Here is a 112,001-nt window from a genome sequence, read left to right on the forward strand (position 1 = left end):
CCGGCTCGGACGATCCGGAGCAGGCGGACGACGACGCGCTCGAGGACGACGGCGTCGGCGAGGACGCGGACCTGTCCTCGGGCGCCGATCTCCCTGAGGACGCCGACGCACCTGATTCCGTCACCGCGGACGACGAGCCGATCGACAACGACACCCCCGACCCGGAGGACGACCCCCGATGACGATGCTCGACACCCTCTTCGGCCTGATCCCCGCCGCCTCCCGCGGTCAGCAGTGGCTCGCCGAGGACCTGCAGCTGGTCAACTGGGGCGGCTACGACGGCGCGCACCGGGTCCGCTTCTCGCCGGGGGCCACACTGCTCTGCGGCGGCTCCGGCTCCGGCAAGTCCACGCTGATGGACGCCTACATCGCCCTGATGATGCCGCACACCACGCCGTTCAACGGCGCCTCGAACGGCGGAGTGACGGGCCGTCCGCGCGGCGAGGACCAGCGCAACATCCTCTCCTACGCGCGCGGCAAGCTCGACGAGTCGCGCACGGACGAGGGCACGACCATGCGCGTCCTGCGCGGCGACGGAGTCGACACCTGGACCGCCGTCGCGATGACCTGGGTCGACCACGACGGCTCGCGCTTCAGCGCGGTCCGCGCCTGGTACGTCCCGGCCGGCTCCCGGGTGCTCGAGGAGACCGTGCGGATCCGCGCGAGCGCCGAGGGCCCGGTCGACCTCGCCGCACTCGACCGCGCGGCGGCGCACCGCTTCTCCGACGCGTCGCTGCGCGCTGCCGGCCTGGACCCGCTCGGCACCGATCGCGAGTTCTCGGCGCGCCTGCACGCGGTGCTCGGCATCGGTGCGGCGGGAGCCGGATCGAAGGCGATGAGCCTGCTCGCCCGCATCCAGGCCGGTCAGCAGATCACCACGGTCGACGACCTCTACAAGCGGCTCGTGCTCGAGGAGCCCGAGACCCTGGCCTCCGCCGACGCGGTCGTGGCCCACTTCGACGAGCTCGAGAGCACCCGGCAGCGGATGCTCACCGCGCGTCAGCAGGTCGCGGCACTCGAGCCGCTCCGGGGCCTGCGCCTGCGCATCGCCGCCTCGGCCGAGCGCATGCGCCTGATCGACGCGCTCGGGGAGTTCGACGCCCCGGTGTCGCCCGCGGCCCTGTGGCGGGCGGAGCAGCGCCTCGGCCTTCTGCGCGACGTCGAGGCGGAGCTGCGCGAGCGCACCCGCGCCGTCGACGCCGTGCTCCGCGAGAAGCGGGCGCTCGCCGAGGCGGCGGAGTCGGAGCGGGACGGGCTCGCCGAGGTGCTGCGGGCCTCCGGCGGCGACCGCCTCGAGACGGCTCAGCGCGAGCTCCGCGAGGTGGAGCGGCGGCTCGGAGCGGCGCGCGAGAACCGGGCCCGGCTCGAGGAGGACCTGCGCGCTCTCGGCGAATCGGAGACCACCCGCGAGCGCTTCGAGGCGGTGCTCGCCCGGGCGGCGGGCGCGGCCGACGCCAAGCGCAGCACCCGCGCGGCCTGGTCGGACGCGGTCGCCGAGCGGAAGGCCGCGGCGCGCGAGCTCGCCGAGCTCGAGGCGGAGGAGCGCTCGGCCTCGGACCGTCGGGACAGCATCCCCCGGCCTCTGCACGAGGCGCGCGAGCGGATCGCGGAGGCAGCCGGCCTCACCGTCGACGACCTGCCCTTCGTCGGCGAGCTGGTCGAGGTCCGCGCCGAGTTCGAGCCCTGGCGCGAGGCCTTCACGCTCGCCCTCGGCGGCTTCGCGACGACGCTGATGATCGACTCCGCTCACCTGGACCGCTTCCGCCGCGCCATCGACTCCCTCCGGCTCCCGGTCCGGCTCCGCTACGAGGGCGTGGAGACCGGGCTCGAGGAGGTGCGGGGCCTCGACCCGCAGACGCTGCCCGGGCGCCTCGACTACCGCGCCACCGCCTTCACCGGCTGGCTGCAGGACCGGCTCGAGGACCGCTTCGGCTACGTGTGCGTCGACAGCGCCGCGGAGCTCGGACGCCACCGGTTCGCCCTGACCCTCACCGGTCAGCTCTCGCAGGGCCAGCGCGGTGCGCACGGCGGCCACGGCGCCGCGAACGTCCTCGGCTTCTCCAACTCCCGTCGGCTCCGCGAGCTGAACGCTGTGGTCGAGGCGGCCCGGGCTCGCAGCGCGGCGGCCGTCTCGGCGGCGTCGGCGGCGGAGGAGGCCCTCGATGCGCTCGACGACCGGATGACGCGCCACGCCCGCCTGGCGCTGGTGAGGTGGGAGACGGTCGACGTCGAGTCGCTGCTCGCCGAGCAGGAGCGCTGGGAGGCGGTCGGCGCGGAGGCGGCGGAGGCGAACCCCGAGCTCGCCGGGCTGCAGGAGCAGATCGACGGGTTGCGCGGCCGCCTCGAGCGCCTCCGCCAGGAGATCGCCCGCGCCGGCGTGGAGCGCGAGCGGATCGAGGCCGAGTGGGCCGTCGTGGTCGACGACGTCGACGCGAGTCAGGCGGTTCTCGATGCGGCGGAGCGCGCCGGACGCGAGCTCGACGACGACCAGCGCGCCTTCCTCGACGCCCGGTTCACCTTGACCGAGACCGCGGCGTCCGGCAGCGCCTCGGACGTCCTGGTCCGCTTCGACGCCGCGCTGGCCACGGCGGCGCAGCGACTGGCGGAGGACCGCCGCTCCGCGGCCGAGGCGCACGAGCAGCAGCGGGAGAGCGCCGGCCGGATCATGGCCGGCTTCCTCGACCGCTGGCCGAACCCGAACCTGCTCGTGGACCCCGAGGCGTCCGCGGGCGACTTCGAGCGGCTGCTCGACGCCCTCGAGACCAGCGGCCTGCACCGCCTCGAGACCGAGTGGCGCGACAGCCTGCTCACTCTCTCCGGCAACGACCTCACGAGCTTCGACTCCACGCTCGGCCGTTCGCTGCGCGAGATCCGCGAGCGGATCGAGCCGATCAATGTGATCATGCAGGATCTGCCGTTCTACGACGACGGCCACCGCCTGCAGATCACCACCCGCGAGAACCAGTCGGAGGTGCGCCGCCGCTTCCGACGCGAGCTCCGCGAGGTGCGCGCGCAGATCCAGGCCGTGTCCACGGAGGAGGAGCGCGAACAGGTCTACCGGCGGATGTCCCGGCTCATCCAGCGGCTGCGGCGCACCGCGCCCGATTTCGGGGACCTCGTCGACGTCCGCAACCACGTCCGGGTCAGCGCCGAGCGCGTGGACGCCGTCACCCGCGCGCACGTGGCGCTGTACGACCACATCGGCGAGAAGTCCGGCGGGGAGTCGCAGGAGCTGATCGCCTTCATCGTCGGAGCCGCGCTGCGCTACCAGCTCGGCGACGCGGGAGCCGACCGCCCCCGGTACGCCCCGGTGTTCATGGACGAGGCGCTGATCAAGGCGGACGCCCACTTCACCAAGCGGGCGATCGGCGCGTGGCGAGGTCTCGGCTTCCAGCTCGTGATCGGCGCCCCGAACGACAAGTACAGCGCCATCGAGCCGCACGTCGAGGTGGAGTACGACATCCTCAAGGACACTCGCGGACGCTCGTGGGCCAGGCCGAAAGTGGGCCTGGCCCTGTAGGGCTACTTCCCGATCTTCGCGTGGCTGCGCGAGTAGGCGAAGTAGATCGCGAAGCCCACGGCCAGCCAGATCAGGAAGCGCAGCCAGGTCTCGATCGAGAGGTTGAGCATCAGGTAGGTGCAGATCAGGGCCGAGAGCAGCGGGAGCCACGGGTTCAGCGGGACCCGGAACCCGCGCTTCAGGTCGGGCCGCTTGCGGCGCAGCACGACGACTCCGACCGAGACCAGCACGAACGCCGAGAGCGTGCCGATGTTGACCATCTCCTCGAGCACGCCGATCGGGGTGAGCCCGGCGAGCAGGGCGACGACGATCGTCACGACCACAGAGGTGAACCACGGCGTGCGCAGGCGCGGGTGGACGGTGGCCAGGCGCCGGGGGAGGAGTCCGTCGCGCGCCATCGCGAAGATGATGCGCGTCGCTCCGATCAGCAGCGTCAGCACGACGGTGGTCAGACCAGCGACGGCGCCGGCCGAGATGACCGTCGCCATCCAGGTCTGTCCGTGGTACGCGAACGCGTTGGCGAGCGCGGCGGACGGGTCGAGCTCGCGGTAGGGGACCATGCCGGTCACGACGAGGGCGACGGCGCAGTAGAGGACCGTGCAGATGATCAGCGAGGCGATGATGCCGATGGGCAGGTCGCGCTGGGGGCGGCGGGTCTCCTCCGCGGTCGTCGCGACGACGTCGAACCCGATGTAGGCGAAGAACACCAGGGAGGCGCCGGCGATGATGCCGCCGACCCCGAACGTGGCCGGCTCGATGCCCGAGAGGAACTGGAGCAGCGGCTGGGTCAGACCGGACGCGGACTGCGAGGGCTCGGCGGCGGGGACGAACGGGGTGTAGTTGGCGGTGTTCACGAACTGCAGGCCCGCGATGATGACGAACAGGACGATGAACAGCTTGATCGCGACGAGCACCAGGTTGACGCGCAGCGATTCCTTGATCCCGAAGGTCATCAGCGCGCCGAGCACGAGGACGAGCAGGATCGCCGGCACGTCCACCACGCCGCCGTAGGTGAGCGCCGGTGGGAGGGTCACTCCCAGCTGCTGCAGCAGCGACCCGAGGTACGCGCTCCACCCCTGCGCGACCACGCTCGCTCCGAGGAACAGCTCGAGGATCAGGTCCCAGCCGATGATCCAGGCGAAGAGCTCGCCGAGGGAGGCGTAGGAGAAGGTGTAGGCGGAGCCCGACACCGGGACCGTGGAGGCGAACTCGGCGTAGCACATGGCCGCGAGGGCGCAGGCGAAGGCGGCGACGACGAAGCTCAGGACGATCGCCGGTCCGGCGATGTCGTGGGCGGCGCGGCCGGTGAGGGTGAAGATGCCGGCGCCGATGACGACTCCGACGCCGAAGACCGTGAGATCGAGCGCGGTCAGCGACTTCTTGAGCTTGTACTCGGGCTCATCGGTGTCGGCGATCGACTGCTCGACGGACTTGGTGCGGAGGAGGCTCACGGTGGTTCTCTCTGTGGGCTGCGGGGTGGAGGCGCGAGGGCCACTGGGGAGGATAGCGGGGCGGGCGCCTCTGCCGCGCCGGGCGTCGCGCGAGTACGCTTCCCGGCCTGAGCAGGATCTTCTCCGTGGCGTTCGCCGACGTGCACCCCCTCTACGTGGCGAAGGCGGAGCGCAAGGGCCGGACGAGGGAGGAGGTCGACGAGGCGGTCCGCTGGCTCACCGGCTTCTCGGACGAGGAGCTGGCCAGGCACCTCGAGAGCAGGACGACCTTCGAGGAGTTCTTCGCGGCGGCGCGCCTGCCTCCGCAGGCCTCGGCGATCACGGGGATGATCTGCGGCGTGCGGGTCGAGACGATCGAGGATCCGCTGATGCAGCGCATCCGGTACCTCGACAAGCTGATCGACGAGATCGCGAAGGGACGGCCGATGGCGAAGGTGCTGCGGGCTCCCGCGGCCGGCTGAGCCGCCGGCCCCGGGCGCTCCTCCACAGGCGCCGATCCGCTCCGGTTCTCCCCGGTCCGGGGCTGCGGGATCCTCCGCCCCCGGCCACGCGAGCAGGGTGTCCGACATGACATCCACACAGCGAACCCCTGCTCCTCCCTCCCGCCGTCGCGATCCCGAAGTCCTGCGGGCGAGCGCCATCCAGGACCTCCTGGCGGCCGTCCCCTCCATCATCGGCATCCGGCCGGAGGAGTCCGTCGTGGTGGTGCCGTTCCTCGGCACGCGCGCCGGTGGTGGCTTCCGGATCCCGCTCCCGGAGACGCTGCGCGGGATCGACGCGGAGGCGCTGGCGGGCGGCTGCGCGGCCATGATGGAGACGATGCCGCGAGCCACCGGTGTGCTGGTGGTGGTCTGCACCCGCGCGGGCTACGCCGAGGAGCGGGGCATCCCGCATCTCGACCTCGGCCGTGCGGTGCTCCGCAGACTGGAGCGCACGCGCCTGGACATCATCGCCGTGGCCTGCATCGCCGCCGACGGATGGGGGCGCTACACGGACGCCGAGGAGTGCCGCCGGCCGCGTCCGCTCCTCGAGATCGAGCGGAGCGAGACCGGCGTCCTCGCCCGAGCGGTGGCCGACGAGCCTCTGGACATCGACGCGCTCTCGGTGCTGCCGCCGGTCGCCGAGGAGGATCGCGCGCTCGTCGCGGAGGTGCTCCGCCGGCCGCCCCTGGTCGGCGACACGGAACGGCTCGTCGAGCGCTGGCTCAGCGGTCCGCGGGACGTCCGCCGCGAAGGACTGATCGTGCGGACCCTGCAGTCGCCGCCCCTCCGCGACCGGGTGACCGTGCAGATCGCGCGGAGCCCGCAGGCAGGAGTGCGAGTGCCGCCCGGCGCGGTGGTCGACGCCCGCGCCGGAACGGACGACGACCACGACCTCGAGCTGTCGGCCCTGCTGCTCGGCAGCGGGCGTGCTCCGGAGCGCGGCCGTCTGGCGCGGGCGACCGGGCTCCTCGCCCGCGCCGCCGCGCTGGCGCCGGAGGAGGCGCGCTCCTCCGTGCTCACCGTTCTCGCGTGGTGCTGGTGGGCGAGGGGAGTCTCGAGCCTCGCGGGGCTCCACCTCGACGAGGCGCTGCGGCTCGACCCCGACGACTCGATGGCCCGGCTCTACGCCTCGCTGTTCGCGGCCCGCCCCCTGCCGGACTGGGTGCTCGAGGCCGCTGCCGAGGCCCTGGATGCCGCGAGCGCCTGAGGTCGGGCGCCGGTCGGTGCGCTCGCCCCGGAGACGGATGCTCTTGCGCGGGGGAGGGGACGGCCCTAATGTGCAACCACATGGTTGTACGAATGGACGCCGACATCGACCTGCTCTTCCGGGCGCTGGCCGACAGCACCCGTCGCGACATCGTCGCCCGGGTGCTGGTCGGCGAGCAGTCCGTCTCCGCACTCGCGGCGCGCTACGAGATGTCGTTCGCGGCGGTGCAGAAGCACGTGGCCGTCCTCGAGCGGGCGGCACTCGTCCGCAAGCGGAGGAGCGGGCGGGAGCAGCTGGTGCAGGGCGAGGTCGCCGCAGTGCGGCGTGCGTCGCGCCTGCTCGACGCCTACGAGCAGCTGTGGGCGGGGAGGGTCGACCGCATGTCGGACCTCCTCGACGAGGAGTGACACCCGCGAGCCGACCGGTGCGCGGGACCTGCTGGAGGGAGAGGCGCGATGAGCGTGCTGCAGTCCGTGAAGGACATCGAGGAACTGACCCTGACCGTGACCGCCGAGTTCGACGCGGGGATCGAGCGCGTCTGGCTCCTCTGGACGGATGCGCGCCGCCTCGAGCGCTGGTGGGGGCCGCCGACCTGGCCGGCGACCTTCGAGCGGCACGAGCCGGTCGAGGGCGGACGGAGCGCCTACGTCATGACGGGACCGGACGGCGAGCAGGCGCGCGGCTGGTGGCGCGTGACCCGGGTGGAGGAGCCGACGCGGTTCGAGTTCGAGGACGGCTTCGCCGACGAGCGGGGCGACCCGGTCGACGCGCTGGGGATCACCCGGGCCACGGTCACCCTCGACGAGATCGAGCCGGGACGCACGCGGATGGTCCTCCGCAGCCGTTTCGAGTCGGTCGAGCAGCTCGAGCAGATGGTTCAGATGGGCATGGAGGAGGGACTCCGCCAGGCGATGGGGCAGATCGACGCGATCCTGCTCGAGGACTGAGTCGGCGCCCATGGAGGTTCGGCGCTCGCCGCGCCGAGCCTCCGCGCTACTGCTCGGGGTCGGTGAGGGCGGCGGCGTAGGCGCGGACGGAGCGCTGGTACCGGGGGAGCACCGGAGCCAGCGCCTCCAGCGCGATCCGCAGGGCCTCGTCGACGCGCCCGGCGCTGTGCAGGGCGAGCGCGAGGAACACTTCCCGCGCGGAGCCCACCGCGGGGTGCGCAGCGGCGCCGGCGAGGAGGTCGATCGCCTCATCGGTGCGGCCGAGGTTCCGGAGTGTCGAGGCGTACTGGATCGTCAACCGCGCCCGCCGCTCGTCATCCAGGCCGGCGGCGAGGGCGCGCTCGTACTCGACCGCCGCCTCCGCCTCGTGTCCCGCGCTGTCGAGGGCGCCGCCCAACTCGAAAGCGGCGATTCCGTCGTGTCCCGGGTAGCGGGCTGCGAGGACGCGCATCCGCTCGACGACGCCGTCCGGGTCGTCCTGAGCGTCGAGGCGCTCGACCGCCGCGAGCCAGAGGGCGAGCGCGTCGGTCTCGGGGCGGTCGGGGTCGGAGGCGCGTGTCTCGGTCACGCCTCCGACGCTACCGCGCCCGCACAGTGCGGCGGAGCGGGGCTACGAGGCGGTCGAGTCGGCGCCGTCGTCGTCCGACCCGTCGTCGTCGGAGCCGGAGGTGCCCGCTCCGATCGGCGCGGCGCGTCGCCCGGCCTCGATCAGGGCGGTCGACGCAGCCGCTCCGCCGATCAGGGCGAACAGCGCCCAGCCGGCTCCCCACTTGCGCTTGCCGATCAGGGCGTCGAACGAGAGCGCGCCGGGGCCGTCCGCGACGATCGCGGCCGTCGCCGCGACGAGGACGGCGTTGTACTCCCACCCGCCGCCCGCGTTCCACAGGCCGTTGCTCCAGTGCACCTTGCGCACGGCGGTGACCATCGTGGCGACGAGTCCGGCGGCGGCGAGCGGAGTCGCGGCGCCGAGGGCGAGAGCGGCGCCTCCGGCCGTCTCGGTCACCGCTGCGGCGACGGCGTTGCGCCGGGCCGGGTGCATCTCCAGGCTCGACATCATCTGCTCGGTGCCGTCGAGGCCGGGGCCGTCGAACGAGCCCCGCAGCTTCTGCAGACCGTGTCCGACGAAGAGCCCGCCGACGGCGAGACGGAGAATGAGTGAGCCGACCTTCATGGTGACCTCCGGGGTGGGGTGGGGACGTGTAGTGCGAGGGTCCCGGCTGCGCCGCGCCCGGTCAAGGGGTCGCGCCCGGTGAGCGGGCCGCGCGGGAGGCGTGCGCGCTCGGGGAGGGCTCAGAGCAGCGCGTAGGCGGAGGCGTCCATCATCACGGTGCCGTCGGTGCACACCTGGAGCTCGGCGGGGGCGCGGACCGCGCCGTCCGGGGCGTCGAGGACCTCGGCGACGAGGTACGCGGAGGTCCCGACCGCGCAGCCGTAGGCGCCGGGGGAGTGCCAGGCGACCCGGACGTCCGCCCGGGCGCCGGGGACGAGGATCACGGGAGCATCGGGGTTCGGGCCGGACGCGTCGGCGACCGCGCTGATCCGGTTCCCGTCGGCATCGGTCGCGTAGACGCCGGGGATGCCCGCGAGAGCGCAGTCCGAGGAGGAGGTGCTGGTGAGCACGAGGTCGAAGGCGCTGTTCCCGGCACCCGACGCGTCGGGGTCGGGGCGGTACTCCATCGTCAGGTCGGAGCCCGTGCAGCGCGCCGCCGCCGGATCCGCGGCGGGAGAACCGGTCGACGAGGGCTCGGGGGTCGCCGTGACCGTCACGGTCACGGTGGGAGTCGGCGTCGGAGCGGGAGTCGGCGAAGACGTCGGGGTCGCGGTCGCGGTCGGCGTCGGGAGCGGCGTCCGCGCGGACGTGGCTCCGCCGCTGCCCGCGCAGCCGGTGAGGACGAGGACGAGTGCTGCTGCTGCCAGCGCGGAGGCGCCGGTCCGGTGCGAGAACGTGCTCATGTCCGCAGTCTGCCACCGCCCGGACCGAACGGCCCCGCGGATCCGCGAGCATGCTCGGAGATCCCGGACAGGGAGGCGGAGGACGGACGCGGCGGGCGTCCGGAGGTGCCCCTCCTCGCGCCCGCCGCACCGGGGTCGGCGCTAGACGCGGACGACCATCTTCCCGGTGTTGCCGCCGCGCATCATCGAGAGGAACGCGTCCACGGCGTGGTCGATGCCGTCGACGACGGTCTCGTCGTAGGCGATCTCTCCGTCGGCGAACCAGCCGGCCATCAGCCGGTTGAACTCCGGCGCGTGGTCGAGGTAGCCGGACAGCGTGAATCCGCGCAGCGTGAGACCGCGGGTGATGATGTTCGCCATGTTGTCGGGGCCGGGCGTCTTCTCGGTGCTGTTGTAGCCGGCGATCGCTCCGCAGAGCGCCGCGCGGCCGCCGTCGCGGAAGGCGTCGAGGGCCGCTTCGAGGTGGTCGCCGCCGACGTTGTCGAAGTACACGTCGATCCCGTCGGGCGCGGCCTCGGCCAGCTGCTCGCGGACCGGGCCGGAGTGGTAGTCGAAGGCGGCGTCGTAGCCGTACTTCTCGGTCAGCAGGGCGACCTTCTCGGCCGAGCCCGCGGATCCGACGACCCGCTCGGCTCCGAGGAGGCGCGCGATCTGGCCGGCGGCCGAGCCGACGGCACCCGCGGCGCCCGAGACGAAGACGGTGTCGCCCTCCTTCATGCCCGCGATGGCGGTCAGCCCGACGTACGCGGTGAGTCCGGTCATCCCGAGGATGCCGAGGCGGAGCGAGAGCGGCACTCCGGGGATCTCGGGGACGACGCGGAACTGCGACGACTCGGCCTGCACGACGTCGCGCCAGCCGAGCTGGTGCAGGACCGCGCTGCCGACGGGGAACGCGGGGTCGTCGGAGACGGTCACCCGGCCGACGGCACCGCCGGTCATGGTCTCACCGAGGGCGAAGGGCGGGGTGTAGCTCTTGACGTCGTTCATGCGGCCGCGCATGTAGGGGTCGACCGAGAGGAAGGCGTTCTCGACGCGGATCTCGCCCGCGGCCGGGTCGCCGTACTCGACGGTCGCGGTCCGGAAGTCCTCGGCGACGGGCCAGCCGTCGGGTCGGCGGACGAGCTGGATCTGGGTGCTGGTGACGGTGCTCATGGGGCCTTTCGTGGTGGTGGAGCGGAGGCGATCAGAGTGCGAGGCCGACGGCGAGAGCGATCAGGGCGAGCAGACCCGGGGTCATCTGGGTCAGCGCGGCGCGGCGCTTGGTCGGAGCGGAGAGGAGCAGGACGAGTGCTGCGGCGACCATCGATCCGGCGCCGGCGAACACGAGGGCCGCGCCGACGGCGGTGGCGCCGATCGCGACGGCGACGATGCCCGCCACGGTGACGACGGCGAGGAAGAGGTTGTAGAAGCCCTGGTTGTAGGCCATCTCCTTCGTCGCCTCCGCCTCGCCGGCGGTCGTGCCGAACGTCGATCGGGCGCGCGAGGTCGTCCAGAGGACCGATTCGAGCACGAAGATGTAGACGTGCAGCGCCGCGGCGAGAGCGGCGAGCACCAGTCCGAGAACGATCACGGCGGGCCTCCAGGCGATGGTCGTGATGCGGAGGGCTCCGCACCGATTGTGTAACGACCAGTCCACAATATACTGGAGCGAGCGGTCCGCGCCAGTGCGGCGCCGCAGCTGTCACCCCTCAGGAGGAGCACCGTGGGTCGCACGCAGGGCTTCGACACCGAGCAGGTCGTCCGCGCCGCCCGCGCCGTCTTCTGGGAGAGCGGCTTCGAGGAGGCGTCGCTCCCGGACCTGGAGTCCGCGACCGGACTGCGCCGCTCCAGCCTCTACCACGCCTTCGGCAGCAAGCGCGGGCTCTTCGACGCTGCCGTGCAGAGCTACCTCGACGAGGTGGTGCGGCCCCGGCTCGCCCCGCTCGTCGATCCGGAAGGGGCGTCGCCGACGGCGCTCGAGGAGTACTTCACCGGGCTGCGGGCGGCGCTCGCCGACTCCCGCACGCTCTCCGCGAGGAGCGGCTGCCTGCTGCTCAACGCCGCGGGCGCGCCGATCGCGCGCGACGACGCCGTGCGCGAGGTGATCGCCGACTACCGGGCCGAGCTGCTGGGCGCACTGCGCGCCGGAGCGCTGGCCCGCTGGCCCGACGCGCAGGCGTGGGCGTCGGCTCAGGCGGACGTCCTCGTGTCGCTCCTGGTGGCCGCGCTCGTGCTGGCCCGCGTCGATCCGGCGCAGTCGCTCGCCACCGTGGACGCCGCGCTCGCGCTCGTCCGATCCTCCGCGCCCTGACGGCCGGCGCGACGAACGCCGGAGCACCGCTCTCGCGCCGGGCCCGCCCTCGCACCCGGCGCGCCGGGTCGGCCCGCACAGCACGACGCCCCCGTGCGCCTCGCGTCCCGGTGGGACGGATGCGCGCGGGGGCGTCGGACGGGCGGGGTCAGTCGGTTCCGGCGTCGAACGCCGCACCCTCCGAGGCCAGGTCGGTGGCGCGTCCGAGCGCATCGGCCGCTGCGGACCCGCCGCCCTCGGTGATCGCATCGGCCTCGCCGATCTCGAGCTCGCCGACGAGCTCGGCGGTCGGACCGCCGACGAGGCCGGCGGCCGCGTACTGCTCGAGCCGCGAGCGGGAGTCGGCGATGTCGAGGTTGCGCATCGTGAGCTGCCCGATGCGGTCCTCGGGGCCGAAGGCGGCGTCGCCGACCCGCTCCATCGAGAGCTTGTCCGGGTGGTAGCTCAGCGCGGGGCCGGTCGTGTCGAGGATCGTGTAGTCGTCGCCGCGGCGCAGACGCAGGGTGACCTCCCCGGAGACGGCCGAGCCGACCCAGCGCTGAATGGACTCGCGCAGCATCAGCGACTGCGGGTCGAGCCAGCGGCCCTCGTACATCAGGCGGCCGAGACGGCGGCCCTCCGAGTGGTACTGGGCGACGGTGTCCTCGTTGTGGATCGCGTTCAGCAGGCGCTCGTAGGCGATGTGCAGCAGCGCCATGCCGGGGGCCTCGTAGATGCCGCGGCTCTTGGCCTCGATGATCCGGTTCTCGATCTGGTCCGAGACGCCGAGCCCGTGGCGTCCGCCGATCGCGTTCGCCTCGAGCACGAGCGCGACGGCGTCCGAGAACTCGACGCCGTTCAGCGCGACGGGGCGGCCGGCCTCGAAGCGCACCGAGACGACCTCGGAGGCGATCTCGATCTCGTCGCGCCACGACGCGACCCCCATGATCGGCTCGACGAGCTCGAGGCCGCTGGAGAGCTCCTCGAGGCGCTTGGCCTCGTGGGTGGCGCCCCAGATGTTGGCGTCGGTCGAGTAGGCCTTCTCGGTGGCGTCGCGGTAGGGGAAGCCGCGGGCGACCAGCCACTCCGACATCTCGGTGCGGCCGCCGAGCTCGTTGACGAACTGCACGTCGAGCCAGGGCTTGTAGATGCGCAGGCGGGGGTTGGCGAGCAGGCCGTAGCGGTAGAACCGCTCGATGTCGTTGCCCTTGTAGGTCGAGCCGTCGCCCCAGATGTCGACGCCGTCCTCGCGCATGGCGCGGACGAGGAGGGTTCCGGTCACGGCGCGGCCGAGGGGGGTGGTGTTGAAGTAGGTCTTGCCGCCGGAGCGGATGTGGAAGGCGCCGCACTGCAGGGCGACGAGCCCCTCCTCGACCAGCGCGCTCTTCGCGTCGACGAGGCGCGAGATCTCGGCGCCGTACTGGGCCGCGCGGGACGGGACGCTCTCGATGTCGGGCTCGTCGTACTGGCCGATGTCGGCCGTGTACGTGCAGGGCACCGCGCCCTTCTCGCGCATCCAGGCGACGGCGACGGATGTGTCGAGGCCTCCCGAGAATGCGATTCCGACACGCTCGCCCACGGGCAGACTGCTCAACACTTTCGACATGCCTCCGATTTTAGGAGGAACGGGGACCTCCTCCGTGCCGCGGGAGGTCCGAGCCGCCTCCCGGGGCGCCCGCGCGGGGTGCGCTCCGGCCGTGGGAGCACGTCCTCCGTCGATCCGCGTCGATCGCCGCCGCCCCCGACCGGGGCGCGCGAGCCGGCCGGAGGCTCCGTGGTCCGGAGGCGGCGCCCGCGCAGCCGGCGCGGATCGCCCGCTCCGGCTGGGTAGTTCCGCGCGGCCCGGATGGACGGCCGTGGCGAGCGCGTGCCAGGCTCCGCTCGACCTCGGCTTCCGCCGCCGCCGCCGCCTCCGAAAGGGCTCTCCGTGCCACGACCTCCTCATCGCCTCGCGGCGATGGCCCTCGCCTGCCTGCTCGCCGCGGGCGGTTCCGCCGCTCTGGCGCCGTCCGCCCTCGCGACGCAGGCCGTCGCCGAGACTCCGACCGCCTTCGTCCCGGGGGAGACTCCGCCCGCAGAGGCGCGCGGATCGCAGACCTACACGAACGCCCTCCTCGGCGGCGACTCGCTCGACGCGGGCGAGCGCATCTTCTCGAACGGAGACTCCGCGAGCTTCGAGATGCAGGCGGACGGCAACGCCGTGATCTACGACGCCGGGCGCCGCCCCGTCTGGAGCACCAGGACCCAGGGCACCGGAGCGACCACGGTGCGGATGCAGGAGGACGGCAACCTCGTCGTCGTGACCGGCTCCGGCACGCCCGTCTGGGCGTCCGGGACCGCGGGAGAGACCGGCGCGCTCGCCCTCATCCAGGACGACGGGCAGCTCGTGCTCGTCCGCCCGAACGGGGACACGGCCTGGTCCTCGGCCGACGAGCAGGAGCCCGAGCCGGAGCCGATCGCCGACGTCCTCGACAGCGGGCGCGAGCTCTCTCCGGGACAGCAGCTGACCGCCTCCGACGGCCGCTCGCGCGCCGCGATGCAGAGCGACGGCAATCTCGTCGTCTACGTGGACGGATCGCCGCGCTGGAGCTCCGTCACCTCCGGAGCGGGCAACCGCCTCGCGATGCAGACCGACGGGAACGCGGTGGTCTCGGCCCCCGGGTCCGGCGTGCGCTGGCAGGCGGGAACGCCCGGGAACCCGGGCGCGCGGATGCGGATGCAGAACGACGGCAACCTGGTGATCACCGCCGCCTCCGGACGGCCGCTCTGGGCGAGCTCGACCTCGCGCGCGCCTGAGATCCGCGACGTCCTCTCCTCCGGCTCGCGGCTCAGCCGGGGACAGCAGCTCACCTCTCCGGACGGCCGGTCGCGCGCCTCCCTGCAGGGCGACGGCAATCTCGCGGTCTACTCGCGGGGGGACGTCCGCTGGGGCGCCGGCACCCAGGGCGAGGGCGAGACGCTCTCGATGCAGTCGGACGGCAACGCCGTGGTCACCTCCGCCTCGGGCCGACCCCTGTGGGCCTCGGGTACGGCGGGCAACCCGGGATCCCGCCTGCAGATGCAGAACGACGGCAACCTGGTCGTCTACTCCGCCTCGGGCCGCGCGCTGTGGGCGAGCGACACCCCTCCGGCGCCGCCCGCGCCCGCCGTCCGGGACACCCTCTCCTCCGGGAGCCGGCTCACGTCCGGACAGCTGCTGCGCTCCTCCGACGGAGGAAGCGAGGCGGTCATGCAGGGCGACGGCAACCTCGTCGTCTACTCGCGCGGCTCGGCCCGCTGGGCGGCCGGCACGTCCGGAGGCGGCAACCGCCTCGAGATGCAGTCCGACGGCAACGCCGTGGTCTACGCGGGCTCCGGCGGAGCGCGCTGGCAGTCCGGCACGGCGGGCAGCCCGGGCTCCCGGATGGTCATGCAGAACGACGGCAATCTGGTGATCTACTCGCCGCAGGGCCGCGCACTCTGGGCGAGCACGCAGGCCGCGGCACCGGCGCCGGCACCGGCGCCCGGCGGCAATCCGCCCCCGCGTCCCGCCGATCGGGACTGCCGAGACTTCAGCAGCCAGCAGGAGGCGCAGGCGTTCCTGGAGTACTGGGCGCAGTGGTACGGCGACTTCGCCCGACTCGACGAGAACCGTCCTCCGAACGGTGTCGCCTGCGAGGACTACCCGTACTGACACTCCGAGATCGCATTCGATCGTGTACGAAGGCCCGCCCCGCCCTGCCGGAGGGCGGGCCTTCGGCCGTCCTCCGACGTCGAGAGCCTCGCCCTCCTCTCTCAGGCCCGAGCGGTCCCCTGCAGGCCTCCGGGCCGCGCCCGCGGGTCTCGAGTGGTGAACACGACCCGCCTGCGCGAGAGGCTCTCCGGCGGACGACCATCGACAAGGCGCCTTGCGCACTGATGCTCCGCTGCCGCGCGAGCTCCCGCGCCGCCGGGCGACCCGGCATGCTGGGGCAGGACTCCGCCGACGACGCGGACCGGAAGGACGCCATGACCCCGACGACCCCCTCCAGCCGCGAGAGCCTGCTGGTCACCCCTGACGAGCTCGCCGAGCTGATGGCCTCCACTGAGCCGCCGCTCGTCCTCGACGTGCGCTGGCGCCTCGACCGGCCCGACGGCCGCCCGGAGTACCTCGCGGGCCACCTGCCCGGCGCGGTGCACGTCGACCTCGATCACGAGCTGGCCGCCCACGGCGAGCCGGAGGAGGGGCGCCACCCGCTGCCTCCGATCGAGGTGCTGCAGGAGGCGGCGCGCGGCTGGGGGCTCCGCCGGGGCCGGTCCGTCGTCGTGTACGACGACGCGCAGAGCGTCCCGGCCGCACGGGCCTGGTGGCTGCTGCGGGCGACGGGAGTGGAGGACGTCCGCCTGCTCGACGGGTCGCTCGCCGGCTGGATCCGCTCCGGGCGGGAGCTCGAGACGGGCGACGTCCCGCGCGAGCGGGGCGACGTCGAGCTGGCCTACGGTCGGCTCCCGGTGCTGGACATCCACGAGGCGGCGGCGCTGCCCTCGGCGGGCGTCCTGCTCGACGCCCGCGCCCCTGAGCGGTACCGCGGCGAGGTCGAGCCGATCGACCCGCGGGCGGGCCACATCCCCGGCGCTCGGAACGCTCCGGCGTCCGCGGCGCTCGACTCCGAGGGGCGGTTCCGGCCCGCCTCGGACCTGCGCGCGGGATTCGAGGCGCTCGGCGTGCGGGAGGACGCCCCCGTCGGCGTGTACTGCGGCAGCGGCGTCTCGGCCGCGGTCGACGTCGTCGCGCTCACGCTCGCGGGCTTCGCACCGGCGCTCTACCCGGGCTCCTGGTCGCAGTGGTCGAGCACGCCGGGCCGGACGGTGGCGACCGGCCCGGAGGCCTGAACCGCCTGCTCCGGAGCGCCCGCGGAGCTCAGCTGAGGCGGGAGTGCTCGCCGAGGTGGTGCCAGGTGCGGTTGTGGTAGACGAGCGGCGCCGTGGTCTCGGAGTCCTCGGGCACGTGGGCCTCGAGGGCGTGCACGGCGACGATCGTGGACGATCCCGCCTCCATGCGGTTGATCACCGTGCCGCGGATCCAGGCGGCGGCGCCCGGGAAGAACGGCTCGCCCGTGGGCAGCCGCGACCAGAGCGACGTGTCGGCGAAGCGGTCGATGCCGCTGGTCGAGCCCAGACGCGCCAGGTCGAGCTGCTCCGCCCCGAGCAGGTGCACGACCAGCGTCTCGGACGCCTGGATGGCCGGAGAGCTGGACGAGGCGGACGAGAGCGAGAAGACGAACAGCGGCGGCTCGGCGCTCACCGAGAAGACGGAGGTCGCGGTCAGGGCGACCGGGCCGGTGCCCGGGTCGGCGGTGATCAGCGCGACTCCGGCGGCGTGGTTGCGGAACGCGAGCTTGAAGTCCTCCGGGGAGAGTCCGGCGAAGGCGCGGTGCTCCGGCTCGCGGTCCGGGGTGGTGGCGAGGTTCTCGCGGCTCATCGGAGACTCCTGATCGATCGAGGGTGCGGCACGGGGTGGTGGCCCGCCGTCGCGCCGCAGCACGGCCCCTCCAGACTGGCGCACCGGCCGGGGGAGGGCCGCCCCATTGCGGAGTATGACGCCGCCACCTCGGGGAACGCCGATCCGCCGCTCCCTGTTCCCGATCACGCCGGATCGGGTGCCCGTCGTCGGCGCCGGCCTCCGCGCGCCCGTCGCTCGCCCTCAGCGCAACCCGTCGCCGCGGCCGCGGTCTGCGCGCAGACTCGAGGGCATGGCCCACCGTCAGCGCACGTCCACCGCACATCCCGAGAGCAAGACCTGCGCCTCCTGCGGTCGCGAGATCGAGTGGCGCGCGAAGTGGGCACGGGACTGGGAGGACGTCCGCTACTGCTCGGACGCCTGCCGCCGTCGCGGAGTCGGACCGGAGGAGGCGCGGCTCGAGGAGGAGATCCGCACCGTCCTGCTCGCGCGAGCGGCGTCGTCGACGGCGTGCCCGTCCGAGGTCGCGCGCCGGGTCGGCGGCGAGGAGTGGCGGCCGCTGATGGAGCCCGTGCGCCGGGCCGCGCGCCGCCTGGTCGACCGGGGCGAGATCGACATCGTGCAGGGCGGACAGGTCGTCGACCCCTCGCGGGCGAAGGGCCCGATCCGGCTGCGGCGGCGCCCCGGCGGACCCCTGTCGCCGGGCGGCTCCGCGGGCTAGCCTCAGCAGATGCCCAGCAGCGACGCCGTCGTCCTCACCGTCCCCGGACCGCACGGCGACCGGGAGGTGCGGATCTCGAGCCCCGAGCGCGTGCTCTTCCCGGAGCCGGGCATCACCAAGCGCGAGATCGCGGAGTACCTGATCGCCGTCGGCGAGCCGTTCGTCGCGGCGAACGGCGGCCGCCCCGTCTCGCTGCAGCGCTTCTCCTCCGGGATCGAGGGCGAGCAGTTCTTCTCGAAGAACCCGCCCAAGGGCGCGCCCGAGTACGTCCGGTCCGTCCCGGTGACGTACCCGAGCGGGCGGGTGCATCCGCAGCTCGTGATCGACGAGCCCGCGGCCGCCGTCTGGGCGGCGCAGATGAACACCGTCGTCTTCCACCCGTGGGCGTCCCGCGCCGATGCGCCCGACCTGCCCGACCAGCTCCGGATCGACCTCGACCCGCAGCCCGGCACCGACGTCGCCGACGCGGTCGTCGCCGCGCACGCGCTGCGGGAGGTCCTGCGGGAGGCCGGCCTCGACCCGTTCGTGAAGACGTCCGGCAACCGCGGCCTGCACGTCTTCGCGCCGATCGTCGCCGAGCACGAGTTCCTCGACGTCCGCCACGCGGTGATCGCCGCGGCGCGCGAGCTGGAGCGGCGGATGCCCGAGCAGGTCACGACGGCGTGGTGGAAGGAGGAGCGCGGCGAGCGGATCTTCGTCGACTTCAACCAGGCCAACCGCGACCGCACGATCGCCGGTGCCTACAGCCCGCGGCCGCTCGCGCACGCTCCCGTCTCCACTCCGCTGGACTGGGACGAGCTCGACGGCGTCGACCCGCGGGCCTTCACGATCCGCACGGTCCCGGCGCGCCTCGCCGAGCGCGGTGATCCGTGGGCCCGGATGCACGACGCCCCCGGCCGCCTCGACGCCCTGCTCGGCTGGTGGGAGCGCGATGTCGCCGCCGGCCTCGGCGAGCTGCCGTTCCCGCCCGACTTCCCCAAGATGCCGGGCGAGCCGCCCCGCGTGCAGCCCAGCCGCGCGAAGAAGGCCTAGCCGAGGACGTCGCCGAGGTCGTACGCGGTCGGCTGCTCCAGCTGCTCCATGGTGCAGGAGGCGGCGTCGCGGTCCGGGCGCCAGCGCTCGAACTGCACGGTGTGCCGGAAGCGGTCGCCCTCGCGCTGGTCGTAGCGGACCTCGAGCACGAGCTCGGGACGCAGGCGCACGAAGGAGGTGTCGCGGCCGCTCGAGAACCGGCTCCGCTCGCCCTCGCCGCGCACCGGCGCTCCCCCCGCGTCGCGCTCGACCGCGGGTGCGAGCTCCTCCAGCAGCTCCACGCGACGCTCGTCGCTGAAGGCCGAGGCCCCGCCGACCTGGCGGACCTCTCCGTCGTCGCCGTGCAGGCCGAGCAGGATCGAGCCCACGCCCGGCTTGGAGGCGTGCTCGCGGTACCCGATCGCGATCACGTCGGCCGTGCGGTGGTGCTTGACCTTGAGCACGGCGCGCTTCCCGGGGGAGTAGGGCGCGGCCAGGGGCTTCGCCACGACGCCGTCCAGTCCTGCGCCCTCGAAGCGCTCCAGCCAGTCGCGCGCCAGGGCCTCGTCGTCGGTGGCGCGGCCGAGGTGCAGCGGATGCGGGACGCCGGCCATCACCGCGGCGAGCGCCTCCCGCCGCGCCGAGTACGGCTCCTCGAGCATGCTGCGCCCGTTCACGGCGAGCAGGTCGAAGGCGACGAGCATCGCCGGGGTGGTCTCCGCCAGCATCCTCACGCGGCTCGCGGCCGGATGGATGCGCTGCGAGAGCAGGTCCCAGTCGAGCCGCTGCGCTCCCGGCTCGCCGGTCGCCAGGACGATCTCGCCGTCGACCACGCAGCCGTCGGGGAGCAGCCGGAGGAAGGCCTCGACGAGCTCGGGGAAGTACCGGGTCAGCGGCTTGGAGCCGCGGCTCCCGATCTCGCACTCCCCGCCGGAGACCGAGACGATCGCGCGGAACCCGTCCCACTTCGGCTCGTAGGAGTATCCGCCCGCGACGGCGGTCTGCTCCGGCACCGCCGGAACGGCCTTGGCGAGCATCGGGGCGACGGGGAGCGCGAACGGGAGGTCCATGCCCTGATCATCCCGGCCGCGGTCTCCGACCGCACCCCCTTCCGGATGGCTGTGGACCGGGACGTTCCGGGCCCGCCGCGGAGGTTCGAGGCGTAGCGTTCCCGGCATGAGCATTGACTGGAAGCGCTGGACGCCCGTCGCCGTCGTCCCCGCGGTCGTCGTCGCCGCGGCCGTCGCCCTCCCCCTCTCGGCGAGCGCCGCGGGGGACCTCCCCGAGAAGTCCGCCGCCGACCTCCTCGCCTTCGTCGCCGAGAGCGACGCCACGGCGTTCTCCGGCGAGATCCAGCAGACCTCGGACCTCGGCCTGCCCGACCTCTCGGCGCTCGGCGGCTCCGCCGGCTCGGCGTCGGCCGACCCCACCGACTCCCTCGTCGAGCTCGCCACCGGCTCGCACCAGGCGCGCGTGTACGTCGACGCCGAGAAGGGCGCGCGCCTCCAGGTGCTCGACCGGCTGGCCGAGCGCGACGTCGTCGCCTCGACGACCGACGGAGTCTGGATCTACGACTCGAGCGCGAACACCGCCACCCACCTCGTGCCTCCCGCGGGCGGAGCCCCCGAGGCCTCGCCGGGCGATCAGGTCGTGACGCCGTCGTCCGCCGCCGAGCAGCTGCTCGCCGCGATCGACCCGACGACCACGGTCGCGGTCGGCTCGGACGTCAGCGTCGCCGGGCGCGACGCGTACGAGCTCGTGCTCACGCCCCGCGACGGCGGCACCCTCGTGGGCTCCGTGACCGTCTCGGTCGACGGCGAGACGGGCCTCCCGCTCGGAGTGGCGGTGACGGCCCGCGGGGGCACCGCGCCCGCGTTCAGCGTCGCGTACACGAGCATCGACTTCGCGACGCCCGACGCGTCCCTCTTCTCCTTCACGCCCCCGGCCGGCGCCGGCGTGACGGAGCAGGCCGCTCCGGTCGACGACGAGGCGGACGCCTCCGACGCGCCCGCCGCGGACACCACCGGGCACTCCGACGTCGTCACCACGGGCTCCGGCTGGACGAGCGTCGTCGAGCTGCCCGCCGGTGACGCCGACGCGCTCTCCTCGCTCGACGCGGTCACCACGCCGGTCGACGGCGGCCGCATCCTCTCCTCCGCCCTGCTGACCGTCCTCGTCACCGACGACGGACGCGTCCTCGTCGGCGCGGTCCCGGCCGAGGCGCTCCGCGACGCGGCCTCCGCTCGGTGACGGCGGGCGAGCTCGCAGTCGAGACGCGGGGCCTCACCAAGCGCTTCGGGCGGCAGGAAGCGGTCTCCGGTCTCGACCTCGCCGTTCCCCGCGGCGCCGTCTTCGGCTTCCTCGGCCCGAACGGCTCGGGCAAGACCACGACGATCCGGATGCTGCTCGCCCTCGCCGCGCCGACCGCGGGCAGCATCACCGTCCTCGGGCAGGCCATGCCCCGGCGCGCGGCCGAGGTCCTGCCCCGGGTGGGGGCGCTGGTCGAGGGGCCGGGCTTCTACCCGTTCCTCTCCGGAGCGGCCAACCTCCGGCGCTTCGACGCCGCGGAGGCGGGCGCCTCGTCCCGCACCCGCGACACCCGCGCGAAGGAGGCCCTCGCCCGCGTCGGCCTCTCGGCCGCGGCGCGCAAGAAGGTCGGCTCCTACTCCCTGGGCATGAAGCAGCGGCTCGGCATCGCGGTCGCCCTCCTCTCGCCGCGCGACCTGATCGTGCTGGACGAGCCCACGAACGGCCTCGACCCGCAGGGCACCCGCGAGGTCCGCGCCCTCGTGCGCGGACTGAACCAGGACGGCACGACCGTCCTCGTCTCCAGCCACCTCCTCGCCGAGATCGAGCAGCTCTGCACCCACGCCGCCGTCATGAGCACAGGGCGCCTCGTCGCCCAGGGCGGGCTGGACGAGCTGCGCGGGGACGCCGCCTCGGTCGAGCTGCTGACGCCCGACCGCGAGCGCGCGATCGTGGCCCTGCACACCCGGGGTCTGGAGCCGCGCACCGCGCCGGGCCCGCACCCCGCCGATCCGCCGCTGGTCGTCGCCGCACTGCCGCCCGGACTCGCGGCCGAGACGCTGGTGGCCGACCTCGTGCGGGCCGACGTCCGCGTCCGCGGCTTCGCCGTCCGACGCCCCTCGCTCGAGGAGCGCTTCGTCGAGCTGACCGGGGAGGGCTTCGATGTCGAGCGCTGACGCGACCGTGCGCCGCGCAGGGATCGGGTCGCTGCTCGCCTCCGAGCTCGCTCTGCTCTTCCGCCGGCGCCGCACCTGGGCGCTGCTCGCGGCCCTGGCCGCCATCCCGATCCTGCTCGCCGTCGCGGTGCGGCTCTCGGGCGGCGACGGAGGCGGGCCCTCCTTCGTGGGCGCGATCGCCGGCAACGGCCTCTTCACCGGCTTCGCGGCCATCACGGTCGCCGTCCCGCTGTTCCTCCCGCTCACGGTCGGGGTCGTCGCCGGCGACGCGATCGCGGGCGAGGCCTCGCTCGGGACGCTGCGCTACCTGCTGGTCAGCCCCGTCGGCCGCGTGCGGCTGCTCGCGGTGAAGTTCGCCGCCTCCCTCGCCTTCTGCCTCGCCGCAGCACTCACCGTCATGGTGGTCGGGATCCTGATCGGCCTGGCGCTCTTCCCGGCGGGACCGGTGACGCTCCTCTCCGGCAGCACCGTCCCGCTCGGCGACGCGATCGGCCGGGCCCTGGCGATCGCCGTGTACGCGGCGCTCTCGCTCGTCGGGCTCTCGGCGATCGGCCTCTTCATCTCGACGCTGACCGATGTGCCGGTCGGCGCCATGGCGGCCACCGTCGTCGTCTCCATCGCGGCGCAGATCGTCGGCTCGCTCTCGCAGCTGGACGCCCTCCACCCGTTCCTGCTGACGGACCGGTGGTTCGACTTCGCCGACCTCCTGCGCGACCCGATCGCGTGGAGCTCCTTCGGCGAGAACGCGCTGCTCCAGCTCGCCTACGTCGCCGTGTTCGGGTCGCTCGCGATCGGCCGCTTCACCACTCGCGACATCCTCTCCTGATTCCGGGGACGCCGGAGGCCGCCCTCCCGCACTGCGGTGGGGGCGGCCTCCGGGTCGACGGGGTCAGCCCTGCGGAGCGATCCCGAAGCTGACGGAGCCGCCCTCGTCCACCTGCGCGTCGAGGACCTTGTCGCCGAGAGCGACGGAGGCGGCGACGTCGAGGAACACGCGCGCTCCGTCCTGCTCCACGACGGCGTCCGTCGTCTCGGGGGCCGCGGCGACCGCGACAGCGAAGTTGCGGGCGTCGAGATCGGTGCCGCTGATGCGCAGGCCTCCCTCGACGGGGGTCTCGGTCTGCCCGGTGATGGTCTTGACGACGGTGCTGGCGTTGTCGGTGAGCGTGAGCATCGGGTCGTTCCTTCCGTCCGTGGTCGATGAGGGGGCCACGTTGCCGGGATCCGGCGGCACCCTCAAGGCGGCGGAGCGGATGTGGAGGGGATGCACACCTGGACGGCCCGGGGAGTCGCGGCGCTCGCCGGAGCCGCGCCGGGCCGGGGGCGCCGCAACGCCTGCCACACTGGCCGGATGCACCCCGCCGACTCCTGCCCCTGCGGAAGCCGCCGCCACTACGCCGACTGCTGCCGCCCCGCCCACCTCGGCGAGGAGCCCTCGCCGACGGCGGAGCGCCTGATGCGCAGCCGCTACAGCGCGAACGTCCTCGGCAGCGCTCCCTACCTGCTCGCGAGCTGGCACCCCTCGACCCGGCCGCGCCGCATCGACCTCGATCCCGACGTGCAGTGGCGCCGGCTCCAGATCGTCGACACCTCGTTCGGCGGGGAGGGCGACGAGGAGGGCCTGGTCGAGTTCCGCGCCTCCTACCGCTCGCCCGCCGGCCCCGGCCTCGTGCACGAGCGCAGCCGCTTCCTGCGCGAGGACGGTCGCTGGCTCTACGTCGACGGCGAGATGCTCGGCGACGAGGCCTGATCCGTCCGGGCCGTCCTACTCTGGAGGCATGGCCAAGGACTTCCGCCGGGCGGACGACGCGTCGCGCTACGAGCTCCACCTCGACGGCGCCCTGGTGGGCGTCCTCGACTACCGCGAGGCGCCCGGCAGCGTCTCCCTCGTCCGCTCCTTCACGACCCCGCCCTTCCGAGGCCGCGGGCTCGCCGGGGAGCTGGTCTCCTTCGCCGTCGCCGACATCGAGGCCGCCGGCGGGCGGAGCGTCGTGCCGATGTGCTGGTACGTCGGGCAGTGGTTCGAGCAGCACCCCGAGAAGGCGCACCTCCTCGCTCCCTCCTGAGCCGCTCGCTCACTCGCGGACCGCGGGCTCCACTCCGGCCAGGTCCGGGCCGAGGCCGATGTCGACCAGGCGCAGACGGCCCGCGTAGGAGTCGCCCGGAGGCAGCAGCAGACCGGCCTTGATCGCGCCGAAGGCGACCGTCACATCGGCGCGCAGCACGGTGGGATCGGGGACCGACCCGTCGTCGGGATGGACGCCGCTCGGCAGGTCGACCGCGACGACCACCGGGCGCTCGGCCCGCCGCTCCAGCGCGTCGAGCACCGCCTCGACGACGACGCGCGGCCGTCCCCGCAGCGCGGGCTCCGTCGCTCCGATGCCGAGGATCCCGTCGACCAGGACGTCCGCCCGCGCCACCGCCGCGGCGAGGCCGGGCGCGTCGTCGGCCGGCACCTGCCCGCAGCCCTCGTCGAGCGCCACGGCGAGGCCCCGGCGGTGCACCCGCTCGGCCGTGAGGACGAGGACGACGTCGGTTCCGGAGGAGGAGAGCTCGGCGGCCGCGTAGAGCGCGTCACCGCCGTTGTCGCCCGGACCGACCAGGACGAGCACCGAGGCCGGACGGGAGCGGTCGGAGCGCCCGGCGAGCACGAGACGCAGCTCGCGGGCGAGGCCGTCGGCGGCGCGCTGCATCAGCGGCTCCCGCCGGGCCAGGTGCGGAGCCTCGGCGGCCCGCACCTGCGCGGACGTGTATCCCTCGACCATGCGCTCCACTGTGCGCGCGACGCTGCGGGCGTGCAACCCCGTCAGCTCTCCTGCACCGCCCGGTCCGACTCCTCGACGATCGCCCGCATCGCGGCCTCCGCAGCGTCCGCGTCGCCCGAGGCGACGGCGGCGGCCACCGCCCGGTGCAGCCGCACCGCGGTGGAGTCGGCCTCGCGCGGCATGAGCGCATTGCGGGTGCGGCCGGCGAGGACCTCGGCGACCAGATCGCCCAGCTGCGCGAGCATCCGGTTGCCGGACGCGGCCAGGAGGGAGCGGTGGAAGGCGGTGTCGGCGGCGAGGTAGGCGGACTGGTCGGCTGCGCGGGAGTGGGTGGAGAGGGCGTCGCCCGCCTCCGTGAGCGCCCGCCGCTGCTCCTCGGTCGCGTTCGCCGCTGCGAGCCGGGCGGCGAGCGGCTCCACCCCGAGTCGGAGCTCGCTGAGCTGGTGCAGCTGGCGCCGCCGGTCCGGGCCGTCCAGTCCCCATGCGACGACCCGCGTGTCCAGGGCGTTCCAGCACTCCGGAGGCTGGACCCGCGTCCCCGCGCGGCGGCGGGACGTCACGAGCCCGAGCGTCTCGAGGACGCGCACCGCCTCCCGCATCACCGAGCGGGAGACCCCGCGCCGCTCCGCACGCTCGTCGGCGCTGAAGGTGGTGCCCGGCGCGAGCTCGCCGCGCACGATCTGCGAGCCGAGCTCGTCCAGCACCGAGTGGTGCAGTGAGGGCGTCGGCGCGGGCATGCGGTCATCCTGCCATCGCCGGAGTCGCGCCCCGGCCGATCTTCGGGCATGATCGGGACACACGCAGGTTATGTCGGACAAAAGCCGGCCGCTGGCCGTCGGCTCGACCAAGGACGCTCATGACACCGACCCTCCTCCCCGCCCTCCGCGCCGCCGCCGGGGACGCCCCCGCCACCACCGCCGGGCAGGGGCAGCTGATCCTCGCCGCCGTCGTCGGCATCGCCGTGATCGTCGTGCTGATCACCTGGCTGAAGCTGCACCCCTTCGTCTCCCTGCTGATCGGAGCGCTGACCACGGGCCTGATCGCGGGGCTGGCGGCGGCGGACGCGGTCGCCAGCTTCGCGCTGGGGTTCGGCAACACCATGGGTGGCGTCGGCATCCTCATCGGCCTCGGCGCGATGTACGGCAAGCTCCTCGCCGACTCGGGCGGCGCGGACCGCATCGTGGACACCCTCATCGCCCGCTCGAGCACTCGCGCGCTGCCCTGGATGATGGGCTTCGTCGGCGCGCTGATCGGGCTGCCGATGTTCTTCGAGGTCGGGCTCGTGCTGCTGATCCCGGTCGTGATCCTGGTCGCCCGCCGGAGCGGTCTGCCGCTGATGAAGGTGGCGATCCCGACGCTCGCCGGCCTCTCGGTGATGCACGGCCTCGTCCCGCCCCACCCCGGACCGCTGGTCGCGATCGACGCGCTCGGCGCGAACCTCGGCGTGACCCTCGCGTTCGGCGTCCTGGTCGCGATCCCCACCGTCGTCGTCGCCGGCCCGCTCTTCGGCCGGGTCGCCGCCCGCTGGGCGCCGGTGGAGACGCCGCCGCTCTTCGGCGAGGGCGCGGGCGAGACGCGCGAGCACCGCCCGGGCTTCGCCGCCGCCGTCGCGAGCATCCTGCTGCCGGTCGTGCTGATGCTGGGCAAGGCGATCGCCGACATCGCGGCCCCCGGATCCACGGACGCTTGGAAGGGCGCCCTCGACTTCCTCGGCACACCGACCATCGCGCTGGGGATCGCGCTCCTGGCCGGTCTGGTCCTGCTCGGACGCGGCGGCCGGATGAACCGCACCGAGCTGCAGGCCTCGCTCTCGAGCTCGCTGCCGCCGATCGCGGGCATCCTGCTCATCGTCGGCGCGGGCGGCGGTTTCAAGCAGGTCCTCGTCGACACCGGGATCGGCGGGGTGGTCGCCCAGCTCGCGGAAGGGAGTGGCGCCTCGGCGCTGCTGCTCGCCTGGCTCGTGGCCGTCGTGATCCGCGTGGCCACCGGCTCCGCGACCGTCGCCACCGTGACCGCCGCAGGGATCCTCCAGCCGCTGACCGAGACCATGGACGGGCCGATGGTCGCCCTCATGGTGCTCGCGATCGGCGCCGGCTCGGTGTTCCTGTCGCACGTCAACGACGCCGGGTTCTGGCTGGTGAAGGAGTACCTCGGGCTCAGCATCGGCCAGACGCTCAAGACCTGGACCGTGATGGAGTGCCTGGTCTCGGTGACCGGGCTCGCCGGGGTCCTCCTGATCGGTCTCTTCGTAGGAGGTATCTGATGACCGCTCTTCCCACCGTCCCCGTCCGCGCCGTCGTCGTCATGGGCGTCTCCGGCAGCGGCAAGTCGACCGTCGCGTCGCTCCTGGCGCGCCGACTCGGCTGGGAGTTCCTCGAGGGGGACGACCTGCACCCGCAGGCGAACGTCGACAAGATGCACGCCGGCATCCCGCTGACCGACGAGGACCGGGCGCCCTGGCTCGCCGAGATCGCCCGCGTGGTGGACCAGCGGATCGCCGCGGGCGGCTCGGTCGTCGTGACCTGCTCGGCCCTGCGCCGCCGCTACCGCGACGTCCTCCGCCGCGACGACCTCGTCTTCGCGCACCTCGCGGGATCGAGGGACCGGATCGCCGGGCGGCTCGCCTCGCGGGTCGGCCACTTCATGCCGACCACGCTGCTCGACTCGCAGTTCGAGGCGCTCGAGCCCCTCGGTGACGACGAGCTCCACGTCACGGTCGACGTGGGCGGCGCTCCGGAGGAGGAGATCGCCGAGATCCTCGGAGGGCTCGGCCTCGCGCCCGCGGGCGCCTAGCCCAGCAGCGACTCCACCGGCACGGTCGGGAGGTCGAAGGCCGCGGCGACGGCGGCGTTCGTCACCCGGCCGTCGTGGGTGCTCAGGCCTCGGGCGAGCGCCGGGTCGGCGGCCAGGGCGGCCCGCCACCCGCGGTCGGCCAGCGCGACCGCATAGGGGAGCGTCGCGTTGGTGAGCGCACGGGTCGAGGTCTCGGGGACGGCGCCGGGCATGTTGGCGACGCAGTAGTAGACGCTCTGGTGCACCGGGAACACCGGGTCGTCGTGGGTGGTCGGCCGCGAGCCCTCGAAGCAGCCGCCCTGGTCGATCGCGATGTCGACCAGCACCGAGCCCGGCTTCATCGTGGCGACCATCTCGTCCGTGACCAGCTTCGGCGCCTTGGCGCCCGGGATGAGGACGGATCCGATCACGAGGTCGGCGTCGGCCAGCTGCGCGGCGATCTCGTAGGCCGAGGAGGCGCGGGTCTGGATCGCGCCCTGGAAGCGGTTCTCGAGCTGCGCGAGGCGGGGGAGCGAGAGGTCGACGATCGTGACGTCGGCCCCCATGCCGAGGGCGTTCGCCGCGGCGTGCTCGCCGGCCGTGCCGCCGCCGATCACGACGACCTTCGCCTTCGGAGTGCCGGGGACCCCGCCGAGCAGCGTGCCCCGTCCGCCGACGGCACTCATGAGGTGGTAGGCGCCGACCGTGATCGACAGGCGCCCGGCGACCTCGCTCATCGGCGAGAGCAGCGGCAGCCGCCGGTCGTCCAGCTGGACCGTCTCGTAGGCGATGGAGGTCGTCCCCGCCGCGAGCAGCGCATCGGTGCACGGGCGGGAGGCGGCGAGGTGGAGGTAGGTGAAGAGCACCTGGTCGCGGCGCATCCGCGGGTACTCGGCCTCGATCGGCTCCTTGACCTTGAGGACCAGCTCGGACTCGCCCCAGACCTCGTCGGGCCCGTCGACGACGAGGGCGCCGGCGCGGCGGAAGTCGTCGTCCGACACGCGCGAGCCCAGGCCCGCGCCTGCCTCGACGAGGACCTCGTGGCCGCGGCGCACCAGCTCGTGGACGCCGGCCGGAGTGGCGGCGACCCGGTTCTCGTTGTTCTTGATCTCGGTGGGGATCCCGACGCGCACGGCGGCTCCTTCGCTGCGGCCCGCGGGGCGGGCGGTGGGCGCCGATCCTGCACCGGCTCTGCCCCCATCGTGCGAAGATCGTGCCCGGAGCGGAGGAACTCCGCAGGATCGGTCGGAAGTCACCGCACGGGCCGAAGGTTCGTCGGCGGAGTGAGGGAGCGGGCGCATGCCACCGAAGGATCTGCACGACCTCGACGACCTGGATCCGGTCGACCGGACCCTGGTGCGCCTCCTCCGCGCCGACGCGCGGACGCCCAACAGCCGGCTCGCCGAGCGCGCCGGCATCGCCCCGTCGACCTGCGTCGCACGCGTCCGGGGCCTCGTCGAGCGCGGCGTCATCACCGGCTTCACCGCCGAGCTCGACCCGGCGGCGCTCGGCCTGACCCTGCAGGCGCTGATCAGCGTCAGCATCCGCGTCGGCCAGCGCCAGGCGATCACGCGCTTCGCGGAGGAGATCCGCGCGCTGCCCGAGGTGGTGCAGGTGTTCTTCCTCGGCGGCTCGGAGGACTTCATCATCCACGTCGCGGTCCGCGACTCCAGCGACGTGCGGGACTTCGTGGTCTCGAACCTCTCGGCGAACCCGGCGGTGGCCTCGACGCGCACGAGCCTGGTGTTCGACCACCACCGCAAGGGCCCGGCGGTCCCCGAGTAGCGCGGGCCGGCGCGGGTCCGAGCGGCCGCCCGGCCCGCGCCCGTCCCTGGGAGCTAGTGCGCCCCGGGGTTCACGTCGCCGCCCCCGCGCTGCATGAGGCCGGGGATGCGCTTGGCGAGTCCCGGGATCGCCTCGTCCGAGATCGAGATCCGCGTGTCGCGCAGGCGCTGGCGCAGCAGGGTCTCGACGTCCTCCTCCGGTCGCAGCTCGGCGTCGCCGGCGACCTGCAGCAGCACGCCGCGCAGCTTCTCGTCGAGCTGCGCGTCGTCGCTGCCGTGCTGGATCGGGTGGTCCTGGGATGCGTTCGTCATGCCTCCATGCTGGCACCGGCGACCCCGTGCCGAGAGGACTTGCGCCGCGGCAGGATGGTCGCATGCCGTTCACCCGCGCCGAGCTCGCAGCGTTCCAGGACCGCACCGTCGAGGACCTGCTGGGCGACGACGTCCGCCTCCTCTTCGTCGGCATCAACCCGGGACTGTGGACCGCCGCCACCGGCGCGCACTTCGCCCACCCCGGCAACCGCTTCTACCCGGCGCTCGTCGCGGCCGGGATCCTCGAGCGCGCGCCGCGCGTGTCCGAGGGGATGAGCGCTGCGGACCGCGCGGAGCTCGTCTCCCGCGGCGTCGGCATCACCAATCTCGCCTCCCGGGCGACCGCCCGTGCCGACGAGCTGACCGCGGAGGAGCTGCGCGAGGGCGCTCAGCGGCTGGTCGCCACCGTGGAGCGGGTGCGGCCCCGGGCCGTCGCGGTCGTCGGCATCACCGCCTACCGGATCGCGTTCGGACGCCGCAGGGCGGTGCAGGGCAGGCAGGAGGAGGACGTGGCGGGCGCGCCGCTCTGGGTGCTGCCGAACCCGAGCGGCCTGAACGCGCACGACACCGTCGCCTCGCTCGGGCGCGCCTACCGCGAGCCGGCGCTCGAGGCGGGGATCGTCTCTTCCGACGCGCTCCTGCCCGGGGACGTCGGACCCCGCCCGCAGGAATAGCCGTCGACCCCCGGAGGTTGCAGAAGTCCATGAGTATGCATGAAGTCAAGTTCGGCGTCGACACGTTCGGCGACGTCACCGCCGGCCCCGACGGCGCCCCGCTGCCGCACGGCCAGGTCCTCCGCGACGTGGTCGAGGAGGGAGTCCTGGCCGACCGGGTCGGCATCGACTTCTTCGGGATCGGCGAGCACCACCGCGCCGACTTCGCCGTGAGCGCACCGGACGTCGTGCTCGCCGCCATCGCGGCCCGCACCGAGCGCATCCACCTCGGCTCCGCCGTGACGGTCCTCTCCTCGGACGACCCGGTGCGCGTCTACCAGCGCTTCGCCACCCTCGACGGACTCTCCGGCGGCCGGGCCGAGGTCATCCTCGGCCGCGGCTCCTTCACCGAGTCCTTCCCGCTCTTCGGCTACGACCTCGCGCAGTACGAGGTCCTCTTCGAGGAGAAGCTCGACCTCTTCCACGCCCTGATCCAGGGCGGCCCGGTCACCTGGCAGGGCACGACCCGCCCCGCGCTCACCGAGCAGAGCGTCTACCCGACCCTCGACAACGGCACCCTCCGCACCTGGATCGGCGTCGGCGGCAGCCCCGAGTCGGTCGTCCGCGCCGCCCGGTACGGCTTCCCGCTCGTCCTGGCGATCATCGGCGGCTCGCCGGCCCGCTTCCGCCCCTACGTCGACCTCTTCGGCCGCGCGCTCGACCAGCTCGAGCAGCCCCGCCTCCCGGTCGCCGTGCACTCGCCCGGCTTCGTCGCCGACACCGACGAGGAGGCGCGCGAGCTGTACTTCCCGCACCACAAGGCGATGATGGACGCCATCGGCCGCGAGCGCGGCTGGTCCCCGATGACCCGCGAGCGCTTCGAGGAGGAGGCCGGCCCCGACGGCGCCATCCACCTCGGCTCGCCCGAGACGGTCGCCCGGAAGATCGCGCGAACGGTCGAGGCCCTGGGCATCGACCGCTTCGACCTCAAGTACAGCGCCGGGACGCTGCCGCACCCGGCGATCATGCGCAACATCGAGCTCTACGGCACGCAGGTCATCCCGCGGGTGCGCGAGCTGCTCGCGCACTGACCCCCGCCGGGCGCCCGTTCCCCCGCTGGGCGCTCGGCGCGTTCCGAGCCGACGCGGTGCGCGCTCCCACCGGGCGCCCGGCCCGCGTCGATACACTCGGAACCCCCCGCCCCGACCCTCCCGGAAGCACATGCCCGACAGCCACGCCGCCCGCACCCCCTACGAGGTGCTGGGCGTCGCCGCCACCGCGTCCGACGACGAGCTCCGCCGGGCGTACCGGCTCCGTCTCCGCGAGACCCATCCGGACACGGGAGGCGACGCCGCGTCGTTCCACGCGGTGCAGCTCGCCTGGGAGCGGATCGGCAGCGCCTCCGCCCGCGGCGACTACGACCGAGGCGCTCCCGCCCCCGGGAGGTCCTCCCCGCAGTCGCCGTACACCGGCTCACCGCGCCCGCAGACCGCCTCGGCCGTGCGCGCCCGCTCCTACGGTCACCCGGGAGGCGCGGCGCGCGAGTACTACCTGCGCCTGGTGCGCGAGTGGCTCGGCCGCGGCGTCGAGACCGAGGACCCCTTCGACCCGGCGATCGTCCGCTCCGCTCCTCGCGAGATCCGCTCCTGGCTCGCGAAGGCTCAGGCCGAGGAGGCGACGGCCGCGCTCGTCGGCGCGCTCGGCATCGCCTACACGATCTGGAACGACGTCGCGGTCGGCGACGGCGGGCTCAAGATCGACCACCTCGTGCTCGGGCCGGCCGGCCTGCTCGCGCTGACCTCCGCCGACTGGGGCGACCCGGTCCGCTTGAAGAAGGGCGAGCTGGAGGGCCCCGGGATCGCCGAAGACGAGAAGCCGATCGCCTCGCTCGCGAAGGCCGCGCGCCGTCTCGGCCGCGAGCTGGGCGTCCGCTTCTCGACGAGCGTCGTGGTCGTGCCGGACGACGCGCTGGAGCAGCCGTTCGAGCAGGTCGAGCGCGGCAGGCACCAGGGCGCCGTCGTCATCCGCCGCTCGCTGCTGCCGCAGCTGCTGCGCTCCGGCACGGACGACCCGCGGCTCGGCGGGTACGGCGAGTCGTTCGAGGTCCGCACCCGCGTGCAGAACCGCATCCGCTTCGTCTGACACCGCGCTAGCCGCCGCTCGCGACCGGGGCAAGGGGTTAGCGCGCATCCGGCGCCCCGCCCACCATGGGACGTGCCCCCGGGCATCCCACGACGAGCGGAACGAGGACGGACCATGGTGCGATTCGGATACACCCTGATGACCGAGCAGAGCGGACCCAAGCAGCTGGTGGGCTACGCGGTCGACGCCGAGAGGCTCGGCTTCGAGTTCGCGGTCTCGAGCGACCACTACTCGCCGTGGCTGACCGAGCAGGGGCACGCCTCCTACGCCTGGACGCTGCTCGGAGCGGTCGCGCAGGCCACGTCGACCATCGACCTCACGACCTACGTCACCGCGCCGACCATCCGCTACCACCCGGCCGTGGTCGCGCAGAAGGCCGCGACGCTCGCGATCCTCTCCGACGACCGCTTCACGCTCGGCCTCGGCTCGGGCGAGAACCTCAACGAGCACGTCGTCGGCGAGGGCTGGCCCTCGGTCGCCGTGCGCCAGGACATGCTCGAGGAGGCCGTCCACCTCATCCGCGAGCTGCACACCGGCGAGCTGGTGACCTGGGAGGGCGAGTACTTCCGCGTCGACTCCGCCCGCATCTGGGACCTGCCGGACACGCCGGTCGAGATCGGCCTGGCGGTCTCGGGGGAGAAGTCGATCGCCCGCTTCGCGCCGATCGGCGACCACCTCATCACGACCGAGCCCGACGCCGAGCTGATCTCGCAGTGGACCGCGGTCCGCGGTGCGGACGCCGCCCCCTCGCGCACGATCGGCCAGATCCCGATCTGCTGGGCGCCGGACAAGGAGCAGGGAGTGGCGCTGGCCCACGAGCAGTTCCGCTGGTTCGCCGGCGGCTGGGCGGTCAACTCCGATCTGCCGACCCCCGCCGGCTTCGCCGGAGCGAGCCAGTTCGTGCGCCCGGAGGACGTCGCCGAGCAGATCGCCTGCGGCCCCGACCTCGACGAGCTCGCCCAGAGCTTCGTGCCCTACATCGAGGCGGGGTTCACCGACATCGCCCTCGTCCAGGTCGGCGACGAGCTGCAGCAGCGGTTCCTCGACGAGGCGGCGGAGGGGCTCCTGGAGCGCCTGCGCACGCTCGCCCCCTGAGGCCGCTGCCGGGTCGCGCGGTCAGAATCCGCGGAGCCGCTCGATGTCGCGCCGGTCGCGCTTCGTCGGGCGGCCCGCTCCGCGGTCACGGACGATCACGCCCGGCGCGGACTCCCGGGGTGGCGGCGGGGGCGTCCGGTCCTCCATGCACTCGGCGGCCACCGGCGCACCGACCCGCTTGACCACGAGTCCGCGGACGATCAGCTCCCGGTCGAAGCCGCCGATCCGGGCGCGGACCTCGTCGCCGACCCGCACGGTCTGCGCCGCCTTGGCCCGCTCGCCGTTGACGCGGATGTGGCCGGCCCGGGCCGCGGTCGTCGCGGCGGAGCGCGTCTTGTAGATGCGCACCGCCCAGAGCCACGCGTCCACCCGCACGGCACCGGTCACCGGGATCTGCATCCCCCCAGTCTACGAACGGCGCCCGCTCGCCACCCACCCCGCGGTCCTACACTGGCCGCCGACAAGGAGGTTCCCATGAACCGAGACGACAGCATCTACACCGGAGCGGACGACGCGCTGCGGAGCGGCGACGACCGCATGGTCGCGGCGAACGACAGCTCCGGAGCCGGCGGAACCCGCGGCGACGTCGGCATGAGCACGACGAGCGGCGAGGGCACCGGGGTCCCCACCCGCGGCGCGCCTCCGCAGAGCGGATCCCCGTCCGAGCTGCGCCCCACCGGATTCCCGCACGCGGGCCTGGAGTTCTCGCTCGTCCCGTCCGGGCACGAGGAGTGGCGGATCGAGCACCCGGGCGGTCGCACCGTCGGCGTCCTCGCCGTCATCTCGCACGCGGGCGAGGAGTCGGAGGCCGTGTTCGTCACGCGCCGCGTCGGCTCCGAGGAGGCCGTGGCCGAGGGCACCGACTGGCGCGGCATCGTCTCCGCCGTGATCAACGACGAGGCGGCGGACGAGCGCGATCCGGTCCAGCTCGACCCCACCGTCGAGCACGTCCGCGGCGGACTGATCAGCCGCGGCCCCGCGGACGTCGACGGCCTCTCCTGAGCCCTCTCTCCTCCGGGACGCCGTCCGCGCTCGGCGCGGGGCGTCCCACGGGGAGGATCGGAGTCTCAGCGGGCGAGCAGCGCGGCGTTGATCCGGGCCGAGAGGTCGGCGTCGACGCGGCGGTCGGTCCCGTCGACGGCGCGGACGGGAGCGGCGTTGCGCGCGCTCGAGACCAGCCACGCCGCGTCCGCCGCCTCCAGATCGCCCGAGCGCAGCGGACGCACCGCCGTCTCGAGTCCGAGGCCCGGCGCGAGCGCGAACAGGTCGGCCTGCGTGGTGCCGGGCAGCAGCCCGAGGCTCGGCGGAGGAGTCACGAGCTCCCCGCCCGTCAGCAGCACGAGGTTCGAGGTCGGCCCCTCGAGCAGGTAGCCGTCGCTCGACACGAACAGGGCGTCGTCGGCGCCGCGCCGGGCGGCCTCCCGCGCGGCCGCACGGTTCACCGCGTACGAGAGCGTCTTCGCGCCGGCGAGCAGCCAGGGGGACGTCGACTGCACGTCCGAGCGCAGCCCGCGGTCCAGGAGCACCACGCGCACGCCGTCGCGGCGGGCCGGGCCGAAGTCCGGGCTGGTCTGGACGAAGACGACGCCGGTGGGCCGCCCGCCGCCCTCGACGCCGCGGGTCAGGATCGTCTTCACCATCGCCTCGGCGACGGGCGGGTGCGCGGCCACCGCCGCTCCGATCGCCTCGAGCCAGGCGGCCCGGTCCGGCCGGGGCAGGTCGAGCATCCGGGCCGAGCGCTCGAAGCGGTCCAGGTGCGCGTCGAGCGCCTGCAGCCGTCCGTCGACCAGGTTGATCGTCTCGAACACGCCGTCGCCGCGGGTGAAGCCGAGGTCGGTGACGTCCAGATCGCCGCGCCCGCTCGGATCGATGCGGTGCGCGGGTTCTCCCGGCGAGTGGGCCTCGGCGTCGAGGGAGGGTCGGTCGAGGACGACGAGGGTCTCAGCGGGCATGGGCGGTGCGGTCCTTCCGGGAGCGGCGGCGGGGGGAGAAGCGGAGCAGCGCGATCGTCAGCAGGGCGCCGATCAGGGAGCCGCTGCCGTTCGAGACGAGGTCCTGCACGTCGGAGACGCGGGTCGGCAGCCACAGCAGCTGCGCGGTCTCGACGGCCGCCGACACGGCGAGCCCGATGGCGGCGGCCCACAGGCGGCGCCCCGCCGGCAGCTGCGCGGCGATCAGCGCACCGAGTGGCACGAAGAGCAGCACGTTCGCGGTGAACTCCGCCACGTCGAAGTCGAACCAGCCGGTGAGCGGCGTGGAGGCGAGGAACGCGATGATCCCGCGGATCAGCGCGTTGGGCTCCCCGGCCGGGTAGGGCGCGGGCGTCAGCGTGATCAGGGCGATCAGCGCGAGCCAGGCGAGCGTCGCGAGGCGGAGGGGTCTCGAGCGGCGCATCGTCCGATTCTGCCAGCCCGTCGGGGTCGGGTGCGGCGGGCGCGGTGTGGGAGGCTGGAGGGCATGACCAGCGAGGACCCCGGCGCGGACGCCGTGCTCCCGCGCCACCCCTTCGACGCGTCGCTCGGCGACGGCTGGGTCGAGATCGGCGACGGACGCCGCTTCTGGGGGCGCTTCGGCGCCGCCGGCCTCCTCCTGCGCGATCCGTCGGGACGCGTCCTGCTCCAGCACCGCGTCAGCTGGAGCCACTTCGGGGACACCTGGGGGCTGCCCGGCGGCGCCCGTCACCCCGAGGAGACGGCCTTCGAGGCGGCCCTCCGGGAGTCGGAGGAGGAGGCGGGCGTCCCCGCCGACCTGATCCGGCCCGTGCTCTCCAGCGTCGTCGTGATCGGACCGTGGAGCTACTCCACCGTCCTGGCCGAGTCCCGCGAGCACTTCACTCCCCGCATCAGCGACGCCGAGAGCACCGAGCTGCGCTGGGTCGCCCCCGACGAGGTCGACTCCCTGCCGCTGCACCCGGGCTTCGGAGCGGCCTGGCCGGGCCTGCGCGCGCTCGGCTCCTCGATCCCGGTGCTCGTCGTGGACGCCGCCAACGTGGTCGGCTCACGCCCCGACGGCTGGTGGCGCGACCGCGCCGGCGCCACGGAGCGCCTCCTCGCCACCCTGGCCCGCCTCGCGGAGGCAGGCGTCCCCGGCCGTCTCCTGGGGATCGACGCCGACACGGTCTGGCCGCGCATCGCCGTGGTGCTCGAGGGAGCGGCGCGCGCCGCCCGCCCGGAGGCGGGCGCTCTCACGGAGCGGCTCACGGTCCACTCGGCCGACGGCTCGGGCGACGACGCGATCGTCGAGCTGGTCGGCGCGCTCGAGACCGCGGTCGTCGTCACGGCCGACCGGGGACTGGCCGCCCGCGTCGAGGCGCTCGGGGCCGCCGTGGTCGGTCCGCGCTCGCTGCTCGACCTCCTCGATCCCGCCCGGGAATAGGCCGCGGGGGCACCCGGTTGCATCCCCCATGGCTACGACTGCGATGACCCTCGACTCCCACGACCAGACGATCGCCGACGGCATCGTCCTCATCGACTTCTGGGCCGACTGGTGCGGCCCGTGCAAGCAGTTCGCTCCGGTCTTCGAGGCCACGAGCGAGAAGAACGCCGACATCACGTTCGCGAAGGTCGACACGGAGGACCAGCAGCAGCTCGCCGCGAGCTACGGCATCTCCTCCATCCCCACCCTCGTGGTGTACCGCGACGGCATCCCGCTGATGGCTCAGCCCGGCGCCCTGCCCGCCCCCGCGCTCGACAACCTGATCGAGCAGGTCCGCGGCCTCGACATGGTCGAGGTGCGCCGCCAGTACGAGGAGGCGAAGGCCGCTCAGGAGGCCGGCGCCGCCCCGCAGGCCTGATCCGCCCGGCGCCTCGACCCGCTCCGCAGGCGGGAGGCGCCCGCAGACGCACGAGAACCCCCGGCAGCCGTGAGGCCGCCGGGGGTTCCGTCGTTCCGAGCCGGGATCAGCCGGTGTTCTGCAGCCCCGCCGCGACTCCGTTGACCGCGAGCAGGAGCAGCCGCTGGTTCTGCTCCGTCCCGGATCCGCCCGGGTCGGTGCGGAGCGCCTTCAGTGCGCGCAGCTGCAGGAGCGAGAGCGCGTTGACGTACGGGGTGCGCAGGCGCACGGCACGGCCGAGCACGCGGTGGCCCGTGAGCAGGCTCTCCTCGCCGGTGATCGAGAGCACCCACCGGCGGGTGAGCGCCATCTCGTCGAGCACGAGTCCGGCGAGGTCGTCGCGGGAGTCGAGGGCGAGGTACCGGCGGGCGATGCCCTCGTCGGTCTTCGCGAGCGACATCTCGACGTTGTCGACCATCGTCGTGAACAGCGGCCAGGAGGCGTAGGCCTCGCGGAGCAGGTCGAGGTCGCCGACGGCCTCGAGCGCGCTGCCCAGCCCGAACCAGCCGGTCAGGTTGACGCGGGCCTGGGTCCAGGCGAAGACCCACGGGATCGCTCGCAGGTCCTCGAGCGACTCGACGGAGAGGCCGCGGCGGGCCGGACGCGAGCCGAGGGCGAGCAGGCCCACCTCCTCCTGCGGGGTGACCCGGGCGAACCACGGCGCGAAGCCGTCGGCCTTCACGAGCTCGAAGAAGCGGCGGCGCGACTCGCGGTCCATCGTCGCCGCCACCTCGGCGAAGCGCTCCGCGGCGCCCGCGTTGCGCTCGCCGACCGCGGGGGAGGAGGCGAGCAGCGTCGCTCCCGCCACCTGCTCGATGTGCCGGGTGGCGATGTCCGGGTTGCCGTAGCGGGCGAAGATGACCTCGCCCTGCTCCGTCAGCTTGAAGCGGCCGTCCACCGATCCGGGCGGCTGCGCGAGGACGGCCCGGTTGGCCGGCCCGCCGCCGCGGCCGAGCGCTCCGCCGCGCCCGTGGAACAGCGTGAGCACGATGCCCTCGTCGGCCGCCCACTGCGCGATGCGCGCCTGCGCGTCGTAGAGCGCGAGCGTCGCCGAGACCGGTCCGACGTCCTTCGACGAGTCGGAGTAGCCGAGCATCACCTCGAGCCGGTTGCCGGTGGCCGCGAGGCGCGCCTGCACCTGGGGGAGGCGGATCATCTCGGCGAGGATGTCGGTCGAGGCGTCGAGGTCGGCGAAGGTCTCGAAGAGCGGGACCGCGTCGATGATCGGCGGCTTGCCGTCGGTCGCCGCCTCGGCCAGTTCGAAGACCGTCCGCAGGTCGTCGGCCGACTGCGTGAAGGAGACGATGTACCGCCTCGCCGCGTCGGTGCCGAAGCGCTCCTGGACCTTCGCGATCGCCCGGAACACCGACAGGACCTCGAGGCCGCGCTCGTCGAGCTCCTCGCCGGCGCGGATCGCGGCGATCGTCTCGCGGTGCACCTTCGAGTGCTGGCGCACCTCGATCTCGGCGAGGTGGAAGCCGAAGGTCTCGAGCTGCCAGACGAAGTCCTGGAGGTCGCCGTAGGCGGCGCGGACGTCCTCGGCCTCGACCAGGGACTCCTGGAGGGTGCGCAGCTCGGCCAGCAGCTCGGCGGCGGCGGAGTAGGCCAGCGGCCCCTCGGACCGGGTCGCGGCCAGGCGCTCGGCCGCGAAGAGCAGGACGCGGCGGTGCGCCTCGTTGGGCGAGCGCTCGGCGATGTCGGCGGCGAGCTCGGGAGCCCGCTCGACGCAGGAGGCCCAGAGCGCCTCGACGGCGGCCGACGGGGGAGTGGTCGACGCGTCGAGGGTCAGCGCGCGGCCCACGCGGCGGGCGACGCGCTCGAGACCCATGAGGACGTGCTCGGAGGCGATGTCGACCGCAGCGAGGGTCGTCTCGGCGGTGACGAAGGGGTTGCCGTCGCGGTCGCCGCCGATCCAGGTGCCCAGGCGGACGAAGGCCGGTGCGACCGGAGCCCGGGTGCCCGAGCCCTCGCCGAGCAGGGCGTCGTCGAGGCGGCGGTAGACGCGGGGGAGCACCGAGAACAGCGACTCGTCGAAGACGCTCATCGCGGTGCGCACCTCGTCGAGGGGAGTGGGCTTGGACTCGCGCAGCGGAGCGGTGCGCCACAGCGTGTCGACCTCGGCCAGCAGCTTGCGGCGGATCTCCACCAGCACGACGCCGCCCATGCGCGGGTCGTCGCGCTGCTCGAGCAGGTCGCTGATGCGGCGGATGGTCGAGGCCACCGCGCGGCGGCGCGCCTCGGTCGGGTGCGCCGTGAGGACGGGGCGGAACTCCAGTCGGGACAGGCGCGCGAACGCCTCGTCCTCCCCGAGCTCCCCGGTCAGCCGGCGCATCGAGGCGAGGATCGAGTCCTCGGGCGACTGCGCACCGGCGTCGGCCTCGCGCCGGCGCAGCACGCGGACGCGGTGGAACTCCTCCGCCACGTTGACGAGGTGGAAGTAGCAGGTGAACGCCCGGGCGACCTCCTCGGCGCGCTCGAGCGTGAGCGAGGCGACGAACTCCTCCGCCTCCGCGGTCCCGGCCGCGTCGCCGCTGTCGTAGGCGCTGATCGTGAGCGCGCGCAGGCGCTCCACGTCCTCGTAGAGGGAGGGCTCGCCCGACTCGCGGAGCACCTGGCCGAGCAGCTCGCCCAGCAGGTGGACGTCGGCGCGGATCCTCTCGTCGAGCGGAGGCGCGGTCGTCCCGTCGGCGGAGGAGGGGGCGGTGGCGGAGGCGGGTGCTGCGGTCGCGGCGGACGCGTCGGAGAACGGAGGCACGGGAGAGACCTTAGCGGCGGTGCGTATCGAGCACATGACGCCTGCGTCACGATCCGAACTGGAATGATCGAGGGGTGACCGTGACAACCGCACCCCCCGCTCCCGCCGTCCAGACCGAGCAGGCGGCACCCCATGTCGTCGTGCTGTTCGGCGCCGTCGGCGACCTGGCCCGGCGCAAGCTCATCCCGGGGATGGCCCACCTCGCGCTCTCCTCCCTCGCACCGGACCTGCAGATCGTCGGCACCTCGCTCGAGGAGCACGACGACGCCTCGTTCCGCGCCTTCGCGAAGCTGGCCTACGACGAGTTCGGGAGCCGCTCCCTGACGCCGGCGCAGTGGGACGAGTTCGCGTCCAAGCTCCGCTACGTCCCGCAGTCCGCCGGTCCGGCCGCGCTGGCCGCCGCCGTGACCGACGCCGAGGCGGTCCTCGGCCCGGACGTGAGCCGGCTGCACTACCTCAGCGTCCCGCCCAGGGCAGCTCTCTCCGTCGTGCGGATGCTCGCCGAGGCCGGGCTGGTCGAGCGCTCGCGGATCATCATGGAGAAGCCGTTCGGCGTCGACCTCGAGAGCGCGGTCGTCCTCAACGCGGAGCTCCACGAGACCTTCAGCGAGGAGCAGATCTTCCGGATCGACCACTTCCTCGGCAAGGAGCCGGCGCAGAACATCCTCGCCTTCCGCTTCGCCAACGGCCTCTTCGAGCCGATCTGGAACCGCAACTTCATCGATCACGTCCAGATCGACATCCCCGAGCGCCTCACGCTCGACCGCCGCGCCGAGTTCTACGAGTCCACCGGCGCCTACAAGGACATGGTCGTCACCCACCTCTTCCAGGTGCTGGCGTTCATGGCGATGGAGCCGCCGACCGCGCTGGAGCCCCAGGCCATCAGCGAGGAGAAGAACAAGGTCTTCCGCTCGATGCGTCCGCTGAACCCCGAGAACGTGGTGCGCGGCCAGTACATCGGCTACCGCGACGAGCCGGGCGTCGCCGCCGACTCCGAGACCGACACCTTCGTCGCGCTGAAGTGCGAGATCGACAACTGGCGCTGGGCGGGAGTGCCGTTCTACCTCCGCACCGGCAAGCGGATGGCCGAGGGCCAGCGCATCATCTCGATCGCGTTCCGCGAGCCCCCGAAGAGCATGTTCCCGCAGGGCTCCGGAGTCGGTGCCCACGGCCCGGACCACCTCACCTTCGACCTGGCGGACGCCTCGAAGGTCTCGCTCTCGTTCTACGGGAAGCGCCCCGGTCCCGGCATGCGGCTCGACAAGCTGAGCATGCAGTTCGCGCTCCAGGAGACCGACCGCGCGGGCGACGCGCTCGAGGCCTACGAGCGCCTGATCCTCGACGCGATGCGCGGAGACCACACGCTGTTCACCACCGCGGAGGGCATCGAGCGGCTCTGGGAGGTCTCCGCGCCGCTCCTGCAGGATCCGCCGCCCGTCCGTCTCTACGCGCCCGGCTCCTGGGGGCCGAACGCCATCCACCAGCTGATCGCGCCGCACGCCTGGCGCCTGCCGTTCGAGCGGGTCTGGCGCGACAAGCGCTGACCACGCCGCCGTGCGCCCCGCCTAGGCTGGGCGCATGGCGCGCACCGGTGAGGACCGGATCTGGACGGTCCCGAACGTCCTCAGCATGGTGCGCCTCGCGCTGGTGCCGGTGTTCCTCGTGCTCGTGGTCCTCGGCGAGGACGCGCTCGCGCTCCTGACCCTCGTCGTCTCGAGCCTCACCGACTACCTCGACGGCTGGATCGCGCGCCGCTTCGACCAGATGACGCGCCTCGGCCGCGTCCTCGATCCGGCCGCCGACCGCCTCTACATCTTCGCCACCGTGCTGGGCCTCGCGGCCCGCGGACTGGTGCCCTGGTGGCTGGTCGCCGTGCTGCTCGCCCGCGACCTGATGCTCGTGGTCCTGGCGGTCGTCCTGGCGAACAACGGCTACGGACCGCTTCCCGTGCACCACCTGGGGAAATTCGCGACCTTCTGCCTCTTCTACGCGCTCCCGCTGATCATGCTGGGGCAGGCGTTCCCGGACCTCGCGCCCGCCTCGCTCCCCATCGCCTGGGCCTTCGCGCTGTGGGGCGCGTTCCTCTACTGGTGGGCCGGGATCGTCTACGCCGTCCAGACGCGGGACCTCGTCCTGGGGGTCCGCACAGGTGCTCAGGGGTCCGACGAGGGTCACGATTCGGATACGCTGACCTGATAGGAGGTACGTCTTGGTCGAGCCCGTCGGTGGAGCATCATCCGCCCAGCACAATTCCGTTCCCGGTGAGCCGTCGACGGAGACGACTCTGACGTTCACCGACGACATCGGCGCCCAGCTCGCCGCTCTCGACAACCGCGCGTCCCGCGAGGAGGCCGAGGCCGTCGGGGCTCTGCCCTCGGGATCCGCGCTGCTGGTCGTGCGCCGCGGACCGAACACCGGCGCCCGCTTCCTCCTCGACACCGACTCCACGACGGTCGGCCGTCACCCCGACGCGGGCATCTTCCTCGACGACGTCACGGTCTCGCGCCGGCACGCCGAGTTCGTCCGCCGCGGCACGGCGTTCGAGGTCCACGACCTCGGCTCCCTGAACGGCACCTACTTCGACGGGGTCCGGATCGAGTCCGCGATCCTCACCGACGGCTCCGAGGTGCAGGTCGGCAAGTTCCGACTCACCTTCTACGCGTCCCGCGCCGACCTCGTCGCCGCTCCGGACGCGTGAGCCGTGGGCCGCTCCTCCGCGCGCGCCCTCCCCACCGGCTCCGCCGCTCTGCTGAGCATCGGGCAGGTGCTGGCCAGGCTGACCAGTGAGTTCCCGGACGTCACCCCGTCCAAGCTGCGCTTCCTCGAGGAGCAGGGGCTCGTCTCGCCGGCCCGCACCGACTCCGGCTACCGCAAGTTCTCGGGCTCCGACGTCGAGCGGCTCCGGATGATCCTCGCTCTGCAGCGCGACCACTACCTCCCCCTCAAGGTCATCCGCGGATACCTCGACGACATCGACGCCGGACGCGAGCCCGCCCTGCCGGCCGGTGTCGGGGGTCCGAGCGCCTCGCTCCTCGGCCCCGCCACGCGGTTGACCCGCGAGGGCCTCGCGGCCGAGTCCGGTGCCACGCCCGCTCTCGTCCAGGAGGCCATCGCCGCCGGGCTCGTGCGGGGCGGCGACGTGTTCGGGGACGAGGCCGTGACGACGCTCAAGGCGCTCGTCGACCTCGGCCGATCCGGTATCGAGCCCCGCCATCTCCGACCGCTCCGCGTCGCCGTCGAGCGCGAGATGTCGCTCATCGAGAGCGTCGTCGCCTCCAGCGCCCGCCGCGGAGAGGCGTCCGGCTCCGCCGGCGCTGCCGAGAACGCGGTGGGGCTCGCGACCCAGCTGGGCACGATCCGCGGGGCGATGGTGCGCAGTGCCCTCTCGCGGATCGCCCGCTCGTGAGGGCCGCGCCGCCGGCCGCCGGTCGGCCTGTGCGACACGCCGCGGCGCCGAGGCCGATGTCGTTTACTCGGCCTGCGCCGGTCGGTACGGTAGGGAGCGCGTTCGGAGGATCCGGCGTCCGGATCCGAGAGGCACAGGGATGAGAGAAGTCAGCCGCGACGTCAGCGGCCAGCGCGACCTCGTCCTGTTCACCGACGGACTGCCCGAGCTCGACGCCGACGCGGGCTACCGCGGGGCCGTCGCGGCGCGCGCCGCGGGAATCACCTACCGGCAGCTCGACTACTGGGCGCGGACCGAGCTCGTCGAGCCCACCGTGCGCGGCGCGTCCGGCTCCGGAACGCAGCGCCTCTACGGCTTCCGCGACATCCTCGTGCTGAAGCTGGTCAAGCGCCTGCTCGACACCGGGATCTCGCTCCAGCAGATCCGCACGGCGGTCAACCAGCTCCGCGAGTCCGGGGTCGACGACCTCGCGCAGACGACCCTGATGAGCGACGGCGCGAGCGTCTACCTCTGCACCTCGAACGACGAGGTCATCGACCTGCTCAGCCGCGGCCAGGGCGTCTTCGGCATCGCCGTCGGCAAGGTCCTCCGCGAGGTCGAGTCGAGCCTCGTCGAGCTCGACCACCAGTCGGTCGACCCTGGCGACGAGCTCGCCCAGCGCCGCGCCTCCCGCCGCGTCGGCTGACCGCCAACCCCTCGCAGGTCGACCGCGGCCCGGGGACTCCCGGGTCCCCTCCGCACGCTCAGCCGATCAGGAGCGGACCCGCCTGCAGCCGTGCTGTGCGAGCAACGGGTGCCACCCGAGTCTCACCGTGCTGATCGAGTGGCGGGCTCCGCCCGCGCATCGAGAGTCTGCGCTGAACTCCGACGCCGAGCGTCCGCCGGCGCCGTCCCTGGCACTCCTCGAGCACCGAGCATCGCCCGCGTCCCGAGACCTCGAGCCGGAGAAGTCCGGCGGACCCGCCGGCCCTAGGTCGCGGCGGGGACCTGCTCGCCGATGCGTCCGGTGCGGATGACGCGGTCGAGCAGCAGGTCGAAGTTGTGCGCCATCTCCTGGGCGCTCTCCCCGGGCCAGACGTGGACGGGCTTCGCCGCGCCCTGCGCCTGCTGGAGGGAGGTGCGCTCCGGGAGCTGCGGGCTGAGGACGAGCGGCCCGAACATGTCGCGCAGCTCCTTGATCCGGAACTGGTGCTCCAGCGACTGGACGCGGGCGCGGTTGACGATGATGCCCAGCGGCTGGAGGCGCGGGCTGAGTCCGCGGCGGATCTCCTCGATCGCCCGGAGCGCCCGGTCGGCGGCGGCCACCGAGAACAGGCCCGGCTCCGTGACGACGGCGACGCGGTCGCTCGCGGCCCAGGCCGTGCGGGTCAGGGCGTTGAGCGAGGGGGCGCAGTCGATCAGCACGAGGTCGTAGTCGGCCTCGACGCTCGCGAGGGCCTCCTCGAGCTTCCAGATGTCGCGGATGCTGGGGTGCGGCCCGTCGAAGTTGATCGCGGAGGGGCTGCCGATCAGCACGTCGATCGTGCCGTGGTGCTCCTTGGTCCAGCCGGAGGGGGCGATCGCCGAGCGGACGATCTTCTCCTTCGGCGACGTCAGGACGTCGGCGATGTTGAGGTGGCCGGCGACGTTGATGTCCATTCCGGTCGACACGTCGGACTGGGGATCGAGGTCGACGACCAGCGTTCGCAGGCCCTTCGAGAACGCCGCGGATGCAAGGCCGAGCGTCACCGTGGTCTTGCCGACGCCGCCCTTGAGGGAGCTCACGCTGAGTACATGCATGGCTGACTACTTTACGTTCCTCCGGGCGGCAGAACCTAACCGTTCGCTGCACGCGCCGTCCGCGCCGCCTCCGGAAGCGGGCCGCACTAGCAGTCGGAGCGCGCTCCGACCAAGCCGCCCGGCGCGATCCGGGCCCGCCGGTACACTCGTCCTGAGCGGAAGGAGGCTCGTTCGCATGGATGAGCGCAACGACGAACAGCCCGACACCGGCACCGGTCCCACGCCGCGGACCGCCATGGACGCGGCTCGGGAATCGGGTCAGTACTCCCCGCGAGCGAGCGACACCGCTCCGACCCTCCTGCCCGACGGCGTGCGGATCACCCCGCCCGGCCCGCGGCGCCGCTCCACCGCCCCCGCTCCGGTCGAGGACGAGGACGCGATCGACGTCGGCCGCCTCGGCCTGCCGCCCTCGCGCTCGCACGCTCTCGTGCCCCCGGAGCCGAGTCCTGCTCCGACCCCCTCACCGGCTCCCGCTCACCCGTCCGGCGCGAACGGACCGGTCTCGGCGGGGATCCCCGCCCGAGCGGAGTCCGCCGAGAAGCCCGCGGCGTCCGAGTCCGCGGGGGAGCCCGCCGCCGTCCCCACGCGCCGCGACCGCCTCCGCGCCGAGTCCTCGAGCGCCGCTCCCGCCCCGTCCCCGCCGAGCGCCGCCGTCCCCGAGTCGGCGTCGATGCTCACCCCGGACAGGCTCCTGGAGGTCAACCGCAAGACCCGTCCCGCTCCCACGGGCGGCTGGCACCGCTTCCTCTACGGCCTGACCTTCCACACGGTCAACCTCGGCGACTCCGCGAAGGTGAAGGCGTGGAAGGCGATGGACGAGCGGATCGGCCGGCAGTTCGAGGGCGGCACCCGCTTCGTCCCGGTCATGACCCGCAAGGGCGGCGTCGGCAAGACCACGGTCACGACGCTCCTGGGCATGGCCCTCGCCGACGCGCGCGAGGACCGCATCATCGCGGTCGACGCGAACCCCGACCGCGGCACCCTGGCCGAGCGCGTCCCCAAGCAGACGCGGGCGACCGTCCGCGACGTCGTGAACCGCGCGGCCGGCGTGACCGGGTTCACCGAGTTCTCGACGATGGTCTCCCGCGACGAGACCCGCCTCGACGTCCTCGCCTCCGACACCGACCCGCAGCTCTCCGAGGCCTTCGACGAGGACGACTACAACGTGGTCGCCGACCTGGTCGAGCGCTTCTACTCGATCATGCTCACCGACTGCGGCACGGGCATCGTGCACTCGGTGATGCGGCCCACGCTGCAGCGCGCCGACACGGTGGTGATCGTCTCGGGCGGCAGCGTCGACGAGGCCCGCCTGGCCTCCGAGACCCTCACCTGGCTGGACGCGAACGGCTACGGCGCCCTGGTGCGCAACGCGGTCGTCGCGCTCAACACGGCGACGCAGGGCACGAGCCTGGTGAAGCTGGAGGAGATCGAGTCGCACTTCCGCTCCCGCGTCCGCGACATCGTCCGCATCCCCTACGACCCGGTGCTCGCCGCCGGATCCGTGGTGAAGTGGGAGCAGCTGCGCGAGGGCACGAAGGACGCCGCACGCCTGCTCGCCGCGCTCGTGGTCGAGGGCATGCCGGTCCGACGTGTCTGAGCCCCGGGGCCCCGAGGCGGCGTCCGCCGCGTTCCAGGACCGCACCGACGGACCCGACGCGACCACCGACTCCTTCGACCTGATCGTCATCGGGGCCGGCTCCGGCAACTCGATCGTCGGTCCGGAGTTCGACGGTCTGCGGGTCGCGATCCTCGACGACGGGGAGTGGTTCGGCGGCACCTGCCTCAACGCCGGCTGCATCCCGACCAAGATGTTCGTCCATGTCGCTGACGTGATCACCGACGTCGACCAGGGCGGCCCGATCGGCGTCCACTCCCGCCTGCGCCGCCCCGAGTGGGCCGAGGTGCGCGACCGGGTCTTCGGCCGGATCGACGCGATCAGCGAGGGCGGGTTCGAGTACCGCGATCAGCGCTCCCCGAACGTGACCGTCCTCCGCGAGAGCTTCGGCTTCGAGTCGCTCGGAGACGGCGACCGCCCGCACGTCCTCGTCAGCGCCAGCGGTGCCCGCATCAGTGCGCCGCAGGTGGTCGTGGCCGCCGGCTCGCGGCCCAGGCCGCTCCTGGCCGCGTACGAGCCGGACCCCCGCATCCAGGACTCCTCCTCCGTCATGCGGCTCGACGAGCTCCCCGAGCGGATGCTGATCCTCGGCGGCGGCGCGGTGGCCGTCGAGTTCGCCCACGTCTTCTCCTCCTTCGGCACGGCCGTGACCGTCGCCGTCCGCGGCGACCGCCTCCTCCGCGCCCTCGACGAGGACGTCTCGCGCCGGTTCACCGGGATCGCCGCCGAGCGGTACACGGTGCTCACCGGAGTGAGCGCCGAGAGCGTCGACGCCCGACCTGACGGGCTCCGCGTCGCCCTCAGCGACGGCACGACGGTCGAGACCGACCTGCTGCTCGTCGCGCTCGGCCGCGACCCCAACAGCGACACGGTCGCCGCCGCCTCCGTCGGGATCGATCTGCACGAGGACGGCCGGATCAGCGTCGACACCGAGCAGCGCGTCCTCTCCGGCGGACGCCCCGTGCCCGGCCTCTTCGCCCTCGGCGACGTGTCGTCCCGCTGGCAGCTCAAGCACGTCGCCAACCACGAGGCGCGCCTCGTGGCGCACAACCTCCTGCACCCGGGCGAGCTGCTCTCCGACACCCTCTCGCCGGTGCCCGGCGCGATCTTCGCCCACCCGCAGATCGCCCATTTCGGGCTCACCGCGGCCGAAGCGCGGGACCAGGGCCTGGACGTCGTCACCGTCACCCAGGAGTACGGCTCCACCGCCTTCGGCTGGGCGCTCGAGGACGACTCCAGCGCCTGCCTCCTGGTCGTCGGACTCGACGGCGCCCTCCTCGGCGCGCACATCATCGGGCCGCAGGCCAGTATCCTCATTCAGCCGCTCGTCCAGGCCGCCAGCGCCGGCACCGGCATCCGCGGACTCTCCCGCAGCCAGTACTGGCCGCACCCCGCAGCGAGCGAAGTCGTCGAGAACGCCCTCCTGAGCGCGGAGGAGGCCCTGAGGGAGCGCACCACATGACCGAACGCCAGATCCGCATCTTCGGGGACCCGGTGCTGAAGACCCCGTCCACGACCATCGAGACGGTCGACGCCGGCGTCCGCGGCCTCGTCGAGGACCTCGTCGACAGCGTCCGCCCGCCCGGACGCGCCGGCGTCGCAGCCCCCCAGATCGGCGTCAACCTCCGCGCCTTCAGCTACAACGTCGACGGCGTCATCGGCTACATCCTGAACCCCGAGATCATCGAGCTCAGCGGAGACCCGCAACCGGTCGACGAGGGCTGCCTCTCCGTCCCGAACCTCTGGTACCCCGCGATCCGCTACCCGCACGCGAAGGTCCGCGGCACCGACCTCGACGGCAACGAGATCGTCCTCGAAGGCGACGGCCTCATGGCCCAGGCCCTCCAGCACGAATGCGACCACCTCGACGGACGCCTCTACCTCGACCGCCTCTCCAAGGACGACCGCCGCGCCGCCATGAAGGCCGTCCGGGAATCCGACTGGTTCTGAGTTCGATTCGGAGCCGGTCCCAGCCCGGCTCCGCGCGGTCGGCTTTTCGAGGTGGGAGCGCTCTGTAGAGCGTGTCGCGTTCCGCCGACGGGAAAGCGCTGGGACGCGCTTTCCCGGATACGGCTGTGTCGAGGGGGAGCCGGTCCCTGCCCGGCTCCGCGCGGTCGGCTTTTCGAGGTGGGAGCGCTCTGTAGAGCGTGTCGCGTTCCGCCGACGGGAAAGCGCTGGGACGCGCTTTCCCGGATACGGCTGTGTTGGTGGGGAGCCGGTCCTTGCCCGGCTCCACGCAGTCGGCCGCTCGAGGTGGGCGCGTTCCATGGAGCGTCGTGCGTTCCGCCGACGGGAAAGCGCTGGGACGCGCTTTCCCGGATACGGCTGTGTCGAGGGGGGGCCGGTCCTTGCCCGGCTCGGCGCGGTCGGCTTTTCGAGGTGGGCTCGTTCGGGGGAGCGTCGTGCGTTCCGCCGACGGGAAAGCGCTGGGACGCGCTTTCCCGGATACGGCTGTGTTGAGGGGATCTGGTCCCTGCCCGGCCCGGCGCGGTCGGCACCGCGACAGGGGCGCGTCGAGGAGAGCGTCGGGCGTTCCGCCGACGGGATAGAGCTGGGCGCGCTGTCCCGGAGGCGGCTGCGATCGGGACGGCCTGCTGGTGACGCGGGGAGAGCGCGGGGTCAGCGGAGGGAGATGCCCTCGGTGGCGGGGGCGGCGGAGTAGACGGCGGCGATGGTGTCGGCGAAGTCGGCGAGGATGACGTTGCGCTTGATGCTCATCTTCGGAGTCAGGTGACCGCTCGCCTCCGTGAACTCGGTCGGGAGGATCACGAACTTCCGGATCGACTCGGCGCGGGACACGCGCTCGTTCGCCGCATCGACGGCCCGCTGCACCTCGGCCAGAACGACCGGGTTCACGGCCGCGTCCTCGAGTGAGAGGCCCTTGTCCTGCCCGTTGTTGGCGAGCCAGGTCGGCAGCATCTCGGAGTCGAGCGTGACCAGAGCGGCGATGAACGGGCGCTGATCGCCGACGACGACGACCTGGCCGACCAGCGGGTTCGCGCGGATCGGATCCTCCAGCGCCGCCGGAGCGACGTTCTTGCCGCCGGCGGTGACGATGATCTCCTTCTTCCGCCCGGTGACGCGCAGGTACCCGTCCTCGTCCAGAGTTCCGAGGTCGCCCGTGCGGAACCACTCGCCGTCGAACGACTCGGCCGTCGCCGCCTCGTTGTTCCAGTAGCCGCCGAAGACGTCGATGCCGCGCACCTGGATCTCGCCGTCGCCCGCGATCCGGATCGAGACGCCGGGCATCGCCGGGCCCACCGAGCCGATCTTGAAACGCTCGGTGCGGTTGACCGTGGCGGGCGCCGTCGTCTCCGTGAGGCCGTAGCCCTCGAGGATCTTGATGCCGAGGCTGTGGAAGAAGTGCCCGAGCCGGTCTCCCAGCGGCGCCGAGCCGGACACGGCGAAGCGGACGTTCCCGCCCATGGCGGTGCGCAGCTTCGAGTACACGAGCCGGTCGAAGAGGAGGAACTGCAGCTTCAGCGCGAGCGGCACCGAGCCCGCCTCGAGCGCCATCGAGTGGGCGACGGCGACGTCGGCCGCGCGGCGGAAGATCTTCCCCTTCCCCCCGGCCTCGGCCTTCTGCTCGGCGGAGTTGTAGACCTTCTCGAACACGCGCGGCACGGCCAGGAGGAACGTCGGCTTGAAGGACGCGAGCGAGGGGAGCAGCTGCCTGGTGTCGGCCTGGTGCCCCACCTTCACCCCGCCGTGCACGCAGAGGATCGCGATGAAGCGGGCGAACACGTGCGCGGTGGTGATGAACAGCAGCGTCGACGCGCCGGGCTGGTGGATCAGCTCCGTCAGCGCGACCGCCGAGTTGCGGCTGAGCTCGACGAAGTTCGAGTGCCGGATGATGCAGCCCTTGGGGCGGCCGGTGGAGCCGGAGGTGTAGATGATCGTCGCGATGTCGGTGCCGGTCGCCATCGAGCGGCGGCGCTCGATCTCGGCGTCCGGCACGTCGACGCCGCGCGCGACGAGCTTGTCCAGATCGCCCAGCCCGATCTGCCAGGCGAGTCGGACCTCGGGAAGGTCGGCGCGGATCTCGTCGAAGCGGGCGAAGTGCTCGGGGGTCTCGACGATCACGGCGTGCGCGCCGGAGTCGGCGAGGTTCCACTGCACCTGTGCGGGAGAGGAGGTCTCGTACACCGGGACGAGGACCCCGCCGGCGAACCAGACGGCGAAGTCGATCAGCGTCCACTCGTAGCGCGTCTTGCAGATCAGCCCGACCTTCTCGCCCGGCTCGAGGCCGACGGCGACGAAGCCCTTCGCGAGGGCCGTGACCTGGTCGAGGAACTCCTGCGCCGTCACATCGCGCCAGCCGTCGCCGTCGGGCAACGCGAAGAGCGGGCGATCGGGCGTCTCGCGGACGCGGTCCAGCAGGAGGGCGGTCGTGTTGGCCTGGGGATCGGCCGGAACCACCAGGGGGGAATCGAACTGGTCCACGGCAACTCCTTCGGTACCTGAATGAACGTCGTCTCCACCCTACCGGCGCGGCGCAAGCTGTGGATCCGTTCAGGGTAACGATCCAGCGGTGGCTCCGCGAGGAGGGCCGACACGCGTCGCCGGGTCTCGCCGCTGAGCCGCATCGGAGCGCTCGCGGTCACTACACTCGTCCTGGCCGCCGCTCAGGGCGGCCCGCCGACGCTGCCGCGCCGGTGGCGACGGGAAGGCGGTTCGCGTGCACGCGATCGGGATCGACATCGGCGGCACGAAGATCGCCGGAGCCCTGGTCGACGAGTTCGGGGGGATCCTCCGCGAGGACCGTCGGCCCACGCCCGCCGGGCACCCCGAGCTGATCGTCGACGTCGTGGTCGAGATGGTCGAGCATCTGCGCTCCGGCCTGCTCCCGGGAGACGTCTCCGCGGTCGGAGTCGCCGCCGCCGGCTTCATCGACGCCTCGCAGTCGATCGTCTACTACGCCCCGAACATCAACTGGCGCAACGAGCCCTTCCGCGAGAAGCTCTCGGCCCGCATCGACCTGCCGATCATCATCGAGAACGATGCGAACGCCGCCGGCTGGGCCGAGTTCCGCTACGGCTCGGGCCGCCTCGTCAGCGACATGCTGATGCTCACCATCGGCACCGGAGTGGGTGGTGCGATCGTCATCAACGACCGGCTCCTGCGCGGCGGCTTCGGCGCCGCGGCCGAGATCGGGCACATGCGCGTCGTCCCCGGAGGCCTGCCCTGCGGCTGCGGCGCTCGCGGCTGCATCGAGCAGTACGGCTCGGGCCGCGCGCTCCAGCGCTTCGCCGGCGAGCTGGCCGACGCGGGCGGGATCGGCCAGGGCATCGCCGACGCCCGCGCCCGCAACGGCGGCGAGCTGAACGGCCACCTCATCTCCGAGCTGATCACCGCCGGCGACCTCGGCGCCCTCGCGGCGCTGCGACAGCTCGGCCACTGGCTGGGCGAGGCGGCGGCCAGCCTGAGCGCCGTCCTCGACCCGCAGATGTTCGTCATCGGCGGCGGAGTGGCGCAGGCGGGCGACCTCCTGCTGGACCCCATCCGCCAGGCCTACCTCGACAACCTCCCCGCCCGGGGCTACCACCCCGAGCCCGAGTTCCGCATCGCGGAGCTCGTCAACGACGCCGGAGTCGTGGGGGCCGCCGACCTGGCGCGCCTGCACGCGAGCTCCCTCTAGCGGCACCCGCCGCACCCGATCCGCCGCACCGCCGAGGAGCCCGATGTTCTACTGGTTCATGAAGCACATCGTCGCGGGCCCGCTCCTGAAGACGATCTTCCGGCCGTGGGTGGTCGGCGCCGACAAGGTGCCGCAGAACGGCGGCGTGATCCTCGCGAGCAACCACCTCTCCTTCATCGACTCCGTGATCCTCCCGCTGGTGATCGAGCGGAACATGGTCTTCCTCGCCAAGAGCGACTACTTCACCGGCAAGGGCCTCAAGGGCTGGGCGACGCGGACGTTCTTCACCGCCACGGGGATGCTGCCCATCGACCGCTCCGGTGGCAAGGCGTCGGAGGCCTCGCTCAACACGGGGCTCCGCGTCCTCGCGGGCGGCCACGCCCTGGGCATCTATCCCGAGGGCACGCGCAGCCCCGACGGTCGCATGTACCGCGGCCGCACCGGAGTCGCCCGCATGGTCCTCGAGGCCCGCGTGCCCGTCATCCCGGTCGCCATGATCGACACCGCGCGCATCATGCCCATCGGCAAGCGCCTGCCGAAGCTGGGCCGCATCGGCATCGTCTTCGGGGAGCCGCTCGACTTCAGCCGCTTCGAGGGCATGGAGGGCGACCGGTTCATCCTCCGCTCGATCACCGACGAGATCATGTACGAGCTCCTCGCCCTGAGCGGCCAGGAGTACCTCGACGTCTACGCGACCTCGGTCAAGGAGAAGCGCGCGGCCCTCATCCGCTGAGCGCGCGCTCGACGCCGGGGCCCCCTCCCGGCCGAGCGCCCTGCCAGGCGATAAGCTCGTCAACCGCTGCCGTCCGTCCGGACGGCGGCCCTCCGCGCGCCGCTGGCGCCCGTCAGAACCGGGAACACCCTCGTGGTCATCGATCCGAACGAACCGTACGTCCTCGCCGCCCCCTCCGTGGTCGCCGGCCTGGACTATTGGCGCGAGCTCGAGATCAAGCAGCAGCCGCAGTGGCCCGATGCGGAGGCCGTTCGAGCGGCGTCCGCCGAGGTGGCCGCGCTCCCTCCGCTGGTGTTCGCCGGCGAGGTGGACCAGCTGCGCGAGCGTCTCGGAGCCGCGGCCCGCGGCGAGGCGTTCCTCCTGCAGGGCGGCGACTGCGCCGAGACCTTCGCCGGAGCGACCGCGGAGCAGATCCGCAACCGCGTCAAGACCGTGCTGCAGATGGCCGTCGTCCTCACCTACGGCGCGAGCATGCCCGTCATCAAGATGGGCCGGATGGCCGGCCAGTTCGCGAAGCCGCGCTCGAGCGACCTCGAGACCCGCGGCGACGTGACCCTGCCCGCCTACCGCGGCGACATCGTCAACGGCTACGACTTCACCCCGGAGTCGCGCGCCGCGGACCCGCGCCGCATCGTGCAGGGCTACCACACCGCCGCCTCGACGCTGAACCTCATCCGCGCCTTCACGCAGGGCGGATTCGCCGACCTGCGCCTCGTCCACTACTGGAACAAGGGCTTCACCGAGAACCCGCAGAACCAGCGCTACGAGCAGCTGGCCCGCGAGATCGACCGCGCGGTCAAGTTCATGGTGGCGTGCGGGGCCGACTTCGAGGGCATGAAGCGCACCGAGTTCTACACCGGCCACGAGGGCCTGCTGATGGACTACGAGCGCCCCATGACGCGCATCGACTCGCGGACCGGCACGCCGTACAACACCTCCAGCCACTTCATCTGGATCGGCGAGCGCACCCGCGAGCTCGACGGCGCGCACGTCGACTTCCTGTCGCGGGTGCGCAACCCGATCGGCGTGAAGCTCGGCCCGTCGACCACGCCCGAGACGATGCTCGAGCTGATCGACAAGCTCGACCCCGAGCGGGAGCCCGGTCGCCTCACCTTCATCACCCGCATGGGTGCCGGGAGGATCCGCGACGCCCTCCCGCCGCTGCTCGAGGCCGTCAAGCGGAGCGACGCCCTGCCGCTGTGGGTGACCGATCCGATGCACGGCAACGGGCTGACGACGCCGACCGGCTACAAGACCCGTCGCTTCGACGACGTGGTCGACGAGGTCAAGGGCTTCTTCGAGGCGCACCGCGCCGCGGGGACGCACCCGGGCGGCATCCACGTCGAGCTCACAGGCGACGACGTCACCGAGTGCCTCGGCGGCTCGGAGCACATCGACGAGGCGACGCTCGCCACCCGGTACGAGTCGGTCTGCGACCCGCGCCTCAACCACATGCAGTCGCTCGAGCTCGCGTTCCTCGTGGCGGAGGAGCTCCGGGGCCGCGCGATCTGATCCGACCCCGACCGCCGGTCGAGTCCTCGTTGAGGGCTCGACCGGCGGCGTCAGGTCGTGATGGTGATCGACAGCTGGATCGTCGTGCCGCGCTGCACGAGATCGCCGGCCTTGTTGGACTGGTTCGTGACCTTGGTCAGCTCGTTCGGCGCCGCGTCGATCAGCGGGCCGAGCGTCGTCAGGGAGTAGCTCCACGACAGGTCCGCCGCCTCGAGGGCCGCCTTCGCCTCGTCGCGGTTCATCCCCACGACGTTCGGCACGGCGACGGGCTCGGGCCCCTTCGACACGACGACCGAGACGGTGTCGCCGGTCACGGCGGGCGCCTCCGGGTTCGCCTGCGTGAGAACGACGCCCGCGGCCACGGTGTCGCTCCAGTCCTCGCCGCTGCGGTCGAGGGCGAGACCGGCCGCCTCCGCCTTCGCCGTCGCGTCGTCGATCGAGAGGCCGACGACGTTCGGGATCGGTCCGAGGCTCACCACCATCGCGATGGTGCTGGTCTCGGACATCGTCTCGGGCAGCGCCGATCCGTCCGGCAGCGAGGCGGAGACGACCACACCCGCGTCGACGTCGGCGTCGAAGATCTTCGAGACGTCGCCGACGGTGAAGGAGCCGCCCGTCACCGCGGCGGCAGCGTCGGCCTCCGAGAGGCCGGCGAGCGACGGGACCGGCAGCTGGCGCGGCCCGCTCGAGACGGTCAGGGTGATGACGGAGCCCTTGTGCACCCCCTGCCCGCCGGGCGGATCGGAGCTCACCACCGTCCCCGCGGGCACGGTGAGGTCGGGCGTCTCCTGCGGCTGCACCTCGAAGCCCTGCGCCTGCAGCTGGGCCGTCGCGTCCTGCTGCGACTGGCTGACGACGTCCGGGATCGACACGATCGCGCCGGGTCCCTCGCCGAACCACCAGGCCGTCCCGCCGCCGATGAGCGCCAGGAGGAGGACGACCACCGTGAGCAGGACGCCGCGGCGCCGTCGGACGCGGCGCCTGCTCGCGAGTCGGGCGACGGTGTCGTCGTCCTCGTCGACCACGAGCACCGCTCCGGGGGCCGGCGCCGGGTCGAAGACCGAGGTCTGCCCGGGCTCCGCCGTATCGAAGACGGCCGTCGCGGGCGCCGGATCGGCGACGGGCGCCGGGAGCGGGGTGACCGCCTGCGTGTCGCCGCGGCGGTCGCTCGGTGTGATGCCCATGAGCCGCTCGGCCTCGAGCAGCTGCGCGAGCATGACACCGGCGTCGCGGGGCCGCATGTCCGGGTCGCGCTCGGTCGCCCAGAGGACGAGCTCGTCGAGCGAGGTGGGGACGGAGGCGACCGTCGCGCTGGGGTACGGGACGGAGTCGTTCGCGTGCTGGTACGCGATCTGCATCGGCTGCTCGCCCGTGAAGGGCTGCTCTCCGGTGAGCATCTCGTAGATCATGATCCCGATGGCGTAGATGTCGCTGCGGGTGTCGGCGGTGCCCCGCGTGACCAGCTCGGGGGAGAGGTAGGCGATCGTGCCGAGGAGGGCCTGACCGGAGGCGGTGTTGGCGGAGGCGGCGCGCGCGAGGCCGAAGTCGCCGATCTTGATCCGGCCGTCGTCGGCGAGGAGCACGTTCTCGGGCTTGAGGTCGCGGTGGAGGATCCCGGCGCGGTGCGCGGCGGCGAGACCCGAGAGAACGGAGTGCATGATGTCGACGACCTGCTGGGCGGTCAGCCGGCCGCGCTCCTTGAGCAGGTCGCGCAGGGTGATCCCGGGGAGGTACTCCATCACCAGGTAGGCCATGTCCGAGTCCTGGCCCTGGTCGAAGACGCTGACCACGTTCGGGTGGGCGAGACGGGCGGCGGAGCGCGCCTCCTGGACGAAGCGGTTCTTGAACGTCGCGTCGTCGGAGAGGTGGCCGTGCATGACCTTCATCGCCACGCGGCGCTCGAGGCGCTGATCGTGCGCGAGGTAGACCGTCGCCATGCCGCCGCGGGCGATCCTCGAGCGCACCTCGTACCGGCCGTCGACGAGACGGCCGAGGAGAGGGTCGAGCTGGCTGGTGGTCACGCGACGAGTCTAAGCAAGACCCCCGGGGGAACCGTGAGCGACGCCCGGGCGGCGCAGGACGGGCCCGACTCCTTCTCCGGGGCGCCCGCAGTTGGCGGCCCTCCGGGCTCGTGGCAGTCTTGACGCGTGACCGACTCGTCCGCTTCCCCCGCCACCTCGACCGATTCCGAGCTCGAGTGGCTGACCGTCCCCGACCTCGTGGAGCTGACCGGGCTCGGCGCCGGCCGGGTCCGCCGCCTCCTCGAGGAGCGCCACCTGCTCGGCACCCGCCGCGACGGCGTGCTGAAGGTCCCCGCCCTCTTCCTCCGCGACGGGGAGCCGATGAGCGAGATCCGCGGCACCGCGATCCTGCTCGCCGACTCCGGCTTCACCGACGACGAGGCGGTCGACTGGATGCTGACGGTCGAGGAGAGCCTGGGCACGAGCCCGATCGTCGCCCTCCGCGCCGGCCGCAAGGCCGAGGTCCGGCGGGTCGCCCAGGCCCTGGCCTGATCCCGCCGGTCCGCTCCTAGGAGGTGCGGACCGTGACCTGGGCGGCCAGCTCGCGCAGCTCCCTCACGCCCTCCGTGCGGAGCGGCGCGTCGGGGAGGACCGCGATCGCCGCGGCCACCTCCTGGTCGATGCGCTCCTCGAGCCGCTCGAGGGCGCCGCTGCCCGCGATGATCTCCTGCGCCCGCGCGATGGACGCCGCGTCGGCGTCGCTCCGGCCCACGACCGCGTCGAGCTCGGCCCGCTCGCCCGGCGAGCACGCGCCGCGGGCGAGGCCGAGCAGCACGGTGCGCTTGCCCTCCCGCAGATCGTCGCCGGCCGGCTTGCCCGTCACTGCCGGGTCGCCGAAGACTCCGAGGACGTCGTCGCGCAGCTGGAAGGCGATCCCGACCGGGAGCCCGAATCGGCGCAGGGCGTCCAGCTGAGCGTCGTCGCCGCCGGCGAGGGAGCCGCCGATCACCAGCGGCGCCTCGATGCTGTACTTCGCGCTCTTGTAGACCACCACCCGCTCCGCCCGCTGCAGGTGCTCGTGCTCGGGGTGCTGCACCCACGCGCTCTCCTCGAGGATGTCGAGGTACTGGCCCAGCGTGACCTCGGTGCGCATCAGGTTGAACTCCGCGCGCGCGCGCTCGGCTGCGACTCGATCCCCGAGCGACCACTCCGCCGCGGCGAAGATCTCGTCCGACCAGACCAGGAGGAGGTCGCCGAGGAGGATCGCGGAGGAGCGGCCGAACTCGTCGCGGTCGCCGGTCCAGCCGCCGTCGGCGTGGAAGGAGGAGAAGCGCCGGTGGGCCGCGGGAGCGCCGCGGCGGGTGTCGGAGTTGTCGATCACGTCGTCGTGGACGAGGGCGGCGGCGTGGAACAGCTCCAGCCCGGCGCCCACCCTCGCGATCGGATCGGAGCCGCTCGGATGGGCCTCGCTCGAGGTGCTCGACACCGCGTTCCAGCCCGCCTCGCAGAAGCGCGCGCGGAACCGCTTGCCCCCGCTGAGAAAGTCCCGCGAAAGGTCGCCGAGGGCGGAGACGTCCTCTCCTATGGAGCGCAGAATTGGCGTGCGCCCGGTGAGGAATTCATCGATTCGGAGCTGGACGCGATCGACCAGTCGAGAGCTGTGGTTCACCCGACCAGCCTATGCACCGAAGGTGCCTGGTGCCTGCGTCGGGCTCGGTCTACACTGAAGCGCCGCCCGACCGGTCGAGCCCAGACGCCGCCTATTCCGGTGCCGATCCCCGAAAGGGTCGACGCCGCACCCTGAAGGGGTCACGATGCCGCTTTCGGAACACGAGCAACGGCTCCTCGATGAGATGGAGCGGAACCTCTACCAGAACGACGCCGATTTCGTGGCGGCGGTCGGCAAGGGGCGCGGCGGCACCAACTACCGGGCCCTCGTGCTCGGCATCCTGCTCGGGATCCTCGGTCTCGCCGTGCTCGTCGCGGGCGTGGTCGTGCGCCAGCCCCTCGTCGGCATCCTCGGGTTCGCCTTCATGCTCGGCGGCGTGATCGTGGCCATGCGCCCGGCCGACGGCGGCTCCGCCGAGCCCGGCCTGCCCGACGTCGGCCGTCCGTCGAAGCCCCGCTCGGGCAACCGCCAGGGGTCCGGCTTCATGGACCGACTGAACGACAGATGGGACAACCGCGGAGACGGGCGCGGCTAGCCCCCCCCCTCCGCTCCACCACAGGGTCGATCCTCACGGATCGGCCCTTTTTTCGTGCCCGCGGCCTCCCTCCCGCGGCCTTTCCCCTCCACTTCGCCCCACTGTCGCGATTCCGCGGAAACACGCGGATGACCGGGGCCTCTCCGGCGCGCCCCGCGCCGCGCCGGGGTTGTGAGTGGGGGGAAGTGGAGTACTGTGGAGGACACACCATCCTTGGCCGGAAGAAGTGGGGGGCAGTCCGTGTTCCTCGGCACCTATTCCCCCAAGCTCGACGAGAAGGGCCGCGTGATCCTCCCCGCCAAGTTCCGCGACGAGCTCTCCTCCGGAGTCGTCGTCACGCGCGGCCAGGAGCGGTGCCTGTACGTGTTCAGCCAGGCCGAGTTCGAGGTGATGCACGAGAAGATCCGGCAGGCGCCGGTGACCAGCAAGCAGGCGCGGGACTTCCTCCGGGTGTTCCTCTCGGGCGCGAGCGCCGAGACGCCGGACAAGCAGAACCGCGTGACCCTTCCGGCTCCGCTGCGCGCCTACGCCGGCCTCGACCGCGACCTCACCGTCATCGGAGCGGGCAACCGCGCCGAGATCTGGGCGCAGGGCGCCTGGGAGACCTACCTGCAGGAGCAGGAGTCCGTGTTCTCCGACACCCAGGAGGAGGTGATCCCCGGCCTGTTCTAGATCCTGTCGCGCGACTCCCAGCCACTCGGCGCCCGGACGCACCTTCCCCGGTGTCCGGACGCGAGGTGGATGGGGATCGGACGACAGGAACGGGAACGGCGGGACCGCCATGGCAGAGAACACTCCGAAGGGCGCTCCGCGCCCGACCGAGGAGCGGCACCTCCCGGTGCTGCTCGAGCGCTGCGTCGAGCTCCTGGCTCCGGCGCTGGAGCGCGACGGGGCGGTCGTCGTCGACGCGACGCTCGGCATGGGCGGGCACTCGCTCGCGCTGCTCGAGCGCTTCCCCGGCCTGCACCTCGTGGGCCTGGACCGCGACCCCGAGGCGCTGCAGCTCGCGGGGGAGCGGCTCTCCGCCCACGCCTCCAGGATCGACCTCGTGCACGCCGTCTACGACGAGCTGCCAGACGTGCTCGACGAGCTGGGCATCGACACGATCGACGGTGCGCTCTTCGACCTCGGCGTCTCCTCGCTCCAGCTCGACGAGACCGAGCGCGGGTTCTCCTACTCCAAGGACGCGCCGCTGGACATGCGGATGGACTCGACCGCCCCGCTCACGGCGGCGAGCATCCTCGCCGACTACGACGAGACCGCCCTGCGCCGCATCTTCCACGAGTACGGCGAGGAGCGCCTCGCCGCGCGCTACGCCAAGAAGATCGTGGAGGCCCGTCGCGAGGCTCCGCTGGAGCGCTCCGGCCGTCTCGTCGAGATCATCCAGGCGGCGACCCCGGTCGCGATCCAGCGGAACGGCCACCCCGCCAAGCGCGTCTTCCAGGCGCTGCGGATCGAGGTCAACCAGGAGCTGTCCGTCCTCGAGCGGGCGATCCCCGCCGCGCTGGGCCGGATCAACGAGGGCGGGCGGATCGTCGTCGAGGCGTACCAGTCGCTCGAGGACCGGATCGTCAAGCGCGCGCTCCAGGCCGCGTCCTCCTCCACCGCCCCGGCCGGCCTCCCGATGGAGCTGCCGGAGCACCGACCCGAGTTCCGACTCGTCATCCGCGGAGCCGAGCTCGCCTCCGACGACGAGAAGGCCCGCAACCCCCGAGCGACACCCGTGCGTCTGCGCGCGGCCGAGAGGATCAGGAGCACCGCATGAGCGCCACCGCCGTCATCGACCCCGCCGTCATCGACACCGCCCGCCGAGCACGCCCCGAGGAGGAGGCGCCCCGCCCCCGCATCGAGGCCGTCCCGGCCGGTCAGGCGCAGTCGCGCCCGAAGCTCGTCTACGGGATCGTCGCCGTCGCCGGCCTCTTCGCGATCATCGTCGTCCAGCTCCTGGTGAGCGTCGGCCTCTCGCAGGGGGCCTACCAGATCTCGGCGCTGCAGACCGAGCAGAAATCGCTCACCCGCAGCAACGCGGAGAAGCAGGACGCCGTCGACACGCTGAGCTCGCCGCAGAACCTCGCCACCGCCGCGCAGGGCCTGGGAATGGTCGCCAACACCGCGCCGGTCTACCTCCGCCTCTCGGACGGCGCCGTGCTGGGCGACCCCTCCTCCGCCGCGTCGAGCGAAGTCGCGGGCACCGCCTCCGCGCCGCTCGTGCCCAACGCCCTCGTCCCGGCTCTCCAGCCCGGCGCGAGCGCGTCCTCCCCGGCTGTCGACGGCGCGGCCGTACCGTTGCAGGGCGAGCTGCCCGCGCCCATCACGCACTGACGCACGGCGTCGCGGTCCGCCTCCGTGCGGGCACCCGCCCCGCGGGGCGCACGACGACCATCCGGACCCGACGAACGGCGGCCCGCCCGCCCGGAGCAAGAAGGACACCGCCGCAGTGAGACACCACCGCTCGAGCAGACGCCGCACGGCCGTCACGTTCGTCATCATCGTCGCCGTCGTCGGACTCTTCATCGGCAAGCTGGTGGACATCCAGATCGTGCGGGCGAACGAGCTCACCGATGCGGCCGCCCAGAACCAGTCGAACAGCGTCGTCACCTACGGTCAGCGCGGCCCCATCGTGGACCGCTCCGGGACGGTGCTCGCGGACACCACCACGCGCTACCGGCTGACGACCTCGCCGAAGAACGTGGCCGAGTTCCCGCGCGAGCTGGGCGAGGACCAGAAGGTCATGGTCAGCGTGCAGCAGGCCGCCTCCGAGATCGGCGCGATCACCGGGCAGTCGGTCGAGCAGATCACCGGAGCGGTGGACGCCGCGCTCGCGAAGGACGCGAAGGCCAACTACCTGATCCTCTCGGAGGGGCTCGACCTCGAGGCCTACCAGAAGCTCGTCGCGCTCGACATCCCGTGGACCTACTTCGAGACCCAGCAGGGACGCAGCTACCCCAACGGCGCGGTGGCCGGCAACCTCGTCGGCTACGTCGGGGCGGACGGAGCGGCCCAGGAGGGCATGGAGTACGCGGAGAACACCTGCCTCGCGGGGCAGAACGGGTCCGAGAGCTACGAGCGCAGCGCCGACTACGTCCGGATCCCGGGCAGCACCGTCTCGGAGACCCCGGCCGTCGACGGCGGGACGCTGAAGCTCACCATCGACTCCGACCTCCAGTACTACTCCCAGCAGGTCCTCTCGCAGCGCGTCGCCGAGGTCGGCGGCAGCTACGGGATCGTCGTGGTGCAGGAGGTCAAGACCGGCAAGCTGCTCGCCGTGGCCGAGACGCCGACCGTCGACCCCAACAACGTCGAGGCGAGCGCCTCCGCCGACCGCAGCTCGCGCGCGTTCCGCGCGCCGTTCGAGCCGGGCTCGACCTTCAAGCCGATGACTGCCGCGATGCTGATCGACCAGGGCCAGGCGGGCCCGACGACCCAGGTCGTCGTCCCGGACTCCTTCGAGAAGGACGGCGCCTCGTTCAGCGACGACTTCGCGCACACCCCGACGAACTACACGCTGACCGGCATCCTCAAGGACTCGTCGAACGTCGGCATCTCGATGCTCGGCTCCCGCCTGTCGGCCCAGACCCGCTACGACTACCTGCAGAAGTTCGGTCTCGGCACGCCCACTACGAGCGGCTTCCCCGGCGAGGAGGGCGGCCTGCTCGCCGACTACCAGGACTGGGACAACCAGACGAACTACACGACGATGTTCGGCCAGGGCGTCTCGGCGACCGCGGTGCAGGTCGCGAGCATCTACCAGACGCTCGGCAACGGCGGAGTGCGGCTCCCGTCGCAGCTGATCGACGGCTGCACCACGGCCGACGGCTCCGTCGTGGACGTCCCCGATGCGACGGGCACCCAGGTGGTGTCGAGTTCGGCCGCGAAGCAGGTCGTCGACATGCTGCAGACGCACTACAACGAGGGCTGGCTGGCGAACGACATCCACGTCGACGGCTACAACATCGCCACCAAGACCGGTACCGCGCAGCAGCCCGACGGCAAGGGCGGCTACTCGAAGAGCTACACCGTCTCGCTCGCCGGGCTCGCGCCGGCGGAGGACCCGGAGTACGTCGTGACGGTCACCATCGCCGATCCGGTTAAGATGAACACGTCCCAGGCGACGGCTCCCGTCTTCCAGCAGGTCATGACCCAGGTGCTCAAGACCAACCGGGTGGAGCCGTCCACGGTGCCGCCCGTCGAGTACCCGACGACGTGGTGAGCCCCGCCGGGACCACGATCCACGCACCAGAACGAGAGAAAGAGCGGGCAGTGCACGACCCTCGCCCGCAGTCCTCCCTCCGCCCCGAGCACCCCGTGCCGCGGAGCCTCTCGCAGCTCGTGGCCGAGTTCTCCCTCGGCCCGGTCCGCGGCCTCGAGGGCGTCGAGGTGAGCGGAGTCACGCTGGACTCGAACCAGGTCGAGTCCGGAGACCTCTACGTCGGTGTCGCAGGACGCCGTGCCCATGGCGCGGCCTTCGCGTCGGCCGCCGCGGCGTCCGGAGCCGTCGCCGTGCTGACCGACCCGGCCGGAGCGGAGCTCGCCGCCGACAGCGGCCTGCCCGTGCTGGTGACCCCCGACCCGCGGGCCGCCCTCGGCGACGTCGCCGCGTGGATCCACCGCACCCGCGAGGACGTCCCGACGCTCTTCGGCGTGACGGGGACCAACGGCAAGACGAGCGTCGTCTACATCCTCGACGCGCTGCTGCGCCGGCTCGGAGTCGTCTCCGGCCTCAGCTCCACCGCCGAGCGCCGGATCGGCGACGTCGCCGTGGTCAGCTCGCTGACCACTCCCGAGGCGAGCGAGCTGCACGGCCTGCTCGCGCGGATGCGCGAGTCCGCCGTCCGCGCGGTCTCCATCGAGGTGTCGGCGCAGGCGCTCACGCGGCACCGGATCGACGGCCTCGTCTTCGACGTCGTCGGCTTCACGAACCTCAGCCACGACCACCTCGACGACTACTCCGATCTGCGCGAGTACTTCGAGGCCAAGGCCGACCTCTTCGAGCCGGAGCGCGCACGCCGCGGCGTCGTCACGGTCGACAGCGCCTGGGGGCGCGAGCTCGCCGAGCGCAGCCGCATCCCCGTCGCGACGCTCGCCGGCTCGCCGGTCGTCGGAGTCGCCCCGACGACGCCCGCCGACTGGTCGATGACGGTGCTGGACGCGACGCCCGACAGCACCACCTTCCGCCTGGAGGGGCCCGAGAACCGCTCCGTCGTCGTCACCGTCTCGCTGATCGGCTGGTACATGGCGTCCAACGCCGCGCTGGCGATCGTGATGCTGGTGGAGTCGGGCTTCGACCTGGACGCCGTCGCGCACGCGCTCGAGGACAGCCGTCTCGACGTCTACATCCCGGGCCGCGCCGAGCTCGTCTCGGGGGAGCGCGGACCGCGCGTCTACGTCGACTACGGCCACACCCCCGACGCGTTCCAGAACGCGCTCGAGGCGCTGCGGTCCATCACGCCCGGCCGCCTGTTCATGGTGTTCGGGGCGGACGGGGACCGCGACACGACCAAGCGGAGCGACATGGGCGCCATCGCCGCCCGCCTCGCCGACGTCGTGGTCGTCACCGACTTCCACCCGCGCTGGGAGGATCCGGCCGCCATCCGCGCCGCGCTCCTCCAGGGCGCCCGGGCCGCCGTGCCCGACCGGGAGATCCACGAGATCGCCGACCCGCGCGCCGCCGTGCGCGCCGCCGTCGCCCTCGCGCGCGAAGGGGACTCGATCCTCTACGCCGGGCCCGGCCACGAGGACCACCAGGAGATCGCAGGAGTGCACATGCCGTATTCGGCCAGAGACGACGTCCGTCACGCGCTGCGCGAGGCGGGCTGGCTGTAGATGATCGCCCTCACCCTCACCGAGATCGCCGAGGCCGTCTCCGGACGCCTCCACCTGGCCGGCTCGTCCGCCACGGCCGCCACCGTGATCGACGGAGCGACCGAGACCGACTCCCGCGAGATCGCGCCCGGCGGGATCTTCGTCGCCAAGCGCGGCGAGCACACCGACGGCCACCTCTTCGCTCCCGCCGCTCTCGAGCGCGGTGCCGCGCTCCTCATCGTGGAGCGCCCGCTCGACCTCGACGTGCCGCAGGTCCTCGTCGACGACTCCGTCGAGGCGCTCGGAGCGCTGGCGACCGAGGTCGTCCGGCGCGTCCGCGCGAAGGGCGGGCTCACCGTCATCGGCGTCACCGGCTCGAACGGCAAGACGACGACCAAGAACCTCCTCCGCACCGTCCTCGAGCGGGTCGGCGAGACGGTCGCTCCGCGCGGATCCTTCAACAACGAGGTCGGCGCGCCGATCACGATGCTCCAGGTGTCCGAGTCGACGCGCTTCCTCGTCGCCGAGATGGGCGCGAGCGCGGTCGGCGAGATCCGCCGCCTCGTCCGGATGGCCAGGCCCGACGTCGGCGTCGTCCTCGCCGTGGGCCTCGCGCACGCCGGCGAGTTCGGCGGGATCGAGCGCACGCTCGAGGCCAAGACCGAGATGGTCGCCGACCTCACCGCCGACGACGTCGCCGTGCTGAACGCCGACGACGGCCGGGTCGCCTCGATGGCGGGCCGCACCGCCGCCCGGGTCCTCTGGTTCGGCCGCGGCGAGAGCGCGGACGTCCGCGCCGTCGACATCGACGCGACCGCCGACGGCACCCGCTTCGCCATCGAGGTCTCGGCGGGGGAGGGCCGCGAGGCCGCCCGCGCCGAGCTCCTGCTGCGCGTCCTCGGCGAGCACCACGTGATGAACGCCCTCGCGGCGACCGCCGCCGCGCTCTCGGTCGGAGTGGCGCTGCCCGCGATCGTCGAGGCGCTCGCGACCGTCACCCTCGCCGAGCGCGGCCGCATGGAGGTCCTGGGCGGCGAGGACGTCCGCGTCATCAACGACGCGTACAACGCGAGTCCCGACTCCACCGCGGCCGCCCTGCGCACCCTCGCCCAGATCGCGAAGCCCGGGGGGCGCACCGTCGCCGTCCTGGGAGAGATGAGCGAGCTCGGCGAGTGGGCCGACGAGGAGCACGAGCGCGTGGGCCTGCTGGCCGTCCGCCTCAACATCTCCCAGATCGTGGTGGTGGGCCGAGGCGCCCGCCGGATCCACGTCGCGGCCGAGCGCGAGGGATCGTGGAGCGGCGAGTCCGTCTTCGCGGAGACCTCCGACGAGGCGTTCGACCTCCTCGAGGACTACCTGCGACCCGGCGACACCGTGCTGGTCAAGTCGTCCAACTCCGCGGGGCTGCGCTTCCTCGCCGACCGTCTCGGGGAGCGTCACCGATGAGGGCACTCCTTCTGTCCGGCGCGTTCTCGGGAGCCTTCACGCTCCTGATGACGCCCCTGTTCATCCGCCTCTTCCACCGCCTGCAGTGGGGCCAGTTCATCCGCGAGGACGGACCGAAGTCGCACCACGTCAAGCACGGCACGGCGACGATGGGCGGCATCGTCATCATCATCGGCACCGTGGTCGGCTACTTCCTCGGGATGCTGTTCGGCAACCGGGCGATCGCGCCGTCGGCCCTGCTGGTGCTCTTCATGATGGTCGGGCTCGGACTCGTCGGCTTCGTCGACGACTTCCTGAAGACCCGCAACCAGCGCAGCCTCGGCCTCGGCGGCTGGGCGAAGATCGCCGGCCAGGTCATCGTCGCCGCGGCCTTCGCGGTGATCGCGATCATGGTCCGCGACTCCAACGGGCTCACCCCCGCGTCCACCTCGATCTCGTTCATCCGCGACCTGCCGTTCGACTTCGCCTCCCTCGGCTGGATCGGCATCGGCCTGTTCGTGCTGTGGATCTGCATCATCGTCACCAGCACGTCGAACGGCGTGAACGTCGCCGACGGGCTCGACGGACTCGCCACCGGGTCCTCGATCCTCGCGATCGGCTCCTACGTCATCATCGGGTTCTGGCAGTCGAACCAGTGGTGCTTCGACCAGCACCTCAACCCCGAGGTCGTCGACAAGTGCTACCAGGTGAGCGACCCGTTCGACCTGGCCATCATCGCGGCGGCCGTCTCCGGTGCCCTGGTGGGCTTCCTCTGGTGGAACACCTCGCCGGCGCAGATCTTCATGGGCGACACCGGCTCGCTCGGCCTCGGCGGCGCGCTCGCGGCCCTGGCGATCCTCACCCGCACCGAGCTGCTGGTCATCCTCATCGGCGGCCTGTTCGTCATCGTGACCGGCTCGGTCATCCTCCAGCGGATCTACTTCAAGCTGACCCGGGGCAAGCGCATCTTCCTGATGAGCCCGCTCCACCACCACTTCGAGCTCAAGGGCTGGGCCGAGATCACCGTCGTGGTCCGGTTCTGGATCATCGCCGGCATCTTCGTCGCCGCCGGAGTCGGGCTCTTCTACCTGGAATGGCTGTCGCTGGCATGACCGATCCCGCCCGTCCCGACTCCCTCCGCAGCTGGCACTCGGATTGGCGCGGCCTGCGCGTCGCCGTGCTGGGCCTGGGCGTCACCGGGTTCTCGGTGGCCGACACCCTGACCGAGCTCGGCTCCGAGGTGCTGGTCCTCGCCGACCGCGCCGACGAGGAGCGCGAGCGCCTGCTCGAGGTGATCGGCGCCCGCCTGCACCGGGCCGACCGCCTCGACTCCGCTCCGGAGGAGCTGCACGCGTTCGCACCGGAGCTGGTCGTGGTGTCGCCCGGCTTCCGGCCGACGCACCCGATCCTCGTGTGGGCGGCGGAGTCCGGGATCCCCGTGTGGGGCGACGTCGAGCTCGCCTGGCGTGTCCGCGACAAGGTCGTGCGCGCCGACGGCACTCCGGCCGACTGGGTGGCCGTCACCGGCACCAACGGGAAGACCACGACCGTCCAGCTCACGGCGACGATGCTCGTGGCCGGCGGCCTCCGCGCCGCCCCCTGCGGCAACATCGGCGTGCCCGTGCTCGACGCGGTCCGCGACCCGCAGGGCTTCGACGTCCTCGTCGTGGAGCTCTCGAGCTACCAGCTGCACTACCTGGGCGCGATCGAGCCGATCGCGAGCGCGTGCCTCAACATCGCCGACGACCACCTCGACTGGCACGGCTCGTTCGACGCCTACCGCGCGGCCAAGGGCAAGGTCTACGCCGGCACCCGCGTCGCCTGCGTGTACAACCGCGCCGACGCGGCGACCGAGCAGATGGTGCTCGATGCCGAGGTGGTGGAGGGCGCCCGGGCGATCGGGTTCGGCCTCGGCGTGCCCGGCCCGAGCGACTTCGGGATCGTCGACGGCATCCTCTGCGACCGCGCCTTCCTCGAGGACCGCCGCACCAGTGCCCTCGAGATCACCACCGTGGACGAGCTCGCCGCACGGAACCTCGCCGCTCCGCACATCGTCCAGAACGTGCTCGCCGCGGCAGCGCTCTCCCGAGCGTGCGGGATCGAGGTCACGGCCGTCCGCACCGCGCTGGCGTCCTTCGAGCTCGACGCCCACCGCATCCAGGTCGTCGCCGAGCACGACGGGGTGACCTGGGTGAACGACTCCAAGGCCACGAACCCGCACGCCGCCGACGCCTCGCTGCGCGCGTACCCGTCGGTCGTCTGGGTCGTCGGCGGCCTGCTCAAGGGCGTCGACGTGGACGCCCTCGTGGCCGCGCACGTCGGCCGCCTGCGGGGCGCCGTGGTGATCGGCGCCGACCGCTCGGCGCTGCTCGCGGCATTCCGACGACACGCGCCCGCCCTCCCCGTGAGCGAGGCGGTGCCGGACGACACTGGTGCGGTGATGCAGGCGGCCGTCGAGGCGGCCGCGACGCTCGCCCGCTCGGGGGACGTCGTCCTGCTCGCACCCGCCGCGGCCTCGATGGACCAGTTCCTCGACTACGCGGCTCGGGGCCGCTCCTTCGCGGCCGCCGTGGCGACACACCTGGGAGGGGGAGCCGATGACCGCTCCGACGACGAGCCGCCCCGCGGGCCGCTCGCGCACTGAGCCGCGCGGGAAGGACCGGAGCGGGGCCCGCTCCGCGCGGATCGTCCTCTCGAAGGTCTTCGCCTCCCACTCGCCGAACTTCTACCTCCTCTTCGGAACCACGCTCTTCCTGGTGCTGTTCGGACTGACGATGGTGCTCTCCTCCTCGTCGGTCACCTCCTACGTGTCGAGCGACGACTCCTTCGGGGGCTTCCTGCGCCAGGGCGGGTTCGCCCTCCTCGGGATCCCGATGATGCTGGTGGTCTCGCGGCTGCCCCTCGGCGTGTGGAAGCGCGTGACGCCGATCCTGCTCATCGCCGGCTGCGTCCTCCAGTGCCTCGTGCTCTTCACACCGCTCGGCGACTCCGTCGGCGGGAACCGCAACTGGATCCGCCTCGGCGCCTTCAGCATGCAGCCCTCCGAGATCATCAAGCTCGCGCTCGCCCTCTGGCTGGGGCTCCTGCTCGCCCGCCGCTACCGGTCGCCGAAGGACTGGAAGGACGCGCTCATCCCCGTCCTGATCGTCGGCGGCGCGGCGATCGGACTGGTCCTCATCGGAGGCGACCTGGGCACGGTCGTGATCATGGCGGGCATCGTCCTCGCCGCACTCTTCTACGCGAACGTCCAGATGAAGGTCCTCGTGCCGATCGTGGTGGTCGGCGCGATCGGAGCGGTGCTGTTCGCCGTCTCCAGCGACAACCGCCTCACCCGGATCATGTCCTTCCTCGGCGACTGCTCCAACGTCGAGGAGTACCAGAACTCGTGCTGGCAGCCGGTGCACGGCACCTGGGCGATGGCCTCCGGCGGGATCTTCGGCGTGGGCCTCGGCAACTCCAAGGCCAAGTGGTCCTGGCTGCCCGCCGCGGACAACGACTACATCTTCGCCATCATCGGCGAGGAGCTCGGGCTGATCGGAGCGATCGTCGTCCTGGCGCTGTTCGTGGTCCTCGCGGTCGCCTTCTTCCGCGTCATCCACGCGTCCTCCGATCCGTTCGTGCGGATCAGCACCGGCGCGATCATGGTCTGGCTGATCGGCCAGGCGTTCGTCAACATCGGCGTGGTCCTGGGGGTGCTCCCGGTGCTGGGGGTCCCGCTGCCGCTGATCTCCTCCGGAGGCACCGCCCTGCTCAGCTCGCTCCTCGCCATCGGCGTCGTCCTCTCCTTCGCCCGTACCCAGACCGCGCCCCTGCCCGGCGCGGGCGTGCTGCGCCGCAGGAAGGCGGCGGCGGAGTGACCCGCTACCTCCTCGCCGGCGGCGGCACCGCCGGCCACGTCAATCCGCTGCTCGCGACGGCCGACGAGATCCGCAGGCGGAACCCGGACGACGAGGTGCTCGTGCTCGGCACCGCCGAGGGGCTCGAGGCCCGCCTCGTCCCCCTCCGCGGCTACGAGCTCTCGGTGATCCCGCGGCTGCCGTTCCCGCGCCGTCCGAACGCGGCTGCGCTGCGGTTCCCCGGAGCCTTCCGTGCGACCATCGCCGGCATCGTCCGGACGATCCGCGACCGGCGGATCGACGCGGTGGTCGGCTTCGGCGGGTACGCGGCAGCACCCGCCTACCTGGCGGCGCGCCGCGCCGGCGTCCCCTTCACCGTCCACGAGGCCAACGCGCGCCCCGGGCTCGCCAACCGCCTCGGCGCGCGCGCGACCCGCTCGGTCGGCGTGGCCTTCGAGGGCACGCCCCTGCCGCACGCGCGGGTCGTCGGCATGCCGCTGCGCCGCGAGATCGCCGAGCTCGACCGGGCCGCGCGCCGCGACGAGGCGATGGCGGCGCTGGGCCTCGACCCGTCCCGGCAGACCCTCCTGGTGACCGGCGGCTCCCTCGGCGCTCGACGGATCAACGCGACGGTGCACGCCGCCGCCCGGGATCTCGTCGCCACCGGCTTCCAGGTCCTCCACATCACGGGCGACCGCGCCGAGATCACGGACCCGGGGGTGGCCGGCTACCACCTCCTCGCCTACTGCGACCGGATGGACCTCGCGCTGTCCGCCGCGGACGTGGCCGTCTCCCGCGCGGGGGCAGCGACGGTCAGCGAGCTGACAGCCCTCGGCCTGCCCGCGGTCTACGTCCCGTACCCGGTCGGCAACGGCGAGCAGCGCTACAACGCGCGCGGCGTCGTCGACGCCGGGGGAGCGGTCCTCGTCGAGGACGCCGCCTTCCTCCCCGGCTGGGTCCAGCGGGAGCTCGTACCGCTCCTGGGCGACACCGCCCGTCGCGACGAGATGGCGCGCCGGGCCGCCCGCGTGGGAGTCCGCGACGGCTCCGGGCGGCTCGTCGACCTGATCGAGTCGACCCCCTCCGAGCCGCGCTGAGCCCGCTCCGCGCGGCTCGGGAGAGCACTCCCGCCCACCGTCTACACTGATCCGGCGCACCGCGGGAGGCCCCTCCCGCCCGCCGCGACCCACCCGAAAGCGAGAGCCCCGTGATCAAGCCCGACCTCGGCATCACCGTCCCCGACGAGCTCGGCTCGGTCCACTTCATCGGCATCGGCGGCTCCGGGATGAGCGGGATCGCCCGGCTGTTCCACCACGCCGGGCACCGGGTCACCGGTTCCGACGTCCGCGAGTCCCACCCCATCGAGCAGCTGCGGGAGCTCGGCGTCCCGGTCGCCATCGGCCACGACGCGGCGAACCTCGGAGACGCCGAGGCGGTCGTCGTCACCTCCGCCCTGTGGCCCGACAATCCGGAGTACCTGCTCGCGAAGGAGCGCGGCCTGCCCGTGCTGCACCGCTCGCAGGCCCTCGCCTGGCTGGTGCGCGGCAAGCGCCTGGTCGCGGTCGCCGGAGCGCACGGCAAGACCACGTCGACCGGGATGATCGTCACCGGCCTCCTCGGCGTCGACGCAGACCCCAGCTTCGTCAACGGCGGCATCATCGAGAGCCTCGGCACCTCCTCCGCCGCCGGCTCCGGCGAGGTCTTCGTCGTCGAGGCCGACGAGTCGGACGGCAGCTTCCTCCTGTACGACACCGCGGTCGCCCTCATCACGAACGTCGACCCGGACCACCTCGACCACTACGGATCGCTGGAGGCGTTCGAGGAGGCCTTCGTCACCTTCGCCTCCTCCGCGAGCGAGCTCGTCGTCATCTCCTCCGACGACCCCGGCGCCGTCCGCGTCACCGAGCGGCTGGACGGCGGACGGGTGCTGACCTTCGGCGAGGCCGAGGGGGCGGACGTCCGCGTCGTCGACCTCGACCTCGTCGGCCCCGTCGGCTTCTCGGTCGAGTACGAGGGCAGGCGCTACTCGGCCCGCCTCCGCATCCCCGGCCGGCACAACGCGATCAACGCGGCCGGCGCGTTCGCAGTGCTGGTGGGCCTGGGCTTCGATCCGGCCGTCTCGCTCGAGGCCGTGTCGGCGTTCGGAGGCACGGAGCGCCGCTTCGAGCTGCACGGAGCGGTCCGCGGAGTCAGCGTCTACGACGACTACGCCCACCACCCCACCGAGGTGGCCGCCGTCCTCTCCGCCGCGCGCACCGTGGTCGGCGAGGGCCGCATCATCGCCGTGCACCAGCCGCACCTCTACAGCCGCACCCGCCTCTTCGCCCGCGAGTTCGCCGAGACGCTCGAGCGCTACGCCGACGAGACGATCGTCCTCGACGTCTACGGGGCGCGCGAGGATCCGGAGCCCGGAGTGACCGGAGCGCTGGTCAGCGAGAATTTCGCCGACCCGTCGCACGTCTCGTTCGTCCCGGACTGGGCCGAGGCGGCCCGCCTCACGGCCGGCATCGCGCGCGAGGGCGACTTCGTCATCACCCTCGGCTGCGGCGACGTCTACCGGATCATCCCGCAGGTGCTCGAGTCGCTCGGCGCGAGCGAGGCCGCGCCGGTCGCACGATGACCGCGGTCCTCGCGCCCGAAGCGGGGGAGCGGCCGTGAAGCGGCCCGACGGCGGGCGCCCTCCGGCACCCGGTCGGAGCGTTCCCACGCGCGGCGGCGAGCCGGAGCCGGACACCGAGCCGATCCGGATCGTCACCGCGATCCGCGTGGACCCGGAGCCGGCCGAGCGCACTCCGTGGCGCGCGGGCGCGGTCCGCCGCACGCTCTCGGGCCTGCGCCTGCCCGGAGCCGAGAACCGGGCCGTCTCCCGGGCCGCCCGCGAGCGGAGGCGCTACGAGCGGGGGGAGGTCCGCCGCTTCACGAAGCGCGCGCGTCGGCGCCGCCTGATCGCCCTGGTCGTGGCCGGGTCGCTCGTCGCCCTCGCCCTGATCGTCGGAGTCGCGGCCTTCTCGCCGCTCATGGCCGTGCGCACGATCGAGATCTCGGGCACCCAGCGCGTCGACGCCGCCGCCCTGCAGAGCGAGCTCGACGACCAGCTCGGCGTCCCGCTCACCCTGGTGGACCGGGACGAGGTCGGCCGCGTGCTGGGCGCGTCCCCGCTCATCCAGAGCTACTCGGTGCAGACCCGGCCGCCGAGCACCCTCGTGGTGTCGATCGTCGAGCGCACGCCCCTCGGCGTGATCGCGGCGGGGGGCCGCTTCGAGCTCGTGGACGCGGCCGGAGTCGTCATCGAGACGGCGGACTCGGCGCAGCCCGGCTACCCGGTCCTCACCACCGCGTCCGGCGACGCCTCGGGAGCCGGCTTCCGCGCGACCGCGCGGGTGCTGCGCTCCCTGCCCGCGTCGCTCGCTCCGCAGGTGACGGCCGCCACGGCCACGACCGGCGACGACGTCTCGCTCACCCTGCAGAACGGCACGGAAGTCGTCTGGGGCGGGTCGGACGAGTCGGCGCTCAAGGCCGTCGTGCTCGAGAAGCTGATGGCCGCGACCGACCCCGCCGTCGTCGGCACCTACGACGTGTCCTCGCCCCAGGCCGCCGTCGTGGCGCCCCGGCCCTGACCGGCGGCGGATCCGCGCGTTCTTTCGAGCGTTGCGGGCGTGTCTGCTGGGAGCGCGACCGGACTCCGCCTACCGTCGGAGCCGAACCCCAAATGCATACTCAGCATAACTTTAAGCCTCAACTACAGGTTTAAGGTTCAGCCCGGAGGCCGGAGACGTGACTTCAAACCAGAACTACCTCGCCGTGATCAAGGTCGTCGGCATCGGCGGTGGCGGCGTCAACGCCGTCAACCGCATGATCGAGCTCGGCCTGCGCGGTGTCGAATTCATCGCGATCAACACGGACGCCCAGGCGCTCCTGCTCAGCGACGCCGACGTCAAGCTCGACGTGGGCCGCGAGCTGACCCGCGGACTCGGCGCCGGCGCCGACCCCGAGGTCGGCCGCCGCGCCGCCGAGGACCACGCCGAGGAGATCGAGGAGGTCCTCGCGGGGGCCGACATGGTCTTCGTCACCGCGGGCGAGGGCGGCGGCACCGGCACCGGCGGCGCGCCCGTCGTCGCGCGGATCGCCAAGTCGATCGGCGCCCTCACCATCGGCGTCGTGACCAAGCCCTTCGGGTTCGAGGGACGCCGTCGGCAGACGCAGGCCGAGGCCGGCGTCGCGACGCTGAAGAACGAGGTCGACACGCTCATCGTCGTCCCGAACGACCGCCTGCTCGAGATCAGCGACCGCGGCATCTCGATGCTCGAGGCCTTCGCGACCGCCGACCAGGTGCTCCTCGCCGGCGTCCAGGGCATCACCGACCTGATCACCACGCCCGGCCTGATCAACCTCGACTTCGCCGACGTGAAGTCGGTCATGCAGGGCGCGGGCTCGGCGCTGATGGGCATCGGCTCGTCGCGCGGCGCCGATCGCGCGATCAAGGCGGCCGAGCTGGCCGTCGCCTCACCGCTGCTCGAGGCCAGCATCGACGGCGCGCACGGCGTGCTCCTCTCGATCCAGGGCGGCTCGAACCTCGGCATCTTCGAGATCAACGACGCGGCGCGCCTCGTCCAGGAGGCGGTGCACGCCGAGGCGAACATCATCTTCGGTGCCGTGATCGACGACACGCTCGGCGACGAGGTGCGCGTCACCGTCATCGCCGCGGGCTTCGACGGCGGAGAGCCGGGCGGGACCGCTCAGGCCGCGATCGCCCAGCCGCGCCAGCAGCAGAGCTCGGCGAGCGAGTCGGCCGCCGAGCCCGTCCCGGCTCCCGCCGCCGCCCCTGCGGCCGGCTCGATCTGGTCGAGCACCCCCGTCGCCGCCCCGGCCCCTGTCGCCGACCCGTCCTTCGACGACGACGACAGCGACCTGGACATCCCCGACTTCCTCAAGTAGTCGTGCCGGATCCGGAGCTGGCCGCGCGCTGGGCCGAGGTCTCCGAGCGGGTCGCCGACGCGACCCGCTCGGCCGGTCGCGAGGCGTCCTCGATCACGACCATCGTGGTGACCAAGTTCCACCCCGTGTCGCTGCTCCGCGACCTCCTCGAGCTGGGCGTCGTCGACTTCGGCGAGAACCGGCACCAGGAGGCGCAGGAGAAGTCGGCCGAGCTGGCGGAGACCGCTGCGCGCTGGCACTTCATCGGGCAGCTGCAGAGCAAGAAGGCGCGCCAGGTGCGCCGCTACGCCGACGCGGTCCACTCCGTCGACCGGCTCGCGCTCGTCCCGCTGCTGGAAGCGGGGGAGGAGCCGCTCGACGTGTTCCTGCAGGTCAACCTCACCGAGGATCCCGACCGCGGGGGAGCGTCGCCCGCCGACGTCGAGCCCCTCGCCGAGGCTCTCGCCGGGGCGCCCGGCCTCACGCTGCGCGGCGTGATGGCGGTCGCTCCGCTGGACGAGGAGCCCCGTCCGGCGTTCGCCCGGCTCCGGTCGATCTCCGACCGCGTGCGCGCCGTCGAGCCCTCCGCCACGGCGATCTCGGCGGGCATGTCGAACGACTTCGCCGAGGCGATCGCGGAGGGTGCGACACACCTGCGAATCGGATCGGCAATCACCGGAGAACGCCCCGCCCGCACCTAACCTCGTGGTGACCCACCTGTGGGAGCACACACGACACGGAGGACACCCCATGGCCAACCCGCTGAAGAAGACGATGGTCTACCTCGGACTCGCCGACGAAGAGGTCGAGTACGAGCGCGCAGAGCCCGTCGAGGCGGCCCCGGCGACGGCCCACCGCGCACCGGTCTCCCCGGTGCAGCCCGTCCCTCCCGTTGAGCCGGTGCAGCAGCCCCGCGCGACGGTCACCCCGCTCCGCAAGCCCACCCCCCAGACCCCGAAGGCGACGGCACCCGCCGAGATGAACGAGATCCTCACCGTCCACCCGAAGCAGTACCGCGACGCGCAGGTCATCGCGGAGAACTTCCGCGACGGCATCCCCGTGATCATCAACCTCTCGCAGATGAGCGATGCGGACGCCCGCCGCCTCATCGACTTCGCGAGCGGACTCTCGCAGGGCCTCTACGGCCGCATCGAGCGCGTGACGAGCAAGGTCTTCCTGCTCTCGCCGTCGCACATCACCGTCGCCGGCGACTCCGCCTCCGCCGAGAGCGACGCCGACGCGTCGTTCTTCGCGAAGTCCTGATCCCGGGGAGCCCTGGCCCCCGGTGACCTCCGTCGTCTCGCTCCTCGGGAGCGTCCTGTACTTCGTGCTGCTGCTCTACTTCTTCGCGATGTGGGCGCGGTTCGTGCTCGACCTCGTCCGCGTGATCCGACGCGACTGGCGCCCCCGCGGTGCCGGCCTCGTCGCCGCGGAGGGCGTCTACACCGTCACGGACCCGCCGATCGGCTTCTTCCGACGCCTGATCAAGCCGGTCTCGATCGGTCCGATCGCCCTCGATTTCGGCTGGAGCCTCACCATGCTCTGCGTCATCGTGGGCATGTACATCGCCACGTGGCTCCAGCGCGCCTGACCGTCCCTGTATCGTTGGCACGTCCGGACGTTCCCCGCGGTGTCAGCACTGCGCCGTGCGCCTGAAGTTGCTAGCTTTAGTCGCGCGTTGTTAAACGTGTACCTACTTGAAATCGAAGGTGGAAAGCCATGGCGCTCACTCCCGAAGACGTTGTCAACAAGCGGTTCCAGCCGACCAAGTTCCGTGAGGGATACGACCAGGACGAGGTCGACGACTTCCTCGACGAGGTCGTCGTGGAGCTTCGCCGCCTGAACCAGGAGAACGAGGAGCTTCGTCAGCGCCTCTCCTCCGGCGACAGCCGCCCCTCGGACGCCCGAGTCTCCGACGCCCCGCGCGAGAGCACTCCTGCTCCCGCCCCGGTGGTCGATGAGGCACCCGAGCCGGAGCCGCAGCCCGAGCCCGAGCCCACCCCGGCTCCCGCACCGGTCGTCGCTCCCGTCAGCTCCTCGCAGTCGGCTCCGGTCGACGAGGCCGAGAGCTCCAGCGGACTCCTGCAGCTCGCCCGCCGCCTCCACGAGGAGCACGTGCGCGAGGGTGCCGAGAAGCGCGACGCGCTCGTCGCCGAGGGTCGTGCCACGGCCGCCCGCATCGTCGCCGAGGCCGAGGCCAAGCAGCGCCAGCAGGTCGCGAAGCTCGAGGAGGAGCGCGCGACGGTCGAGCACCGCATCGACGAGCTGCGCACCTTCGAGCGCGAGTACCGCCAGAAGCTGAAGAGCTACATCGAGGGCCAGCTCCGCGACCTCGACACCCAGCCGGCGTCGACGGAGTCCTCGCTGTCGGGCTTTGGGGCGTAGTCCCGCCGCAGCGGACGTCAGGCCGAGGGTGCTCGTCACCCTCGGCCTCGTCGCGCTCGCGGTCTTCGCGATCGATCAGACCGCGAAGTTCCTGGTCACGACGAACCTGACCCTGGGCGAGGACGTCCACGTCCTCGGCGACGTCCTGATCCTGCACTACGTGAAGAACCCGGGTGCCGCCTTCTCCCTCGCGAGCGGGTCGACCTGGATCTTCTCGATCATCGCGGCGTGCGTCGTCGTCGCCGTGATCTGGTTCTCGCGCCGGATCCGCTCCACCGCGTGGGGCGTCTTCTTCGGCCTGCTGCTCGGCGGCACCCTCGGCAACCTCTTCGACCGGCTGTTCCGAGAGCCCTCCTTCGGGCTCGGACACGTCGTCGACTTCCTCTTCACGCCGTGGCTGCTCCCGGCGATCTACAACGTCGCCGACATCGCGATCTGCACGGCGATGGCGCTGTTCGTCCTCCTGAGCGTGCGGGGCGTCGGCCTCGACGGCACCCGCGAGCGCGCGGGCCGCGACGAGCAGGAGCAGGTCGTGTCCGAGGACGGCGCTCCCGCCGCCCCCGGAGCGGGCGCCCCCGCAGCGGCATCCTCCGTCGAGGAGGCGGCCCGCGACGCCGACCGCCCCGGCGGACGCTGATGGCGCAGTCCCGAGAGCTGCCGGTCCCGGACGGGCTCGACGGCCTCCGCGTGGACGCGGCCGTCGCGAAGCTGCTCGGCTTCTCGCGCACCTTCGCGGCCGAGGTCGCCGAGGCGGGCGGAGTGAGCGCCGACGGACGGGTCCTCGACAAGAGCGACCGCGTGCGCGCCGGCACCTGGCTGAGCGTCGAGTGGAGCCCGCGCGAGGAGCCGCGGATCGTGCCGATGGCGGTTCCCGGCCTCGGCATCGTGCACGACGACGACGACATCGTGGTGATCGACAAGCCCGTCGGAGTGGCCGCGCACCCCGCGGTGGGCTGGGAGGGGCCGACGGTGCTCGGCGCCCTCGCCGCCGCGGGCTTCACCGTGTCGACCTCCGGTGCGGCCGAGCGCGCGGGCATCGTGCACCGGCTCGACGCCGGCACGAGCGGCCTCATGGTCGTCGCGAAGTCCGAGCGCGCCTACACGCACCTCAAGCGCGCGTTCCACGACCGCACGGTCGAGAAGGTCTACCACGCGGTCGTGCAGGGCCACCCCGACCCGCTCGCCGGGACGATCGACGCCCCGCTCGGCCGCCACCCGTCCTCGGACTGGAAGTTCGCGGTCCGCGCCGACGGCAAGCCCTCGGTGACCCACTACGAGACGATCGAGGCCTTCCCGTTCGCCTCCCTCCTCGAGATCCACCTCGAGACCGGCCGCACCCACCAGATCCGCGTGCACATGGCCGCCCAGCGCCACCCGTGCGTCGGCGACGCGATGTACGGCGCCGATCCGACCCTCTCGAAGCGGCTCGGCCTCACCCGCCAGTGGCTCGACGCGGTCCGGCTCGGCTTCACCCACCCGGGCTCGGGGGAGTGGGTGCAGTTCGAGGCGTCCTACCCCGAGGACCTGGTGCACGCCCTCGAGGTGCTGCGCGGGGAGTGATCCGCGCTCTCCCGGCCGGACCCGAGTCCGGCGCGGTTAGACTTCTTCCCGCCGTGTCCACGGGCCCTCCCTTGTCGCCGGCCATCCCTCCCCTGCCCGCAGTCCGCCGGAGGCGCATCCTTGCCGAGTAACGATTCCTTCGTCCACCTCCACGTGCACAGCGAGTACTCGATGCTCGACGGTGCAGCGCGGGTGAAGCCGCTGATCGACGCGGCGGTCGAGGAGGGCATGCCGGCCATCGCCGTGACCGACCACGGGAACGTGTTCGGCGCCTTCGACTTCTGGCGCACCGCGACGGCGGCGGGGATCAAGCCGATCATCGGCACCGAGGCCTACCTCACCCCGGGGACGCACCGCTCCGACAAGACCCGGATCCGCTGGGGCGACGGCGGAGGGGACGACGTGTCCGGCTCCGGCGCTTACACCCACATGACGCTGCTCAGCTCGACCACGACGGGCATGCACAACCTCTTCCGCCTCTCCTCGCGCGCGTCGATCGAGGGCTACTACTTCAAGCCGCGCATGGACCGCGAGATCCTCTCGCAGTACTCCGAGGGCCTGATCGGCACCACGGGCTGCCCGAGCGGCGAGGTCCAGACGCGCCTGCGCCTCGGCCAGTACAAGGAGGCCCGCCAGGCGGCCGCCGACTACCGCGACATCTTCGGCAAGGAGAACTTCTTCGCCGAGATCATGGATCACGGCCTCGACATCGAGCGGCGGGTGATCGGCGACGTCATCCGGCTCGCGAAGGACCTCGACCTCCCGTTGGTCGCCACCAACGACCTTCACTACACGCACGCGCACGACGCGACGTCGCACGCGGCGCTGCTCTGCGTGCAGTCCGGAACCACCCTCGACGACCCCAAGCGCTTCAAGTTCGACGCGGACGAGTTCTACCTCAAGTCGCCGCGCGAGATGCGCCAGGTCTTCCGCGACCACCCCGAGGCCTGCGACAACACGCTCCTCATCGCGGAGCGCTGCGACGTCCAGTTCGACACCTCGGCGAACTACATGCCCCGCTTTCCCGTGCCGGAGGGCGAGACGGAGGACACCTGGTTCGTGAAGGAGGTCGAGGCCGGACTGCGCGAGCGCTACCCGGACGGCATCTCCCAGGAGGTGCGCGACCGGGCGGACTACGAGACCCGCGTCATCCTGCAGATGGGCTTCCCCGGCTACTTCCTCGTCGTCGCCGACTTCATCAACTGGTCCAAGCGCAACGGGATCCGCGTCGGTCCCGGCCGCGGCTCCGGTGCCGGCTCGATGGCGGCCTACGCGATGAAGATCACCGACCTCGATCCGCTGCGCCACGGCCTGATCTTCGAGCGCTTCCTCAACCCCGACCGCGTCTCCATGCCCGACTTCGACGTCGACTTCGACGACCGTCGCCGCGGCGAGGTCATCCGCTACGTCACCGAGAAGTACGGCGACGAGCGCGTCGCGCAGATCGTCACCTACGGCACCATCAAGGCGAAGCAGGCTCTCAAGGACGCCTCGCGCGTCCTCGGCTTCCCGTTCGGGATGGGCGAGAAGCTGACGAAGGCCATGCCGCCCGCGATCATGGGCAAGGACATCCCGCTCAGCGGCATCAACGACCCCGCCCACGCGCGCTACAAGGAAGCGCTCGACGTGCGCAACGTCATCGCCGAGGACCCGCAGGCCAAGCTGGTCTTCGACACCGCGCTCGGACTCGAGAACCTCAAGCGCCAGTGGGGCGTGCACGCGGCCGGCGTCATCATGTCCAGCGATCCGCTGCTGGACATCATCCCGATCATGAAGCGGGAGCAGGACGGCCAGATCGTCACGCAGTTCGACTACCCCGCGTGCGAGTCGCTCGGGCTGATCAAGATGGACTTCCTGGGGCTGCGGAACCTCACGATCATCGACGACGCCCTCGACAACATCCGCGCCAACCGCGGACAGGACCTCGTGCTCGAGGACCTCGAGCTCGACGACCAGGCCGCCTACGACCTCCTCGCGCGTGGCGACACGCTCGGCGTCTTCCAGCTCGACGGCGGCCCGATGCGCGGGCTTCTCCGGCTGATGAAGCCCGACAACTTCGAGGACATCTCCGCAGTCCTCGCGCTCTACCGGCCGGGCCCGATGGGCGCCGACTCCCACACCAACTACGCGCTGCGGAAGAACGGCGTGCAGGAGATCACCCCGATCCACCCGGAGCTCGAGGAGCCGCTCTCGGAGGTGCTCGGAGGGACCTACGGCCTGATCGTGTACCAGGAGCAGGTCATGTCGATCGCGCAGAAGCTCGCGGGCTTCACGCTCGCGCAGGCCGACCTGCTGCGGCGCGCGATGGGCAAGAAGAAGAAGTCCGAGCTGGACAAGCAGTTCGAGGGCTTCTCGGGCGGCATGATCGCCAACGGCTACTCGATGGAGGCCGTCAAGACCCTCTGGGACATCCTGCTGCCCTTCTCCGACTACGCCTTCAACAAGGCGCACTCGGCGGCGTACGGCGTCGTCTCCTACTGGACGGCGTACCTCAAGGCGCACTACCCCGCGGAGTACATGGCCGCGCTGCTCACCAGCGTCGGCGACTCCAAGGACAAGATGGCCGCCTACCTCAACGAGTGCCGGCGGATGGGGATCAAGGTGCTCCCGCCGGACGTCAACGAGTCGATCGGCTTCTTCACCGCCGTCGGCACCGACATCCGCTTCGGCCTCGGCGCCGTCCGCAACGTCGGCATGAACGTCGTCGAGGGCATCCGGGCCGCCCGCGAGGAGAAGGGGCGCTTCGAGACGTTCCACGACTTCCTCCGCAAGGTGCCGCTGCAGGTGACCAACAAGCGCACCATCGAGTCGCTCATCAAGGCCGGCGCCTTCGACTCGCTCGGCTCGACGCGCCGCGCCCTGGTCGAGGTGCACGAGGACGCCGTCGAGGCGGCGGTGGGGGAGAAGCGCAACGAGGCGAACGGCCAGGTCGGCTTCGACTTCGACAGCCTCTGGGACGAGCCGCAGGCCGCGATCCAGGTGCCCGAGCGGCCCGAATGGGCCAAGCGCGACAAGCTCGCCTTCGAGCGCGACATGCTCGGGCTCTACGTGTCCGACCATCCGCTCGCCGGACTCGAGACCGAGCTCGCCAAGCACTACAGCACCACGATCGCCGACCTGCTGATCTCGGAGACGATCGCCGACGGCGAGACCGTGGTCGTCGCGGGCCTCGTCACGAGCGTCCAGCACCGCATGGCCAAGGCCTCCGGCAACCAGTACGGGATGATCCAGGTCGAGGACTTCGGCGGCGAGATCACCTGCATGTTCATGGGGAAGGCGTACCAGGAGTTCGCCCCGGCGCTCACGAACGACTCCATCGTCGTCGTCAGAGGCCGCGTCAGCATGCGCGACGACGGGATGAACCTGCACGCGTTCAGCCTGTTCGCCCCCGAGATGAGCCAGGACGGCGACTCGGGACCGCTCACCGTCTCGATGCCCGAATCGCGCGCGACCACCGACACGGTCTCGCAGCTCAGCGACGTGCTCATCCGCCACTCCGGCCAGACCGAGGTGCGGCTGAAGCTCATCAAGGGCGACACGGCCCGCGTGTTCGAGGTGCCGTTCCCCGTGCGCATCACCCCGGACCTCTTCGGCGAGCTGAAGAGCCTGCTGGGGCCGAACTGTCTGTATTGAATTCCGAGCCGGTCCCTGCCCGGCTCGGCGCGGTCGGCTGGGGAGGGTGGCCGGGTTCTCAAGAGCGTCCTGCGTACGGCTACGACGATCCGCTGACACGCGGATCGCCGGTTCGCGGTGTCTGTGGCGAGCCGGTCCCCGACCGGCTCGGCGCGGTCGGCTGGGGAGGGTGGCCGGGTTCGTGAGAGCGTCGTGCGTCCGGCTACGACGATCCGCTGACACGCGGATCGCCGGTTCGCGGTGCCTGTGGCGAGCCGGTCCCTGCCCGGCTCGGCGCGGTCGGCTGGGGAGGGTGGCCGGGTCGGTGAGAGCGTCGTGCGTCCGGCTACGACGATCCGCTGACACGCGGATCGCCGGTTCGCCGTGCCTGTGGCGAGCCGGTCCCTGCCCGGCTCGGCGCGGTCGGCTGGGGAGCGTGGCCGGGTCGGTGAGAGCGTCCTGCGTCCGGCTACGACGATCCGCTGACACGCGGATCGCCGGTTCGCCTCGGAGGGTCGGGCGAGAGGGTGGGGGATCGGGGGGCGAGCCTGCGGCCGCCGGTGTCCTTCTGGTGGTCGAGTAATGGCGGCGCGGGTATAGGGACCGGGCGGGCCCGTAGATGGTGGTCGAGTAGCCGCGGAGCAGCGTGTTCAGACCGGGCGGGACGGGGTCCGGGCGGGGGAGCGCGCGGCGAGGGAGCGGGGGAGGGCGGCGCGTAGACTGGGGCGGCCATGATCCAGACTCTCGACCTCCGCGGCCGTCGTCCCTCCTCCGCCGAGCTCCTCGCCCTCGTGCCCCGCAATCCGGGCACCTCCGCCTCCGTCGGGCCCGTCGTCGCCGAGCTGATCGCCGACGTCCGAGAACGCGGCGCGGAGGCGCTCCTCGACCAGGCGGAGCGGCTGGACGGCGTGCGCCCCCCGCACCTCCGCGTGCCCGCCGAGCAGATCGCCGAGGCGCTCGACCGCCTCGACCCGGCCATCCGCAGCGCACTCGAGGAGGCGATCGCGCGCGTCCGCCGCGCCAGCGCCGCACAGATCCCCCCGCGCCGCACCACCGAGCTCGACGACGGCGCCACGGTCACCCAGCGCTGGCAGCCGGTCGCCCGCGCCGGCCTCTACGTCCCCGGCGGCAAGGCGGTCTACCCGTCGAGCGTCGTCATGAACGCCGTGCCCGCGCAGGCCGCCGGAGTCGCCTCCATCGCCCTGGTCTCGCCGCCGCAGAAGGCGTTCGGCGGCTCCGTCCACCCCACGATCCTCGCGGCGGCCGCTCTGCTCGGCATCGACGAGGTCTACGCGGTCGGAGGCGCCGGAGCCGTCGCCGCACTGGCCTACGGCGTCGACTCGATCGGGCTGGATCCCGTCAGCATCATCACCGGGCCGGGCAACGTCTGGGTCACCACCGCGAAGCGCCAGGTGCTCGGCCAGGTCGGCATCGACTCCGAAGCGGGCCCGACCGAGATCCTCGTGATCGCCGACGACTCCGCCGACCCGCGCCTGGTCGCAGCCGACCTGGTCAGCCAGGCCGAGCACGACGAGGCCGCCTCCGCGGTCCTGGTCACCGACAGCGCCGAGCTCGCCGCCGCCGTCGAGCGCGAGGTCGCCGTCCAGGCCGCCGCCACCCACCACGCGGAGCGCGTGGCCATCGCACTCGACGGCCCGCAATCCGCGCTCGTGATCGTCGACGACCTCGAGCTCGCCTGCGCGTTCAGCGACGCCTACGGCCCCGAGCACCTCGAGCTGCACACGGCCGACCCCGTCGCGACGGCCGAGCGGATCCACGACGCCGGCGCGATCTTCCTCGGCCCGACCACGCCGGTGAGCCTGGGCGACTACCTCGCCGGCTCCAACCACGTGCTCCCGACGCTGGGGCAGGCGCGCTTCTCCTCCGGGCTCGGCGCCTACACCTTCCTCCGGCCGCAGCAGCTGATCTCGTACGACCGCGGTGCGCTCGAGCGCGTCGCCCCGCACATCCGCGCTCTCAGCGATGCCGAGGCGCTGCCCGCCCACGGCGACGCCGTCGACGCCCGCTTCGCCTGAGACCGAGAGGCCCTCGATGTTCTGCCCCTTCTGCCGGCACCCCGACTCCCGAGTGATCGACTCGCGCACGAGCGACGACGGCCTCTCGATCCGCCGCCGCCGGCAGTGCCCGTCGTGCGGCCGGCGCTTCTCGACGACCGAGACCGCGAGCCTCGTCGTGATCAAGCGCAGCGGAGTCGTGGAACCGTTCAGCCGCGAGAAGATCGTCAGCGGCGTCCGGAAGGCCTGCCAGGGCCGGCCCGTCACCGACACCGATCTGGCCGTGCTCGCGCAGCGGGTGGAGGAGAGCATCCGCTCCACGGGCGCGTCGCAGATCGACGCGAACGACATCGGCCTCGCCATCCTGCCGCCGCTGCGCGAGCTCGACGAGGTCGCCTACCTCCGCTTCGCGAGCGTCTACCAGGCGTTCGACTCGCTGGACGACTTCGAGTCTGCGATCACCCTGCTCCGCGCCGAGCGCACCTCAGTGCCCCACAGCGCCGACGAGATCTGAGGCCCGGGTGTACCCGCTCCTGTTCCGCACCGTCCTGCGCCGCCTCGACCCGGAGCGGGCGCACCACCTGAGCTTCCCGGTGATCCGGGCCCTCGGAGCCCTCGCTCCGGTCCTGCGCCGGACCACCGTCCCGCGCGGAACGCCCGCGGTCGAGACGCTCGGGCTCCGCTTCGAGACCCCGTTCGGCGTCGCGGCCGGCTTCGACAAGGACGCCACCGCGGTCCTGGGCTTCGGTGCGCTCGGCTTCGGACACGTCGAGGTCGGGACCCTGACCGCGCGGGCGCAGCCGGGCAACGACCGGCCGCGCCTCTTCCGGCTGATCGCGGACCGCGCCGTCGTCAACCGGATGGGCTTCAACAACCACGGGGCCGAGGCCGCGGCGCTGCGGCTGATCCGGCTGCGCAGCGCGCGCCGCCGCCCCGTGATCGGCGTCAACATCGGCAAGAGCCGGGTGGTCGAGGTGGACGACGCGATCGAGGACTATCTGATCAGCACGCGCCTTCTCGCGCCGCTCGCCGACTACCTCGTCGTGAACGTCAGCTCGCCGAACACCCCCGGGCTCCGCGGCCTGCAGGAGATCGACCGCCTCGAGCCGCTCCTCGCGGCAGTCAAGGACGCCGCCGACACGACGCCCCTGCTGGTCAAGATCGCCCCCGACCTCTCCGACGACGAGGTCGGCCGGGTCGCCGAGCTCGCCGTCCGCCTGAGTCTGGACGGGATCATCGCGACCAACACGACGCTCTCCCGGGAGGGCCTCTCGACCGATCGTGCCGTGGTCCAGGCGGCCGGCGCCGGCGGCCTCTCCGGTGCCCCGCTGGCCGCGCGCTCGCTCGAGGTGCTCCGCGTGATCCGCGGCGTCGTCCCCGCGGCCTTCTGCGTGATCTCCGTCGGAGGAGTCGAGACGGCCGAGGACGTGCGCGAGCGCCTCGACGCGGGCGCCACCCTCGTCCAGGGCTACACCGCCTTCATCTACCGCGGGCCCCTGTGGGCTCGGGACATCAACCGGGGACTGGCCCGCGCCTCCTGACCCGCCGTGCACGACGAAGGGCCCCGGAGCCGCGCGAGGCGCGACCGCAGGGGCCCTTCGTGGTCCGCCGTCCGACTACTCGGGGAAGGCGCGGCGCTTGACCTGGGGCTTCGGCAGTCGCATGACGCGCAGCTGGAGGGCGCGCATCGCGGCGTACCAGCGGATGCCCTTCTCGACCTTGTCGGCGCCGTAGCGCTCGGCGAGCTTCCGGCGCATCCGCATGCCGAGGAGGATGCAGTCGATCACCGCGAGGAGGAAGAACACCCAGAGGATGACGAGCGTCGCGTACTGCAGCTCCGGCTGCGGGAAGAAGCTCAGCAGCAGGACGACGACCATCACCGGGATGAGGAACTCGCCGAGGCTGAAGCGTGCGTCGACCCAGTCGCGCACGAACTTGCGCTGAGGACCCTTGTCGCGCAGCGGCAGGTAGCGCTGGTCGCCGGCGGCCAGGCCGATGCGGGCCTGCTCGCGTGACACGGCGGCCTTCTCGCGGGCGTCGCGGGCGGCCTGCTTGCGGTCGGTGACGACCAGCGGACGCTTGCGGGCCAGCTCCTGCTCGCGCCGGGTCGGCGTCGGCCGGCCCTTCCCGGAGCCGGGGGAGCCGGCGTCGTCGGGCGTGTCGGTTGCGATCGGGTGCTTGGCCACGGGGAACGTCCTTGGAATCGGGGGTCTCTTAAGATTACCTCCATGGCTCACGACGCTCCGACTCCGCCCGCACTCTCCTCCGACGAGGAGGCCGTCCTCGCCGCCGTCCGCGACGATCTGCCGCGCTCGCTCGCCCAGCTCGGGCAGCTCGTGCGGATCCCGTCCGTCTCGTGGGACGGCTTCGACGCCACCCGCGTGGCCGCCAGCGCCGAGGCCATCGCCGAGCTCGCGCGCGAGACGGGCGTCTTCGACGACGTCGCGATCCACAGCGCCACGATCGACGGCACCGACGTGCTCGGCCAGCCTGCCGTCCTGGCCACCCGCGCCGCCCGCAACGGAGCGCCGACCGTCCTCCTCTACGCCCACCACGACGTGCAGCCGCAGGGCGCCGAGTCGGCGTGGGAGACGCCTCCGTTCGAGCCGACCGTGCGCGGCGACCGCCTGTACGGGCGCGGTGCCGCCGACGACAAGGCCGGAGTCGTGTCCCACCTCGCCGCGGTGCGCGCACTCCGCGAGGTCGCGGGCGAGGACCACGACCTCGGGCTCGTCCTCTTCATCGAGGGGGAGGAGGAGTTCGGGTCGCGCTCGTTCCCCACCTTCCTCCGCGAGCACCACGACGCCCTCCGCGCGGATGCGATCATCGTCGCCGACAGCGACAACTGGGACGTCGACACCCCCGCGCTGACGGTGGGCCTGCGCGGCAACGTCACCTTCACCCTCACCGTCAGCACGCTCGCGCACGCCTCGCACTCGGGCATGCTCGGCGGAGCGGTCCCGGACGCGATGCTCGCGGCGGTCCGCCTGCTCGCGACGCTCTGGAACGAGGACGGCTCGGTCGCCGTCGCCGGCCTCACCGAGCACGACGGAGCGGTGCCCGAGACGACCGAGGAGGACCTCCGCCGCGACTCCGGGCTGCTCGACGGGGTCTCGCCGATCGGCACCGGCGCGATCCTCTCGCGCCTGTGGTCGAAGCCGGCCGTCACGGTCACCGGGATCGACGCGCCCAGCGTCGTCGACGCCTCCAACACCCTCGTCCCGTCCGTGCGCGTGAAGATCAGCGCCCGCATCGCCCCCGGCCAGGACGCGGAGGAGGCGTTCGCCGCCATCGAGAGCCACCTGCGGGCGAACTCCCCGTTCGGCGCCAACCTCGCGATCGAGGACGTCGACACCGGCAGCCCGTTCCTGGTCGACGCGACCGGCTGGGCCGTGGACCTGGTGAAGGGCGCAATGGCCGACGCGTGGGGACGCGAGCCCCTCGAGACCGGGATCGGCGGGAGCATCCCGTTCATCGCCGACCTCGTGCGCGAGTTCCCCGAGGCGCAGATCCTCGTCACCGGTGTCGAGGACCCCGACTCGCGCGCGCACAGCCCCAACGAGTCGCTGCACCTGGGCGTCTTCAAGCGCGCCGCGCAGACCGAGGCGCTGTTCCTGCTCCGCGCCGCCGCTCACCGCGACTGACCACCGGTCGTGGAATACCCGGGTGACCACCCGGGTTGCAGCCGTAGAATCCCGGAAGGCACGACGACCGTTCCGCCCGTCCCCTGAGGAGTGACATGTCAGACACACTGACCGACCAGACGGCGACCCCCCTCGCCACCCCGCCCAGCGCGGCCCACGGCGTCTCGATGACCCCGACCGCCGCCGCCAAGGTCAAGAGCCTGCTCGAGCAGGAGGGCCGCGACGACCTGCGCCTGCGCGTCGCCGTGCAGCCCGGCGGCTGCTCCGGCCTCATCTACCAGCTCTACTTCGACGAGCGCACCCTCGACGGCGACGCCGCGGTGGAGTTCGAGGGCGTCGGCCTCGTCGTCGACAAGATGAGCGTCCCCTACCTCGACGGCGCCTCGATCGACTTCGAGGACACCATCCAGAAGCAGGGCTTCACCATCGACAACCCCAACGCGGGCGGCAGCTGCGCCTGCGGCGACAGCTTCCACTGACGCCGCGCGGCCCCGGGCCGCAGCGCCTCCGAACGGCGTCCGACAGTCCACTCCGGTGGCCCGTCGGGCGCCGTTCGTCATGACTGCACCACTCGGCCGGGACGTCAAGAGCGGGTCGTCGTGCACCGGGCCGCCGGAGCGGAAGGGTAGGCTGGAGCCGGTCTAATACAGTTTCGTGTGAACTGGTCCCCAGTCTTCCGAAAGGTCACCGGTGCGCTTCAATCGCCGAATCCGCAGATGGGTCGCTGCCCCCGTCGCAGGAGCCCTCGCCCTCGTCCTCGCGGGCTGCACGCAAGAGCAGCTCCAGGGCTGGCTCCCCACCGAACCCGGCACGACGAACCACGTCGACCGCGTCATCGGACTCTGGGTCACCTCCTGGATCGTCCTGCTCGCCGTCGGCGTCGTCACGTGGGGTCTCACCATCTGGGCGGTGGTCGTCTACCGCCGTCGCAAGGGGCAGACCGGCCTGCCGGTCCAGCTGCGCTACAACATGCCGATCGAGATCTTCTACACGATCGTGCCGCTGATCCTCGTGATCGGCTTCTTCGCCTTCACCGCGCGCGACCAGGCCGCCATCGAGCAGCCCTACGACGACCCGGACGAGACCATCCAGGTGTACGGCAAGCAGTGGGCGTGGGACTTCAACTACGTCGACGAGGACGTCTACTCCGCCGGTATCCAGGGCCAGTACCAGGAGGGCGGGGACGCCGCCGGCTCGCTCGTCGAGTCCGAGATCCCCACGCTCTACCTGCCTGTCGGACAGAAGATCAAGATCCAGCTCGACGCGCGCGACGTGATCCACTCCTTCTGGGTCGTCGACTTCCTCTACAAGAAGGACATGATCCCCGGCAAGACGAACTACATGTACGTCACGCCGCTCAAGGAGGGGACCTACGCGGGCAAGTGCGCCGAGCTCTGCGGCGAGTACCACTCCGCGATGCTCTTCAACGTCAAGGTCGTCTCGCAGGGCGAGTACGACGACTACATCCAGTCGCTGCGCGACGCGGGCCAGACCGGTCAGCTCGGCGCCGAGTACAACCGCAATTCGAACCTTCCCGGAACCGGCGCGCCGGCCCGCGAGAACGAGGAGTAAGGGAGCATGAGCACCGCCACGGCACCCCGCCCGACGCGCACCGCCGGCACTCCGCCGGTCCAGCGCAAGGCGAACGTCCTCGTCCGCTGGATGACGTCGACCGACCACAAGGTCATCGGGTACATGTACCTGATCACGTCGTTCATCTACTTCTGCATCGCCGGCGTGATGGCCCTGGTCATCCGCGCCCAGCTGTTCGAGCCCGGCCTGAACGTGGTCGAGACGCGCGAGCAGTACAACCAGCTGTTCACGATGCACGGCACGATCATGCTGCTGATGTTCGCGACGCCGCTCTTCGCCGGCTTCGCCAACGTCCTGATGCCGCTGCAGATCGGCGCCCCCGACGTCGCGTTCCCCCGCCTCAACGCCTTCGCGTACTGGCTCTACAGCTTCGGCTCGCTCATCGCGGTCGCCGGATTCGTCACCCCGCAGGGTGCGGCGTCGTTCGGCTGGTTCGCGTACGCGCCACTGTCGAGCACGACGTTCTCACCAGGGCTCGGCGGCAATCTCTGGGTCTTCGGCCTCGCGCTCTCGGGCTTCGGCACGATCCTCGGCGCGGTGAACTTCATCACGACGATCATCACGATGCGCGCTCCCGGCATGACGATGTTCCGCATGCCGATCTTCACCTGGAACATCCTGGTGACGTCGATCCTCGTGCTGCTCGCGTTCCCGGTGCTCGCCGCCGCGATGTTCGCCCTCGGCGCCGACCGCGTGTTCGACGCACACATCTACGATGCGGCCAACGGCGGCGTCCTGCTCTGGCAGCACCTGTTCTGGTTCTTCGGCCACCCCGAGGTGTACATCATCGCGCTGCCGTTCTTCGGCATCGTGTCCGAGGTCTTCCCGGTCTTCAGCCGCAAGCCGATCTTCGGCTACAAGACGCTGATCTACGCGACCATCGCGATCGCCGCCCTCTCCGTGACGGTGTGGGCGCACCACATGTACGTCACCGGATCGGTCCTGCTGCCGTTCTTCTCGCTGATGACCATGCTCATCGCGGTTCCGACCGGCGTGAAGATCTTCAACTGGGTCGGCACCATGTGGCGCGGATCGGTGACCTTCGAGACCCCGATGATCTGGGCGATCGGCTTCCTGATCACCTTCACCTTCGGTGGACTCACCGGCGTGATCCTCGCGTCGCCCCCGCTCGACTTCCACGTCTCGGACTCGTACTTCGTGGTGGCGCACTTCCACTACGTCGTGTTCGGAACCGTCGTCTTCGCGATGTTCTCGGGCTTCTACTTCTGGTGGCCCAAGTGGACCGGCAAGATGCTGAACGAGACGCTGGGCAAGTGGCACTTCTGGCTGCTTTTCATCGGCTTCCACACCACCTTCCTCATCCAGCACTGGCTGGGCGTCGTCGGCATGCCGCGCCGCTACGCCAGCTACCTGCCCGAGGACGGCTTCACCTGGATGAACCAGGTGTCGACGGTCGGAGCGATGATCCTCGCGGTGTCGCTGATCCCGTTCTTCCTGAACGTCTACATCACGGCCCGCAAGGCGCCCAAGGTGACGGTGAACGACCCGTGGGGCTTCTCCCGGTCGCTCGAGTGGGCCACCTCGTGCCCGCCGCCCCGCCACAACTTCACCTCGATCCCGCGCATCCGCAGCGAGGCCCCGGCGTTCGACCTCAACCACCCCGAGGCCGGCATCCCCGTCGGAATCGGTCCGGCGAAGGACGCTCCGGACGCCCCCACGTACGACAAGTCCGAAGGCACGGTGAAGTAGGGCCATGCGCGCCAACGTCAATCTCTTCTGGCTCCTCGCGGGCTTCTTCCTCCTCGCCGACATCACGTACATCGTGTGGTCGCTGCTCGACACGGGCCAGGTGGAGTGGGTCGGCACCGTCGGCATCGGCCTCTCGGCCGTGCTGGGCGCGTTCATCGCGTTCTACGTCGGCCGCGTCCACAAGGCGCAGGGTGCCGAGCTCCCCGAGGACCGCCTCGATGCGGACATCGACGACGGAGACCCCGAGCTGGGCTTCTTCAGCCCGTGGAGCTGGTGGCCGCTGATCCTGGGCGGTTCCGCGGCTCTCGGATTCCTCGGCCTTGCCGTGGGATTCTGGATCACCTACATCGCCGTCGGGCTCTTCCTGGTCGCCATCGCCGGCTGGGTGTACGAGTACTACCGCGGGTACTTCGCCCGCTAGGGCGCAGCGCACGGCCGAGGGCCGGGTGCACGAGGGCTTCGGCTCCGTGCACCCGGCCCTTTCGCTAATCCAGGAGGAAGCGACGCGCGGTCGGGGCCCGGTCGGCTCGGCCGTTCGGCTTCGTGCAGGGGCGGCACTCGCCGATCGGTGGCGGATCGAGCCTCCCGGTGAGAGGCGGGACCTCCCGGTGAGGGCCGGGACCGCTCAGTGAGGGATGACGAGGTGAGCTGAATCTCTCGCGGTGTCATGCGCGCGGGACACCGAGGCGTCCTGCGCGGAGGAACTCGTCTGGGCACATCCCGGCGGCCCGCGACGTGGAAGCTCGCAGGGGAGTGCAGCGGGCGGCGCCGAGCAGGAGCGTCGGCCCGCGTCATCACCCCTACGGGTCTGCGCTGCGACGGCTCCTGCTCCGGTCGCGGGTGAGCGGGCTACGCCTGTGGCGGCTCTCCTGTGCGCCTGTGGGCGTGCCGACGGCGGTGGCGCGCTACGGATCGCGGATACTGCTGCGCCTGCGGCTGTACTGGGGCTGCTGCGCCTGTTCTGGCGCCTGCGCCGCCCTGCGGACCTCTGCACACCGTTCTGAACCCAGTGGAGCCTGCACCCCGACGGAACCGCGCGCGCCCCTGCAGCTCGTGGAGCTCCTCGGTACTGCTAACGGGTTGTGTGCCGGTCGGCGCGACGACAGGGAGCCTGAGACGCCGCTACAGCGACGGTCGTCGATGTCCGGAGGTCGCCTCCTCTGTCGCACCGGCGAGCGTCGCCGTCGCCGATCGCAGAGGGTTCGACCGAGAGTGGGGGGAGGGCAGTCCTGATAGGCATGCTGGGGACGGGTGCCCTCGAACTAATCCGGAGCGTCTCGACGTGTAAGGGAACCGAGTACCTCACCGGACGACCACACTGCGAGCACGCAGAGGGGCTGGATCACTCCATGACCGGACGGGAGCGGACGTCTCCAGCTCGGCGGTGAGACGGCGTCTCGTGATCCAAGGAGCGGAGGTCTCGAGGTCCGGAGTATCGCCCCACCTTCCTGCCGGCTTGTCGCCGTCGAGGCGCTGTGATCCGGTCTCACCGGCTCCCGGTCTACCGCCGACCTCCACCGCTCCAGGAGTCAGGCGCCGCCCCGCTGCAGGAACGACGAAGGGCCCGGACGAATGAACGTCCGGGCCCTTCGGGGGAGGATCAGTGCTCGCTGTGCGAGCTCTCGAGCTCCTTCTGGGTGACGGGGGTGATCCGGTCCTCGAAGAACCAGCGGGAGAGGCCGGCGCGGACGCGCTGCGGGGCGGTGATGCGGCCACGCGAGTCCGGACGGATCATCAGGGGCTCGTACTCGTCCTGACCGACGAGCTTCCAGCGCTCGTACTCGTCGAGCTGCTGGTGCACCTCGATGAATTCGCCGCCGGGGAGGCGGACGATGCGGCCCGACTCGAAGCCGTGCAGCGCGATCTCGCGGTCCTTCTTCTGCAGCGCCAGGCAGATGCGCTTGGTGATGAAGTACGCGATGAACGGACCCGCGATGAGCAGGAACTGCAGGCTGTGGATCACGCCCTCCATCGTGAGATGGAAGTGCGTCGCGATGAGGTCGGACGAGGCGGCGGCCCAGAGGACGGCGTAGAAGCTGACTCCGGCGGCACCGATCGCGGTGCGGGTCGCGGCGTTGCGCGGGCGGTCGAGCAGGTGGTGCTCGCGCTTGTCACCGGTGATCCACGCCTCGAGGAACGGGTAGAGCATGACCACGGCGATGAACAGTCCGAGACCGACGAGCGGGATCAGGATGTTGAACGACAGGGTTCCGATGCCCGGGATGGCCCACTCGAGTCCCGGCGGGACGAGGCGCAGGGCGCCGTCGGCGAAGCCGATGTACCAGTCGGGCTGGGTTCCCGCGGAGACGGGCGAGGGGTCGTACGGGCCGTAGTTCCAGATCGGGTTGATCGTGAACAGCGAGGCGATGAGGACGACGACGCCGAAGACGATGAAGAAGAATCCACCGGCCTTCGCGGCGTAGACCGGCAGCACCGGGTATCCGACGACGTTCTGCTCGGTCTTGCCCGCACCGGGGAACTGGGTGTGCTTGTGGACGACCACGAACACGAGGTGCAGGGCGATGAACGCGAGCACCAGCGCCGGCAGCAGCAGGATGTGCAGCGTGTAGAGGCGGCCGACGATGTCGGTGCCCGGGAACTCGCCGCCGAAGAGCAGGAACGAGATCCAGGTGCCGACGATCGGGATGCCCTTGACCATGCCGTCGATGATGCGGAGGCCGTTGCCCGAGAGCAGGTCGTCGGGGAGCGAGTAACCGGTGAAGCCCTCGGCCATCGCGAGGATGAAGAGGACGAAGCCGATGACCCAGTTGAGTTCGCGGGGCTTGCGGAACGCACCGGTGAAGAAGATGCGCAGCATGTGCAGGCCGATCGAGGCCACGAACAGCAGTGCCGCCCAGTGGTGGATCTGCCGCATCAGCAGGCCGCCGCGGATGTCGAAGGAGATGTCGAGCGAGGACGACATCGCCGCCGACATCTCGATGCCCTTGAGGGGCAGGTAGCTGCCCTCGTAGTGCGTCTCGACCATCGAGGCCTGGAAGAAGAAGGTGAGGAAGGTGCCCGACAGCAGGATGATGACGAAGCTGTAGAGCGCGACCTCGCCGAGGAGGAAGGACCAGTGGTCGGGGAAGATCTTGCGACCGAACTCCTTGACGACCGCGGAGATGCTCGTGCGCTCGTCGATGTAGTTCGACGCCGCTCCGACGTACCCCTTCTGGAACTTGCCGGATCCGAGGATGACGCCGTCCTCGGGCTCCGCGGGGGAGCTGGAGGGGCGTGAGGGGGTGGTGGTGGACATGTGAGTCATCGCTCCCAGAAGGACGGTCCGACGGGCTCCGTGAAGTCGCTTCTGGCGACCAGGTAACCCTCGGCGTCGACGGTGATGGGGAGCTGCGGAAGCGGACGCTTCGCCGGGCCGAAGATGACGGCGGCCTCGCGCGTGATGTCGAATTGCGACTGGTGGCACGGGCACAGCAGGTGGTGGGTCTGCTGCTCGTACAGCGCCACAGGGCAGCCGACGTGCGTGCAGATCTTGGAGTAGGCGACGATTCCGTCGTAGTTCCAGGTCTCGCGACCCTCACTGACGATGAGGTCCTCCGGCTTCAGGCGCATCAGGAGGACGGCGGCCTTGGCCTTCTCCTCCAGCTTGCCCTCGGCGTCGTTGAGACCCTCGGGGATGACGTGGAAGGCGGATCCGAGGGTGACGTCCGATGCGAGGATCGGCGCTCCCGACGGGTCCAGGGTGAGCCTCGTGCCCTCTTCCCACAGGGTGGTCTTGAGGAGGGCGACGGGGTTCTGGTCCTGCGGGCCGAGGCCCCGGAACAGGATCACGGCGGGCAGGGGGAACACGACGAGGGAGGCGATCAGGCTGTTCCGGACGAGGGAGCGGCGGCCGAAGCCGGACTCCTTGTCGGACTGGTCGAAGATCTCGAGCGCACGGGCGCGGGTGGGCTCCGCGCTGCGGACGGGGTGGCGGATGTCGATGCCCTCGTGGTCCGACATCAGCTGCTTGCCCCAGTGGACGGCGGCGATGCCGATCCCCAGGAGGGCGAGGGACATGCCCAGGCCGATGAACAGCGTGTTCAGCCGGACCGACGCGACGTCCTCGGTGATCGGGAACGCCATGTAGGCGGCGACCGCGAAGATCGAGCCCGCGAAGGAGAGGTAGAAGAGCGTGTACACCGTGCGCTCGGCACGCTTCTCGACCTTGGGGTCGAGGTCGGTCATCCGGGGGCGGTGCGGCGGGAGGCCCGGGTCCTGGACGCGATCCCGCGCCACGACCGCGGTGCCGGCCGGAGCCGTTCCGTGCCCGGTGGCCGACGAGGTGGCGAGGTCCGTGCCACCCTCATCGTGCTCTGCCATGGTTCTCCTTTTCACGCCGTGTCGGCACCAGTCGGTGCCGTGGGTCAGTCGCGCCCGTCAGGGCGCTGCAGTCGTCTAGTTGGATCGGGCGGTGATCCACACCGTCAGGGCCACGATCGCGCCGAGGCCGAAGATCCAGAGGAACAGGCCCTCCGCGACCGGCCCGAGGGAGCCGAGCGCGAATCCGCCCGGGGACGGGTTGGCCTCGATGTACTTGAGGTACGAGATGATGTCGCGCTTGTCCTCGGGCGAGATGTTCAGGTCGTTGAAGACCGGCATGTTCTGCGGGCCGGTGACCATCGCCTCGTAGATGTGCGCCTCGGTCACGCCGCCCAGCGGGGGAGCGAACTTGCCCTCGGTGAGCGCGCCGCCGGCTCCGGCGACGTTGTGGCACATGGCGCAGTTGATGCGGAACAGCTCGGCGCCGTTCGCCGCGTCGCCCTGTCCGTCGAGGACCTCGCCCTCGGGGATCGCGGGGCCGGGGGCCAGCGACGCGACGTAGGCGGCGAGCTCGCCGACCTGCTCGTCGGTGAACTGCACCGGCTTCTCGAGCGCCTGGGGGCCGTGCATCTGCATCGGCATGCGGCCGGTGCCGACCTGGAAGTCGACCGACGCCGCGCCCACTCCGATGAGGGAGGGCGCGTTGTCGGTGCCCGCGGCGTCGAGGCCGTGGCAGGTGGCGCAGTTCGCGGCGAAGAGCTTCGAGCCCTCGTCGATCGTCTGCTGGCTGGTGGAGGACGTCTCCGCGGAGGCGGACGTCGCGACGCCGACCGCGGCGTAGGTCCCGCCGGTGAGCCCGAGGCCGATGGCGATCAGGGCCAGGGTGGCGAGCGGGTGGCGGCGACCCTTCTTGGCTCGGCTCTTCGTCTTCGGGGAGGCCATCGAGGCGTCCTTCCTGCGGGGGTCGGGAGTGGAGTGGGGCATCGGCGGGCGCGTCACTTGAGGAAGTAGATGACGGCGAACAGGCCGACCCAGACGACGTCGACGAAGTGCCAGTAGTACGAGACGACGATGGCGCTCGTCGCCTCCTTGTGGCCGAAGTTCTTGACCGCGAAGCCGCGGCCGATGACGAGGAGGAACGCGATGAGGCCGCCGGTGACGTGCAGGGCGTGGAAGCCGGTCGTCAGGTAGAAGGCGGAGCCGTAGGCGTTGCTGGAGAGCGTGACGCCCTCGGAGACGAGGGTCGCGTACTCGAGCACCTGGCCGGAGACGAAGACCGCGCCCAGGGCGTAGGTGAGGAAGAACCACTCGACCATGCCCCACTTGAACGGGCTGAGGCCCGTCGCACGCGGCTGCAGCCGCTCGGCGGCGAACACGCCGAACTGGCAGCTGAACGACGAGGCCACGAGGATCACCGTGTTCACGCCCGCGTAGGGGACGTTGAGGATCTGGGTCTCGGCGCCCCAGAGCTCGGGAGAGGTGCTGCGTAGGGTGAAGTAGATCGCGAAGAGGCCCGCGAAGAACATGACCTCGCTGCCCAGCCAGACGATCGTTCCGACCGCGACCGGGTTGGGTCGGTTCACTACGGGCGCGGTGGCCGTGGGGGAGAGAGAGGTGCTCGTCACACAGACCATTATGGCCGATGGCAGGGGAGGGAAGTCGCACTAGCCGGGAGGCGATCCTCGTCGCATAATCTGGGAGCCATGTCGGAAACCCTGTCCTGGCCGCACGTTCTCAGCGCACTCCTCGAGTCCTCCGATCTGAGCGTCTCCGAGGCGACGTGGGCCATGGAGCAGGTGATGGAGGGCGCGGCGACTCCGGCGCAGCTCGCCGGACTGCTGGTGGCCCTCCGGGCGAAGGGCGAGACCGTCGACGAGATCGTCGGCTTCCGCGACGCGATCCTCGACCACGCGGTGCCGCTGGACGTGGACCCGATGGCCCTGGACATCGTCGGGACCGGCGGGGACCGCTTCGGGACCGTCAACATCTCCTCCACCGCGTCGATCATCGCGGCCGCGGCCGGCACGCCCGTCGTGAAGCACGGGAACAAGGCCGCGTCCTCCTCCTCCGGCTCCTCCGACGTGCTCGCGGCACTCGGGGTCGACCTCTCCCTCTCCCCCGAGCGGGTGGCCGAGGTGTTCCGGCGGACGGGGATCGCCTTCGTCTTCGCGTCCCTCTTCCACCCCGGCTTCCGGCACGCCGGTCCGGTGCGCGCCGAGCTGGGCGTGCCGACGGTGTTCAACTTCCTCGGCCCGCTCTGCAATCCGGCGCGTCCCGAGGCCTCTGCGGTCGGGGTGGCGCACCTCGACCGGGTGCCGCTGGTCGTCGGCGTGTTCCGGACGCGCGGGGCGACGGCTCTGGTGTTCCGCGGGGACGACGGCCTCGACGAGCTCACGACCACGGGTCACAGCCACATCTGGGAGGTGTCGCGCGGCTCCGTGGTCGAGCACGACCTCGACCCGCGCGACCTGGGCCTGCCCCGCGCGCGGATCGACGACCTGCGCGGCCGCGACGCCGCCTACAACGCGAGCGTGGTGCGCTCGGTGCTCGCGGGAGACGGCGGCCCCGTCCGCGACATCGTCCTTCTGAACGCGGCCGCAGGCCTCGCGGCGTTCGACCTGGCGCGCGACCCGGACCTGGTGCGCACGCCCGTCCTGGAGCGCCTGCGGACGTCGATGGACCGCGCGGCGGAGGCCGTCGACTCCGGGGCCGCCACGGCCAAGCTCGAGGAGTGGGTCCGCGAGACGCAGCGCGCCGTCGTCCCGCTGCCGTAGGCGCGAGCGCAGGGCGTAACGTGGGGATGCTGTCCGCGACGGTGCGGGCGGCGATCCACCACGCGCCGGATCGCCCGCAGGTCACGGGACGCCCGAGTGGTGGCCCGATCCTGGAGGAGACCTCGATGAAGAAGCTCATCAACGACCCGAAGAACGTCATCACGGAGTCGGTGGCCGGCTTCGGCCTGGCGCACGCCGACCTGGTCCGGGTGGTGTCGGATCCCCTGTTCGTGGTGCGGGCCGACGCGCCCCGCTCGGGCAAGGTGGGCATCGTCAGCGGTGGCGGCAGCGGGCACGAGCCGCTGCACGCGGGCTTCGTCGGATTCGGGATGCTGGACGCCGCCGTCCCCGGTCCCGTCTTCACCTCGCCCACGCCCGACCCGATCGTCGCGGCCACGCAGGCCGTCGACGGCGGTGCGGGTGTGCTGCACATCGTGAAGAACTACACGGGCGACGTCCTGAACTTCGAGACCGCGGCCGACCTCGCCGGCGCCGAGGGGATCGAGGTGCGCAGTGTGATCGTCGACGACGACGTCGCGGTGAAGGACTCGCTCTACACCGCGGGCCGCCGCGGCGTGGCCGGCACCGTGCTGGTCGAGCGGATCGCGGGCGCCGCGGCCGAGCGGGGCGACTCCCTCGACGAGGTCGCGACGATCGCCGAGACGGTGATCGCCAACGTGCGCTCGATGGGCGTCGCCCTCACGCCGTGCATCGTCCCGCACGCGGGCGAGCCGAGCTTCGAGCTGGGCGAGGACGAGATCGAGATCGGCATCGGCATCCACGGCGAGCCCGGCCGGGAGAAGATCGCGCTGGAGCCGGCCGACCGCATCGTCGACCGGATCCTCGGCCCGATCCTGGAGGACCTGCCGTTCTCCTCCGGGGACGAGGTGCTGCTCCTGGTGAACGGCATGGGCGGCACGCCGCAGATCGAGCTGTACCTCGCCTACCGCCGCGCAGCCGAGGCGCTGGCCGAGAAGGGGATCACCGTCGCACGCAGCCTCGTCGGCAACTACACGACGTCGCTCGAGATGCAGGGCTTCTCGCTCACCGTCCTCAAGCTCGACGACGCCCTGACCGAGCTGTGGGACTCCCCGGTGCAGACCGCGGCGCTGCGGTGGGGACGCTGAGCGCCCGCGCGCACACCATGACCGGAACGACAGCCGCAGGAGCGGCCCATGAGGAGGAGACGACCATGCAGGACGCACAGGGAGCCGGGCTCGACGCGGCGTGGGCGACGGCGTGGATCCGCCGCGCCGCCGAGTCGATCGCGGAGCACCGGGTCGAGCTGATCACGCTCGACCGGGCGATCGGCGACGGGGACCACGGCGAGAACATGGACCGCGGCTTCCAGGCCGTGGTCGCGAAGCTGGACGGGGCGCCGGAGCAGGGGCTCCCGGCGGACGTGCTCAAGCTGGTCGCGACGACGCTCATCTCCACCGTCGGCGGCGCCTCGGGCCCGCTGTTCGGCACGGCGTTCCTGAAGGCCTCCGCCGCGGTCGCGGGCGAGGACGCGCTCGAGGGCGCTGACGTCGCAGCGCTCCTGGCCGCGGCGAGGGACGGCATCGTGCTCCGCGGCAAGGCCGAGGTGGGCGACAAGACGATGGTGGACGCGTGGACGCCGGCGGTCGACGCGGCCGCGGCCGCCGCCGAGGAGGGAGCGGCTCCGGCCGACGTCCTCGCCGCGGCGGCGGAGGCGGCGCAGAGGGGAGCGGAGTCGACGGACCCGTTGGTCGCCCGCAAGGGACGCGCCAGCTACCTCGGCGAGCGCGCCATCGGGCACCGAGATCCCGGCAGCGTGTCGACCGTTCTCCTGCTCCGCGCAGCAGCCGAGGCGGCGGCGTGAGCGTCGGGCTGGTCCTGGTCTCGCACAGCGCGCAGCTGGCGGAGGGGCTGGTCGAGCTCGCGGAGCAGATGGCGGCCTCGGTCGCGCTGGTCGCCGCGGGCGGGACGGACGACGGCGGCATCGGCACCAGCTTCGACCGCATCACGGCGGCCCTGGCGGAAGCGGACTCCGGCGAGGGGGTCGTCGTCCTCTGCGACCTCGGCTCGGCGATCATGACGGCGGAGACCGCGGTCGAGTTCCTCGACGACGACGCGCGCGCCCGGGTCCGGATCGCCGACGCCCCGCTGGTGGAGGGGGCGGTCGCGGCCGCCGTCGCCGCGGGCACGGGGGCGTCGCTGGACGAGGTGCTCGCCGCCGCGGAGTCGGCCCGGGGCGAGGCGCTCGCTGCTCCCGCCGAGGAGGCCTCGCCCGGTGACGAGCGCGTGCAGCGCCGCGTCCGCCTCATCAACCCGAACGGCCTGCACGCCCGTCCCGCGGCCGACTTCGTCACGCTCGCCGCCACCTTCGACGCCCGGATCGACGCGAACGGCAAGGACGCCACGAGCCTGCTCGGCGTGATGTCGCTGGGGCTCGACCGCGGGGACGAGGTCGTCCTCTCGGCGTCGGGGCCGCAGGCCCACGAGGCGGTCGGCCGGCTCGGCGATCTGGTCGAGTCGGGCTTCGGCGAGGTGTAGCGCGCCGTCGACCGGTCCAGGGACCGCGGAGGCGCCTCCTCCTACGCTGAGCGCATGGCCCTCCGCGGAACCCGACCCCCGTCCGTCCTGCTCCGCCGACTCGTCACCGTCCCGCGCGTCGTGCGCCGGGCGGACGCTCGTGCGGCCCGGCGGCTGAACGCCCGTCGCCCGTCGCCCGTCGTCGACGGGGCGCTCGTGGGGCTCTCCCGGGCCGCGGACCACGGAGTCCTCTGGGCCGGCATCGGCGTTCTGCTGCTCCTGGCGGGCCGTCCCCGCGAGGCTCTGCGGGGGACCGCCTCGCTCGCCGCGGCCAGCGCGCTCGCGAACCTGGTCGGCAAGCGCGTGTTCGGCGGCGACCGGCCGCTCCTCGTCGACGTCCCGGTCGGCCGGCGCCTGGCGACGGTGCCGACGTCGGCGTCCTTCCCCTCGGGGCACGCGGCGAGCGCCGCTGCCTTCGCCGCCGGGGTCGCGCTCGAGTCGCCCCGAGTGGGGGCGGCGGTCGCCCCGCTCGCCGCCGCCGTGGCCTTCTCCCGCCTGCACGTCGGCGTCCACTGGCTCTCGGACGTCCTCGGCGGCGCGGCGCTCGGCGCGGCGGTCGCGGTCGTCGGCCGAGCCGTCCTGCCGGCCGAGCCGCGCCACGTGCCCGTCTCGGAGCGCGCGACCCGGCCCCCCGTCGACCGCAGCCCGCTGGGGGACGGAGCCGCCCTCCTCGTGGTCCTCAACCCCGGCGCGGGCCGGGACTCGCACCGCCCCGATCCCGAGCCGCTGGTCCGAGCCCGGTTCCCGAAGGCGCGCGTGCACCGGCTGACCGAGGGAGAGGACCTCGCCGACGTGGTGCGCGAGGCGCGCTCGGGGGACTCTCCGCCCCGGGTGCTCGGGATCTACGGCGGGGACGGGACCATGTCGGTCGGTGCCGCTCTCGCCCGCGCCGAGGGGATGACGCTGCTCGTGCTGCCGGGCGGGACCATGAACCACTTCGCGAAGGCGCTGGGCCTGCTCACCGTCCAGGACGCGCTCGACGCGGCGACGATCGGCGAGCGCCGCGACGTCGACGTGGCCGAGGTCGTCGCGGACGGGGGAGACCCGGTCACGGTGCTCAACACGGTCTCGATCGGCGTCTACCCGGAGTTCGTCGCGGCCCGCGAGAAGCGCGAGAAGCGGATCGGGAAGCCGCTCGCCGCCGTGATCGCGGCCCTCTCGGTCGTGCGGCGCACCGATCCGTTCGAGCTCCGGCGCGACGGGAGCACGCAGCTCGTCTGGTCGTACTTCGTCGGGGTGAACCAGGAGCACCCGCGCACGGCCGCCCCGCTCGCCCGGCGTCGGCTCGATGACGGCCACCTCGACGTGCGCATCCTGCACTCAGGACGGACTCCGCGCACCCGGGGAGCGTTCTCGCTCCTGCTCGGCCGTACGGCGACCCCGGTGGTCGGCCGTGTGCCCGGCTGGCGGGCACCGGTGGTGGAGTCGTTCTCGACGCCGGAGATCACCGTCGGCGCGCGCCGGCCCGCGGGGGACGACCCCGAGTGGGCGCACGACGGCGAGACCGAGCGCTTCGACGGCTCCCGCGACGGATTCGACGAGGCCGTGGTGCGGATCGTGCCGCTGGGCCTGCGGGTCTACGCGACCGCGGACTAGGGGGCGGTGCCGGCCCGGTCCCCGCCGTCCGGATCCGCCAGCAGCTCGGCCAGCGCGTCGAGGGCGGCGACCTGCCCGGCCACCACCAGCGAGCGGGCCTCGTCGAGCGGGTGCCACCGGGCGTCCTCCAGCTCGGGGAAGCTGCGCAGCACGCCGGAGCCCCGCGGCCACTCCAGCTCGAAGGTGTTGCTCGTGACGAAGGCGGTGTCCGCGTGTCCGCGCCCGGCGAAGACCGTGACGGTCTTGGCCGCGCTCTGCCGGAACGCGCCGAGGAGGGTCAGCTCCCCGACGGGCGGAGGAGCGCCGGTCTCCTCCTCGAATTCTCGGCGCGCGGCGTCCAGCGGCGTCTCGTCGCCCGTGTGCACGCCCTTCGGGATCGTCCACGCGCGGGGGCGCCGGGTCCAGAAGGGGCCGCCCATCCGCCCGAGGAACACCTCGGTGCCGGAGGGGCCCTCGCGGTGCAGCAGGATCCCCGCGCTCGTCACCGCGGCCATCGCGTCTCTCCGGTCATCCCGCCATCCTGCCCCGCGCCCGTGGAAGGATCGGCAGGACCCGCCCGCGACCGCACGGAGTGAACCATGCACGACCACGAGATCCTCCGACAGCTGCGCGACGCGCTCGGAGACGCGCTCCTGACCGAGGGCCCCGGGTTCGAGGCCGTGCACACCGACAAGTCGGGCTTCTCCGCACCGGGTCGCGCGCTCGCGCTCGTCGCTGCCCGCTCGGTCGAGGACGTGCAGGCGGCGCTGCGCATAGCGACGGAGCACCGGCTCCCGGTCGTGCCGCGCGGAGCGGGAACGGGCCTCGCTGCCGGGGGAGTGGCGAGCGGGGGAGCGCTCGTCCTCTCGACCGCCGCCATGGACCGCATCCTCGAGGTGTCGCTCGAGGACGAGCTGGCGGTGGTCGAGCCCGGGGTCATCAATCAGGCGCTGTCGGACGCCGTCGCTCCGCACGGCCTCGTCTTCTCGCCCGACCCCGCGAGTCGCGCGATCTCGAGCATCGGCGGAAACATCGCGACGAACGCCGGGGGGCTGCTGTGCGCCAAGTACGGCGTGACCCGGGAAGCGGTGCTCGGGTTGACGGTCGTCCTCCCCGACGGACGACTGCTCCGCACCGGCCGCCGCAGCGTGAAGGGAGTCACCGGGTACGACCTCACCGCGCTCCTGACCGGCTCCGAGGGGACGCTGGGCGTCATCGTGGAGGCCACCGTGAAGCTCCGCCCGATCCCGACCGGGCGCGTGGTCACGGTCGGCGCGTACTTCCCGAGCGTCGTCGCCGCGGCCGCCGCCTCCGCCGCGATCACCGCCGCGCGGCTCCGTCCCGCGGTGATGGAGCTGATGGACGAGGCGGCGCTCGCCGCGATCTCGCGCTACACCGGAGCGAGCCTGGACCGCGGTGCCGCCTACCTCCTCGTCCAGACGGACGGCGGAGGAGCGGCGGAGGAGTCGCAGCGCGTCCTCGAGATCGTGACCGCCTCCGGGGGCGCCGCCGAGGCGACCGAGGACCCGGCCGAGGGCGAGGCTCTGCTGGCCGTCCGCCGGGCCTTCCACCCGGCGCTCGAGGCGGAGGGCCGCGTGCTGATCGAGGACGTCTGCGTGCCCCGCTCCGCGCTGCCGGCGATGTTCGCGGCTATCCGCGGCATCGAGGAGCGGACGGGGCTCAGCATCCCCACCGTCGCCCACGCGGGGGACGGGAACCTCCATCCGAACTTCGTGCTGCCCGCGGGGGACGGACCCGTGGGGGAGGACGTCTGGGACGCCGCCGCGGAGCTCTTCCGCACGGCCCTGGCCCTCGGCGGCACGCTCACGGGCGAGCACGGCGTGGGACTGCTCAAGCGGCGCTGGCTGGCGGAGGAGCTGGGCGAGGACTCGCTGGCGCTCCAGCGCGGGATCAAGGCCGTGTTCGACCCGCTGGGGATCATGAACCCGGGGAAGGTCTTCTGAGGAGGGCGCCCCGGGCTACAGCAGCTCGGCCGTGATCATCGAGGCGGTGAGCACGATCGTCGCCGCGGACATGAGCCAGTAGAGGACCGTCTCGCGCCAGGACCCGGAGGAGCCCAGGACGGGCAGCGCGGCGTAGCCTCCGGTGGTCCAGACGTGGCGCAGCGGTGTCCGGCGCAGGCGCCGCGGCAGGCGCACGCGCAGCGGCCACAGCCAGTTGATCCCGCCGGTCGTGAGGGCGTCGCCGGCCACGTGCACGAGGTAGCCCAGCGTCGCTGCGACCCGGAGCCACGCCCAGGTGCCGTCGGCGAGCGCGACGAGCAGGACCGTGACGACCGTCGCCCCGGCCCAGGCGATGCGCCAGGAGGGGGCGGCCCGGACGGCCTTCGCGGCGAAGGCGAGGGCGGGCAGCGTGAGCACGGCGGCCACGGCGACGGGACCGACGACCGGCACCGGGAAGCGCAGCGCCGTGAGCACCGGCACCAGGTACCAGACGACGGCGACCGCGAGCAGCGAGTGCATCCCGTGCCGGTGCCCTCCGCTGATCCGGCCCGCGGTCGCGGTGAGCAGGGAGGCGCCCGGCGCCGAGCGGGAGACCGTCGCGCTCGCGTGGTCCGCGTCGGGCACCAGCGCCCAGCCGGCGGCGACTCCGAGGCCGACCAGCCGGAGGTCGAGCGGGAGACCCGCGAGGCCGAGGGGCCCGGCGACGCCGGGCACGGAGGCGGCCACGGCCCAGGCGAGCGCACCGGACACGGCGTGCGAGCGGCCCATCATCGCGGGTCGGCTCCTTCGACTGGGCGCTGCGACGACGGAGGACGGCCGCGGCGGGACGAGAGAACCCCCGGCCGAGTGCGTGAGCACGGACCGGGGGTGAGGGTGGGCGATACCGGACTCGAACCGATGACCTCTTCCGTGTGAAGGAAGCGCGCTACCAACTGCGCCAATCGCCCAGGGGGACGTGCTGAACGACCCGAGAGACGATCGTAGCGGATCCGCGGGGCCCGGATGCACCGCCGACGCCCGCCACGCCCGGGTGAACGGACGGCGACCAGCCGGTTTCGCGCGGAAAGACGCGGATCGGACTCCGAGCGGCGGGATCGGCGTCCGCTCGATTTGGTTTCCGGCGCCGCTGTCGTATACATTCTTCTAGGTCGAGCCGGGCAGCGAAAGCGCCGGACAGGCAGCACGACAGCACGACACGCAAGACGGCAACACCAGTACGACCTACATGCGGATGTGGCGCAGCGGTAGCGCATCACCTTGCCAAGGTGAGGGTCGCGAGTTCGAATCTCGTCATCCGCTCGAACACCGGTCCTCGGACCGGCGTCATCGGGACGGCACCCTCGGGTGCCTCCCACCTGGTCGGCCCTCGGGCCGCCGACACCGAATCCCGTACACGGTGGATTGGCCGAGAGGCGAGGCAGCGGCCTGCAAAGCCGTATACACGGGTTCGAATCCCGTATCCACCTCGATCGTTCACCGAACGAGGTGCTCCGCACGGAGCAACGGGCGATTGGCGCAGCGGTAGCGCGCTTCCCTGACACGGAAGAGGTCACTGGTTCGATCCCAGTATCGCCCACCACGAGAACCCCCGGCCCCTGGCCGGGGGTTCTGTCGTTCCCGGCTCCGGCGCTACCCTCGCAGGATGCCCGCCCCGATCCCCGTCGACGACCAGGGCACCCTCCTGCGGCTCGTCTCGCGGGACGACGGACCGGCCCTCGCCGCCGCGTACCGGCGCAACCGCCGGCACCTCGCGCCCTGGGAGCCGACGCGCTCGACCCGCTTCTTCGAGGCGGGGGGCCAGACCGACGCCGTCGCGGACGCGCTCGCCGCGCACCGGGCCGGCAGCGTGCTCCCGCTCGTCCTCGACTCGGGCGGCGTGATCGTCGGTCGGCTGACCCTCGCGAACATCGTCCGCGGCGCCTTCGACAGCGGCGAGCTCGGCTACTGGCTCGACAGCGATCTGGAGGGCCGCGGCGTGATGACCCGCGCGGTCGGAGCCGTCCTGCGCACCGCACGGGAGGATCTGGGGCTGCACCGCGTGCAGGCCGGGACGCTCCTCCACAACGTCGGATCGCAGACCGTGCTGCAGCGCAACGGCTTCGAGCGGATCGGCGTCGCGCGGCGCTACCTGCGGATCGCCGGGGAGTGGCAGGACCACGTCCTCTTCCAGGCGCTTCTCGAGGGCGGCCCGCTCCAGCCTCCGCCGACTCCGCTCGTCTAGGGTGAGCGGCGCCGGCCTTCTCCCGGCGCTCCGAGCGGGAGGGACGCGCCCATGACCACGCGGCACATCGGCGGACGAGAGTTCGACTTCGAGCGGCAGGTGGCCGTGATGGCGGTCGTGAACCGCACGCCCGACTCCTTCTACGACAAGGGCTCCACCTTCGCCCTGGACAGCGCCATCGCGGCCGCCGTGCGCGCCGCGGAGCTCGGCGCCGACTGGGTCGACATCGGCGGAGTGCCGTTCGGCCGCGGCCCCGCCGTCACGCTCCAGGAGGAGCTCGACCGGGTCGTCCCCGTCGTGGCGGGCATCGCGGAGCGGAGCGACGTGGTCGTCTCGGTGGACACGACGAGCGCCGAGGTCGCGCGCGCGAGCATCGCCGCGGGCGCCTCCGTCATCAACGACACGAGCGGGCTGCACGACCCCCGGATGCTCGAGGTCGTCGCCTCCTCCTCCGCCCAGCTCGTCATCACCCACAGCGTGGGCGCCCCCCGCAGCGAGCCGGAGAGACCCGAGTACGACGACGTCGTGGCGACCGTGGTCGACCATCTGCGGAGCCGCGTCGATCGCGCGCTCTCGGGCGGAGTGCCTGCCGGGAGGATCATCGTCGATCCGGGTCACGACCTGAACAAGAACACCCTGCACACGCTCGAGCTCACCCGCCGGCTGGGCGAGGTGGCCGCGCTCGGCTTCCCGGTGCTCGCCGCGGTCTCCAACAAGGACTTCATCGGCGAGGCGCTGGACCGGCCGCAGGGGGAGCGCCTCGAGGGCTCCCTCGCCGCCGCGGTGATCTGCATCCTGAACGGTGCGCGGATCGTACGCATGCACGACGTGCGCCAGGCGGTGGACGCCGTGCGGATGACGGAGGCGGTGCTGGGCTGGCGGGCGCCCGCCTTCCTCCGCCACAACGTGGAGCCGGCGGCGTGAGCGCCCGCATCGACGGCCTGTCGCCGGCCGGGCAGGACCTGTCCGACGAGGCTCTGCTGGCTCTCTACGCGGACGGGGCGGGCGAGGAGTGGCTCCGGGTCAACTTCGTCGCGAGCGTCGACGGAGCGGTCACCCGTGACGGCGTCTCGGGCGATCTCGGGGGCGCGGCGGACCTGCGCGTGTTCGACCTGCTCCGCCGGCTCGCCGACGTCGTGCTCGTCGCGGCCGGCACGGTGCGGACCGAGGGCTACGGCCCGATGGTGCTGAGCGACGAGTCCGTGCGGGCCCGGCTCGGCACCGGGCTCGCCCCGCAGCCCGTCTTCGCGATCGTCTCGGGGTCGCTCGACCTCGATCCCGCTTCGCGGATCTTCACCGAGGCGCCGGTGCGTCCGATCGTCGTGACCACCGGCTCCTCATCGGCCCGCCGCCGCGCGGAGCTCGCCGAGGTCGCCGATGTGCTCGTCTGCGGCGACGCAGAGCTCGACTCGACGCGGATGCAGGCGCAGCTCGCGGAGCGGGGGCTCGGCAGGATCCACTGCGAGGGCGGTCCGTCGCTGCTCGGGACCCTCCTCGCCGCGGACGCAGTCGACGAGCTCTGCCTGACCGTCGCTCCGACGCTCGAGGCGGGGGACTCCGGGAGGCTCGCCCGCGGCGACGTCCCCGGACCGCGCCCGCAGCACCTGGCGCACGTGCTCAGCGCCGGCGACACGCTGCTCCTGCGCTACCTCCGCCGGCGCTGACCCGCCCTACTCGCGGCGCCGCTCGTTCCCGTCGCGCTTGGCCTCGGAGGCCGGACGGGCGGCGATCACGGGGTGGGCGCCGGTGAAGCCGTCCCGGGCGGACGCGATCGCCAGGATGCGCGGCTTCGCGACGTGCCAGCCCACGATCAGGGCGGGCACGCCGACCACCGCGACGATCCCCACGGTCCAGGTGCCGGTCGGGAAGTCGACGGCGATGAGGACCACCACGATCACCAGGAACGCCAGGGTGAGCCACGAGGTCACCGGGGCGCCGGGCATCCGGAAGGACGGGCGCTCCAGGCGCCCCTGGGCCGCCCAGCGCTGCAGCTGCATCTGGCAGAGGACGATCATGCCCCAGCCCGTGACGATGCCCAGCGCCGAGACGTTGAGGACGATCTCGAAGGCCTCGGACGGCACGAAGAGGTTCAGCACGATCCCGATCAGGGTGATGCTCGCCGTGAGCAGGATGCCTCCGTAGGGGACGCCCTGCTTGTTCATCCGGCCGGTGAAGGCGGGGGCGGAGCCGTTGAGCGCCATGGAGCGGAGGATGCGGCCGGTCGAGTAGAGCCCGGCGTTGATGCTGGAGAGCGCGGCCGTCAGCACGACGAAGTTCATGATCGATCCGGCGATCTCGCCCGAGGAGCCGTCGCCCAGTGAGCTGAAGAACGTGACGAACGGGCTCTCGCCCTTCGAGTAGGCCGTGTAGGGCAGCAGCAGCGTCAGCAGCAGCACGGAGCCGACGTAGAAGACTGCGATGCGCAGGATGACCGAGTTGATCGCGCGCGGGATGACCTTCGCCGGCTCCGCGGTCTCGCCCGCCGCCGTGCCGACCAGCTCGACTCCGGAGTAGGCGAACACCACGCCCTGGACGACCAGGACGCTGGCGATCAGGCCGCCGGGCAGGATGCCGCCGTTGTCGTTCCAGAGGCTGATCCCGGGGTCCACGGCGACGCCGCCGGACTGCAGCGGCCAGCCCGCGGCGAGCACGACGACGCCGATCACCAGGAAGACCACCAGCGCCGTGACCTTGATCAGCGCGAACCAGAACTCCAGCTCCCCGAAGACCTTGACCGAGACGAGGTTCAGCGAGAGCACGACGACCAGGGCGATGAGTGCGAGGAGCCACTGGGGCACGGAGGAGAAGAGCGACCAGTACTTCACGTAGAGGGCCACCGCGGTGACGTCGGCGATCGCGGTCATCGCCCAGTTCAGGAAGTACATCCAGCCGGCGACGAAGGCGGCCTTCTCGCCCAGGAACTCGCGGGCGTAGGAGATGAAGGAGCCCGAGCTCGGCCGGTGCAGGACCAGCTCGCCGAGCGCGCGGAGGATCAGGTAGGCGAAGACGCCGCAGACCGCGTACACGACGACGAGCGAGGGACCGGCGGTGGCGAGTCGGCCGCCGGCGCCGAGGAAGAGGCCGGTGCCGATCGCGCCGCCGATGGCGATCATCTGCAGCTGCCGGGGCTTGAGGCCGGGACGGTAGCCCTCCTGCTCCTTCGAGAAGTCGGGCTGCACGGGCCCGCGGTCGTCGTCGCTCTGCGTCACGGGGGCTCCCTCGTCACCGGATCGCGCCGGGCGGCTGCTCCGGCACGCCCGTCAGGGTAAGGGCGCGCTGCTCGGAGGAGGCGGGTGGCGCGGTCCGCGGCATGCGGATCCTCTCAGGATCGGGGCGCCTACCCTGGGGGCATGAGCGGTCCGGACCTCGCACGGCAGTTCTCGCTCGACGGCGTCCGGATCCCGTCGCCGGCGAGGCGCCTGAACGGCGGCACCGATCCGGCGCTCGTCTGGCGCAACGAGCTCGACGGGCTGACCTTCCGCGTGGACGCCGGGTACCTGAAGTGGAATCCCCGGTCCACGGGCGTCGACCTCCGTCGCGAGATCGCGCGTCTGCGCTGGCTGGAGGGGCGGATCGACGCGCCCCGGATCCTGGAGGCGGGCGAGGACGAGGAGGGGCAGTGGCTCCTCACCGCACCGCTGCCCGGGCGGAGCGCCGTCGACCCGGAGTGGACAGCCCGGCCGGAGCAGGCCGTCCGCGCGATCGCGGCCGGCCTGCGGGCGGTCCACGCGCTCCCCGTCGACGCGGTGCCCGAGGAGCTGCGCGGCGAGTCCTGGTTCGCGCGCCGGCCGTCGGCGCTCGGCGCGGCTCCGGAGCTCGTGGACCCCGTCGTGGTGCACGGCGACGCGTGCGCTCCGAACACGCTCGTCGACGACGACGGACGCTGGAGCGGCACGGTCGACGTCGGCGACCTGGGCGTGGGCGACCGCTGGGCGGATCTGGCGGTCGCCGCGGTCAGCCTCGGCTGGAACTACGGCCCCGGCCACACCCCGCTGCTCCTCGCGGAGTACGGAGCGGATCCGGACGACGAGCGCGCGGCCTACTACCGCGCGCTCTGGTCGGCCGAGTCCTGAGTCACTTCTTCTTCGCGGCCTCGTCGTCCTGGGCCGCGCCCTCGTCGCTGCGGTTCTCGCTCGCCAGCCGCAGCCAGCGCCCGTCGCGGACGTCCTTCTCGTGCACTGCCGCCTTCTTGTCGCTCGCGGCGGTGTCGCGCGGGGGGAGCTGGATGGTCTCCTCCGCCTCGATGCCCGCCTGCAGCTCGCGTCCGCGCTCGAGCTCGGCGTCGAATTCCGCGCCGAAGAGCAGGGCGATGTTGGTGATCCAGATCCAGAGGAGGAAGACGATCACGGCGCCGAGCGAGCCGTAGGTCTTGTTGTAGTTGGAGAAGTTGGCCACGTAGAACGCGAAGCCGGTCGAGGCGATCAGCCAGATCGCCAGGGCGACGATCGATCCGATGCTGATCCAGCGGAACTTCGGCTGGCGGATGTTGGGCGCCCAGTAGTACAGGATCGCGACGATCACGATCGCGATGACCACGAGCACCGGCCATTTCGCGATGTTCCACACGGTGAGGGCGGCGGGCCCGAGGCCCACGACGTCGCCGACGGCGGTCGCGACCGGTCCGCTGAGCACCAGGATGAGCGCCGCGATCACGATCAGGACGACCGTCACCACGGTCACGCCGAGCATCGTCGGGCGGAGCTTCCAGAAGGGGCGCCCCTCGTCGATCTGGTAGACGCGGTTCATCGCGCGGCCGAAGGCGCCGACGTAGCCGGAGGCGGACCAGATCGCTCCGACGACACCTGTCACGAAGGCGAGACCCGCGGCGGAGGAGCTGGTCAGCGCCTGGATCGGGTCGCGCAGCAGGTCGACGACCTCGCTCGACGCGAGGTTCCCGATCAGGTCGAGCACCAGATCGGTGGTGGCCTGCGCCTGGCCGAAGAGCCCCAGCACCGACACGATCGCGAGCAGGGCGGGGAAGAGCGCGAGCACGGCGTAGTAGGTGAGCGCGGCG

At 72.4% G+C, this 112,001-nt stretch carries 108 protein-coding genes and 4 tRNA genes (2 of these 112 running past the window's edge); 80 read left to right on the top strand and 32 right to left on the bottom strand.

Going from position 1 to position 112,001, the window contains the following annotated elements:
- Both GSU40_RS06570 and GSU40_RS06575 read left to right on the top strand, forming a co-directional pair.
- On the top strand, nt 1-182 hold the 3' portion of the coding sequence (locus tag GSU40_RS06570) for a DUF4194 domain-containing protein (RefSeq protein ID WP_160034166.1). The gene continues 694 nt to the left of window position 1, outside the view; 182 of the gene's 876 nt are visible here — the last part of the coding sequence; the start codon falls outside the window, past its left edge; its stop codon occupies nt 180-182.
- Nucleotides 179-3,520, top strand: coding sequence for an ATP-binding protein (locus GSU40_RS06575; RefSeq protein ID WP_160034168.1), 3,342 nt, complete (start codon nt 179-181; stop codon nt 3,518-3,520). Before GSU40_RS06570 ends, GSU40_RS06575 begins: the two co-directional genes overlap by 4 nt.
- A 2-nt stretch (nt 3,521-3,522) precedes the next feature.
- Here GSU40_RS06575 and GSU40_RS06580 read toward each other — a convergent pair whose 3' ends face one another.
- Nucleotides 3,523-4,971, bottom strand: coding sequence for an amino acid permease (locus GSU40_RS06580; RefSeq protein WP_160034170.1), 1,449 nt, complete (start codon nt 4,969-4,971; stop codon nt 3,523-3,525).
- A gap of 107 nt (nt 4,972-5,078) precedes the next feature.
- Here GSU40_RS06580 and GSU40_RS06585 point away from each other — a divergent pair, with 107 nt between their 5' ends.
- From GSU40_RS06585 to GSU40_RS06600, 4 genes are all read left to right on the top strand, one after another.
- On the top strand, nt 5,079-5,432 hold the full coding sequence (locus tag GSU40_RS06585; RefSeq protein ID WP_104257296.1) for a DUF2200 domain-containing protein: 354 nt from the start codon (nt 5,079-5,081) through the stop codon (nt 5,430-5,432).
- 106 nt (nt 5,433-5,538) lie between these two features.
- The gene (locus GSU40_RS06590; RefSeq protein ID WP_160034172.1) at nt 5,539-6,660 is read left to right on the top strand and encodes a DUF4192 family protein; all 1,122 of its coding nucleotides are present in this window, start codon (nt 5,539-5,541) and stop codon (nt 6,658-6,660) included.
- Nucleotides 6,661-6,740: 80 nt separating this feature from the next.
- The gene (locus tag GSU40_RS06595; RefSeq protein WP_160034174.1) at nt 6,741-7,067 is read left to right on the top strand and encodes a helix-turn-helix domain-containing protein; all 327 of its coding nucleotides are present in this window, start codon (nt 6,741-6,743) and stop codon (nt 7,065-7,067) included.
- A gap of 48 nt (nt 7,068-7,115) precedes the next feature.
- Complete coding sequence (locus GSU40_RS06600) at nt 7,116-7,607, top strand: SRPBCC domain-containing protein (protein ID WP_160034176.1); 492 nt, start codon at nt 7,116-7,118, stop codon at nt 7,605-7,607.
- Between the two features lie 46 nt (nt 7,608-7,653).
- Here GSU40_RS06600 and GSU40_RS06605 read toward each other — a convergent pair whose 3' ends face one another.
- From GSU40_RS06605 to GSU40_RS06625, 5 genes are all read right to left on the bottom strand, one after another.
- Nucleotides 7,654-8,175 carry a tetratricopeptide repeat protein gene (locus GSU40_RS06605; protein ID WP_244229620.1) on the bottom strand — a complete coding sequence of 174 codons (522 nt, stop codon included), beginning with the start codon at nt 8,173-8,175 and terminating at the stop codon, nt 7,654-7,656.
- A gap of 42 nt (nt 8,176-8,217) precedes the next feature.
- On the bottom strand, nt 8,218-8,778 hold the full coding sequence (locus GSU40_RS06610; RefSeq protein WP_160034178.1) for a DoxX family protein: 561 nt from the start codon (nt 8,776-8,778) through the stop codon (nt 8,218-8,220).
- A gap of 119 nt (nt 8,779-8,897) precedes the next feature.
- Nucleotides 8,898-9,560: a DUF4232 domain-containing protein gene (locus GSU40_RS06615; protein ID WP_160034180.1), complete on the bottom strand. Its 663-nt coding sequence runs from the start codon at nt 9,558-9,560 to the stop codon at nt 8,898-8,900.
- A 141-nt stretch (nt 9,561-9,701) separates the two neighbouring features.
- Nucleotides 9,702-10,712 carry an NADP-dependent oxidoreductase gene (locus GSU40_RS06620; RefSeq protein ID WP_104222542.1) on the bottom strand — a complete coding sequence of 337 codons (1,011 nt, stop codon included), beginning with the start codon at nt 10,710-10,712 and terminating at the stop codon, nt 9,702-9,704.
- 31 nt (nt 10,713-10,743) lie between these two features.
- On the bottom strand, nt 10,744-11,130 hold the full coding sequence (locus tag GSU40_RS06625; protein WP_159939487.1) for a DUF1304 domain-containing protein: 387 nt from the start codon (nt 11,128-11,130) through the stop codon (nt 10,744-10,746).
- Nucleotides 11,131-11,262: 132 nt separating this feature from the next.
- Here GSU40_RS06625 and GSU40_RS06630 point away from each other — a divergent pair, with 132 nt between their 5' ends.
- Nucleotides 11,263-11,850, top strand: a complete 588-nt coding sequence (locus tag GSU40_RS06630) for a TetR/AcrR family transcriptional regulator (protein WP_160034182.1) — start codon at nt 11,263-11,265, stop codon at nt 11,848-11,850.
- Between the two features lie 148 nt (nt 11,851-11,998).
- On the opposite strand, the gene argG is transcribed toward GSU40_RS06630, so the two are convergent.
- The gene (gene argG / locus GSU40_RS06635) at nt 11,999-13,435 is read right to left on the bottom strand and encodes an argininosuccinate synthase (RefSeq protein WP_160034184.1); all 1,437 of its coding nucleotides are present in this window, start codon (nt 13,433-13,435) and stop codon (nt 11,999-12,001) included.
- 351 nt (nt 13,436-13,786) lie between these two features.
- Here argG and GSU40_RS06640 point away from each other — a divergent pair, with 351 nt between their 5' ends.
- Both GSU40_RS06640 and GSU40_RS06645 read left to right on the top strand, forming a co-directional pair.
- A complete protein-coding gene (locus GSU40_RS06640) occupies nt 13,787-15,502 on the top strand; it encodes a hypothetical protein (protein WP_160034186.1) in 1,716 nt (571 codons plus the stop codon).
- 314 nt (nt 15,503-15,816) lie between these two features.
- Nucleotides 15,817-16,680: a sulfurtransferase gene (locus GSU40_RS06645; protein WP_160034188.1), complete on the top strand. Its 864-nt coding sequence runs from the start codon at nt 15,817-15,819 to the stop codon at nt 16,678-16,680.
- Nucleotides 16,681-16,708: 28 nt separating this feature from the next.
- On the opposite strand, the gene GSU40_RS06650 is transcribed toward GSU40_RS06645, so the two are convergent.
- Nucleotides 16,709-17,269 carry a flavin reductase family protein gene (locus tag GSU40_RS06650; protein ID WP_104222547.1) on the bottom strand — a complete coding sequence of 187 codons (561 nt, stop codon included), beginning with the start codon at nt 17,267-17,269 and terminating at the stop codon, nt 16,709-16,711.
- Nucleotides 17,270-17,540: 271 nt separating this feature from the next.
- Between GSU40_RS06650 and GSU40_RS06655 the strand changes: the two genes are divergently transcribed.
- A complete protein-coding gene (locus GSU40_RS06655) occupies nt 17,541-17,969 on the top strand; it encodes a DUF2256 and DUF3253 domain-containing protein (RefSeq protein WP_160034190.1) in 429 nt (142 codons plus the stop codon).
- Nucleotides 17,970-17,978: 9 nt separating this feature from the next.
- Nucleotides 17,979-19,001, top strand: a complete 1,023-nt coding sequence (gene ligD / locus GSU40_RS06660) for a non-homologous end-joining DNA ligase (protein ID WP_208543369.1) — start codon at nt 17,979-17,981, stop codon at nt 18,999-19,001.
- On the opposite strand, the gene GSU40_RS06665 is transcribed toward ligD, so the two are convergent.
- Nucleotides 18,998-20,050: an ATP-dependent DNA ligase gene (locus tag GSU40_RS06665; protein ID WP_160034192.1), complete on the bottom strand. Its 1,053-nt coding sequence runs from the start codon at nt 20,048-20,050 to the stop codon at nt 18,998-19,000. The two genes, ligD and GSU40_RS06665, sit on opposite strands and share 4 nt — an antisense overlap.
- Nucleotides 20,051-20,156: 106 nt before the next feature.
- Between GSU40_RS06665 and GSU40_RS06670 the strand changes: the two genes are divergently transcribed.
- Genes GSU40_RS06670 through GSU40_RS06680 form a run of 3 tightly spaced genes read left to right on the top strand, consistent with a single transcriptional unit; the run spans nt 20,157 to nt 23,009 of the window.
- Nucleotides 20,157-21,230, top strand: a complete 1,074-nt coding sequence (locus GSU40_RS06670) for a DUF2092 domain-containing protein (RefSeq protein ID WP_160034194.1) — start codon at nt 20,157-20,159, stop codon at nt 21,228-21,230.
- The gene (locus GSU40_RS06675) at nt 21,227-22,183 is read left to right on the top strand and encodes an ABC transporter ATP-binding protein (RefSeq protein WP_160034196.1); all 957 of its coding nucleotides are present in this window, start codon (nt 21,227-21,229) and stop codon (nt 22,181-22,183) included. The genes GSU40_RS06670 and GSU40_RS06675 overlap by 4 nt, the downstream gene beginning before the upstream one ends.
- The gene (locus tag GSU40_RS06680; RefSeq protein WP_104247161.1) at nt 22,170-23,009 is read left to right on the top strand and encodes an ABC transporter permease subunit; all 840 of its coding nucleotides are present in this window, start codon (nt 22,170-22,172) and stop codon (nt 23,007-23,009) included. Before GSU40_RS06675 ends, GSU40_RS06680 begins: the two co-directional genes overlap by 14 nt.
- 63 nt (nt 23,010-23,072) lie before the next feature.
- Here the strand turns inward: GSU40_RS06680 and GSU40_RS06685 are convergent, their stop codons facing one another.
- Nucleotides 23,073-23,357: a hypothetical protein gene (locus tag GSU40_RS06685; protein ID WP_104225397.1), complete on the bottom strand. Its 285-nt coding sequence runs from the start codon at nt 23,355-23,357 to the stop codon at nt 23,073-23,075.
- A gap of 90 nt (nt 23,358-23,447) precedes the next feature.
- Between GSU40_RS06685 and GSU40_RS06690 the strand changes: the two genes are divergently transcribed.
- Nucleotides 23,448-23,933 carry a YchJ family metal-binding protein gene (locus tag GSU40_RS06690; protein WP_244229621.1) on the top strand — a complete coding sequence of 162 codons (486 nt, stop codon included), beginning with the start codon at nt 23,448-23,450 and terminating at the stop codon, nt 23,931-23,933.
- A gap of 28 nt (nt 23,934-23,961) precedes the next feature.
- Nucleotides 23,962-24,249: a GNAT family N-acetyltransferase gene (locus GSU40_RS06695; RefSeq protein ID WP_104225396.1), complete on the top strand. Its 288-nt coding sequence runs from the start codon at nt 23,962-23,964 to the stop codon at nt 24,247-24,249.
- Nucleotides 24,250-24,258: 9 nt separating this feature from the next.
- Here GSU40_RS06695 and GSU40_RS06700 read toward each other — a convergent pair whose 3' ends face one another.
- Together GSU40_RS06700 and GSU40_RS06705 are read right to left on the bottom strand one after the other, a co-directional pair.
- The gene (locus GSU40_RS06700; RefSeq protein ID WP_104267409.1) at nt 24,259-24,948 is read right to left on the bottom strand and encodes an NAD(P)H-hydrate epimerase; all 690 of its coding nucleotides are present in this window, start codon (nt 24,946-24,948) and stop codon (nt 24,259-24,261) included.
- A gap of 41 nt (nt 24,949-24,989) precedes the next feature.
- Nucleotides 24,990-25,685 (bottom strand): FCD domain-containing protein, encoded by a 696-nt coding sequence (locus GSU40_RS06705; protein WP_104225394.1) that lies wholly within the window; start codon nt 25,683-25,685, stop codon nt 24,990-24,992.
- 119 nt (nt 25,686-25,804) lie between these two features.
- On the opposite strand from GSU40_RS06705, the gene GSU40_RS06710 reads away from it, so the two are divergent.
- Together GSU40_RS06710 and GSU40_RS06715 are read left to right on the top strand one after the other, a co-directional pair.
- Entirely contained in the window at nt 25,805-27,211 is a 1,407-nt protein-coding gene (locus GSU40_RS06710; protein ID WP_104273301.1) for a gluconate:H+ symporter, read from the top strand.
- Nucleotides 27,211-27,741, top strand: coding sequence for a gluconokinase (locus GSU40_RS06715; protein ID WP_104225392.1), 531 nt, complete (start codon nt 27,211-27,213; stop codon nt 27,739-27,741). The genes GSU40_RS06710 and GSU40_RS06715 overlap by 1 nt, the downstream gene beginning before the upstream one ends.
- Here the strand turns inward: GSU40_RS06715 and ald are convergent.
- Entirely contained in the window at nt 27,738-28,853 is a 1,116-nt protein-coding gene (ald, locus tag GSU40_RS06720; RefSeq protein WP_160034198.1) for an alanine dehydrogenase, read from the bottom strand. The genes GSU40_RS06715 and ald overlap by 4 nt on opposite strands.
- Nucleotides 28,854-29,019: 166 nt before the next feature.
- On the opposite strand from ald, the gene GSU40_RS06725 reads away from it, so the two are divergent.
- Nucleotides 29,020-29,505, top strand: a complete 486-nt coding sequence (locus GSU40_RS06725) for an Lrp/AsnC family transcriptional regulator (protein ID WP_104222560.1) — start codon at nt 29,020-29,022, stop codon at nt 29,503-29,505.
- Between the two features lie 53 nt (nt 29,506-29,558).
- Here the strand turns inward: GSU40_RS06725 and GSU40_RS06730 are convergent, their stop codons facing one another.
- Complete coding sequence (locus tag GSU40_RS06730) at nt 29,559-29,816, bottom strand: hypothetical protein (RefSeq protein WP_104222561.1); 258 nt, start codon at nt 29,814-29,816, stop codon at nt 29,559-29,561.
- Nucleotides 29,817-29,878: 62 nt separating this feature from the next.
- Here GSU40_RS06730 and GSU40_RS06735 point away from each other — a divergent pair, with 62 nt between their 5' ends.
- From GSU40_RS06735 to GSU40_RS06750, 4 genes are all read left to right on the top strand, one after another.
- The gene (locus GSU40_RS06735) at nt 29,879-30,490 is read left to right on the top strand and encodes a mismatch-specific DNA-glycosylase (RefSeq protein WP_104222562.1); all 612 of its coding nucleotides are present in this window, start codon (nt 29,879-29,881) and stop codon (nt 30,488-30,490) included.
- 35 nt (nt 30,491-30,525) lie between these two features.
- Nucleotides 30,526-31,560 carry an LLM class flavin-dependent oxidoreductase gene (locus tag GSU40_RS06740; protein WP_104225389.1) on the top strand — a complete coding sequence of 345 codons (1,035 nt, stop codon included), beginning with the start codon at nt 30,526-30,528 and terminating at the stop codon, nt 31,558-31,560.
- Nucleotides 31,561-31,690: 130 nt separating this feature from the next.
- Nucleotides 31,691-32,611 carry a DnaJ domain-containing protein gene (locus tag GSU40_RS06745; RefSeq protein ID WP_104247154.1) on the top strand — a complete coding sequence of 307 codons (921 nt, stop codon included), beginning with the start codon at nt 31,691-31,693 and terminating at the stop codon, nt 32,609-32,611.
- A gap of 114 nt (nt 32,612-32,725) precedes the next feature.
- Nucleotides 32,726-33,706 (top strand): TIGR03557 family F420-dependent LLM class oxidoreductase, encoded by a 981-nt coding sequence (locus tag GSU40_RS06750; RefSeq protein ID WP_160034200.1) that lies wholly within the window; start codon nt 32,726-32,728, stop codon nt 33,704-33,706.
- Between the two features lie 21 nt (nt 33,707-33,727).
- Here GSU40_RS06750 and GSU40_RS06755 read toward each other — a convergent pair whose 3' ends face one another.
- Nucleotides 33,728-34,105: a S4 domain-containing protein gene (locus GSU40_RS06755; RefSeq protein ID WP_181027140.1), complete on the bottom strand. Its 378-nt coding sequence runs from the start codon at nt 34,103-34,105 to the stop codon at nt 33,728-33,730.
- Nucleotides 34,106-34,180: 75 nt separating this feature from the next.
- Here GSU40_RS06755 and GSU40_RS06760 point away from each other — a divergent pair, with 75 nt between their 5' ends.
- A complete protein-coding gene (locus GSU40_RS06760) occupies nt 34,181-34,708 on the top strand; it encodes a hypothetical protein (protein WP_104238684.1) in 528 nt (175 codons plus the stop codon).
- Nucleotides 34,709-34,773: 65 nt separating this feature from the next.
- On the opposite strand, the gene GSU40_RS06765 is transcribed toward GSU40_RS06760, so the two are convergent.
- Entirely contained in the window at nt 34,774-35,658 is an 885-nt protein-coding gene (locus tag GSU40_RS06765; RefSeq protein ID WP_160034202.1) for an aminotransferase class IV, read from the bottom strand.
- Nucleotides 35,648-36,100, bottom strand: coding sequence for a VanZ family protein (locus GSU40_RS06770; protein WP_104225384.1), 453 nt, complete (start codon nt 36,098-36,100; stop codon nt 35,648-35,650). The genes GSU40_RS06765 and GSU40_RS06770 overlap by 11 nt, the downstream gene beginning before the upstream one ends.
- Before the next feature lie 63 nt (nt 36,101-36,163).
- Between GSU40_RS06770 and GSU40_RS06775 the strand changes: the two genes are divergently transcribed.
- Together GSU40_RS06775 and trxA are read left to right on the top strand one after the other, a co-directional pair.
- A complete protein-coding gene (locus GSU40_RS06775) occupies nt 36,164-37,081 on the top strand; it encodes an NUDIX domain-containing protein (RefSeq protein ID WP_160034204.1) in 918 nt (305 codons plus the stop codon).
- Between the two features lie 28 nt (nt 37,082-37,109).
- Complete coding sequence (gene trxA / locus GSU40_RS06780; RefSeq protein ID WP_104225382.1) at nt 37,110-37,499, top strand: thioredoxin; 390 nt, start codon at nt 37,110-37,112, stop codon at nt 37,497-37,499.
- 106 nt (nt 37,500-37,605) lie between these two features.
- Here trxA and GSU40_RS06785 read toward each other — a convergent pair whose 3' ends face one another.
- Nucleotides 37,606-40,191, bottom strand: coding sequence for a phosphoenolpyruvate carboxylase (locus tag GSU40_RS06785; protein ID WP_244229654.1), 2,586 nt, complete (start codon nt 40,189-40,191; stop codon nt 37,606-37,608).
- 182 nt (nt 40,192-40,373) lie between these two features.
- Between GSU40_RS06785 and zwf the strand changes: the two genes are divergently transcribed.
- The 5 genes from zwf (at nt 40,374) to GSU40_RS06810 (ending at nt 44,384) form a co-directional block, all read left to right on the top strand.
- Nucleotides 40,374-41,837: a glucose-6-phosphate dehydrogenase gene (zwf, locus tag GSU40_RS06790; RefSeq protein WP_104225448.1), complete on the top strand. Its 1,464-nt coding sequence runs from the start codon at nt 40,374-40,376 to the stop codon at nt 41,835-41,837.
- Between the two features lie 34 nt (nt 41,838-41,871).
- Nucleotides 41,872-42,489, top strand: coding sequence for a CDP-alcohol phosphatidyltransferase family protein (locus GSU40_RS06795; RefSeq protein ID WP_160034208.1), 618 nt, complete (start codon nt 41,872-41,874; stop codon nt 42,487-42,489).
- Nucleotides 42,490-42,577: 88 nt separating this feature from the next.
- Nucleotides 42,578-42,991 (top strand): FHA domain-containing protein, encoded by a 414-nt coding sequence (locus GSU40_RS06800; protein WP_181027143.1) that lies wholly within the window; start codon nt 42,578-42,580, stop codon nt 42,989-42,991.
- Nucleotides 42,992-42,994: 3 nt separating this feature from the next.
- Complete coding sequence (locus tag GSU40_RS06805) at nt 42,995-43,699, top strand: MerR family transcriptional regulator (RefSeq protein ID WP_104222574.1); 705 nt, start codon at nt 42,995-42,997, stop codon at nt 43,697-43,699.
- A gap of 139 nt (nt 43,700-43,838) precedes the next feature.
- Nucleotides 43,839-44,384 (top strand): MerR family transcriptional regulator, encoded by a 546-nt coding sequence (locus GSU40_RS06810; RefSeq protein WP_104222575.1) that lies wholly within the window; start codon nt 43,839-43,841, stop codon nt 44,382-44,384.
- A gap of 284 nt (nt 44,385-44,668) precedes the next feature.
- Here GSU40_RS06810 and GSU40_RS06815 read toward each other — a convergent pair whose 3' ends face one another.
- Nucleotides 44,669-45,478 carry a ParA family protein gene (locus GSU40_RS06815; protein ID WP_104222576.1) on the bottom strand — a complete coding sequence of 270 codons (810 nt, stop codon included), beginning with the start codon at nt 45,476-45,478 and terminating at the stop codon, nt 44,669-44,671.
- A gap of 175 nt (nt 45,479-45,653) precedes the next feature.
- Between GSU40_RS06815 and GSU40_RS06820 the strand changes: the two genes are divergently transcribed.
- The 3 genes from GSU40_RS06820 to def are packed head-to-tail and all read left to right on the top strand — an operon-like array spanning nt 45,654 to nt 49,043.
- Complete coding sequence (locus tag GSU40_RS06820) at nt 45,654-47,075, top strand: MinD/ParA family protein (protein ID WP_244229622.1); 1,422 nt, start codon at nt 45,654-45,656, stop codon at nt 47,073-47,075.
- Nucleotides 47,068-48,555 carry a mycothione reductase gene (locus GSU40_RS06825; RefSeq protein WP_160034210.1) on the top strand — a complete coding sequence of 496 codons (1,488 nt, stop codon included), beginning with the start codon at nt 47,068-47,070 and terminating at the stop codon, nt 48,553-48,555. Before GSU40_RS06820 ends, GSU40_RS06825 begins: the two co-directional genes overlap by 8 nt.
- Nucleotides 48,552-49,043 (top strand): peptide deformylase, encoded by a 492-nt coding sequence (gene def, locus GSU40_RS06830; RefSeq protein ID WP_104250747.1) that lies wholly within the window; start codon nt 48,552-48,554, stop codon nt 49,041-49,043. The genes GSU40_RS06825 and def overlap by 4 nt, the downstream gene beginning before the upstream one ends.
- A 669-nt stretch (nt 49,044-49,712) precedes the next feature.
- Here the strand turns inward: def and GSU40_RS06835 are convergent.
- On the bottom strand, nt 49,713-51,536 hold the full coding sequence (locus GSU40_RS06835; protein WP_160034212.1) for an AMP-dependent synthetase/ligase: 1,824 nt from the start codon (nt 51,534-51,536) through the stop codon (nt 49,713-49,715).
- A gap of 235 nt (nt 51,537-51,771) precedes the next feature.
- Here GSU40_RS06835 and GSU40_RS06840 point away from each other — a divergent pair, with 235 nt between their 5' ends.
- The 3 genes from GSU40_RS06840 (at nt 51,772) to GSU40_RS06850 (ending at nt 54,976) form a co-directional block, all read left to right on the top strand.
- Entirely contained in the window at nt 51,772-52,731 is a 960-nt protein-coding gene (locus GSU40_RS06840; RefSeq protein ID WP_104222580.1) for an ROK family glucokinase, read from the top strand.
- A 43-nt stretch (nt 52,732-52,774) separates the two neighbouring features.
- Entirely contained in the window at nt 52,775-53,464 is a 690-nt protein-coding gene (locus GSU40_RS06845) for a lysophospholipid acyltransferase family protein (RefSeq protein ID WP_104255489.1), read from the top strand.
- 177 nt (nt 53,465-53,641) lie between these two features.
- Entirely contained in the window at nt 53,642-54,976 is a 1,335-nt protein-coding gene (locus GSU40_RS06850; protein ID WP_104222617.1) for a 3-deoxy-7-phosphoheptulonate synthase class II, read from the top strand.
- Nucleotides 54,977-55,026: 50 nt separating this feature from the next.
- On the opposite strand, the gene pknB is transcribed toward GSU40_RS06850, so the two are convergent.
- A complete protein-coding gene (pknB, locus tag GSU40_RS06855; protein ID WP_104222582.1) occupies nt 55,027-56,997 on the bottom strand; it encodes a Stk1 family PASTA domain-containing Ser/Thr kinase in 1,971 nt (656 codons plus the stop codon).
- 126 nt (nt 56,998-57,123) lie between these two features.
- Between pknB and GSU40_RS06860 the strand changes: the two genes are divergently transcribed.
- Complete coding sequence (locus GSU40_RS06860; RefSeq protein ID WP_104222583.1) at nt 57,124-57,489, top strand: Rv2175c family DNA-binding protein; 366 nt, start codon at nt 57,124-57,126, stop codon at nt 57,487-57,489.
- A gap of 16 nt (nt 57,490-57,505) precedes the next feature.
- On the opposite strand, the gene GSU40_RS06865 is transcribed toward GSU40_RS06860, so the two are convergent.
- The gene (locus GSU40_RS06865; RefSeq protein WP_160034214.1) at nt 57,506-58,606 is read right to left on the bottom strand and encodes a polyprenyl synthetase family protein; all 1,101 of its coding nucleotides are present in this window, start codon (nt 58,604-58,606) and stop codon (nt 57,506-57,508) included.
- Nucleotides 58,607-58,751: 145 nt separating this feature from the next.
- Here GSU40_RS06865 and GSU40_RS06870 point away from each other — a divergent pair, with 145 nt between their 5' ends.
- The 24 genes from GSU40_RS06870 to GSU40_RS06985 all read left to right on the top strand — a co-directional run bounded on the left by GSU40_RS06870 (nt 58,752) and on the right by GSU40_RS06985 (nt 86,231).
- A complete protein-coding gene (locus GSU40_RS06870) occupies nt 58,752-59,141 on the top strand; it encodes a DUF3040 domain-containing protein (protein WP_160034216.1) in 390 nt (129 codons plus the stop codon).
- Nucleotides 59,142-59,381: 240 nt separating this feature from the next.
- Nucleotides 59,382-59,813, top strand: coding sequence for a division/cell wall cluster transcriptional repressor MraZ (gene mraZ, locus GSU40_RS06875; RefSeq protein ID WP_104222586.1), 432 nt, complete (start codon nt 59,382-59,384; stop codon nt 59,811-59,813).
- A gap of 109 nt (nt 59,814-59,922) precedes the next feature.
- Complete coding sequence (gene rsmH, locus GSU40_RS06880; protein ID WP_104225374.1) at nt 59,923-60,906, top strand: 16S rRNA (cytosine(1402)-N(4))-methyltransferase RsmH; 984 nt, start codon at nt 59,923-59,925, stop codon at nt 60,904-60,906.
- Entirely contained in the window at nt 60,903-61,463 is a 561-nt protein-coding gene (locus tag GSU40_RS06885; RefSeq protein WP_104222588.1) for a hypothetical protein, read from the top strand. The genes rsmH and GSU40_RS06885 overlap by 4 nt, the downstream gene beginning before the upstream one ends.
- Before the next feature lie 115 nt (nt 61,464-61,578).
- Nucleotides 61,579-63,351: a penicillin-binding protein 2 gene (locus GSU40_RS06890; RefSeq protein WP_244229623.1), complete on the top strand. Its 1,773-nt coding sequence runs from the start codon at nt 61,579-61,581 to the stop codon at nt 63,349-63,351.
- A 50-nt stretch (nt 63,352-63,401) separates the two neighbouring features.
- A complete protein-coding gene (locus tag GSU40_RS06895; RefSeq protein ID WP_104222589.1) occupies nt 63,402-64,964 on the top strand; it encodes a UDP-N-acetylmuramoyl-L-alanyl-D-glutamate--2,6-diaminopimelate ligase in 1,563 nt (520 codons plus the stop codon).
- Complete coding sequence (murF, locus tag GSU40_RS06900; RefSeq protein ID WP_104222590.1) at nt 64,965-66,389, top strand: UDP-N-acetylmuramoyl-tripeptide--D-alanyl-D-alanine ligase; 1,425 nt, start codon at nt 64,965-64,967, stop codon at nt 66,387-66,389. It begins immediately after the preceding gene.
- Nucleotides 66,386-67,480, top strand: a complete 1,095-nt coding sequence (mraY, locus tag GSU40_RS06905) for a phospho-N-acetylmuramoyl-pentapeptide-transferase (protein WP_104222591.1) — start codon at nt 66,386-66,388, stop codon at nt 67,478-67,480. Before murF ends, mraY begins: the two co-directional genes overlap by 4 nt.
- Nucleotides 67,477-69,012, top strand: coding sequence for a UDP-N-acetylmuramoyl-L-alanine--D-glutamate ligase (murD, locus tag GSU40_RS06910; protein ID WP_104225371.1), 1,536 nt, complete (start codon nt 67,477-67,479; stop codon nt 69,010-69,012). The genes mraY and murD overlap by 4 nt, the downstream gene beginning before the upstream one ends.
- Nucleotides 68,966-70,225: a putative lipid II flippase FtsW gene (gene ftsW / locus GSU40_RS06915; protein ID WP_104222593.1), complete on the top strand. Its 1,260-nt coding sequence runs from the start codon at nt 68,966-68,968 to the stop codon at nt 70,223-70,225. Before murD ends, ftsW begins: the two co-directional genes overlap by 47 nt.
- Nucleotides 70,222-71,301, top strand: coding sequence for an undecaprenyldiphospho-muramoylpentapeptide beta-N-acetylglucosaminyltransferase (gene murG / locus GSU40_RS06920; RefSeq protein WP_160034218.1), 1,080 nt, complete (start codon nt 70,222-70,224; stop codon nt 71,299-71,301). The genes ftsW and murG overlap by 4 nt, the downstream gene beginning before the upstream one ends.
- A 110-nt stretch (nt 71,302-71,411) precedes the next feature.
- Nucleotides 71,412-72,824: a UDP-N-acetylmuramate--L-alanine ligase gene (gene murC / locus GSU40_RS06925; RefSeq protein WP_160034220.1), complete on the top strand. Its 1,413-nt coding sequence runs from the start codon at nt 71,412-71,414 to the stop codon at nt 72,822-72,824.
- A 34-nt stretch (nt 72,825-72,858) separates the two neighbouring features.
- Nucleotides 72,859-73,821, top strand: a complete 963-nt coding sequence (locus tag GSU40_RS06930) for a cell division protein FtsQ/DivIB (RefSeq protein ID WP_160034222.1) — start codon at nt 72,859-72,861, stop codon at nt 73,819-73,821.
- A 157-nt stretch (nt 73,822-73,978) separates the two neighbouring features.
- Nucleotides 73,979-75,139 (top strand): cell division protein FtsZ, encoded by a 1,161-nt coding sequence (gene ftsZ, locus GSU40_RS06935; RefSeq protein ID WP_104222597.1) that lies wholly within the window; start codon nt 73,979-73,981, stop codon nt 75,137-75,139.
- Nucleotides 75,140-75,141: 2 nt separating this feature from the next.
- A complete protein-coding gene (locus GSU40_RS06940) occupies nt 75,142-75,819 on the top strand; it encodes a YggS family pyridoxal phosphate-dependent enzyme (RefSeq protein WP_160034224.1) in 678 nt (225 codons plus the stop codon).
- Nucleotides 75,820-75,868: 49 nt separating this feature from the next.
- The gene (gene sepF / locus GSU40_RS06945; protein WP_104222599.1) at nt 75,869-76,381 is read left to right on the top strand and encodes a cell division protein SepF; all 513 of its coding nucleotides are present in this window, start codon (nt 75,869-75,871) and stop codon (nt 76,379-76,381) included.
- A 22-nt stretch (nt 76,382-76,403) separates the two neighbouring features.
- On the top strand, nt 76,404-76,709 hold the full coding sequence (locus GSU40_RS06950) for a YggT family protein (RefSeq protein ID WP_258059242.1): 306 nt from the start codon (nt 76,404-76,406) through the stop codon (nt 76,707-76,709).
- A gap of 128 nt (nt 76,710-76,837) precedes the next feature.
- Nucleotides 76,838-77,503 carry a DivIVA domain-containing protein gene (locus GSU40_RS06955; protein ID WP_104222600.1) on the top strand — a complete coding sequence of 222 codons (666 nt, stop codon included), beginning with the start codon at nt 76,838-76,840 and terminating at the stop codon, nt 77,501-77,503.
- A gap of 28 nt (nt 77,504-77,531) precedes the next feature.
- Nucleotides 77,532-78,140, top strand: a complete 609-nt coding sequence (gene lspA, locus GSU40_RS06960) for a signal peptidase II (RefSeq protein ID WP_104261661.1) — start codon at nt 77,532-77,534, stop codon at nt 78,138-78,140.
- Entirely contained in the window at nt 78,140-79,063 is a 924-nt protein-coding gene (locus GSU40_RS06965; protein ID WP_160034226.1) for an RluA family pseudouridine synthase, read from the top strand. Before lspA ends, GSU40_RS06965 begins: the two co-directional genes overlap by 1 nt.
- Before the next feature lie 120 nt (nt 79,064-79,183).
- Nucleotides 79,184-82,696: a DNA polymerase III subunit alpha gene (gene dnaE, locus GSU40_RS06970; protein WP_104225363.1), complete on the top strand. Its 3,513-nt coding sequence runs from the start codon at nt 79,184-79,186 to the stop codon at nt 82,694-82,696.
- A gap of 710 nt (nt 82,697-83,406) precedes the next feature.
- Nucleotides 83,407-84,711, top strand: a complete 1,305-nt coding sequence (hisD, locus tag GSU40_RS06975) for a histidinol dehydrogenase (protein ID WP_160034228.1) — start codon at nt 83,407-83,409, stop codon at nt 84,709-84,711.
- Nucleotides 84,712-84,727: 16 nt separating this feature from the next.
- Nucleotides 84,728-85,204 carry a transcriptional regulator NrdR gene (gene nrdR / locus GSU40_RS06980; protein WP_104224657.1) on the top strand — a complete coding sequence of 159 codons (477 nt, stop codon included), beginning with the start codon at nt 84,728-84,730 and terminating at the stop codon, nt 85,202-85,204.
- A 7-nt stretch (nt 85,205-85,211) separates the two neighbouring features.
- Entirely contained in the window at nt 85,212-86,231 is a 1,020-nt protein-coding gene (locus GSU40_RS06985) for a quinone-dependent dihydroorotate dehydrogenase (protein WP_160034230.1), read from the top strand.
- 75 nt (nt 86,232-86,306) lie between these two features.
- Here GSU40_RS06985 and GSU40_RS06990 read toward each other — a convergent pair whose 3' ends face one another.
- Complete coding sequence (locus GSU40_RS06990; protein ID WP_181027102.1) at nt 86,307-86,876, bottom strand: DUF3043 domain-containing protein; 570 nt, start codon at nt 86,874-86,876, stop codon at nt 86,307-86,309.
- Between the two features lie 42 nt (nt 86,877-86,918).
- Between GSU40_RS06990 and GSU40_RS06995 the strand changes: the two genes are divergently transcribed.
- The 5 genes from GSU40_RS06995 to GSU40_RS07015 all read left to right on the top strand — a co-directional run bounded on the left by GSU40_RS06995 (nt 86,919) and on the right by GSU40_RS07015 (nt 92,058).
- Nucleotides 86,919-88,334, top strand: coding sequence for a dipeptidase (locus GSU40_RS06995; RefSeq protein WP_104283721.1), 1,416 nt, complete (start codon nt 86,919-86,921; stop codon nt 88,332-88,334).
- Between the two features lie 95 nt (nt 88,335-88,429).
- Nucleotides 88,430-88,813: an iron-sulfur cluster insertion protein ErpA gene (erpA, locus tag GSU40_RS07000; RefSeq protein ID WP_104224654.1), complete on the top strand. Its 384-nt coding sequence runs from the start codon at nt 88,430-88,432 to the stop codon at nt 88,811-88,813.
- Between the two features lie 211 nt (nt 88,814-89,024).
- A complete protein-coding gene (gene coxB / locus GSU40_RS07005) occupies nt 89,025-89,906 on the top strand; it encodes a cytochrome c oxidase subunit II (RefSeq protein WP_104224653.1) in 882 nt (293 codons plus the stop codon).
- Nucleotides 89,907-89,912: 6 nt separating this feature from the next.
- Nucleotides 89,913-91,637 (top strand): cytochrome c oxidase subunit I, encoded by a 1,725-nt coding sequence (ctaD, locus tag GSU40_RS07010; RefSeq protein WP_104224652.1) that lies wholly within the window; start codon nt 89,913-89,915, stop codon nt 91,635-91,637.
- A 4-nt stretch (nt 91,638-91,641) separates the two neighbouring features.
- Complete coding sequence (locus GSU40_RS07015; RefSeq protein WP_104224651.1) at nt 91,642-92,058, top strand: cytochrome c oxidase subunit 4; 417 nt, start codon at nt 91,642-91,644, stop codon at nt 92,056-92,058.
- Between the two features lie 1,179 nt (nt 92,059-93,237).
- Here the strand turns inward: GSU40_RS07015 and GSU40_RS07020 are convergent.
- From GSU40_RS07020 to GSU40_RS07035, 4 genes are all read right to left on the bottom strand, one after another.
- The gene (locus GSU40_RS07020) at nt 93,238-94,893 is read right to left on the bottom strand and encodes a ubiquinol-cytochrome c reductase cytochrome b subunit (protein ID WP_104224650.1); all 1,656 of its coding nucleotides are present in this window, start codon (nt 94,891-94,893) and stop codon (nt 93,238-93,240) included.
- A gap of 5 nt (nt 94,894-94,898) precedes the next feature.
- A complete protein-coding gene (locus tag GSU40_RS07025) occupies nt 94,899-95,957 on the bottom strand; it encodes a Rieske 2Fe-2S domain-containing protein (RefSeq protein WP_160034232.1) in 1,059 nt (352 codons plus the stop codon).
- A gap of 75 nt (nt 95,958-96,032) precedes the next feature.
- Nucleotides 96,033-96,839: a c-type cytochrome gene (locus GSU40_RS07030; RefSeq protein ID WP_104224648.1), complete on the bottom strand. Its 807-nt coding sequence runs from the start codon at nt 96,837-96,839 to the stop codon at nt 96,033-96,035.
- A gap of 53 nt (nt 96,840-96,892) precedes the next feature.
- Nucleotides 96,893-97,531 carry a heme-copper oxidase subunit III gene (locus tag GSU40_RS07035; protein WP_104224647.1) on the bottom strand — a complete coding sequence of 213 codons (639 nt, stop codon included), beginning with the start codon at nt 97,529-97,531 and terminating at the stop codon, nt 96,893-96,895.
- Nucleotides 97,532-97,600: 69 nt separating this feature from the next.
- Between GSU40_RS07035 and trpD the strand changes: the two genes are divergently transcribed.
- From trpD to GSU40_RS07060, 5 genes are all read left to right on the top strand, one after another.
- Nucleotides 97,601-98,671 (top strand): anthranilate phosphoribosyltransferase, encoded by a 1,071-nt coding sequence (gene trpD, locus GSU40_RS07040; RefSeq protein WP_104246758.1) that lies wholly within the window; start codon nt 97,601-97,603, stop codon nt 98,669-98,671.
- A 125-nt stretch (nt 98,672-98,796) separates the two neighbouring features.
- Nucleotides 98,797-99,798, top strand: a complete 1,002-nt coding sequence (gene dhaK, locus GSU40_RS07045; RefSeq protein ID WP_160034234.1) for a dihydroxyacetone kinase subunit DhaK — start codon at nt 98,797-98,799, stop codon at nt 99,796-99,798.
- A gap of 65 nt (nt 99,799-99,863) precedes the next feature.
- Nucleotides 99,864-100,514: a dihydroxyacetone kinase subunit DhaL gene (gene dhaL, locus GSU40_RS07050; RefSeq protein ID WP_104251072.1), complete on the top strand. Its 651-nt coding sequence runs from the start codon at nt 99,864-99,866 to the stop codon at nt 100,512-100,514.
- Nucleotides 100,511-101,188 carry a dihydroxyacetone kinase phosphoryl donor subunit DhaM gene (dhaM, locus tag GSU40_RS07055; RefSeq protein ID WP_104225354.1) on the top strand — a complete coding sequence of 226 codons (678 nt, stop codon included), beginning with the start codon at nt 100,511-100,513 and terminating at the stop codon, nt 101,186-101,188. The genes dhaL and dhaM overlap by 4 nt, the downstream gene beginning before the upstream one ends.
- Before the next feature lie 54 nt (nt 101,189-101,242).
- Nucleotides 101,243-102,823: a bifunctional phosphatase PAP2/diacylglycerol kinase family protein gene (locus GSU40_RS07060; RefSeq protein ID WP_160034236.1), complete on the top strand. Its 1,581-nt coding sequence runs from the start codon at nt 101,243-101,245 to the stop codon at nt 102,821-102,823.
- On the opposite strand, the gene GSU40_RS07065 is transcribed toward GSU40_RS07060, so the two are convergent.
- Nucleotides 102,820-103,317: an NUDIX domain-containing protein gene (locus GSU40_RS07065; protein WP_160034238.1), complete on the bottom strand. Its 498-nt coding sequence runs from the start codon at nt 103,315-103,317 to the stop codon at nt 102,820-102,822. The genes GSU40_RS07060 and GSU40_RS07065 overlap by 4 nt on opposite strands.
- A gap of 84 nt (nt 103,318-103,401) precedes the next feature.
- On the opposite strand from GSU40_RS07065, the gene GSU40_RS07070 reads away from it, so the two are divergent.
- Nucleotides 103,402-104,766, top strand: coding sequence for an FAD-linked oxidase C-terminal domain-containing protein (locus GSU40_RS07070; RefSeq protein ID WP_160034240.1), 1,365 nt, complete (start codon nt 103,402-103,404; stop codon nt 104,764-104,766).
- Between the two features lie 15 nt (nt 104,767-104,781).
- Here the strand turns inward: GSU40_RS07070 and GSU40_RS07075 are convergent, their stop codons facing one another.
- Nucleotides 104,782-105,537 carry a metal-dependent hydrolase gene (locus tag GSU40_RS07075; protein WP_160034242.1) on the bottom strand — a complete coding sequence of 252 codons (756 nt, stop codon included), beginning with the start codon at nt 105,535-105,537 and terminating at the stop codon, nt 104,782-104,784.
- 103 nt (nt 105,538-105,640) lie between these two features.
- Nucleotides 105,641-105,713: transfer RNA gene (locus tag GSU40_RS07080), tRNA-Val, on the bottom strand.
- Nucleotides 105,714-105,993: 280 nt separating this feature from the next.
- Between GSU40_RS07080 and GSU40_RS07085 the strand changes: the two genes are divergently transcribed.
- The 6 genes from GSU40_RS07085 to GSU40_RS07110 all read left to right on the top strand — a co-directional run bounded on the left by GSU40_RS07085 (nt 105,994) and on the right by GSU40_RS07110 (nt 108,651).
- A tRNA-Gly gene (locus GSU40_RS07085) sits at nt 105,994-106,065 on the top strand.
- A gap of 96 nt (nt 106,066-106,161) precedes the next feature.
- Nucleotides 106,162-106,232 (top strand) — tRNA-Cys (locus GSU40_RS07090).
- Nucleotides 106,233-106,270: 38 nt separating this feature from the next.
- A tRNA-Val gene (locus GSU40_RS07095) sits at nt 106,271-106,345 on the top strand.
- 63 nt (nt 106,346-106,408) lie between these two features.
- A complete protein-coding gene (locus GSU40_RS07100; protein ID WP_160034244.1) occupies nt 106,409-106,987 on the top strand; it encodes a GNAT family N-acetyltransferase in 579 nt (192 codons plus the stop codon).
- Nucleotides 106,988-107,038: 51 nt separating this feature from the next.
- The gene (gene folP, locus GSU40_RS07105) at nt 107,039-107,911 is read left to right on the top strand and encodes a dihydropteroate synthase (protein WP_104224638.1); all 873 of its coding nucleotides are present in this window, start codon (nt 107,039-107,041) and stop codon (nt 107,909-107,911) included.
- Entirely contained in the window at nt 107,908-108,651 is a 744-nt protein-coding gene (locus GSU40_RS07110) for a pyrimidine reductase family protein (protein ID WP_160034246.1), read from the top strand. The genes folP and GSU40_RS07110 overlap by 4 nt, the downstream gene beginning before the upstream one ends.
- A 6-nt stretch (nt 108,652-108,657) precedes the next feature.
- Here the strand turns inward: GSU40_RS07110 and GSU40_RS07115 are convergent, their stop codons facing one another.
- A complete protein-coding gene (locus GSU40_RS07115) occupies nt 108,658-110,196 on the bottom strand; it encodes an amino acid permease (protein WP_244229624.1) in 1,539 nt (512 codons plus the stop codon).
- 141 nt (nt 110,197-110,337) lie between these two features.
- On the opposite strand from GSU40_RS07115, the gene GSU40_RS07120 reads away from it, so the two are divergent.
- The gene (locus GSU40_RS07120) at nt 110,338-111,060 is read left to right on the top strand and encodes an aminoglycoside 3'-phosphotransferase (protein ID WP_160034248.1); all 723 of its coding nucleotides are present in this window, start codon (nt 110,338-110,340) and stop codon (nt 111,058-111,060) included.
- A 1-nt stretch (nt 111,061) separates the two neighbouring features.
- Here the strand turns inward: GSU40_RS07120 and GSU40_RS07125 are convergent, their stop codons facing one another.
- Nucleotides 111,062-112,001, bottom strand: the 3' portion of a protein-coding gene (locus GSU40_RS07125; RefSeq protein ID WP_104239455.1) for a YihY/virulence factor BrkB family protein. It continues 155 nt past the right edge of the window; 940 of the gene's 1,095 nt are visible here — the last part of the coding sequence; its start codon lies off the right edge, out of view; the stop codon is at nt 111,062-111,064.

This window comes from Rathayibacter sp. VKM Ac-2805 (assembly GCF_009834265.1).
Taxonomy (GTDB): domain Bacteria; phylum Actinomycetota; class Actinomycetes; order Actinomycetales; family Microbacteriaceae; genus Rathayibacter.

Excerpts from the sequence above, each read along its gene's own strand:
- GSU40_RS06575 (WP_160034168.1), top strand. The coding sequence starts at position 179 with ATGACGATGCTCGACACCCTCTTCGGCCTGATCCCCGCCGCCTCCCGC.
- GSU40_RS06590 (WP_160034172.1), top strand. The coding sequence starts at position 5,539 with ATGACATCCACACAGCGAACCCCTGCTCCTCCCTCCCGCCGTCGCGAT.
- GSU40_RS06595 (WP_160034174.1), top strand. The coding sequence starts at position 6,741 with ATGGTTGTACGAATGGACGCCGACATCGACCTGCTCTTCCGGGCGCTG.
- GSU40_RS06600 (WP_160034176.1), top strand. The coding sequence starts at position 7,116 with ATGAGCGTGCTGCAGTCCGTGAAGGACATCGAGGAACTGACCCTGACC.
- GSU40_RS06610 (WP_160034178.1), bottom strand. The coding sequence starts at position 8,778 with ATGAAGGTCGGCTCACTCATTCTCCGTCTCGCCGTCGGCGGGCTCTTC.
- GSU40_RS06615 (WP_160034180.1), bottom strand. The coding sequence starts at position 9,560 with ATGAGCACGTTCTCGCACCGGACCGGCGCCTCCGCGCTGGCAGCAGCA.
- GSU40_RS06620 (WP_104222542.1), bottom strand. The coding sequence starts at position 10,712 with ATGAGCACCGTCACCAGCACCCAGATCCAGCTCGTCCGCCGACCCGAC.
- argG (WP_160034184.1), bottom strand. The coding sequence starts at position 13,435 with ATGTCGAAAGTGTTGAGCAGTCTGCCCGTGGGCGAGCGTGTCGGAATC.
- GSU40_RS06640 (WP_160034186.1), top strand. The coding sequence starts at position 13,787 with ATGGCCCTCGCCTGCCTGCTCGCCGCGGGCGGTTCCGCCGCTCTGGCG.
- GSU40_RS06645 (WP_160034188.1), top strand. The coding sequence starts at position 15,817 with ATGACCCCGACGACCCCCTCCAGCCGCGAGAGCCTGCTGGTCACCCCT.
- GSU40_RS06650 (WP_104222547.1), bottom strand. The coding sequence starts at position 17,269 with ATGAGCCGCGAGAACCTCGCCACCACCCCGGACCGCGAGCCGGAGCAC.
- GSU40_RS06655 (WP_160034190.1), top strand. The coding sequence starts at position 17,541 with ATGGCCCACCGTCAGCGCACGTCCACCGCACATCCCGAGAGCAAGACC.
- ligD (WP_208543369.1), top strand. The coding sequence starts at position 17,979 with ATGCCCAGCAGCGACGCCGTCGTCCTCACCGTCCCCGGACCGCACGGC.
- GSU40_RS06665 (WP_160034192.1), bottom strand. The coding sequence starts at position 20,050 with ATGGACCTCCCGTTCGCGCTCCCCGTCGCCCCGATGCTCGCCAAGGCC.
- GSU40_RS06670 (WP_160034194.1), top strand. The coding sequence starts at position 20,157 with ATGAGCATTGACTGGAAGCGCTGGACGCCCGTCGCCGTCGTCCCCGCG.
- GSU40_RS06680 (WP_104247161.1), top strand. The coding sequence starts at position 22,170 with ATGTCGAGCGCTGACGCGACCGTGCGCCGCGCAGGGATCGGGTCGCTG.
- GSU40_RS06685 (WP_104225397.1), bottom strand. The coding sequence starts at position 23,357 with ATGCTCACGCTCACCGACAACGCCAGCACCGTCGTCAAGACCATCACC.
- GSU40_RS06690 (WP_244229621.1), top strand. The coding sequence starts at position 23,448 with ATGCACACCTGGACGGCCCGGGGAGTCGCGGCGCTCGCCGGAGCCGCG.
- GSU40_RS06695 (WP_104225396.1), top strand. The coding sequence starts at position 23,962 with ATGGCCAAGGACTTCCGCCGGGCGGACGACGCGTCGCGCTACGAGCTC.
- GSU40_RS06700 (WP_104267409.1), bottom strand. The coding sequence starts at position 24,948 with ATGGTCGAGGGATACACGTCCGCGCAGGTGCGGGCCGCCGAGGCTCCG.
- GSU40_RS06705 (WP_104225394.1), bottom strand. The coding sequence starts at position 25,685 with ATGCCCGCGCCGACGCCCTCACTGCACCACTCGGTGCTGGACGAGCTC.
- GSU40_RS06710 (WP_104273301.1), top strand. The coding sequence starts at position 25,805 with ATGACACCGACCCTCCTCCCCGCCCTCCGCGCCGCCGCCGGGGACGCC.
- GSU40_RS06715 (WP_104225392.1), top strand. The coding sequence starts at position 27,211 with ATGACCGCTCTTCCCACCGTCCCCGTCCGCGCCGTCGTCGTCATGGGC.
- GSU40_RS06725 (WP_104222560.1), top strand. The coding sequence starts at position 29,020 with ATGCCACCGAAGGATCTGCACGACCTCGACGACCTGGATCCGGTCGAC.
- GSU40_RS06730 (WP_104222561.1), bottom strand. The coding sequence starts at position 29,816 with ATGACGAACGCATCCCAGGACCACCCGATCCAGCACGGCAGCGACGAC.
- GSU40_RS06735 (WP_104222562.1), top strand. The coding sequence starts at position 29,879 with ATGCCGTTCACCCGCGCCGAGCTCGCAGCGTTCCAGGACCGCACCGTC.
- GSU40_RS06740 (WP_104225389.1), top strand. The coding sequence starts at position 30,526 with ATGCATGAAGTCAAGTTCGGCGTCGACACGTTCGGCGACGTCACCGCC.
- GSU40_RS06745 (WP_104247154.1), top strand. The coding sequence starts at position 31,691 with ATGCCCGACAGCCACGCCGCCCGCACCCCCTACGAGGTGCTGGGCGTC.
- GSU40_RS06750 (WP_160034200.1), top strand. The coding sequence starts at position 32,726 with ATGGTGCGATTCGGATACACCCTGATGACCGAGCAGAGCGGACCCAAG.
- GSU40_RS06755 (WP_181027140.1), bottom strand. The coding sequence starts at position 34,105 with ATGCAGATCCCGGTGACCGGTGCCGTGCGGGTGGACGCGTGGCTCTGG.
- GSU40_RS06760 (WP_104238684.1), top strand. The coding sequence starts at position 34,181 with ATGAACCGAGACGACAGCATCTACACCGGAGCGGACGACGCGCTGCGG.
- GSU40_RS06765 (WP_160034202.1), bottom strand. The coding sequence starts at position 35,658 with ATGCCCGCTGAGACCCTCGTCGTCCTCGACCGACCCTCCCTCGACGCC.
- GSU40_RS06770 (WP_104225384.1), bottom strand. The coding sequence starts at position 36,100 with ATGCGCCGCTCGAGACCCCTCCGCCTCGCGACGCTCGCCTGGCTCGCG.
- GSU40_RS06775 (WP_160034204.1), top strand. The coding sequence starts at position 36,164 with ATGACCAGCGAGGACCCCGGCGCGGACGCCGTGCTCCCGCGCCACCCC.
- trxA (WP_104225382.1), top strand. The coding sequence starts at position 37,110 with ATGGCTACGACTGCGATGACCCTCGACTCCCACGACCAGACGATCGCC.
- GSU40_RS06795 (WP_160034208.1), top strand. The coding sequence starts at position 41,872 with ATGGCGCGCACCGGTGAGGACCGGATCTGGACGGTCCCGAACGTCCTC.
- GSU40_RS06810 (WP_104222575.1), top strand. The coding sequence starts at position 43,839 with ATGAGAGAAGTCAGCCGCGACGTCAGCGGCCAGCGCGACCTCGTCCTG.
- GSU40_RS06815 (WP_104222576.1), bottom strand. The coding sequence starts at position 45,478 with ATGCATGTACTCAGCGTGAGCTCCCTCAAGGGCGGCGTCGGCAAGACC.
- GSU40_RS06820 (WP_244229622.1), top strand. The coding sequence starts at position 45,654 with ATGGATGAGCGCAACGACGAACAGCCCGACACCGGCACCGGTCCCACG.
- def (WP_104250747.1), top strand. The coding sequence starts at position 48,552 with ATGACCGAACGCCAGATCCGCATCTTCGGGGACCCGGTGCTGAAGACC.
- GSU40_RS06845 (WP_104255489.1), top strand. The coding sequence starts at position 52,775 with ATGTTCTACTGGTTCATGAAGCACATCGTCGCGGGCCCGCTCCTGAAG.
- GSU40_RS06870 (WP_160034216.1), top strand. The coding sequence starts at position 58,752 with ATGCCGCTTTCGGAACACGAGCAACGGCTCCTCGATGAGATGGAGCGG.
- rsmH (WP_104225374.1), top strand. The coding sequence starts at position 59,923 with ATGGCAGAGAACACTCCGAAGGGCGCTCCGCGCCCGACCGAGGAGCGG.
- GSU40_RS06885 (WP_104222588.1), top strand. The coding sequence starts at position 60,903 with ATGAGCGCCACCGCCGTCATCGACCCCGCCGTCATCGACACCGCCCGC.
- murF (WP_104222590.1), top strand. The coding sequence starts at position 64,965 with ATGATCGCCCTCACCCTCACCGAGATCGCCGAGGCCGTCTCCGGACGC.
- mraY (WP_104222591.1), top strand. The coding sequence starts at position 66,386 with ATGAGGGCACTCCTTCTGTCCGGCGCGTTCTCGGGAGCCTTCACGCTC.
- murD (WP_104225371.1), top strand. The coding sequence starts at position 67,477 with ATGACCGATCCCGCCCGTCCCGACTCCCTCCGCAGCTGGCACTCGGAT.
- ftsW (WP_104222593.1), top strand. The coding sequence starts at position 68,966 with ATGACCGCTCCGACGACGAGCCGCCCCGCGGGCCGCTCGCGCACTGAG.
- sepF (WP_104222599.1), top strand. The coding sequence starts at position 75,869 with ATGGCCAACCCGCTGAAGAAGACGATGGTCTACCTCGGACTCGCCGAC.
- GSU40_RS06955 (WP_104222600.1), top strand. The coding sequence starts at position 76,838 with ATGGCGCTCACTCCCGAAGACGTTGTCAACAAGCGGTTCCAGCCGACC.
- GSU40_RS06965 (WP_160034226.1), top strand. The coding sequence starts at position 78,140 with ATGGCGCAGTCCCGAGAGCTGCCGGTCCCGGACGGGCTCGACGGCCTC.
- hisD (WP_160034228.1), top strand. The coding sequence starts at position 83,407 with ATGATCCAGACTCTCGACCTCCGCGGCCGTCGTCCCTCCTCCGCCGAG.
- nrdR (WP_104224657.1), top strand. The coding sequence starts at position 84,728 with ATGTTCTGCCCCTTCTGCCGGCACCCCGACTCCCGAGTGATCGACTCG.
- GSU40_RS06995 (WP_104283721.1), top strand. The coding sequence starts at position 86,919 with ATGGCTCACGACGCTCCGACTCCGCCCGCACTCTCCTCCGACGAGGAG.
- erpA (WP_104224654.1), top strand. The coding sequence starts at position 88,430 with ATGTCAGACACACTGACCGACCAGACGGCGACCCCCCTCGCCACCCCG.
- ctaD (WP_104224652.1), top strand. The coding sequence starts at position 89,913 with ATGAGCACCGCCACGGCACCCCGCCCGACGCGCACCGCCGGCACTCCG.
- GSU40_RS07015 (WP_104224651.1), top strand. The coding sequence starts at position 91,642 with ATGCGCGCCAACGTCAATCTCTTCTGGCTCCTCGCGGGCTTCTTCCTC.
- GSU40_RS07020 (WP_104224650.1), bottom strand. The coding sequence starts at position 94,893 with ATGTCCACCACCACCCCCTCACGCCCCTCCAGCTCCCCCGCGGAGCCC.
- GSU40_RS07025 (WP_160034232.1), bottom strand. The coding sequence starts at position 95,957 with ATGGCAGAGCACGATGAGGGTGGCACGGACCTCGCCACCTCGTCGGCC.
- GSU40_RS07030 (WP_104224648.1), bottom strand. The coding sequence starts at position 96,839 with ATGGCCTCCCCGAAGACGAAGAGCCGAGCCAAGAAGGGTCGCCGCCAC.
- GSU40_RS07035 (WP_104224647.1), bottom strand. The coding sequence starts at position 97,531 with ATGGTCTGTGTGACGAGCACCTCTCTCTCCCCCACGGCCACCGCGCCC.
- trpD (WP_104246758.1), top strand. The coding sequence starts at position 97,601 with ATGTCGGAAACCCTGTCCTGGCCGCACGTTCTCAGCGCACTCCTCGAG.
- dhaK (WP_160034234.1), top strand. The coding sequence starts at position 98,797 with ATGAAGAAGCTCATCAACGACCCGAAGAACGTCATCACGGAGTCGGTG.
- dhaL (WP_104251072.1), top strand. The coding sequence starts at position 99,864 with ATGCAGGACGCACAGGGAGCCGGGCTCGACGCGGCGTGGGCGACGGCG.
- GSU40_RS07060 (WP_160034236.1), top strand. The coding sequence starts at position 101,243 with ATGGCCCTCCGCGGAACCCGACCCCCGTCCGTCCTGCTCCGCCGACTC.
- GSU40_RS07065 (WP_160034238.1), bottom strand. The coding sequence starts at position 103,317 with ATGGCCGCGGTGACGAGCGCGGGGATCCTGCTGCACCGCGAGGGCCCC.
- GSU40_RS07070 (WP_160034240.1), top strand. The coding sequence starts at position 103,402 with ATGCACGACCACGAGATCCTCCGACAGCTGCGCGACGCGCTCGGAGAC.
- GSU40_RS07075 (WP_160034242.1), bottom strand. The coding sequence starts at position 105,537 with ATGATGGGCCGCTCGCACGCCGTGTCCGGTGCGCTCGCCTGGGCCGTG.
- GSU40_RS07100 (WP_160034244.1), top strand. The coding sequence starts at position 106,409 with ATGCCCGCCCCGATCCCCGTCGACGACCAGGGCACCCTCCTGCGGCTC.
- folP (WP_104224638.1), top strand. The coding sequence starts at position 107,039 with ATGACCACGCGGCACATCGGCGGACGAGAGTTCGACTTCGAGCGGCAG.
- GSU40_RS07120 (WP_160034248.1), top strand. The coding sequence starts at position 110,338 with ATGAGCGGTCCGGACCTCGCACGGCAGTTCTCGCTCGACGGCGTCCGG.